Below are 96,535 nucleotides of genomic sequence, written 5' to 3' on the forward strand. Positions count from 1 at the left end.
CGCGCGCACATCGTCTGCCCGTACTCCAACGCCACCCGCGGCAACATCGACGTCACCTTGACCATCGTCTGACAGCTAGCAGCCAGCGCTCGCGGCCAAAGCCCGAGCGCGGCCCCAAGAGGAGAACCACCATGAAAACCCGCACCCTGTTCGCCACCGCCCTGACTGCTCTCGCGCTCAGCGCGTCGCTCACCACCCTCGCCCACAGTGCCGAGGCCACGCCCTACCGCTACGGCCAGAACCTGGATATCGCCAAGGTGATTTCCATCGACGTGCCCAACAGCCCGCAGTGCGAAGTGGTCACGGCGAAGATGACCTACCGCAACAGCGCGGGTGACGTGGAAGTTCTCGGCTACGAACAACTCTCCAGCGCCTGTGCCAGCCAGAGCTGATGGTCATCACGACCAACTCGCCCGGCAAGCCAAAGTGCAGCGCCTGAAAACAACAAACCCCGCCACCGGCAACGGTGGCGGGGCTTGCTCGTGACCCGTCAGCCGCGCGGATGGTGCTGCGCATGCAACTCCTGCAGGCGAGCGCGAGCGATGTGAGTGTAGATCTGCGTGGTGGACAGATCGCTGTGACCCAGCAACATCTGCACCACGCGCAGATCAGCACCGTGATTGAGCAGATGAGTCGCGAAAGCGTGGCGCAATGTGTGCGGCGACAACGCCTTGCTGATACCTGCAACCTGAGACTGATGCTTGATGCGATGCCAGAAGGTCTGCCGAGTCATCTGCTCACCACGCAGGCTGGGGAACAGCACATCGCTGGGTTTACCACCCAGCAACAACGGACGCGCCTCGCGTGTGTAACGCTCGATCCAGGCAATGGCCTCTTCGCCCAGTGGCACCAGGCGCTCCTTGCTGCCTTTACCGAACACCCGCAGCACGCCCTGGCGCAGATTGACCTGCTCCAGCGTCAGACTCACCAGCTCACTGACGCGTAAACCGCAGGCATAGAGCACCTCGAGCATGGCGCGATCACGCAGACCGATGGGGTCATCCAGATCCGGCGCCTGCAGCAGCGCTTCGACATCCGCTTCGGACAATGACTTGGGCAGTGGCCGACCGATCTGCGGCAACTCGATCTGCAGCGTCGGGTCTTCGCTGATCAGCGTTTCGCGCAGCAAAAAGCGGTAGAAGCCACGCAGACCAGAGAGAAAGCGTGCGGTGGAACGCGCCTGATAGCCTTGCTCGAGACGCCAGGCCAGGTGATCGAGAATGGCGTCACGCCCGATATGCTGCAGCGCCAGGCCGCGTCCGTCGAGCCAGGCATTGAAGTGCTCCAGATCACTGCGATAGGCGGCCTGAGTGTGGGCGGAAAGGCCCTTTTCCAACCATAGCGCTTCGAGGAAGCGCTCGATGAGGGGGTGAGTCAGCGCGGGCATCGATTGACCTTCAATTACACAGCAAGCAAGTGTTCCACAGCCTACACCCGACGCACCAGCAGGCCAGCCTGACGATCAGACAGGCACATGACTAGCCAATGAAGCCCGGCAAGACCGGCACGGGTTTCTGCTGATCATCGACGGCGACGAAGCTGAAACTTCCGCTGATCGCCCGCTCGCGCCCTTCCTGATACAGCCCCTCGACGAATACTTCGACTTCCACCTTGAGGCTGGTATTGCCCACCTTGATCACCCGCCCAACCAACTCGACGATGGAGCCGGCCGGTATCGCATGCTTGAAATCGATGCGATCACTGGACACCGTGACCAGCGGCAAACGGCAGAAACGCGTGGCAGCGATGAACGACACTTCGTCCATCCAGGCCAACGCCGTGCCACCGAATAGGGTGTTGTGATGATTGGTGGTCGGCGGAAACACCGCCTTGGTCACGCGGGTTTCCGACAGCGCGATGCGCCGCTGAATCTCTTGCTCTCTCGGGGTCATGCCATTGCCACTGATGATTACTGGAGGCCAGAAACGACAAAAGCAGCCCGTAGGCTGCTTTTGTCAGAGAAGCGTCCGAACTTAGGACAGCTTTTCCTTGATGCGCGCGGCTTTGCCGGACAGGTCGCGCAGGTAGTACAGCTTGGCTTTGCGCACGTCACCGCGACGCTTGACTGCCAGGCTGTCGACCAGCGGGCTGTAGGTCTGGAAGGTACGCTCGACACCAACACCGCTGGAGATCTTGCGCACGGTGAAGGCGCTGTTCAGGCCGCGGTTACGCTTGGCGATAACCACGCCTTCGAAAGCCTGCAGACGCTGACGGTCGCCTTCCTTCACTTTCACCTGAACCACTACGGTGTCACCCGGGGCGAAAGTCGGGATTTCTTTGTTCATCTGCTCAGCTTCGAGCATCTGGATAATCTTGTTGGTCATGCTGCGCTCCTAAGACAAGCCTCCCGGCCCGTCATCGATACGTTAACTATCGTCCCGCTGGCGGATGTATTCCTCCAGCAGCTTCTTCTCTTCTCCAGAAAGCGAGCGGCTATCCAGAAGATCAGCGCGGCGTTGCCAGGTCCGACCAAGGGACTGCTGCAAACGCCAGCGCCGGATGTGTTCGTGGTTGCCACTAAGCAACACGTCGGGAACACGTTTATCCGCATACACCTCCGGGCGGGTGTAGTGCGGGCAGTCGAGCAGGCCATCCGTAAAGGAGTCCTCCTCGGCCGAATCGGCATGACCCAATGCACCAGGCAAAAGGCGCGTCACCGCATCAATCAGCACCATGGCCGGCAGCTCACCGCCGGACAGGACGTAGTCGCCAATCGACCATTCCTCATCGACATGCGCTTCTATGAAACGCTCGTCGATGCCTTCATAACGACCAGCGATCAGGATCAATGCATCCTCCTGCGCCAGCTCGCGGACCGCTGCCTGATTAAGGCGACGCCCCTGCGGCGACAGGTAGATCACCTTCGCCGTCTCTCCCGCGGCTTGCCTGGCACTGGCCAAGGCATCCTCGAGAGGCTTGATCTTCATCACCATTCCCGGACCACCGCCGAAAGGGCGATCATCCACCGTATGGTGACGATCCGTCGTGTAGTCTCGCGGATTCCAGCAATTGAGCTTGAGCAGCTCCTGCTTGACCGCGCGACTGGTGATGCCGTACTCGCCGATGGCGGCAAACATTTCCGGAAACAGGGTGATGACTTCTACGCGCATAAGCCTTAGAAATCCGCATCCCAGTCGACCCGCATCTCGCCAGCTGCCAGGTCGATCGAAAGCACGCACTGCCCCGTGTAGGGCAACAGACGCTCGCGATCATCCAGACTGCCCGCGCAGGGCTTGACCACCATCACATCGTTGGCACCGGTTTCGAACAAGTGGTCGATCACACCGAGCAACTGCTCTGCCTGATCAATGACCTTCAAGCCCTGCAACTGGTACCAATAGAACTCGCCATCTTCCAGTTCTGGCAGCTCGCTACGCGGCACGCAAATCTCAAAACCGGCGTAGGTACGCGCGATTTCTCGATCATCCAGACCCTTCAACTTGGCTACCAGCACCTTGCCCTGAAGGCGGCCGCTGGTCAGTTCCACTTTCTTTACCTCACCGTCACGCTTGAGCGTCCAGTTGCGGTAATCGAGCACGTTATCGATGGGATCGGTAAAGGAATACACCTTCACTTCACCCTTGACGCCGTGCACCGAAACAATCTTGCCGAGAACGATCAAATCCTCGGCGACGGCCGGCGTCGTACTCATAAAGATGCTTAGGCAGCAGCCTTGGCAGCTTCCTTGAGCAGCTGAGCAACACGCTCAGACGGCTGAGCGCCCTGGCCCAGCCAGTAGGTCGCACGCTCTTGGTCGACGGAAAGACGCACTTCGCCACCAGCAGCGATCGGGTTGAAGAAACCGATACGCTCAACGAAACGACCATCGCGCGCATTGCGGCTGTTGGTCACGGTCAGGTGGTAGAAGGGGCGCTTTTTGGAGCCGCCACGAGCAAGACGGATGGTTACCATGTGAACATCGTTCCTATAGTCGGTGCTAACTTGAGGCACACATTAAAAATGGGCCTGGGCCCGAAAGGCCGCATATTTTAAGGATTATGCGGCGGTTTGCAAATCTCTTTTTCCGTACGGCCATCGGCCGGGGTGCAGACCTCAGAATTTCGGCATTCCGCCGCCACCTGGGAGCATGCCACCCATGCCGCGCATCATCTTGGCCATACCACCCTTGGCGGTGAATTTCTTCATCATCTTCTGCATCTGCTTGTGCTGCTTGATCAGGCGACCAATGTCCTGCACCTGGGTACCGGAGCCCAGAGCGATGCGGCGCTTGCGCGAGCCACTGATGATGTCAGGGTCGCGACGCTCGGCGGGCGTCATCGAGTTGATGATCGCCTCCATCTGCTTGAACTGCTTCTCGGCCGCGCCCTGAGCGCTACCCATCTGCGACAGGTTGACGCCACCGATGGACGGCAGCTTGTCCATCAGGCCGCCGAGGCCGCCCATGTTCTTCATCTGCTGCAGCTGATCACGGAAGTCTTCGAGATCGAAGCCCTTGCCCTTCTTCAGCTTCTTGGTGAGCTTCTCGGCCTTCTCGCGATCAAGAGTCTGCTCGGCCTGCTCGATCAGGCTGAGCACGTCACCCATGCCGAGGATGCGCGAAGCGATACGATCCGGATGGAAGGGCTCGAGCGCGTCGCTCTTCTCGCCCATACCAATGAACTTGATCGGCTTGCCGGTGATATGGCGTACGGACAAGGCCGCACCGCCACGGGCATCACCGTCGACCTTGGTCAGCACCACGCCTGTCAGCGGCAGCGCTTCACCAAAGGCCTTGGCGGTGTTGGCGGCATCCTGGCCGGTCATGGCGTCGACCACGAACAGCGTTTCGACCGGGTTGACTGCAGCATGCAGTGCCTGGATCTCGGCCATCATCTCGGTATCCACGGCCAGACGACCGGCGGTATCGAGGATGACCACATCGATGAATTTCAGTTTGGCTTCGCGAATCGCTGCGTTGGCGATATCCACCGGCTTCTGGCTGGCATCGGAGGGGAAGAAGGTCACCCCGAGATCGCCTGCCAGAGTTTCCAACTGCTTGATTGCAGCCGGGCGATAGACGTCGGCGGAGACCAGCAGCACCGACTTTTTCTTGCGCTCCTTGAGGAATTTGGCCAGTTTGCCGGCGGTGGTGGTTTTACCCGCCCCCTGCAGACCCGCCATCAGCACCACGGCAGGCGGCGCTGCATTGAGTGCCAGATCTTCGTTGGCCGCGCCCATCAGCTCTTCCAGCTCGGCGCGGACGATTTTCACGAACGCCTGCCCCGGGGTCAGGCTCTTGGAGACTTCGGTACCAACGGCGCGATCCTTGACCTTGCCGACGAAGTCCTTGACCACCGGCAGAGCCACGTCGGCCTCGAGCAGGGCCATGCGCACTTCGCGCAGCGTATCCTTGATGTTGTCTTCGGTCAGCTTGGCCTTGCCCGTGACGTTACGCAGCGTCTGGGACAGGCGATCGGTAAGATTTTCGAACATGCGCGTTCCTTCGATAGGGGCGACCCGGCGCGCCGGGCGTGCGACAGGCGGCGGATTATAGCGGAGTCGCCGAGCTGCCGACACCGCCGGCAGTCTTTCGTGCTGAGGTCCTTCTGTGCCACACTCAGCGCCTTTCGGGCTCGCCTTACACGGATTTATGCACCCTCTGTTGCCCAGCCTCGCCGCCGCCCTCCTCTATGCCGGCGCCGCCGCTTACCAAGGACTGCGCCTTACGCAGCGCAGCATTCCTGACAAACGTCTGCTCGCGCTGCTTGGCGTGGTCGCGCTTTGCCTTCACGGCGTCAGCCTGTTCTACCAGCTGTACGGCGCCCACGGCCTTTATCTGGACTTCTTCAATGCCGCCAGCCTGATCGCCAGCGCGGTCATTGCCCTGATTCTGCTGGCCTGCCTGCGCATACCGGTGGAGAACCTGCTGTTACTCCTGTTCCCGCTCGGCACGCTGACCGTGCTGGCAGCGGAGTTCATGCCCAGTGGCACCATCAATCCGATCAACGAGCACCCCGGCATCCTCGCCCACATTCTGTTCTCGATCCTGGCCTACGGCATGCTCACCATCGCCGTGTTCCAGTCGATCCTGTTGCTGCTGCAGGACCATCAGCTCAAACACAAGCATCCGTCCGGGCTGATCCGCAATTTCCCGCCGCTGCAAACCATGGAGACGCTGCTGTTCGGCTTTCTCTTCGCGGGCTGGCTGCTGCTGTCGCTGTCGCTGCTGTCCGGCGCGCTGTACATCGATGATCTGCTCGCCCAGCACCTGGCGCACAAGACCATTCTTTCCTGCTTCGCCTGGGTGGTATTCGCCGTGCTGCTATGGGGTCGCCACCAGCTCGGCTGGCGCGGCCACAAGGCCATTCGCTGGACCCTCGCCGGGTTCTGCCTGCTGATGCTGGCCTACTTCGGCAGCAAGCTGGTACGCGAATTCATCCTGCACATCTGAGGCAGACGTCGTGAACGACATTCATTCGAGCTACCTGCTCGGCCTGCTGATTTTCCTCATTCTCTGCTCGGCGTTCTTCTCCAGCTCCGAGACCGGCATGCTCAGCCTCAACCGCTACCGGCTCAAGCACCTGGCCAAGGAAGGACACAGCGGCGCCAAGCGCGTCACCCGCCTGCTGGATCGCCCGGACCGCCTGCTCGGCACCATCCTGGTCGGCAACAACGTGGTCAACATCCTCGCCGCCTCCATCGCCACGGTGCTGGCGGTGGACATGTGGGGGGAAGCCGGTATCGCCATCGCCACCGCCGGCCTGACCATCGTCGTGCTGATCTTCGGCGAGATCACCCCCAAGACCCTGGCCGCGCTGCGCCCAGAACTGGTGGCCTTCCCCGCCAGTCGCGTACTCAGCCTGCTGCAGCGCGTGCTCTACCCGGTGGTATGGCTGACGGGAGCGATCAGCAATGGCCTGCTGCGCCTGCTGGGCGTCGACCCGGCGCAGCGCGCCAGCGACAGCCTATCCACCGAGGAATTGCGCAGCGTGGTGCGCGAATCGGGTTCGGAGCTGCCGAAGAACCGCCAGGACATGCTGCTGGGCATCCTCGACCTTGAGCGGGTCACGGTCGACGACATCATGATTCCGCGCAACGAAGTGACCGGCATCGATCTCAACGACGACCTGGAAATCATCATCGGCCAGTTGCGCAGCACCTCGCACACGCGCCTGCCGGTGTTTCGTGGCGACATCAACCAGATCGAAGGCGTGGTACATATGCGCCAGATCGCCCGCCTGCTGAGCCATAACCAACTGACCAAAGAAACGTTGCTGGCAGCCTGCAACGAGCCTTACTTCATCCCCGAAAACACACCACTGGCGACCCAGCTGATCAACTTCCAGAAGCAGAAGCGGCGCATCGGCATCGTCGTCGACGAATATGGCGATGTGATCGGCATCGTCACCCTGGAAGACATCCTCGAAGAAATCGTCGGCGACTTCAGCAACCAGGACAGCCTGCGCAGCCCGGACATCCATCCGCAGGAAGATGGCACCCTGGTCATTGATGGCGCCGCCTACATTCGCGAAGTGAACAAGACCCTCGGCTGGCACCTGCCCAGCGACGGCCCCAAGACCCTCAATGGCCTGATCACCGAAGCGCTGGAGAGCATCCCGGACAGCGGCGTGTGCCTGAAGATCGGCCCCTACCGCCTGGAGATTCTCCAGGCGGCGGAAAACCGGGTGAAGAGCGTTCGCGTCTGGCAGGTGGAAAAGGTCAAGCCAGACGCAGCAGCGACGGAGTAAGGCGCTCAGCCAGGCCATCGGCCCACTGCCGATAGCCCAATGCCGACGGATGATAGCCATCCTCGGCCAGGTAGCGCGCCTCGAACGGCAGATCCAGCACGCAGTGCAGCGCGCCCAGACGCTGCGCCAGACGCTGCAGCTCCTGGTCCAGCAAGCTGGCTCGCCAGCCCATCAACTGCCGCAACAACCACGGCAAGGCACTGAAATGCTGCAACGGCGGCACGCCGCTGAACGCCACGCGGCAGCCCTGCCCTTCCAACGCATTAGCCATTCCGGCAAGCGCCTGCAGCCAGCGCTTGCTCGCCGTGAGGTGGGTGGTGTCATTGACACCGAACACCAGCAGCGCCAGGTCGGCCGGCTCCGCCAAACCCAGCGGTAGCAGGCGCTCATGAGCCTGAGGCGCAGTGATGCCGTTCTCGCCACAGGCGCGCCAGCGTATCGGCCGACCAAGGCGCTCGGCCAAGGCGACCGCCAGGCAACTCGCCAGGGACTGATCGAAGGTGGTGACCCCGACGCCCGCCACGGTCGACTCACCGATCAGCAGCAGGCGTAAAGGCTCACCCGGCAAATGCGCAGCGGCGATGCCACTTGACTCGCCCTGCGCAACCGGCAGACGCAATGCCGTGCGCCGGGTGTGCAAGGCCAGAGGCAGCGCCAATGGCAGCAGTGGCAGTGTCGCCAGCCACCACAGCGCATGCCGACTCACAACTGGACGCGAACCGCTTGCGCGCTGCGCAGCGCCTTGGCGCGAGCAGTTTCGATGGATTCGTCACGCGCCAGCGCCACACCCATGCGGCGCTGGCCTTTGACTTCCGGCTTGCCAAACAGGCGCAACGCAGTGTCTTCCTCACTCAGCGCGGCGCCGAGGTTGGCGAAACTGGCCTGCTGCGAATTGCCCTCGACCAGAATCACCGCCGAAGCCGACGGCCCCATCTGGCGAATAACAGGAATCGGCAGGCCGAGAATGGCGCGCGCATGCAGGGCGAACTCGGACAGCTCCTGAGAGATCAGCGTCACCAGGCCCGTGTCGTGCGGGCGCGGCGAGACTTCACTGAACCATACCTGGTCACCCTTGACGAACAGCTCGACGCCGAACAGACCGCGCCCGCCCAGCGCTTCGGTCACTGCCAGCGCCACGCGCTCGGACTCGGCCAGGGCCTTGGGGCTCATCGGCTGCGGCTGCCAGGACTCCTGATAGTCGCCGTTCTCCTGACGATGGCCAATCGGCGCACAGAAGCTGGTGCCACCGACATGGCGCACGGTGAGCAAGGTAATTTCGTAATCGAAATCGATGAAGCCCTCGACGATCACCCGCCCCTTGCCGGCGCGACCGCCTTCCTGAGCGTAGTCCCAGGCACGCTGCAGGTCGGCGTCGCTCTTCAGCACGCTCTGGCCCTTGCCGGAAGAGCTCATGATCGGCTTGACCACGCAGGGGTAGCCGACGGATTTCACCGCCGTGGCGTAATCCTCGAAGGTGTCGGAGAAATGGTACGGCGAGGTGGGCAAGCCCAGCTCCTCTGCCGCAAGACGACGAATGCCTTCGCGGTTCATGGTCAGCTGTGCGGCACGTGCGGTCGGCACCACGTTGAAACCTTCGGCCTCCAGCTCAACCAGAGTAGTGGTGGCGATGGCCTCGATCTCGGGCACGATGTAATGCGGCTGCTCCTTCTCGATAACCGCGCGCAGGGCCGCGCCGTCGAGCATGTCGATCACGTGGCTGCGGTGCGCCACCTGCATGGCAGGGGCATTGGCATAGCGATCCACACCGATGACTTCGCAGCCCAGGCGCTGCAGTTCGATCACCACTTCCTTGCCCAGCTCGCCGCAGCCACACAGCAGTACACGGGTCGCGGAAGACGACAAAGGGGTTCCAATACGGGGCATGAGGGTTCCTCGAACAGTGAATCAGGAAGGAGTCATTAAGAGACCTGAAGCACGGGCGCGCTCCAGGCAGCGTTGCAGCACCTCGCGGCGCTCGGCATTGTCCATGCGGCCCCAGCGGGTGATTTCGGCGACGGTACGCTGACAGCCGATGCAGACATCCTGCTCATCCAGCGCACAGACATGCACGCAGGGCGAGCGCACCGGTTTTTCCAAATCACTCATCGTCAGGTACCAGCTCGCGAGCGTAGCGCTGCGCATTATGAACGTAATGAGCGGCGCTGGCCTCCAGCATCTTCTTCTGCGCCTCGGTCAGCTCGCGCACCACCTTGCCAGGACTGCCCATGACCAGACTGCCATCAGGAATCACCTTGCCCTCGGGAATCAGGCTGTTGGCGCCGATGATGCAGTACTTGCCGATTTTGGCGCCGTTGAGGATCACCGCATTGATGCCGATCAGGCTGTAATCGTCCACCGTGCAGCCATGCATCATCACGTTGTGACCCACGGTGACGCCCTTGCCCAGGGTCAGCGGAAACCCCATATCGGTATGCATGACGCTGCCGTCCTGCACATTGCTGTTCTCGCCGATATGGATGAGTTCGTTATCGCCACGCAGCACCGCGCCGAACCAGACGCTGGCCCCCGCCTCCAGACGAACCTTGCCGATCAGATCGGCGCTTGGCGCGACCCAGCTGTCGGGATGGGCGTCGACACGGGAGCTTCCCAGGCGGTATTTCATGCTCGTCAGTCCTCGGCGCTATCAGCGCAGGTGTATGAAATGTTCGGGTGGCTGGTGCAGGGCAATGCCGGCGTCGTAGACGAGATTGACCAGCTCAACCACCATGATCGCGGTGAGCCCCCAGATGCGGTACTCACCATAGGTGTAAGACGGCACGTACCAGCTGCGCCCAAGGTAATCGATGCGGTGCGTCATCTCGCGCGGGTCGCTGCGGAAGAACTCCAGCGGCACCGAGAACACCGCGGCGATCTCGGCATCATTGGCCTTGTACTCCACGTAGTCCGGCACCAGGCCGACGTATGGCGTGACCTCGATGCCGTGCCGCGAGACCAGGCTGCTGAGCGGCCCAACGATCTCAACCAGCCCTGGCGGCAGACCGATTTCCTCTTCGGCCTCACGCAGCGCGGTGTCCACCAGGTCACGATCTTCCGGGTCGCGCCGCCCCCCCGGAAAGGCGACCTCGCCGCTGTGGGTCGACAAACCGCTGGCGCGCAGGGTCAGCACCAGCTCAGGTTCATCACTGCGGGTTATCGGGACCAGCACCGCCGCCTCGGGGAAGCTGCGCTCGGTCTCCAGAGGACGCGGGCTGTAGCCGCGCACACGATGGAGCAACTCGTCCAGCATGGGCATACTCGGAGTCTTGTTTTGCCAGGCATCATGGCATGAAAGCAGCCGGCCGCCCAACCCCGACGACAGGACAGGCCGGCCTGAATCGCGGGCTTGCCGGCCAAGACGCAGACCGCCAAGATAACGCCAGAAAAAGAGGACCGGGCATGAAATTCTGCAGTCAGTGCGGCAACCCCGTGACCCGTATGATCCCGGCGGGCGACAACCGTATGCGCCACGTCTGTGGTCACTGCGCCACCGTGCATTACGAGAACCCGCGCATCGTCGCCGGCTGCCTGCCCGTATGGCGTGACCAGGTGCTGCTGTGCCGGCGCGCCATCGAGCCACGCCGTGGCTACTGGACATTGCCGGCCGGCTTCATGGAAAACGGCGAAACCATCGAACAGGCCGCCGCTCGTGAAACCCTAGAAGAAGCCTGCGCCCGCGTGCGCGACCTCAGCCTCTACACCCTGTTCGACCTGCCGCACATCAGCCAGGTGTACATGATGTTTCGCGCCGAACTGGTCGATCTGGATTTCGCCATCGGCGAAGAGAGCCTGGAGGTAAGGCTGTTCGAGGAATCGCAGATCCCTTGGTCAGAGCTGGCTTTCCCGACCATAGGCCGTACCTTAGAATGCTTCTTCGCCGACCGTCGGCAGAATCTCTTTCCGGTACGCAACGAGCCACTCGAAGCGCTGCGCGCCCATTACACACCCCGTTGACCCTGCGGACGTTCCCGATGCGTTGGTTGTTGCCCCTGCTTTGCCTGACTCTCAGCCTCAACGCCCTGGCCAGCACCACACCCGCGACCAGCAGCCGCACCGTGGACAAGGTGCTGGTGCTCAAGTCCGAACGCAAACTGCATCTGCAGCAGCGCGGCGAGACCATCAAGTCCTACCGCATTTCCCTGGGCAAGCAGCCCAATGGCGCCAAGCAGCGCGAGGGCGACCTGCGCACACCGGAAGGTTTCTACTGGATCGACTGGCGCAAGCCGAGCGACAAGTACCAACTGTCGCTGCACATCTCCTACCCCAACGCGCGCGACCTGGCCAAGGCCAAGGAAGCCGGGGTGCCACCGGGCAGCATGATCATGATCCACGGCACGCCATTGGATGAGGAATACCCGGAGTGGTTCTTCCACACCCTCGACTGGACCGAAGGCTGCATCGCCATGAAGAACGACGACATGCGCGAAGTGTGGAGCCTGGTCAAGGATGGGACGCTGATCGAAATAAGGCCTTGAGCCGCTGCATCGAAAAAGGCGCCGTCGGCGCCTTTTTCATATCGATTCAAAACTGCAGATCGGACAAACGCCAGACATCGAAGGCCGGCGTTTCGTAAGGATGAGTCTTCTTCAGAGCCTTGACCGCATCGTGGATCAGCTCGTCGGCAACGACCATTTCCACTTTCCACTCGGCAACCTGCTCGATGCTACCGACCTGCCCAATGAACGGCTGGCTACCCTCCAGGGCGCGGAACTGGCCATGACCGAGCACCTGCCAGCAACAGCTGTCGTAAAGACCTACACGCCCGCCTCCCGCTGCGAACACCGCCTTTTTCACCGGTTCCAGATGAGACTCCGGCACGTAGAAACACAGTTTGTACATCAAGTTCTCCGCAAATGGGCAACCGAACAACAGACAAGCCATGACACCAATATGATGTCATTTAGCCATGGAGTTGTCTTGAGATCACCCACACAAATCCGCACGCAGCATTAAGACGATTCGCTGCTTTCGACTCAGGGGACGGGCATGGCGTTCTCAGCGAACGCGGAAAAAACGCCGCCATCTGTCGGCCAGACCAGTGGCCGGCGGGCTGTGACTGCCATCGCAGTAGGGCAGGTTTGCGGATCGGTTACAGCGGCACAACAAGAGGCGCTGCTCGCGCTCGGGGCGCAGAATCAGAGAGTGGGCGCAGTTGGATGTGCAGTTGGGCATGTCGGGGGAATGCCCGCAGCGACACAGGCGATGGGTTTCACCGGGCTTGACCAGGCGAACTTCGGGGAGGATCTGCTGGGAGTCATCGGCCATGGTGGGGCCTGTGTAGCCTGGATGAAATCCGGGTGAGAGGTGTCGCGTCGGTTTTCCCGGATTGCATACGGGCTACGCGCCCTGCCCCCCTCTCCCGCAAGCGGGAGAGGGTCAGCAGAAAGCCGCTACGCGGCCGCTATTAGTCCACCCACACTCGGGCGTTGCGGAACATGCGCATCCAGCCGCCGTCTTCCTGCCACTCGTCCGGGCACCAGGAGTTCTGCACGGCGCGGAACACGCGCTCCGGGTGCGGCATCATGATGGTCACGCGGCCGTCGCGACTGGTCAGGCCGGTGATGCCACGCGGCGAACCGTTGGGGTTGGCCGGGTAAGCTTCGGTGACCTTGCCATGATTATCGACGTAACGCAGGGCCACGGTGCCGGACAGATCGGCCTCCAGCAGCGCCTCTTCGCTTTCGAACTCGGCATGACCTTCACCGTGAGCGATGGCGATCGGCATGCGCGAACCAGCCATGCCCTGCAGGAAGATCGACGCCGACTCCTGGATCTGCACCATGGCCACGCGCGCTTCGAACTGCTCGGAGCGGTTGCGCACGAAGTGCGGCCAGAACTCGGTGCCAGGGATCAGCTCGTGCAGGTTGCTCATCATCTGGCAGCCGTTGCACACGCCGAGAGCGAAGCTGTCGCGACGCTCGAAGAAGCCCTGGAAGGCATCGCGGGCGCGGGCGTTGAACAGCACCGACTTGGCCCAACCCTCACCGGCGCCGAGCACGTCGCCGTAGGAGAAGCCGCCGCAAGCCACCAGGCCTTTGAACTCTTCCAGGCTGACGCGACCGGCGAGGATATCGCTCATGTGCACGTCGATGGCGGAGAAACCGGCGCGGTCGAACGCGGCAGCCATTTCCACCTGGCCGTTGACGCCCTGCTCACGCAGGATCGCCACCTGCGGACGCACACCCTTCTTGATGTAAGGCGCAGCGATGTCCTGGTTGACGTCGAAGCCGAGCTTGATCGACAGACCGGGGTTGTCTTCTTCCAGCAGCAGATCGAATTCCTGATCCGCGCCCTGCGCGTTGTCGCGCAGACGCTGGATGCGGTAGCTGGTCTCGGCCCACTGACGCTGCAGCAGGCGGCGCTCACCGGCGAACACCGGCTCACCGTTGAAGCTGATGCTGACCTCGCCGTTGTTCACGGCCTGGCCAATCACGGCCACGCAGTCGTCCAGACCGGCGGCGCTGAACTGCGCCAGCACTTCCGGAGTGGCGTCCTGGCGTACCTGGATCACCGCACCCAGCTCTTCGTTGAACAGCACGGCCGGCAGCTCGGAGCTGTCGTCAGCCAGGGCGTCGAGGTTCAGCGACAGACCGCAGTGACCGGCAAAGGCCATTTCCAGCACGGTGGTCAGCAGGCCACCGTCGGAACGGTCGTGGTAAGCCAGCAGGTGGCCGTCGGCATTGAGGCCCTGGATCACGGCGAAGAAGGCCTTGAGGTCTTCGGCGTCGTCGAGGTCCGGCACCTGCTGGCCAATCTGCGAATAGACCTGCGCCAGGATCGAGGCGCCCATGCGGTTCTGGCCACGGCCGAGGTCGATCAGAATCAGATCGGTCTCGCCCTTGTCCATGCGCAGTTGCGGGGTCAGGGTCTGGCGGATGTCCTGCACCGGGGCGAAACCGGTGATCACCAGCGACAACGGCGCGGTCACGCTCTTGTCGACGCCCTCGTCCTGCCAGCGGGTTTTCATGGACATGGAGTCCTTGCCCACCGGAATGGTGATGCCCAGCGCCGGGCACAGCTCCATGCCGACAGCCTTGACGGTGTCATACAGGCGGGCGTCTTCGCCGGGGTGGCCGGCAGCCGCCATCCAGTTGGCCGACAGTTTGATGTCGGACATCTTCTCGATGCGTGCAGCGGCCAGGTTGGTAACGGTCTCTCCCACCGCCATGCGGCCGGAAGCCGGCGCGTCGAGCAACGCCAGCGGCGTGCGCTCGCCCATGGCCATGGCTTCACCGGTATAGACGTCGAAGCTGGTGGCGGTAACGGCGCAGTCGGCCACCGGCACCTGCCACGGGCCGACCATCTGATCACGCGCGACCAGGCCGGTGATGGTGCGGTCGCCGATAGTGATCAAGAAGCTCTTGCTGGCCACGGCCGGGTGATGCAGCACACGGCCCAGCGCTTCTTCAATGTCGACGCTGGCGGCGCTGAAATCATCGCCCTGCTCCGCTTCGCGAGCCACGCTGCGGTGCATGCGCGGCGGCTTGCCCAGCAGCACTTCCAGCGGCATATCCACCGGGGTGTTGCTGAAGTGGCTGTCGGTCACGGTCAGGTGCGGCTCGGCAGTGGCCTCGCCGACTACGGCGAAGGGGCAGCGCTCACGCTCGCAGATGGCCTTGAAACGCTCGAAGTCGGCAGCATCCACGCTCATCACGTAGCGCTCCTGCGACTCGTTGCACCAGATTTCGTGCGGAGCCATGCCCGGCTCGTCGTTGGGCACGTTGCGCAGCTCGAAACGACCGCCACGGCCACCGTCGTTGATCAACTCCGGCAGGGCGTTGGAGATGCCGCCGGCGCCGACGTCGTGGATGAACTTGATCGGGTTGGCGTCACCCAGCTGCCAGCAGCGGTCGATGACCTCCTGACAACGGCGTTCCATTTCCGGGTTCTCGCGCTGCACCGAGGCGAAGTCCAGATCGGCCGAGCTGGCACCGGTGGCCATCGACGAAGCAGCACCGCCGCCCAGACCGATGAGCATGGCCGGGCCACCGAGCACGATCAGCTTGGCGCCGACCGAGATCTCACCCTTCTGTACGTGGTTCTCGCGAATGTTGCCGAGGCCGCCGGCGAGCATGATCGGCTTGTGGTAGCCGCGCACTTCCTCACCGCGCGGGCTGCTGACCGCCTGCTCGAAGGTACGGAAGTAGCCGTTGAGTGCCGGACGACCAAATTCGTTGTTGAATGCGGCGCCACCCAGCGGGCCTTCGATCATGATGTCCAGCGCGCTGACGATGCGCTCGGGCTTGCCGTAGGGCTTTTCCCAGGGCTGGAGGAAATCGGGGATGTTCAGGTTGGAGACCGAGAAACCGGTCAGGCCGGCCTTCGGCTTGGCGCCACGACCGGTCGCGCCTTCGTCGCGAATCTCGCCGCCGGAGCCGGTGGAGGCGCCGGGGAACGGGGCGATGGCGGTCGGGTGGTTGTGCGTTTCCACCTTCATCAGAATATGCACAGGCTCCTGCACCGCGCCGTACTGGCGGGTATCCGGATTGGGGAAGAAACGCCCAGCGGTGTGGCCGACAATGACCGAGGCGTTGTCCTTGTAGGCGGACAGCACGCCTTCGTTGTGCATCTGGTAGGTGTTCTTGATCATGCCGAACAGCGACTTGTCCTGGCTCTCGCCATCGATGTCCCAGCTGGCATTGAAGATCTTGTGGCGGCAGTGCTCGGAGTTGGCCTGGGCGAACATCATCAGTTCGATGTCGTGCGGATTGCGCCCCAGATCATTGAAGCTCTTCACCAGGTAGTCGATTTCGTCCTCGGCCAGGGCCAGGCCCAGATCCTGGTTGGCCTGCTCCAGCGCGGCGCGGCCACCGCCGAGCACGTCGACGGCGGTCAGCGGCTTGGGCTGGGCGTGGCTGAACAGCGCAGCGGCGTCCTCGAGGGCGCTCAGCACCAACTGGGTCATGCGGTCGTGCAGCAGCGCGGCGACAGCGGCACTGTCAGCCTCGCTCAGTTCGCCGCTGACGTAATAGGCGATACCGCGCTCCAGGCGCTGAACCTTGGCCAGGCCGCAATTACGGGCGATGTCGCTGGCCTTGCTAGACCAGGGCGAGATGGTGCCGAAACGCGGAATGGTCAGGAACAGCTTGCCGCTGGGTTCCTGCACCGGCACGCTCGGGCCGTACTTGAGCAGACGCGCCAGCACTTGTTCCTCATCGGCGTTGAGCACGCCGGTGACGTCGGCGAAATGCGCGAACTCGGCGTACAGCCCGGTCACGGCCGGCACCTTGCTGGTCAGTTGCTCGAGCAATTTGCCATGGCGGAAAGCGGAAAGGGCGGGAGCGCCGCGCAGAATCAACATCGTCGGAACAGCCTCTGGGAAGGGGTGTGCTGGAGGCCGGGCATTCTACCCTAAAGCGTTGGCCTGCGGCACCTGTAGCCAGGCGCTTAAAGGACGAACGCGCACTAGCAGAGAAGCGAAGCGCTGTCGAGATATGGCACCGCCTGCGCTTTGCGTATACTGCGCCGATGTTTGCACGACCTGCGATACGCATGCGTTGCGCCACAGGGCTGTTGGCGATTGGAACCCTCCTGATGCTTGCTGGCTGTGGCGAAGACCCCAAGCCCAGCGTACTCGAGCAGGCAAAGGCGGAGGGTGAGCTGCGCGTGGTCACTCGCAACAGCCCCGCCACCTACTTCCAGGACCGCAACGGCGCCACCGGTTTCGAATACGAACTGGCCAAGCGCTTCGCCACCGATCTCGGCCTCGAACTGAAGATCGAAACCGCGGACAACCTCGACAACCTGTTTTCCAGCCTCGACCTCGCCAACGGCCCGGTAATGGCCGCCGCCGGCCTGGTGGACACGCCACAGCGCCAGCGCCAGGCACGCTTCTCGATTCCCTATCTGGAAGTCACGCCACAGGTCATCTATCGCCAGGGCGAGAGCCGGCCGACCAAACCCGAAGACCTGGTCGGCAAGCGCATTCTGGTGCTGGCTGGCAGCAGCCATGCCGAACAGCTGACCGCACTCAAGCTGGAACAGCCGGAGCTGGAGTTCGAGGTATCCGACGCCGTCGAGGTGGTCGACCTGCTGCGCATGGTCGATGAAGGACAGATCGACCTGACCCTGGTCGATTCCAACGAGCTGGCGATGAACCAGGTGTACTTTCCCAACGTGCGGGTCGCGTTCGACCTGGGCGACACCAACACCATGCGCTGGGCGGTAGCCGCTGGCGAGGATGACAGCCTGCTGGTGGAGATCGACGCCTTCCTCGAACGCTCCGAGGCCAACGGCACCCTGCAGCGCCTGAAAGAACGCTACTACGGCCATGTCGACGTGCTCGGCTATGTCGGCGCTTACACCTTCGCCCAGCACCTGCAGCAGCGCCTGCCGCGCTACGAGAAAATGTTCCGCCAGGCCGGTCACGCCAATCAGGTTGACTGGCGCCTGCTCGCCGCCATGGGCTATCAGGAGTCGCTGTGGCAACCCAACGCCACGTCCAAGACCGGCGTACGCGGCCTGATGATGCTCACTCAGCGCACTGCTCAGTCGGTCGGGGTCTCCAACCGCCTCGACCCCAAACAGAGCATCGACGGCGGTGCCCGTTACTTCATCCAGGTTCACCAGCAACTGCCGGAAGGCATCGTCGAGCCGGACCGCACCTGGTTCGCCCTGGCCGCCTACAACGTCGGTGGCGGCCACCTGGAAGATGCGCGCAAGCTGACCGAAGCCGAAGGGCTGGACCCGAACAAGTGGGCCGACGTGCAGAAGATCCTGCCGCGTCTGGCGCAAAAGCAGTGGTACAGCAAGACCCGCTACGGCTATGCCCGCGGCGGCGAACCGGTGCACTTCGTGCGCAACATCCGTCGTTACTACGACATTCTTACCTGGGTCACCCAGCCACAGCTGGAAGGCACGCAAGTGGCCGAGAGCGGTATCCACCTGCCCGGCATCGACAAGCGCAAGCCGGAAGAAGAAACCCCGCCGCTCTAAGCTTTCAGAGCAAACTCTGATTCCCCACCGCACAGCGGCTGATCGCCTGCCGCGCCTGCGGCAAGCCTTTGAGGCGCGTGGCGCACTGCGCCTGACTCGGTATCCGCTCGACCTGCAGATTGGCCTGCTCGTCGATGCTGATCAGATAGGGATGGTTGTAACGCGCGCGGTCGTTCCAGCCACTGAAGCGCTGAGTGGTTAACACGCAGCGATAATCCAGATGCCCGGTAAAGCCCTGAAAGCGATCACGCATGAAGATGTGGTGATAACGCTGCCAGTCGCGATCACGCTGGCCGACACGCACGGCCTCCTGACACTCTGCAAGCGTGGTGATCTGCGGCTCGTGCAGGAAAATGCTCTGCGCCAGGTTGGAGCCGCCCAGTTGCACGCTGGCGACCAGATACACCTCCGACTGCTCAGCGAACGCAGGCGCAGCCAGGAGCGCCAGCAGACTCAACATCCGTTTGTTCATGCTCATTCCCTTTAAGAACGCTCAGCCTCGCCGAGCCTTGAAGAAATCTTTCAGCAGCGCCCCGCTCTCCTCGGCCAGCAATCCTCCCTCCACCCGCACGCGGTGGTTGAGAAAGCCCTGGTCGAAGAATTGCCCCTGACTGATCGCCACCCCCGCACGCGGCTCGCTGGCGGCGAACACCACCCGGGCGATGCGCGCATGCACGATCAGGCCGGCGCACATGCTGCAGGGCTCCAGCGTGACGTATAGGGTGCTGCCTGGCAGCCGATAGTTCTGCACACTTTGCGCCGCCGCGCGGATCGCCACCATCTCGGCGTGGGCACTGGGGTCGTGACGCAGAATCGGGCAGTTGAAGCCCTGCCCGACCACCTCGCCATCCTGCACCAGCACGGCGCCGACCGGCACCTCGCCCTGCTCCGCGCCCAGACACGCCTGCGCCAGCGCCAGGCGCATGAAATGCTCGTCACGCGAGCGATCGATGATCTGCGGTCGTTTCATTGCATCAATCCGAAGGGGGACCGCGCTGCTAGGCGGACCTGAAAACGGCGCCTACCCTACACCACTTCGATGGCTGCCATCAGCCCCGTTTCCATATGGTCGATCACGTGGCAATGGAACATCCACACGCCAGGATTATCGGCAACGAAGGCGATGCGCGCGGTCTCGTTCTTGCCCAGCAGATAGGTGTCGGTGAAATACGGAATGATCTTGCGCCGGTCCGAGCCCAGCACCTTGAAGGTCATGCCGTGCAGGTGGATCGGGTGCTGATACTGCGCCATGTTGCGCAGCACGAAGATGTAGTGACCATCCTTCTGCAGCGTCGCGATCGGGCGATCGGCACAGGTCTTGTCGTTGATGTCCCAGGCCTGACCGTTGATCTGCCAGTATTTGTAGCGACCGGCGGCCTCGTCGGACGGCGAGGCCAGCGCGGCGGCCCACTCGAAGTTGAAGCGCAACGTCTCGGCACGTGACAAGTCAGGCTCGGCGACAGGGTTGGCCGGCAGCGCCGGCGGCCAATCTCCAGCCGCCTCTGCGCTGGCGATGCCCTTCAGCGTTGCCAGGCGCAGCGGGCCATTGCGCAGGGATAGTTCCTCTCCGGCAACCGGCACCTTCAGCGCCAGGTCGATACGCATGCCTGGCCCCAGCCAGTACTCCTTGCCCAGCGGGCGCGGCTCGACCGGATTACCGTCCAGTGCATAGATGCGCGCTTCACCACCCGGCAGGTTGAGGCGATAAGTGACGGTGTTGTCGACATTGATCAGGCGCAGTCGCACGATCTGCCCTTCCGGCAGTTCGAGCGTTGGGTTCGGCTCACCATTGATGGTCGTCAACCGCCCGCGGGTCCCCTCGCGCGCAGCCTGACGCGGTACCAGAAAGTCGGTGAAGGCGCCCTGTTCATCGATATGCCAGGTCTTCAGGCTCAGCGTGCGCTCATGGCGGAAGCCCGTCGGCTCGCGTTCCTCGACGATCAGCGGCCCGACCAGGCCACGCCCCAGCTGCTCGGCGCTGGTGGTGTGCGGGTGGTACCAGAAGCTGCCAGCATCGTGGCAGATGAAGTCATAGTCGAAGTACTCGCCCGGCAGCACCGGCGCCTGAGAAACATAGGGCACACCGTCCATTTCCAACGGCAAACGAATGCCATGCCAGTGGATGGTGCTCTGCTGCTCCAGCTTGTTGATGAAGCGCACCCGCAGGCGCTCGCCCTGGCGGCAGCGCAACTCGACGCCGGGCGCCTGACCGCCATAGCCCCAGGCCGGCGTCACATGTCCCGGCACCAGCTCAAGATCCAGCGGTGCGGCGATCAGCTCGTAGTCATGGGTCGCCACATTCTCCGGGCGCCCGAGCCAGTAACGCACACCACCAGCGCCCAGGCCGGCAACACCCAGGCCAGCCAGACCGGCGAGCACCTGTCTACGGGTAAACGACATCTTCATCCTCGGCAATCTACGGGCATACTCAATTGCGGTATCTTCTCATTTTCATGAAGAAAGAGACGAGTCCGGCCGAAGGACTTATTGCCGCAGATAAACGCACAAAATGCCGCAGACGACCGCGACCATCCTGCCGACGCCCCAGTAGAATGGGCGCCCACTAAGAGGGATATCGGTACGACATGGATTGGTTCGAGTTGGCAATGGGCCTCGCAATTACACTGCTTACCCCATTGCTTCTGCTCTTCTGGGTGGTGCTGATGGCAGGCATCGGCCAATGGCTATACGAGGGCGCACGCAGCCTAGGCCGTCCTCATAGCCTGGTCGAGGCCCGGATCATCGATCAACGTCAGATCGATACACGCATTCGCGGCAACCGCATCAGCTGGATCGGCATACGAACCGTCTACAGGCTGCGCTATGAATACGCTGGCCAGACGTATGAAATCGAGTACCTGGTCCGAGACGAGCCGCAGGTCATGCTCGACAAGGATGCGGGTACCTTCAACCTTTACGTCCCCCACGACCGGCCTGCTCATGCGCAAGCGGAACACCACCCAAGCCAACTCATTTACGGGCTCATACTGGTTGGTGCGATGGCCTACGGCAGCTGGCTGACAGCGCCCTTTCTTGTGTTCTGGCAATAGTCATGGAAATCATTTTCTTCACGCTCCTGCTGGTGGTCGGAGGGCTGTTATGGCTCGGCTTGATCGCCATTGCGCTGGGAGCCTACTACCTGCTCGGGCGCCTCATACTGAAAAGCATGAGGCAGGCATTTCTCCGACCTGGCACCGCCCAGATTACCGCCTATGAAATCTGGACCCCGGACCTGAAGGAAGACGACGCGGAAGATGCCCGACCGTTGATCCGCCTGGCACTGGACTGCGAACGACACGGCCAGCATTTCAGGCTCAACCTGGGCCCGCTGACATGCCAGGAGCTTTTTGCAGCACTCGATCAACCGGTGCATCGCGCTGCCTGCTGGATGACCATCGAAGACTGGCAACAGTTGCTGCAGGGACGCTGGATTACAGTCGCCTGTGACCCCGGGCGAACCGAGGCGATCCTGACCAGCCAGGTACGTGCCAAGCGCGAGATGCTGGTTGCGGCACTGCTCGCGCTTGCCACAATCGTTCTACTGGCACTGCTGCAGACATGAAAAAACCGGCCGAAGCCGGTTTTTTCATTGAGCCCTGGAGCCAATGCCAATCAATGGAACCTGGCCCATCCAGGACACTTGGGCCGACTTACCAGCTGTAGCTCAGCTTGGCGGTAACCTCACGGCCCGGGTTGTAGTAGTCAGCAGTACCGGAGCCGACCACGTGCTGCTCATCCAGCAGATTGCTGACGTTCAGAGCCAGATCCGTACCCTTGACGATGTTGTAGGTGAAGGCAGCGTCAAACACTGTAGCGGCATCGCTTTTATCGGTATTGGCGGCGCCAAAATAGTATTCACCAATGTAACGGGCACCCAGGCCTACGCTCACCTTCGTGCCCGGCACAGCGTAGTAGCTCCAGAGTGAAGCGCTATGCCGTGGAGTGACTTCAAATTCATTGCCTTTGAGAGACGTGCCATCCCACAGCGAGCCGCGAAGCACATCTGACTTCATGTAGGAGTAACCGCCAACCAGGCTCAGGTTCTCGGTCAGCTCGGCCTTGGCCTCCAGATCCAGACCTCGCACCCTTGTCTCACCGACCGTCTGCCGCTCAATACCAACGCCAGGTACAACAACAGCAATGGCGACATTTTCCTGAGTCAAGTCATAGATGGCTGCGGAAAAGAGCGCGTTCATACCAGCAGGTGAATATTTCGCCCCCACTTCATACTGCTTGCCACGCTTCGGAGTGACGCCAATCTCGGGCGGAGACACGGATTCCACCATGCTGACATAGGTCGAAACCTCGTCAGTGACGATGAAGGTCAACGCGCCACGGTAAGACGTTTCAGAAAAACTATCCGACGTTTTGGTCGAGGTGAGCTTGTTCGTCTCCGCAAGATCCATCGAGTCATTGCGTACGCCTGCGGTGACAATAACGCGGTCATAGAACGACAGGTTCTGCTGCAGGAATACCGATTTGGTAGTGTAATCCCGCCGCTGAACAAGGTAGGGCGACAGTCCGCCTGGGGCACCACTGTAGACCGGGTTGGCAATATCGATGGGCGTCGCTCGGGTATAGATAGAGCTGGCGTCAGTTGTAGAGTCGCCGTACTCGACCCCCACCATGGTGCTGCTATCGATATCTCCGAAACGGGCATCGTACTGCAGCATCAGATTACCGTTGACCTGCTCGGCGTCAGTATCGGTACCAAAAGCATCACGGTCGCGCAGTGTTCCCGCTCCTGTCCCGCTCAGGTACAGGTAAGCAAAATCATCCGTCAGCTCGCTGTACCGCAGGTTGCTGCGCAGGATGAAACCGTTGTCGAAATCGTGAGTGAAACTACCACTGATATTGGTGCGTTCCACATCGTGGAAGTTGTAACCAGGCTCACCGAAGAATTCATCGCGGTCATATTCCCTGTCTGTCGGGTAGCCGCCACTGTTGGGGGTACTCTTGGTCTTGAGGTGATCCACGACGAGCGTTGCCGAGGTATAGGCCGTCGGCGCCCAGGTCAGGCCGCCCATGAGGAGCTGATTGTCGTCCTGAGAGTGATCGTACTCACGATCACTGTCCTGGAACTTGCCGGTGAAACGATAAGCCAAGGTCTTATCCGCATTCAGCACATCACCGACGTCGATGCCGGTTTCCCTGTGGTTGAAGGAACCGTAGGTGCCATAGATCTGACCGAACTTTTCGAAGCGCGGTTTCTTGGTCACGAAGTTCACCGAACCACCTGGGTCGGCTGCGCCAAACAACGTGGAGTTGGCGCCACGCAGAATTTCAACGCGCTCGAAGGCGAACGGGTCTTCGCGAACACCGCGCATGGAGCTCAGTGTCAAACCATCGCGGTAAGTGGTCGCCTGGAAGCCACGAATCTTGAAGTAGTCGTTGCGGTCATCGCTGCCGTAGTAGTCGGTGATGACACCTGGCGTGTATTGCAGGAGTTCTTCTGTGGTGTTGACGCTGCGCTGCTCGATTTCCTTCTGGGTCACGACGGAAACGGAAGCCGGGGTATTGAGGATGCTGGTGGCGACCTTGCCGCCGACCCAGAGCTCCTGAGCCACCACCGAGCTGGCATCATCACCTGCCGAGGCCTTGGCGTTGACGATAATCGGCGCGAGGCGGAAGGGTTCGTCCTCTTTGGCAGAGCTTGCCTCTTGCGCGTGAACGTAGAGAGGCGCAGCAACCAGCGGCGTGCAAAACAGAGCAACGCTGGTAACGCGCCGCCAGGGCGCTCGTGTATTGAGAACCCCGTTCTTACTATCGGTCATGCTCATGGTCCTTATCGGTTAAGAGGCGTGTCAGCGGCCTGCCTTGTCATCTTTCTATGGTGGCGATGCCGCCTGGTTGGCGGCGGCAAACATAGCAGAAAACACACATCAAAACGATAATGACTTACATATAGATTTAACAATCTCTCTTGATAACGAACCGGGCATGCGCTAGGCAACGATCCGCCTCAATTGCCTGACCGGAGCACAGCGTGGTCCTGCACTGCTCGCCAGATACAGCACGCACTCCAGCACAGAGCGTTCGTAAGTGCGCCTTGAACTGGATGGCGAGCGTCATGGGCGGGATAACGGATATCCATGGGAGCATCGAGGTACGAGAAACTGAGCTGTTTCCCACGCTGGATCTGCCTGCGCACCCTGTCACCTGCAGGTTGAGCGAAGACGACTGGTCCCAGTTGCTGGAAAGCCGCTGGCTGACGATCGCGCGCAACTGGCGCCAGCGCGAAGCGATGCTCGCCAGCCAGATTCGTCAGGACAGACGCATGCTGCTTCTCAGTTGCCCGAGCCCGGGCCTGCTCGTGCTTCTGGCGACTCTGTCTTTGTTTCAGGGCGGACTGGCCCTGGCAGCGTCCAGGCGTTTACGGGCGGATCACCCATCTACGCCGGAAAAATTTCCCTGTTCAGTCGCATTCAGGTACCTGAGCCATGGTCATGCCCCCACCGAAATTGGCAATGGGTCGCATGACCAGACGGCAGCCGTCCTCTACATCCTGGCCGGCCTGTGCCTCGAGCGATTCGCGTTTGACCCGGTAATCAAACGTCAGGGTGGTTCCGGCAGGCGCACCACCTTCTTCACGAGCCATCGTGACACGCACCTCCAGTCGCACCTCAGCCGGACTGAAAGTGCCCGAAAAGAGGAAGGTACGCCCGTCGCTGACACCTCCCCCGCTGACACGCCCGTCGGCTGCGATGCTCATCTGCACGTCATCCGGCTCGCTGCGCCAGCCGGCATCGTCATAAGTGCCGGGAATCGTCAGCTCGGTCTGCGTGGTGCTGTCCGGAACCTTGCCGCGTAACTGCAGGACCGCCTTGCCCGGTGCGCTGCGCTCCAGCAACACACTTCCCCTTCCGTAGTGCGTGACCGGTTTGCCGGAAGGAGGTGCCACCTTAAAGTCGACTCGACCGGTGTAAGGGCGCTCACCGAAGCGCTCGATCATGTCCTGAGCGAATCCGCAGGGCGCCAGGGGCAGCAGCAGCGCCGTCAGCAACAGGCGCGAATACAAGGCAGATAGCGAGTTACCGGGCATGGAGGCGTCCTTTTCAACGAAATGAAAGTCTAACCCTAGCCAAAGCTTTCAGCCGGCGACAGAAAACACGCCATATAACGCAAAACCCCGGCACCATGGCCGGGGTTTCGTCAGACGGGCTACGCCCGGGTGGGCATCATTCCCACTCGATGGTCGCTGGCGGCTTGCTCGACACGTCATAGGTGACGCGGGAAATGCCTTCGATTTCGTTGATGATGCGGCCGCTGACGGTCTCCAGCAGTTCGTAGGGCAGGTGTGCCCAGCGAGCGGTCATGAAGTCCACGGTTTCCACGGCGCGCAGGGCAACGACCCAGGCGTAGCGACGGCCGTCGCCGACCACGCCGACCGACTTCACCGGCTGGAACACCACGAACGCCTGGCTGGTCTTGTGGTACCAGTCGGCCTTGCGCAGTTCTTCGATGAAGATGTGGTCGGCGCGACGCAGCAGGTCGGCGTATTCCTTCTTCACTTCACCGAGGATGCGCACTCCCAGGCCCGGGCCCGGGAACGGGTGGCGGTAGACCATGTCGTAGGGCAGACCCAGTTCCAGGCCGATCTTGCGCACTTCGTCCTTGAACAGTTCACGCAGCGGTTCGACCAGCTTGAGGTTCATTTCCTCCGGCAGGCCGCCGACGTTGTGGTGGCTCTTGATCACATGGGCCTTGCCACTCTTGGCGCCAGCCGACTCGATCACGTCCGGGTAGATGGTGCCCTGGGCAAGGAACTGGATGTTGTCCAGCTTGCTGGCCTGCGCATCGAACACGTCGATGAAGGTGCGACCGATGATCTTGCGCTTCTTCTCCGGGTCGGACTCGCCGGCCAGGTTGCCGAGAAACTGCTCTTCGGCATCGGCACGGATCACCTTGACGCCCATGTTCTCGGCGAACATGGCCATTACCTGGTCACCTTCGTGCAGACGCAGCAGGCCGTTGTCGACGAATACGCAGGTCAGTTGATCGCCGATGGCCTTGTGCAGCAGCGCCGCGACCACAGAAGAGTCGACACCGCCGGACAGGCCGAGCAGCACGTTGGCATCGCCGACCTGGGCGCGCACGGCAGCGATGGCGTCTTCGACGATGTTGGCCGGGGTCCACAGGGCTTCGCAGCCGCTGATTTCCAGCACGAAGCGCGAGAGGATGCGACCGCCCTGCTTGGTGTGGGTCACTTCCGGGTGGAACTGCACGCCGTAGTAGTGGCGGGTGTCGTCGCACATGGCGGCGATCGGGCAGCTCGGGGTGCTGGCGAGAATGTGGAAGCCTTCCGGCAGGCGGGTGACCTTGTCGCCGTGGCTCATCCACACGTCGAGACCAAGCACGCCGTCGGCGTCGACATGGTCTTCGATGCCGGCCAGCAGCTGGCTCTTGCCGACCACGTCGACACGAGCGTAGCCGAACTCACGCAGGTCGGAACCTTCCACCTTGCCGCCGAGTTGTTCGGCCATGGTCTGCATGCCGTAGCAGATGCCCAGTACCGGCACATTCAGGTCGAACACGGCTTGCGGTGCGCGCGGGCTATTGGCTTCGTGCACCGACTCCGGGCCACCGGCGAGGATGATGCCGCGCGGAGCGAAGGCGCGGATATCTTCGTCGCTCATGTCCCAAGGGTGCAGTTCGCAATAGACACCGATCTCACGCACGCGGCGGGCGATCAGCTGGGTGTACTGGGAACCGAAGTCCAGAATGAGGATGCGGTGGGCGTGAATGTCGTGGGCCATGGCCGTCTCTCGTAGGTATTCACAAATGACACGGGGCTGATCGAACAGCCCCGTTATTCATACATTGCGGCGAATCAACCAACTCTATAGTTGGGAGCCTCTTTGGTGATCTGCACGTCATGCACGTGCGACTCAGCCATGCCGGCACCGGTGATGCGCACGAACTCCGGTTTGGTACGCATCTCTTCGATGGTAGCGCAGCCGGTGTAGCCCATGGAGGCACGCAGGCCGCCCATCAGCTGATGAACGATGGCACTCATGGCGCCCTTGTAAGGAACGCGACCCTCGATACCTTCCGGCACCAGCTTCTCGGCACCCGCCGAGGAGTCCTGGAAGTAACGGTCGGAAGAGCCCTGCGCTTGCGCCATGGCGCCCAGCGAGCCCATACCACGGTAGGCCTTGTAGGAGCGGCCCTGGAACAGCTCGACTTCGCCCGGGGCTTCTTCAGTACCGGCCAGCATGGAGCCAATCATCACGGCGGAGGCGCCAGCGACGATGGCCTTGGACAGGTCACCGGAGAAGCGGATGCCACCGTCAGCGATCAGCGGCACGCCGGTGCCAGCCAGGGCGGCGGCGACGTTGGCCACGGCGCTGATCTGCGGAACGCCGACACCGGCGACGATACGGGTGGTGCAGATCGAGCCTGGGCCGATGCCGACCTTGACGCCATCGGCGCCAGCTTCGACCAGCGCCTTGGCAGCCGCGCCAGTGGCGATGTTGCCACCGATCACCTGGACTTCCGGAAAGTTCTCTTTGACCCAACGCACACGGTCGATCACGCCTTTGGAGTGGCCGTGAGCGGTGTCGACGATGATCACGTCGACACCGGCATTGACCAGAGCGCCTACGCGATCACCGGTGTCGGCGCCCGTGCCGACGGCAGCGCCAACACGCAGACGACCTTGATCGTCCTTGCTCGCCAGCGGGTAGGCCTTGGCTTTCTCGATGTCCTTGACGGTCATCATGCCCTTGAGGGTGAAGGCGTCATCGACGATCAGCACCTTCTCGATGCGGTGCTTGTGCAGCAGCTCGCGTACGATTTCCTTGGCGGCGCCTTCCTTGACGGTGACCAGGCGCTCTTTCGGCGTCATCACCTCACGCACTTTCGCGTCCAGACGGTTCTCGAAACGCACGTCGCGGGAGGTGACGATGCCCACCAGATCGCCATTGGAGAGCACCGGCACACCGGAGATGTTGTGCAGGCGGGTCAGCTCGAACAGGTCACGCACGGTGGCGTCGGCTTCGATGGTGATCGGGTCCTTGACCACGCCGGCCTCGAACTTCTTGACCTTGCGCACTTCGGCAGCCTGCTGCTCGATGGTCATGTTCTTGTGGATGATGCCGATGCCACCTTCCTGGGCCATGGCAATGGCCAGGCGCGCTTCGGTGACGGTGTCCATGGCGGCGGACAGCAGCGGGATATTCAATTCGATGCCGCGGGTCAGGCGGGTCTTCAGGCTGACGTCCTTGGGCAGTACCTCGGAATAACCGGGGATGAGCAGGACGTCGTCGAAAGTGAGTGCTTCTTGGCTGATGCGCAGCATGGCGGGCTCCCGAGCGGGAAAATAAGAAGCGCGGCATTATACCCAGCGACCTCATTTCACTCAATGCAAAGTATGTCCCTAGGCAGGCATACCTTGAAAATCATAAAATAATGATTCTCAAAAACACTTGCACTTGAGTGCCAAATGAATCCAAAGCGTTCTTCCCTGAGTCGCCACTGCGCCGCTCTGCTTACCTTTTGCCTGCTTCCAGCCGGCCAACTGCTGGCCCAGGAGCTGGAGCTACCCAGTCAGGAGGTAGTCGCCAAGCCTGCCGTCGAAGAAGACGGCTACCAGGCCAAACACGCCAGCACGGCAAGCAAATCCTCGGTCGCACTCAAGGAAGAAGCCCAGTCGGTACAGGTGGTGACGCCGCAGACCATCGAGGACTTTCAGGTCAAGTCGCTGGACGATGCGATGAAGTTCGTCAGCGGCATGACCCAGAGCAATACCCTGGCCGGCACTCAGGATGGCTTCGTCAAACGCGGCTTCGGTAGCAATACCGACGGCTCGACCCTGCGCGATGGCGTGCGCAGCAACCTGTCGCGCAATTTTGACGCCACCACCGAGCGGGTGGAGGTGCTCAAGGGGCCGTCGTCACTGCTTTATGGTGCTCTGGAGCCGGGTGGACTGATCAACGTCATCAGCAAACGCCCTGAATACAGCCAACGCACCCGCCTATCGGGTGAGCATTCGAGCTTCGGCGGCGGCAATATTTCGCTCGACACGACCGGACCACTGGGAGACAGCGGCTTCGCCTACCGCCTGGTCGCCGAACGGCAGCACGAGGATTACTGGCGCAACTACGGCAGCGACGAGCGCAGCCTGATCGCGCCTTCACTGAGCTGGACCGGCGACGACCTGCGCATCGACCTGTCCTATCAGTACAAGGAATACTCCACGCCCGTGGACCGCGGCACGGTACTGGTCAACAACCGCATCGCCAATACTCGCTACAACCAGCAGTTCGGCGAGCCTTGGGCGAAGAATGAGGGTATTGGCCAGATCTTCGACGCACGCATCGAATATCAGTTGAACCCGGACTGGAAAACCCGCTTCACCTACAGCTTCAATCAGGAGAAGTACGATTTCGCCGAAGCCGTGCCGACCCTCGCTAACACAGGCAATGCCGCTATTACCCAGCGCGAAGCGCTGAACAATCTTGGCACGTTGCGCCGCCAGGCCAATGGCGGCAAATACGACAATCAGGTGCAATACGCAGCCTGGGACTGGATCGGCAGCACTCGCCTGTTCGGCCAGCGTCACGAGCTTCTGATCGGTGTCGACGACGAGCAGGTGGACAACTTCCGTGGCGACACCTACCGCGGCACCCCCAACAGCAACTTCAATATCTATCGCCCGATCTACGGCAACCTGGCCGAGTCTCGTGATATCAGCACCATACAGAGCGACCGCCGCGACGAAGTGCATTCCAACTCGATCTACGCCAAGGACAATTGGCACCTCAACGATCAATGGATACTCGTGCTGGGTGGCCGCTATCAACGCTACGACCAGTTTCTGGACCAGGGTCTGGGCGCCAATTACCGCAAGCTGATCGACGATCAGGGCCAGGCCTTCCTGCCTTTCGTCGGGGTGGTATTCGCCGCCACCGAGAGGCTCTCGCTCTACGCCAACTACAGCGAGTCGTTCAAGCCCAACCAGTCCGACACCCTCTCCGACGCCAGTGCCTACGACCCGGAAGAAGGCAAGAGCCGCGAGATCGGCGCCAAGTACGACATCACGCCCAACCTGAGTGCCAATATCGCTGTCTATGACATCGAGAAGCAGAACGTCGTGGTCAGCAACAACGGCGTCTCCGAAGCGGCCGGCAAGGTCGGTTCGCGCGGCGTCGAGGTTGACCTGACCGGGCGTATCGCCGAGCGCTGGAACCTGATCGCCACCTACGCCCATACCGACACGGAAATCCTCGACGACCCGAGCAACAAGGGCAATGCACTGGTCAATGCGGCGAAGAACATGGGCAGCCTGTACCTGAGCCACGATCTGGCGATACCGGGCGAGTTCGGCCTCTGGCGCGTCGGCGGCGGCGCGCGTTACGTCGGCAAGCGCGCGGTGGATAACGCCAACAACGCCTGGCTGGACAGCTACACCGTGGCCGATGCGTTCGTTTCCTGGGAAACCACGCGCCTGCTGGGCGACAAAACCAGGCTGCAGCTCAATGCCAACAACCTGTTCGACAAGGAATACTACCCGTCCAGCGGTGGCGACCTGCGCATCGCCGTCGGCGAGCCGCGTGAACTGCGCCTCTCTGCCAGCGTCGAGTTCTGAGCTTATCCCGATGGCAACTGCTGAGCGCCTGTGGGAGGCGCTTCAGCGGCGACTGAAGACAACATAATCGCGGCAAAAGCCCCTCCCACAAGAATGTGAGGCTGCAGGCGCCGAAGCGCCCGCTCAAGCCGGGTCGTCGACCCTTACCTGCCTCACCGCAAAGCCCAGACGCTCGCCGAACTCTTCGACGAACGCTGGGCGCAGGCCGGCTTCTGTCCAGCCGTTGAAGATGAAACCCAGGTTGGAAAAACCGCAGGGCTGCAGGAACAGGAAGCCGTTGATGTCGTCTTCATGCCCACATTCCGGACAGGTGAAGTTGTCGGTTTCCCCCGGCCACCAGAGCTCCAGGCTGTCGAACAACGGCACACCTACTTCCTTGCGGCATTCGGCGCAGCCCGCCTCTTCGAGAAATCCATGGGTTGGCATATAAATGCAGCGGTTGGTAATGATTTCCAGGCCATTGTGCGCCTGACCGTAAGGCAGCAACTCGGGACGCAGGGCGATACGCCTGGCGCCCGGCCCGATGGCATAGGCCATGCCGTTGCCGCCCTGCCCGCAGGTGGTCGGCAGAGCCTCGACGATCTCCCGCTTGACCAACCAGCGCAACATGGCCCGCGCCTTCTCTTCATGGGCCGGAAGCGTGGATATCTGTGGGACGAGGATCAGTTGTGCGGTCATGGTGCTCGAGCGGCTGGCAAAGAAAGCCGGCAGCTTAGGCGCTGCCGCCGGCAAATCAAGCCCCTCGACAAACGGTCCCGAGCGCAGCCGCCTCACGTCGAGCCAGCCAACGTGCGCGCAGCACGTCATAGATCCAGTTGAACGCCAGGGTGTAGGGCAGGAAGAACAGAATCAGGACGATATCCAGCAACAGCGCCTCGAGCAGACCAATCGACAGCCACCAGGCGGCCAGCGGCACCAGCACCACGATCAGGCCCAGCTCGAACAACAGCGCATGGCTGACCCTCGCCCACAGACCTCGCTCGAAGCCCAGGCGGCTCTGTGCACGATCGAACAGGTAGTTGAACAGCATGTTCCACAGCATCGCCACGGTGGAGAACATCAGGGTCAGGACACCCAGGTGCAGCAGTGGTTTATCCATGAACCAGGCCATGGCCGGCGCACAGATGAGCACGGCGATGGTCTCGAAGGCCAGGGCGTGACCGATGCGCTCACGCAGGGAGCGCGGCAGGGGCTGAGTCATGAAGCGAGCCTCGTGATAAGTGACGATGCCGGCTATGATCATCGGAAAATCAGCCAACCCAAAGGCAGCAGCCATCGGCTAAACCGATATGAACATTTCCCCCGAATCCCTCCAGGCCTTCGCCCAAGCCGCTAGTTGCGGCTCGCTCAGCGCTGCGGCACGGCGCCTGGGCAAGAGTCAGTCGACGATCAGCGAGGCGGTCGCCCGCCTGGAAATCGATCTGGGCGTGGCGCTGTTCGAGCGCGGCCCACGCCATCTGCAACTGACCGAAGCCGGCGCCAGCCTGCTGGCCCATGCCGAGGAAGTGCTGTGCGCCAGCGATCGCCTGGCGCGACACGCCGCAGGTTTGGCCAAGGGCCAGGAAGCGCGCCTGACCCTGGTGCTGTCCGATGCTTACCAACCGAAGCAGTTCGAAGCCCGTCTGCAGGAGCTGGATCAGCGCTTCCCCGATTTGCAGTTCGAGAGCCTGATCGGTGAACAGGCCGACGTGCTCGACCTGGTCACCCAGGGCCGCGCGCAACTCGGCCTGATCGCCGCATTGCCAGCCTACCCGCCACATATCGCCCATGCCCGCCTGGAAATGAGCAGCGAGTTTGGTCTGTTCGTCGCCAAGGATCATCCCCTGAGCAAACTGCCCCAGGTGCGCCAGGAAGACTTGTCGCACTGGCGTCTGCTACGCCTGAGCAGCATCGCTCATGATGATGCCAACACCGACGACCTGCCCGGCAGCGGCGGGCGTTGCTGGGCCGCGCCGGACTACCTGATGCTGCTGGAAATGGCGCGCCTGGGCTTCGGCTGGGCCGAGCTGCCCCGGCAATTGGTCGATGCCTACGGCTTCGATGGTCTGCATGAGCTACCCTGCAGTGGCTGGCCACGGCGGGTGACGGTGGACGCCATCTGGTCGCGCCAGCGCGAACTCGGCCCGGTGGCGGCCTGGCTGCTCAAGCGTCTGCTCGAAGACAGTTGAGCAGGGTCGCGCCTGCGGGCCTCTGGGCTTATCATGCCGGCCCATGATCAATGATCCCTTTGCCCGCCTGAACCTCGACCGCGAGGTGCTCAGCGTCAGCCAGCTCAACAACCGCGCCCGCCTGCTGCTGGAGGACGTGTTCGCCGGCATCTGGGTCGAGGGGGAAATCTCCAACCTCGCCCGTCCGGCGTCCGGGCATATCTACTTCACCCTGAAAGACAGTCAGGCCCAGGTGCGTTGCGCGCTGTTCCGGCAGAACGCCGCACGTGTGCGCCAGGCGCTGCGCGATGGCCTGGCGGTGAAGGTGCGCGGCAAGGTCTCACTGTTCGAGGGGCGCGGCGACTATCAGCTGATTCTCGACGCAGTTGAGCCTGCCGGTGACGGCGCCCTGCGCCTGGCATTCGAGGCACTGAAGGAGAAACTCGGCGCCGAGGGATTGTTTGCCACCGAACGCAAGATCGCCCTGCCCGCCCATCCCAAGCGCATCGGTATCGTCACCTCGCCTACAGGCGCGGTGATCCGCGACATCATCAGCGTATTCCGCCGCCGCGCGCCGCAGGTCGAACTGAACCTGATCCCCACCGCCGTGCAAGGTCGCGATGCCACCGCGCAGATCGTCCGGGCCCTGCAACGCGCCGACGCGCAGGGGTTCGACGCGCTTATCCTGGCCCGTGGCGGCGGCTCGCTGGAAGACCTCTGGTGCTTCAACGAGGAAGCCGTGGCGCGCGCCGTGGCTGCCTGCGTCACGCCCATCGTCAGTGCCGTGGGCCACGAGACCGATGTGTCCATCGCCGACTTCGTCGCCGACGTGCGCGCGCCGACGCCCTCGGCCGCCGCCGAACTGCTGGCCCCGGACAGCAGCGAATTGGTGCAACGCCTGCATAACCTGCAGCGCCGCCTGGTCCTGCACATGCAGGGCCGCCTGGCCCGCGAACGCCTGCGCCTGGAAGGAACGAGCCGACGCCTGCGCCACCCCGGCGAACGCCTGCGCCAGCAGGCCCAGCGCCTGGACGATCTGGACATGCGCCTGCGCCGCGCCTTCAACCAGCAACTCGCTAACCAGCGCGAACGCCTGGCCCGTCTCGACGCACGCCTGGCCGCGCAGCATCCGGGGCGTAACCTGGCCCTGCTGCGCCAGCGTCTGGATGGCCTGGCCACACGCCTGCCGCGTGCCATGCACGGGCAACTACGCAGCCAGCGTCAGCAACTGAGCGCGCTGGCCGCGCAACTGCAGATCGTCAGTCCCTTGGCCACTTTGGGCCGCGGCTACAGCATCCTCCTCGACGAACGCGGCCAGGCGGTGCGCAGCGCCGCCCAGACCCAGCCAGGCCAACGCCTCAAGGCGCGCCTGAGCGAAGGCGAACTGGACGTGCGCGTTGAAGACAACCACATACAACCGGCGACGCTGTCGCTACTGGATTGAGCCAATGTCAGCATCCCTGCGTAGGAGCGAGCTCTGCTCGCGAACATTTATGACCTGGAAGCTTCGCGGGCAGAGCCCGCTCCTACAAAAGCTGTGCCTGTCCATCCTGGCTCTGTGTCTGGCCCTGCCCGCCCATGCCGAAGGCTTCATCACCCGTCTACTGAACAAGCCAGTGCCCGGCGGCGTGGCGGTGATCGATCTGGGCAACCCTACGCAGGCGCCCAAGGTGCGCTACCAGGGCAAGCCGGTGCTGACCGTGCACGAAGATGGCCAGCGCTGGATCGCCATCGTCGGTATTCCGCTCAGCGTCAAGCCAGGCACTCAGCAGGTGGAGGTCGAGGGCGGTCAGAAGCTGAGTTTTCAGGTCGGCGCCAAGCATTACACCGAGCAGCGCATCACCATCAAGAACCAGCAGCAGGTCACACCCAACGCTGCCAACCTCAAGCGCATCGAGCGCGAGCTGGCCGAGCAAACCCGCGCCTACCAGCAGTTCAGCGCGCGCCAGCCAAGCAATCTGATGTTCGACAGACCGGTCAACGGTCCACTATCCAGCCCCTTTGGTCTGCGCCGTTTCTTCAATGGCGAAGAGCGCAACCCGCATTCGGGCCTGGATTTCGCTGCCAATCGCGGCACGCCGATCAAGGCGCCAGCGGCCGGCAAGGTGATTCTGATCGGTGACTACTTCTTCAACGGCAAGACGGTATTCCTCGACCACGGCCAGGGGTTGATCAGCATGTTCTGCCACCTTTCGGAGATTGACGTGAAGCTTGGTGACGAAATCGTCCGCGGAGGCCATGTCGGCAAGGTCGGCGCCACCGGCCGCGCCACCGGTCCGCACCTGCACTGGAACGTCAGCCTCAACGACGCCCGCGTCGATCCGGCCATTTTCATCGGCGCGTTCAAGCCCTGAAAATACGCAGTCGGCAACAGCTGCCGTTTGGGTTAACCGAGTATATTTGCTAGGGTACTGCGGCTCAGATGGCCGGCCCTGTAGCGCCGGCCCTCCCTCCTGCCTGCTTCGGAGCCGGAAATGCCGAATGAGCTCAACACCTGGATGGACTGGCTGAACACGCAGCCAGAACTGCTCACTCTCAGCGCCACCCTCGCCCTGATCCTCGCCGCCTGGCTATCGAACTGGATCGTCAAACGCATTCTGGTACGCGCCATCTATCGTGTGGTGGGCGCCACCGCCGTTGGCCGCCACGGCCAGATCAAGGAAAGCGGCATCATCAAGCGCCTGTCCAACATCGTGCCGGCACTGGTGCTGTCCAGCGGCGTGGTCTTGGTGCCAGGTATGCCCGCTGCCGTGGTGGAGGTGACGCGCAACGTCTGCGGCGCCTTCGTGGTGCTGACCATCGCCATGGCCATTGGCGCGCTGCTGGATATCCTCAACACCCTCTACCAGCGTCGTCCCAACGCACACCTGAAGCCGATCAAGGGCTACTTGCAGGTGATCAAGATCGCCATCTTCGCCATCGCCGCGATCCTCATGGTGGCGGCGCTGATCGACCGCTCTCCGCTGATCCTGCTGTCCGGCCTGGGCGCCATGGCCGCCGTGCTGATGCTGATCTTCCAGGACACCCTGCTGTCGCTGGTGGCCAGCGTGCAGATATCCTCCAGCGACATCATCCGCGTCGGTGACTGGGTGGAAATGCCCCAGCTCAACGCCGATGGCGACGTGATCGACATCGCCCTGCATACGGTCAAGGTGCAGAACTGGGACAAGACCATCACCACCATCCCGACCAAGCGCTTCATCACCGACCCGTTCAAGAACTGGCGCGGCATGCAGGAATCCGGTGGCCGGCGGATCAAGCGCGCACTGTTTCTGGATCAGACCAGCGTGCATTTCCTCAGCGACGAAGACATCGCCCGCCTACGCCGCTTCATGCTCCTCGACGAGTACCTCGACCGCAAGGATCAGGAACTGCTCGACTGGAACACCAAACTGGCCGAACACGGCAAGGAAGCGGTCAATACCCGCCGCATCACCAACATCGGCAGCTTCCGCGCCTATGTCGAGCACTACCTGCGGCACAACCCGAACATCCACCAGAACATGACCCTGCTGGTGCGTCAGCTCAGCCCGACTGCCGATGGCCTGCCGCTGGAGATCTACTGCTTCACCAACACCATCGCCTGGAATGCCTATGAGGGCATTCAGTCGGACATCTTCGACCACCTGCTGGCCATCCTTCCCGAGTTCGGCCTGCGCGTGTTCCAGCATCCGAGCGGTGCGGACATGCGCGAACTGCGCCCGAACCTGATGGCTCACCAGGCAAACTGAAGCATGACAAGAAGGCCGGGCATGCCCGGCCTTCGACCCGCTACAAGCGCCCCGCAATGTTCCTTCAAACAACCGGCTCATCGCGCCATAAAACGTCGCGATAGAACAGCAGAAGATCGTTTCTACCAATTTTCACGCAATGCTTGCCAGCCTTCATCAAGATCACTAGGGTTGGCTTCATGAACACTGCACATACCCTCATTCTGCTACGGCAACATCGCTGCCTACGCCTGGTCAGCCCGCGACTGCGGGGCTGAATCCCTGCGGCCATCCGGCCACCGTCGACCGCCCTATTCGTTTTCCCAGACAAGGCGTCTGGACCCAAGGATTTTCACCATGACCATGCTCAAAGACCCGTCGAAGAAGTACCGCCCCTTCACCCAGATCCAGATTCCGGATCGCACCTGGCCGGACAAGATCATCGATCAGGCACCGATCTGGCTGTCCACCGACCTGCGCGACGGCAACCAGTCGCTGATCGAGCCGATGGACGCCGAGAAGAAGATGCGCTTCTTCAAGTGCCTGGTGGCCGTGGGTCTGAAAGAGATCGAAGTGGGTTTCCCGTCCGCCTCGCAGACCGACTTCGACTTCGTCCGTGAGCTGATCGAGGGTGGCCACATCCCGGACGACGTCACCATCCAGGTGCTGACCCAGGCGCGTGACGACCTCATCGAGCGTACCTTCGAGTCGCTCAAGGGCGCCAAGAAGGCCATCGTCCACTACTACAATGCGTGCGCGCCAAGCTTCCGCAAGATCGTCTTCAACCAGGACAAGGCCGGCGTCAAAGCCATCGCCGTGGCCGCCGGCAGCACCATCAAGCGCCTGGCCGATGCCGCGCCGGAAACCCAGTGGGGCTTCGAGTACTCGCCGGAAGTGTTCAGCAGCACCGAGATCGACTTCGCCGTCGAGGTGTGCAACGCGGTGATCGGCGTGTTCCAGCCGACCCCGGCGAACAAGCTGATCCTCAACCTGCCGGCCACCATCGAGTGCGCCACGCCGAACAACTACGCCGACCAGATCGAGTGGTTCGGCCGCCACGTCGACCGCCGCGACAGCGTGCTGATCAGCGTGCACACCCACAATGACCGTGGCACTGGCGTAGCGGCTTCCGAGTTGGCAGTGATGGCCGGCGCGGATCGTGTCGAAGGCTGCCTGTTCGGCAACGGCGAGCGCACCGGCAACGTCTGCCTGGTGACCCTGGCGCTGAACCTCTACACCCAGGGCGTCGACCCACAACTGGACTTCTCCGACATCGACGCCGTGCGCAAGGTGGTCGAAGACTGCAACCAGATCCCGGTGCACCCGCGCCACCCGTATGTCGGCGACCTGGTCCACACCGCCTTCTCCGGCTCGCACCAGGACGCCATCCGCAAGGGCTTCGCCCAGCAGAAGCAAGATGCCCTCTGGGAAGTGCCGTATCTGCCGATCGACCCGGCCGATATCGGTCGCGACTACGAGGCGGTGATTCGTGTGAATAGCCAGTCCGGCAAGGGCGGCATCGCCTTCCTGCTCGAGCAGGAGTACGGCATCAGCCTGCCGCGCCGTATGCAGATCGAGTTCAGCCAGGTGGTGCAGCGTGAAACCGACCGCCTCGGCCTGGAAATGACTGCTGCGCAGATTCATCAGTTGCTCGAAACCGAGTACCTGCAAGCGCGCAGCCCCTACACCCTGAAAGGCCATCGCCTGCAGGAAGAGAATGGCGACAGCAGCGTCGAGCTGAAGGTCCAGGTAGACGGCCAGGAGCAACACTGGAACGGCTCAGGCAAGGGTCCGCTGGAGGCGCTCGTGTCGAGCTTGCCAGTGTCCGTGGAAATCATGGATTACCACGAGCACGCCATCGGTGCGGGGGCCAGCGCCAAAGCAGCCTCTTACATCGAGATCCGTCTGAACGGCCAGCGTCCGCTGCACGGCATCGGTATCGACGAGAACATCACCACCGCCAGCTTCCGCGCTCTGTTCAGTGCGCTCAACCGCGCCGTCAAGCAGGCGGAACTGAAGACCGAAGCAGCCTGAACGCGACCACGCTGAAAAGAGAACCCCGCCAATCGGCGGGGTTCTTCATTTCAGGAAAGGCTCGGATCAGTAGCTGACCACCGGCGAAACCCGTTGGTAGCGACCGTCAATATAGGCCTTCAGCCAGGAGCGGTAGCGCGTGTTCGCGCTGTACGCATAGTAGCGGTAGCTCAGCTCGTTCTCCGCCAAGCGCTCCAGCACGATGCTGCCATTCTGTTCGATCACCCAGGTCAGCATGGTGTGCGTCCCCCCAGTGCGCGTCAGGATTTGGTTGGCATCCACCGTCAGTTGGTAAAGCGGCAGGTAGGCCTCGGCGGCCCGACCATAGCGCACCACGTTGGAGACACGCTGGTAGTAGCCATTCTCGAAGCGAGTCAGCCATACGCGGTAGCCTTTGGCGGGGTCGAATCGATAGTGGGTATAGGCCAGCTCGTTCGCGGCATTACGCTCCAGAACGACGTCGCCCTCCTCCTCGATCACCCAGGTCAGGGCGTCACCGAGGTTGCCGCTACGAGTGATCTGGCGATTGTCACCGATGGTCAGCTGATAGAGGTCCGTGAACCCCGGCGAAAAGTACTCGGCATCTGATACCTGCACCAACTCGCCACCAACGGCCTGCTCTATCCAGACCTTGTACGTGCGGCCTTGCTGAAACGGATAGCGCAGTTGCGCAGCACCAGCGGTGGGCTGGCGCAGCACCTCCACACCATCTTCACGGATCACCCAGTTCAAAGGGACGCCGACAGGGCCATCGTGGCGCAACAGAAAGTCCGCCTCGACCTCCAGGTCGATATAACGAGAAGGAAAGCCTTCGCGAAAACTGAGCGGAACCGAGATCGCCTCGTCCTTGCCGTTCACACTGGCCTCAGCCCAGACCTGATAGCGCTCGCCATAGGTGAAGGCGAACTGCAGCGGCACGCCAGCCTGAGCGGGCTGGCGCACGGTCTCTCCGCCCTGGCGAGCAATCACCCAGCTCCCCTGGAAAGCGGCCGATGGACTGACGCTGCCCTGATTGGCATCGCGGCTCAGCAGAACACGATCGGTCACGCCGGGCTGATAGGCCACGATATTCGAAGCGACCTTGTAGCCACCGTCGACGTAGCTTTCCAGCCAGACCCGGTAGCGACTGCCTGAAGCGTTGTTCCAGTATCTGTCACGTAGGTGGCCAGCAGCGTTTCGACCGAGGACACGCTTTCCGTCCTGCTCGACCACCAAGGTCAGCTTGTCCCCCAGGTCGCCGCTACGGGACACCCAGAAACCGGGCTCCAGAGCAAGGCTGTAGGGAAACGCCGATTGCGCAGAACCGTCCGGCAGCTTGACCAGGTAGTCCTCGGTCTCACCGTATCCGAAGCTCCCGCAGGGCTGCGCTGCGGCGCCCCAGCGCATCTGCACCCGCATACGGGTTGTGCCGGCGACTCCGGAGGGGACCGTGATGGGAGCGGAGACGGCAGTACTTCCCTGGCCGACCAATACCTTCTCGCTCGCCTCGAAACTGCCGTTCTGGTTGAAGTCGATCCAGGCACCCCAGTTCTCAACGTACTGGGCGTTACGGAAGCCTGGACGAAGTTCGAGACGGTCACCTTGGCCCGTCAGCTGGAAGGGCGTTTTGCCGGTGGCATTCAGGTAGCCTCCATCGCTACCGGTGCTCTGGGTCGCGCCATTGACGCTGACTCCGGCGATCCATTCACTGCCACTATTACCCCGACTGTCGCAGTACGTGGCGGCCATCACCGGGCTCATCGCCAGGCAGGTGCCCAGCGCCATGAGTGTCTTGTGCATTGCTTTCGCTCCTTGCGTTCATGTTGGGCAGGGAGCGACAACAACCACCAGGACCAAGCCTGTGCCCACTTCTATCGACGCATCCCTGCGTCGCTAATGCTAGAAGCAAAGCAAGCGGCCGTCCGTAATTTATTAACGAATTACCTTCACCCGGTATCTAACCCGCTGCCATTGGCCTTGGGGGCACTCGAGATACTGCGACTTGAACCTATTAGAACCGGATAACCCAAAGAACGCGCAGGGTACCGATTGCTCAGAAATCAAGAATCATCAGCACCGCAAACATCAGCGCGGCCAGGCCGATGGTGAACATCAGACCGATACCCGCCGCCCGCCAGTTGGAGAGGTAGGCGCCACCGGCCTCGGCATGCTGCTTGAGATCGGTCTCCATCAGGTTCTTGGCCAGCATGATCATCGCCATCAACTGCGCGATGGCGAAAGGCAAAGCGGGCACCTCCTCCGGCAACACGAAAGCCAGGACCAAGGTGACGATCAGAAGCACGACGGAAATGCCCCAGACCATCGCCACTCGATCTGCCCTGCCGAGCAATTGCAGGTTATGCGCCAGCAGCCAGGCGCCAGCCAGCGGCGTGCCGATGAAGGTCGCCAGGCCAACGCCCGCAACGCTGTAGAGCGGCGACTGATTGGTGGTGGCCTGTTGCAGGTCGGCCTGCGGAGGCTGGAAGGGATTGCTCTGCTGTACGTCCATGTTCATGTAGTTCCTGATCAGTTCAAGGTGAAGGCATCGGCGTCCAGGTGTGCGGGGAAACGCTCGCGGTAGGCAGCCAGTGCCTCGCTCGACAACCGGGCGCGGAACACGCCATCTTTGCCGTCTGCAGCCAGCAGCGCATCGCCCTGAAAATCCAGCACCTGGGAGTCGCCAGTATACCCATGGCCCTTGCCGTCCTCGCCGACGCGGTTCACAGCCGCGACATAGCACAGGTTCTCGATCGCTCGCGCCGGCAGCAGGCGGTTCCAGTGCTGGCGACGCGCGCCCGGCCAATTGGCGGTATACAGCAAAAGATCGGTGCCACCCGCGTCACGGCTCCATACCGGGAAGCGCAGGTCGTAGCAGATCAGCGGGCGCACGCGCCAGCCCTTGAGCTCCAGCACCACCTGCTGATCGCCAGCGCTGTAATGCTTGTGCTCGCCGGCCATGCGGAACAGATGGCGTTTGTCGTAATACGCCAAAGAGCCATCCGGGCGCGCCCAGAGCAGGCGATTGCGGTAGCTGCCGTCAGCGACCTGAATGATCAGGCTGCCGCAGATCACCGCATCGATACGCTGTGCCTGCTCGCGCAGCCAGACGCTGCTGGGACCATCCTCGGGCTCGGCCAGCTCGGCCGACTCCATGGAAAACCCGGTGGTGAACATCTCCGGCAGGATCACCAGATCGGCGCCACGGGCCTGCTCCAGCAGTGCCTGAAAGTGTTCACGGTTGGCCGCCGGATCATGCCAGGCCAGGGTGGTCTGGATCAGCGCCAGTTCAAGATCGGGTTTGTTGCTCATCGGGGCACCTCGTTCGCCGTAGGGCGGGTGAAACCCGCCAACTCCTTACAGGCGGGTTACACCCGCCCTACCCTCACACCGCGCATAGTTTCTCGGCAGCCTGGCGCAGGGTTTCCTCACGTTTGGCGAAGCAGAAGCGCACCAGGCGCATGTCCTTGGGCGCCGACTGATAGAACACCGACACCGGAATCGCCGCCACGCCGTGCTCACGGGTCAGCCATTCGGCCATGGCCACGTCGTCCAGATCCGGGCGAATGGCCGAGTAATCGGCCAGCTGGAAGTAAGTGCCAGGCGCGCGGGTGAGGGTGAAACGCGACCCCGTCAGCAGATCGCAGAACAGGTCACGCTTGGCCTGGTAAAAAGCTGGCAGCTCTTCGACATGCTCGGGGTGCGCGGCCATGAAATCGGCCAGACCGAACTGCAGGGGCGTCACGCCGCAGAAATTGACGTACTGGTGAATCTTGCGCAGTTCGGCGGAAAGTAGAGGCGGCGCCACCACGTAGCCAGTCTTCCAGCCGGTGACGTGGTAGGTCTTGCCGAAGGAGCTGACCACGAACGCCCGCTGATACAGCTCCTCGTGCGCCAGCACGCTGGCATGGCGTTGGCCGTCGAAGATCAGGTGCTCGTAGACCTCGTCGCTGATCACGTGGATATCACGGCCACGAATCAGCTCGGCCAGCTTGTCCAGGTCTGCACGAGTCAGCAGCGCACCGCTGGGGTTGTGCGGCGAATTGAGGAAGATCAGTCGGGTACGCGGCGTGATCGCATCGGCAAGACGCTGCCAGTCCACAGTGAAATCCGGCAATGCCAACGGCACATGCACGCAACGGCCGCCGGCCAGTTCCACCGAGGGCTCGTAACTGTCATAGCAGGGGTCGAGCACGATGGCTTCGTCGCCGGCATGGATCAATGCCTGCACCGCGCAGAAGATCGCTTCGGTGGCACCGGGGGTGATGGTGATCTCGCTGTCGGCATCGCGCTGCGCGCCGTAGCTGCGGGCTATCTTGGCCGCAACCTGCTGGCGCAGGCTCGGCAGTCCGGTCATCGGCGAATACTGGTTGCGCCCTTCCATGAGGTGGCGCGCCACTGCTTCGCGCAGTGCCTGCGGCCCGTCGAAATCGGGGAAGCCCTGGGACAGATTGATCGCGCCAGTCTCCAGCGCGAGCTGGGACATCCGCGTGAAGATGGTGGTGCCGACGTTGGGCAGTTTGCTGACGAGCATCGCGACTTCCTACGAAGAACTAGGCAAGCCGCGAGGATAGCCGAAGGGCGCCATAGGCGGCACCCGCAATGCTTATGAAAAAGAGCTGGAAGCTTATGCCGTGCACGCCGAGCGATCCCCGGCGTGCACGCTTCTGCGGAGCTTACTTGCGCTTGTCCTTGCGCTTCTTCTCGGCCTTCTTGTGGTGGCTCATCAGACGGCGCTTCTTGTTCACCTGGCGATCGGTAAGCTTGTTCTTGTTGCCCTCGTAGGGGTTCTCGCCGCCCTTGTACTCGATGCGAATCGGCGTACCGACCAGTTTGAGCACACGGCGGAAGGTGTTTTCCAGGTAGCGGGAGTAGGCACGTGGTACGGCATCGACCTGGTTACCGTGGATCACGATCAGCGGCGGGTTGGCGCCCCCCAGGTGGGCATAGCGCAGCTTGATGCGGCGACCATTGACCAGAGGCGGCGCATGGTCGCTGACGGCATCTTCGAGAATCTGCGTCAGGCGGCTGGTCGGCCAACGGGTGATGGCCGACTTGAACGAGGCCTGCACCGACTTGTACAGATGACCGACGCCAGTGCCGTGCAAGGCGGAGATGAAGTGGATATCGGCGAAGTCGACGAAGAACAGCCGGCGCTCCAGCTCAGTCTTTACGTAATCCTTCTGGCCCTGATCCATGCCGTCCCACTTGTTCAGGGCGATGACCAGGGCGCGGCCGCTTTCCAACACGAAGCCAAGCAGGTTGAGGTCGTGGTCGACCACGCCTTCGCGGGCGTCCATGACGAACACCACGACGTTGGAGTCCTGAATGGCCTGCAGCGTCTTGACCACCGAGAACTTTTCCACCGCCTCGAAGATCTTGCCGCGGCGGCGCACACCAGCGGTGTCGATCAGGGTGTACTTCTCGTCGTCCCGCTCGAACGGGATGTAGATGCTGTCGCGGGTGGTACCGGCCTGGTCATAGACGATCACCCGCTCTTCACCGAGCATGCGGTTGACCAGGGTCGACTTGCCAACGTTGGGGCGACCGATGATGGCGAGCTTGATGCCATCCTTCTCACTCGGGCCGGGAATGCGCTTGGCTTCCTGGCCTTCCAGCACCTCTTCCTCTTCGGCGCCCTCCTCCGGCTCGCCGGCGTCCTTGGGGAAAGCACCGAGCACCACTTCGAGCATCTGGGTGATGCCACGGCCATGGGCACCGGCAATCGCCAGCGGCTCGCCCAGGCCCATGGGGCTGAACTCGGCGCGGGCCAGGTCGACGTCGAGGTTGTCGACCTTGTTCACCACCAGGAAGCTCTGCTTGTTACGACGGCGCAGGTGCTCGCCGATCATCTGGTCGGAAGCGGTCATGCCGGCGCGGGCGTCCACCAGGAACAGCACGGCATCGGCTTCTTCAATGGCCTGCAGCGACTGCTCAGCCATCTTGGCGTCGATACCCTCTTCGTCACCGGAGATACCACCGGTGTCGATCACGATATAGGTGCGCCCCTGCCACTTCGCCTCGCCATACTGGCGGTCGCGGGTAAGACCGGACAGGTCGCCGACGATGGCGTCGCGGCTGCGGGTCAGGCGGTTGAAGAGTGTGGACTTGCCGACGTTCGGCCGGCCCACCAGGGCAATTACGGGAACCATCAGGCTCTCCACTTGAGTTAATTCAGAAAATGCAAAGGCCGCTGCAGGGGCAGCGGCCGGAATCTGTTGCGCTGCGGCATCCAAGACTCAGGTCTGGATGCAGCATAGTCGGTTCATTTGATGGTCAATGCCACCAACTTGCCGCTGTTACCGTAGACGTACAGCCAATCCCCGATCACCAACGGCTGGGCACGCAGGCCATCGCTGTCGATACGGGTACGACCGACGAAACGACCATCGACTTGACTCAACAGATGCAGATAGCCTTCCACATCGCCAACGGCCACGTAGCTGGAGAACACCTGCGGTGCCGACAGCTGACGACGCGCCAGGGAGTCGTTGCTCCACAGCGCCGAAGCGCTGCGCTCGTCGATACCTTCGACGGTGCCGCTGGCATGGCTGACGTATACGTTACCGAAGCCCTGAGCGACGCCTACCGAACTCGAGGCCTCGCGTTGCCACAGCACGCGACCGGACTCCAGATCCATGGCAGCGACACGGCCCTGATAGCTCACCGCGTAGACGGTGCCGCCGGACAACAGCAGGCCGCCATCAATATCCACTACACGCTCCAGTTCGGAACGCCCCTGCGGTACGGCAACGCGCTGTTCCCAGACCGGCAGGCCGCGCTGGGCGTCGACCGCGACCACCTTGCCGCTGGACAGGCCAGCGACCACCAGACGGTTGGTCACCAGCGGAGCGCCAGTGCCGCGCAGGGTCAGTACGGCCGGGGTGTTCTCGACGATCCAGCGCTGGCTACCGGTGCTGGCTTCGAAGGCGATCAAGCGATCGTCCTGGGTCTGCACCACGACGATATCGCCGTTGGTCGCTGGCGCAGCCAGCACTTCGCTGGTCACGCGCGAACGCCACTGTTCTTCGCCGTCGCTGGAGTCGAGTGCGATCACTTCGCCCTTGAGCGTACCCAGCAGCACCTGGCCGTAGCCGACGCCAATGGCGCCGGAAACCGGAATATCGAGTTTCTTGCGCCAGATGACCTTGCCGCTGGTGCGGTCCATGGCCATGACCAGACCTTCAACGTCGGCGGCGTAGATCACCTCGCCATCGATGGCCGGCACCAGCATGTTGAAGGTATCGCCCTGGCCATCACCAACGGAGCGGCTCCACTCGGTACGCAGCTCGACTTCGACGTCGAACTTGGTCAGTTCAGCGGGCGGCAGTTCCTTCTTGCTATTGCTGCTGCAACCCACGGCCAGAACGGCCAGAGCCAGCAGTGCGGCATTCTTCCAACGCATCACGTCACGCATCCCCTTTTGCCAGGTCGTCCAGCTTCATCTGCAGACCGCCGACAGCGGCGTCTTCGGCCAGCGCATCCTTGGCCTTCTGATAGGCGGCGTGCGCGTCATCGCTGCGACCCAGTTGTACCAGCAGGTCGCCCTTGAGTTCCTCACGGCTGGCGAGGAAGGCATCCTCGACCTTGGCATCGAGCAGCTTCAGCGCATCATCGGTCTTGTCCTGCGCGGCCAGCACACGCGCCAGACGCTGACGTGCCAGCTCACTGAGCGTGGCGTCGGCAGGCTTGTCGAGTACGCGCTGCAGCGCCGCAGCGGCATCGTCGAGGCGGTCCGCTTCGACGGCGACCTTGGCGACGAACAGGTTGCCGTACTGGGCGTAATGGCTACCGCCAAACTCACTGTCGAGCTTGCCGGCCAGTTCGGCAACTTTCGCGGCGTCGGGCTTGCCAGCCGGGTCCAGTGCGGTTTCCAGCAGTTGCTGGTAGAGCACCGAGGCGCCTTGCGCCTGATTGACCTGGTATTTCTGCCAGCCCTGCCAGCCGAATACAGCTACCAGCGCCAGTACGCCACCGGCCAGCAAAGGCTTGCCGTTGCGATCCCACCAGTCCTTCAGTTGCGCGATCTGTTCGTCTTCGGTCTGCATGTCTAACCCCGTACTCCTAATCGAGAGCCTGCTCAGGCCTGCTGGCAGGCAGCCAGATGCTCAGCCAGAGCATCCCAGGCAACACTTTGTTGTTCACTGTCGTCGCGCAGCGGTTTGCAACCTACCACGCGCCCTGCCAATTCGTCGTCCCCCAGAATCAGCGCATAGCGTGCGCCGCTCTTGTCGGCCTTCTTGAACTGGCTCTTGAAACTGCCGCCACCGGAGTTGAGCAACAGGCGCAGCCCCGGCAATTCGTCACGCAGACGCTCGACCAGAGTCAGCGCAGCCAGCTCCGCCGCCTCGCCAAAGGCGCAGACGTAGACATCGGCGGCGCGATTGAGCTCGGCCGGCAGCAGCTCCAGGGTTTCCAGCAGCAGCACCAGACGCTCGACGCCCATGGCGAAGCCGACACCTGGCGTGGCCTTGCCACCCAGCTGCGCCACCAGGCCATCGTAACGGCCACCGGCACATACCGTGCCCTGGGCGCCGAGCTTGTCGGTGACCCACTCGAACACGGTGCGGTTGTAGTAATCCAGACCACGCACCAGCTTGTGGTTGATCTGATAGCGAATGCCGGCCGCATCCAGACGCGACTTGACGCCCTCGAAGTGCAGGCGCGACTCCTCGTCGAGGTAATCGCCCAGCGTCGGTGCGCCAACCAGCACGGCCTGAGTCGCCTCGTTCTTGCTGTCGAGGATGCGCAGCGGGTTGGTGGTCAAACGACGCTGACTGTCTTCGTCGAGCTGGTCGAAGCGCTCCTGCAGGTAGGCCACCAGGGCATCGCGATAGGCGGCGCGCGCCTCACTGGAACCCAGGCTGTTGAGCTGCAGGGTCACCGCGTCGGCCAGGCCGAGTTTTTTCCACAGGCGCCAGGTGAGCACGATCAGTTCGGCATCGACGTCCGGCCCCGGCAGGTTGAAGGCTTCCACCCCCACCTGATGGAACTGGCGGTAGCGGCCCTTCTGCGGCTTCTCGTAACGGAACATGGGGCCGGCGTACCAGAGTTTCTGCACCTGGCCACCACCGGACAGACCATGCTCGAGCACCGCGCGCACGCAACCGGCGGTACCTTCGGGGCGCAGGGTCAGGGACTCTTCGTTGCGGTCGAGGAAGGTGTACATCTCCTTGTCGACCACGTCGGTGCCCTCGCCGATGCCGCGAGCGAACAGCTCGGTGTACTCGACGATGGGCAGGCGGATTTCCTTGTAGCCATAGCCATCGAGCAGGCTGACCAAGGTGCCTTCCAGGTAGCGCCAGGCAGGCGTCTGCTCCGGCAGGATGTCGTTCATGCCACGAATGGCTTGCAGGGACTTGCTCAAGTGTATTCCTTACGCACAGATCAGCCGCGCACGATCACGGCAGCATCGGCGGCAGCCTTCTCGGCTGCCTTGTCGCGGATGAGCTTCTCCAGCTCGTCCACCAGATTTTCATTGGTCAACTTCGAGGCGGGCTTGCCGTCGATATAGACCAGATTGTTCGGGCTACCGCCAGTGAGGCCGATATGCGCCTCCTTGGCTTCGCCAGGACCATTGACCACGCAGCCGATCACGGCCACATCCAACGGCACCAGCAGATCCTCGACGCGGGCCTCCAGCTCATTCATCGTCTTGACCACATCGAAGTTCTGCCGCGAGCAACTCGGGCAAGCGATGAAGTTGATGCCACGCGAACGCAGACGCAAAGACTTGAGAATGTCGAAGCCGACCTTGATCTCTTCCACCGGGTCGGCGGCCAGCGAGATGCGGATGGTATCGCCAATCCCTTCTGCCAGCAGCATGCCCAGGCCCACGGCGGACTTCACAGTGCCGGAGCGCAGGCCGCCGGCTTCGGTGATGCCCAGGTGCAACGGCTGCTCGATCTGCTTGGCCAGCAGGCGATAGGCTTCGACGGCCATGAACACATCGGAAGCCTTCACACTGACTTTGAAGTCCGGGAAGTTCAGACGGTCGAGATGCTCGACATGGCGCAGCGCGGATTCCACCAGCGCAGCAGGCGTCGGCTCACCGTATTTCTTCTGCAGATCCTTTTCCAGGGAACCGGCGTTGACGCCGATACGGATCGGGATGCCCTTGTCACGAGCCGCCTCGACCACCGCCCTGACGCGGTCTTCACGGCCAATGTTGCCGGGGTTGATGCGCAAACAGTCGACACCCAGCTCAGCCACACGCAGGGCGATCAGGTAGTCGAAATGGATGTCAGCCACCAGCGGTACGCGCACCTGCTGCTTGATACGGCCAAAGGCTTCAGCTGCATCCATGTCCGGCACCGAAACGCGCACGATATCGGCGCCGGCATCTTCCAGGCGCTGGATCTGCGCCACGGTAGCGGCCACATCGTTGGTGTCAGTGTTGGTCATGCTCTGTACCGCGATCGGCGCATCGCCGCCCACCGGTACCGAGCCAACCCAGATCTTGCGCGACTGTCGGCGCTTGATCGGCGATTCGCAATGCATGCTTTACAACCCCAATTTCAGGCGCGCGGTCTCGCCAGTCATGTGCGGCGCAACGTCCACGCTTTCGCCGTTGTAGGCCACCTGGGCACCACGGGCAAAACCCAGACGCAGTTCCAGCGGTGCCTTGCCGGCGAGTTCGAGACGTTCACCGCTGCGTTTGAGTGCGCTGAGCAGGACCTTGCCATCGGCATCGGTAACCTGAGTCCAGCAATCGGCGGTGAACTGCACACTGAGCACGCCCTGCCCGGCAGAGACGGCTACAGGCGTTGCAGGTTCGGCAGCAGGTGCAGCCGGAGCGGCGGCTGACGCATTCGATGCAGGCGCAGCCGGAGTCTCTGGCGCGCTTTCAGCGCTGCCGGTTTCGGCTGCAGGCTGCTCTGCGGAGCTGGCCTCTTCGGGCGCTTCCCCGGGCTCCACCGGCAGCAGCAGCGGGCTGCTCTGCTCCTGAGCGGCGATCACCGCCTGGTCTTCAGGCTCGGCGAGCGAGTGCACCTGAGTCGTACCGTCGGCGCCCTCCACCTCCACATGTTCGAGCCCCAGGTCAGCCAGGCTGGCCACCGGACGCCCCTGATCCTGCCACCAGAGAAAACCTGCACCGATCAACGCCAGCAACAACAGGAAGCTGACCAGGCGCAGGATGCTCTGCGAATAACGTACGGGCTCTTCGATACGCCCGAGTGCATGCACGCTACTGCCGCTGGCATCGGTGCCCGTGAACTGATCGAACTCCATCACCAGCCGGTTCTGGTCCATTTCGAGCAGCTTGGCATAGGCCCGAATGTAACCACGGGCGAAGGTGGTGCCCGGCAGTTTGTCGAAAGCACCGGCTTCGATCTGGGCAAGGCGCTGCGGCGTCAGGTTGAGCTGAGTCGCCACCTCGGCGACGCTCCAGCCCTTGATCTCCCGGGCCTGACGCAGACTTTCACCTGGATTGGTCGACATCGTCTGAGTCACTTCGCTATGTGCCGCGTTCATTGCTGCCCCGAAACAAATTGCTGATATTCCTGAGAGGCCGGATACAGGCGACGCAACTGCAGGCCCAAGCTGGCGGCCTTGTCACGATCCTCGAATATTTCGGCCAAGCGTGCGCCGAGCAGCAGGCTGCGCGCATTCTGTGGCGCCATTTCGCTGTAGCTGTCGTAGTAACCACGAGCCGGTACGTATTCTTTGTCCTCGTAGGACATCACTGCCATTTCCAACAAAGCGCGCGGCTGTCTGCTGCTGAGTCGCAGAGTACGCTGAAAATATTCCTTGGCTTGTTCACGCTGGTTCAGTTGCAACGCTGTCAGGCCCAAGTTTTCGAACACCCGAGAACGCTCTGAATAGAGATTGTCTTCAGCCGCCTTGAGGTAGGTGTTCATGGCCTCCTGATAACGCTTCTGCTCGAACAGGAAACCACCGTAGTTATTCAGCAGACGGGCATCATTCGGCCGCTGCGACAGCGCCTTGCGGAAATGCTCATCGGCCAGCTTAGGTTCCATCTCTATCTGGAAGGCCATGGCCAGCGCGGCATGCGCATCGGCATTGGATGAGTCCAGATCCAGCGCATTCTTCAATGGCACTTTGGCGAGCTGGGTATCGCCCTGCTGAATATAGGCAATACCCAACTGGACATAGGCATCACGCGCCTGATCACGCCCTTTCGCCGTACGCATGGGGTCGACGTCACCGGTGGTCACACAACCGGCAAGCAGACTGACAACTAGCAACAACAGCGCAGGGCGCGAACTCATAGACATCCTCTCTTCAATTTCGATTGGCAGCAGCATGAGGCTCTTGCGCCTCGCTGCCCAGTTGACGCACGGCGATGTAACGCTCGCTGCGCCGAGTACGGTCCATGACCTGGCCAACCAGCTGGCCGCAGGCGGCATCGATATCGTCACCACGGGTAGTACGTACCGTGACGTTATGCCCAGCCTTATGCAACAGGTCCTGGAAGCGGCGAATGGCGTTATTGCTCGGCCGCTCGTACCCCGAGAAGGGGAAGGGATTAAACGGAATCAGGTTGATCTTGCAAGGCACGTCAGCCAGAAGTGCGACCATCTGCTCAGCGTGCTCGGGCTGATCGTTGACGCCCTTGAGCAGGGTGTACTCGATGGTCAGCACGCGCTTCTCGCCAAGTTTGGAGATATAGCGTTTGCAGGCGGCCAAAAGCATCTCCAGCGGATACTTCTTGTTGATCGGCACCAGCTGGTTGCGCAGCTCATCATTGGGCGCATGCAGCGACAACGCCAGGGACACGTCGATCACCTCGGCCAGCTTGTCGATCATCGGCACCACGCCGGAGGTGGACAGGGTCACCTTGCGCTTGGAGATGCCATAGCCAAGGTCGTCCATCATGATCTGCATGGCGGAGACGACGTTGTCGAAGTTCAGCAGCGGCTCGCCCATACCCATCATCACCACATTGGTGATGGCGCGATCGACCTTCGCCGGCACCGTGCCGAAGGATTTGTTGGCGATCCACACCTGGCCGATGATCTCGGCACTGGTGAGGTCGCTGTTGAAGCCTTGCTTGCCGGTGGAGCAGAAACTGCAGTCCAGCGCACAACCGGCCTGCGACGACACACACAGGGTGCCGCGACCGTTCTGCGGGATATACACGGTTTCCACGCAGCTACCCGACGCCACCCGCACCACCCACTTGCGCGTGCCATCGGCGGAAATATTTTCGCTGACCACTTCCGGGCCGCGAATCTCGGCAGAGGCCTCGAGCTTCTCGCGCAAGGCCTTGCCGACATTGGTCATGGCGGCGAAATCATCGACGCCAAAGTGATGAATCCACTTCATTACCTGGCCGGCACGGAAGCGCTTCTCGCCGATGGACTCGAAGAACTGTTCCATTTCCGGCTGGGTCAGGCCCAGCAGGTTGATCTTGCCGGTGGTATTGGTCATGGCTTCACCCTCGCATCATTCGCCGTATCAGCGAATGCGCGCGCACTGCTCGGTAGCGGAGAAGAAGTAAGCGATCTCGCGAGCAGCGGAGGCTTCGGAATCCGAACCGTGAACAGCGTTTTCGTCGATGGAAACCGCGAAGTCAGCGCGGATGGTGCCGGCAGCCGCTTCTTTCGGGTTGGTGGCGCCCATCAGCTCACGGTTCTTGGCAACGGCGTTTTCGCCTTCCAGAACCTGAACGATGACCGGACCGGAGGTCATGAAGGCAACCAGATCCTTGAAGAAACCGCGCTCGCTGTGCTCAGCGTAGAAACCGGCGGCTTCACGCTCGGACAGTTGCACCATCTTCGAAGCGACGACGCGCAGGCCGGCTTTTTCGAAACGGGTGGTGATCTCACCGATGACGTTCTTGGCAACGGCGTCAGGCTTGATGATGGAGAAAGTACGTTGAACAGCCATGTGAAGCTCCAGAAACTTTAGGGTTAAAGCGAAAAATTAAACCCGCGAATTATACGCGGGTTCCGGTTAAAAGCGTAGGGCGAGCGCCGTAAGCGCCTGTTTCAGTCGAGCTCTTCGATCCAGGCGGCCTGTATCGCCTCCAGAACTTTCTCGCCCCCGCGCTGCGGGTCATCGGAGAACTCTGGCAACTCCACGACCCAGCGGTGAAGATCGACGAAATTAACGTAGCGCGGATCGACATCCGGCTTCTGCTCGCTTAACTCGATGGCGATGTCCAGTACATCGACCCACTTCAGACTCATGATGATGCTTCCTGGAATTAGTGCGGCGCTTCGGCCGCGTGATTCAGCGAATACTTGGGAATCTCGACGGTGATATCTTCCTCACCAACGATAGCCTGACAGGCCAGGCGCGACTGAGCCTCGAGCCCCCAGGCCTTGTCCAGATAGTCCTCTTCCAGCTCGTCAGCCTCGTTCAGCGAATCGAAGCCTTCGCGCACGATGCAGTGACAGGTGGTACAGGCACACACGCCACCGCAGGCGCTTTCCATCTCGATATGGTGCTCATGGGCCAGCTCGAGAATGGAAATACCGGGCTCAGCCTCGACCACCAGGCCATCCGGGCAGAATCGCTCGTGAGGCAGAAAAATTACCTGCGGCATCAATTATTCCTCGATCTCATTCAGATTGCGCCCTGCTAGTGCGGCTTTTACCGTCGAATCCAGGCGGCGGGCGGCGAAAGCATCAGTGACCTGCGACAGGCGCTTGGTCTGCCGCTCGATCGCCAGACCATCATTACCCGCAAGCAGATCGCGTAATTCCTGCACCTGCAGCTCGATGACCTCGCGCTCCTCGGCATCCAGCAAACGCTCGCCATCAGCCTGCAGCGCCGCCTCGACCGCCTCGATCAGGCGCTGACCATCGACTTGTTGCTCGCGTAGCGCGCGGGCAGCCTTGTCGTCGCCGGCGTTCTGGAAGGAGTCCTGCAGCATGCGTGCAATTTCGCCATCGGTCAGGCCGTAAGACGGCTTGACCTGAATGCTCGACTCGACGCCGGAGCCCAGCTCACGAGCCGCGACACTGAGCAGGCCGTCGGCATCGACCTGGAAGGTCACACGAATCTTCGCTGCCCCCGCCACCATCGGCGGGATGCCGCGCAATTCGAAACGCGCCAGGGAGCGGCAATCGGCGATCAGCTCACGCTCGCCCTGCAGCACGTGAATCATCATGGCCGTCTGGCCATCCTTGTAGGTCGTGAACTCCTGCGCCCGCGCCACCGGAATGGTGGTGTTGCGCGGAATCACCTTCTCCATCAGCCCGCCCATGGTTTCAAGGCCAAGCGACAGGGGGATGACGTCCAGCAGGAGCAATTCCTCACCATCGTCACGCTGATTGCCGGCCAGGGCATCGGCCTGGATCGCGGCACCAATGGCCACCACCTGATCTGGATCGATATTGGTCAGCGGCGCACGACCGAACAGCTCGCCGACCGCCTCACGCACACGCGGCACGCGGGTGGAGCCACCAACCATGACCACCGCCCCGACCTCTTCCAGCTCGACGCCCGAATCACGCACGGCGCGGCGACAAGCCTTGAGACTGCGCGCCACCATCGGCTCGATCAGCACCTCGAACTGCTCGCGGGTCAACACACCGCGCCAGTCGCCATGGCTCAGCTCGACAGTATCGGCAGCCGTCAGCCCTTCTTTCGCCGCACAGGCGGCCTGCAGCAGACGGCGCTGAGTGGCAGGGTCAAGATCATTGGAAATACCGGCCTGCTGGATGATCCAGTCAGCCACGGCATGATCGAAGTCGTCCCCCCCCAGCGCGCTGTCACCACCAGTAGCCAGCACCTCGAACACACCGCCGGTCAGGCGCAGAATGGAAATATCGAAAGTACCGCCACCCAGGTCATAGATGGCGACAACGCCCTCGGCTTTCTGATCCAGCCCGTAGGCGACTGCAGCCGCAGTAGGCTCGTTGAGCAGACGCAGTACGGTAAGACCTGACAGGCGCGCAGCGTCCTTGGTGGCCTGACGCTGAGCATCGTCGAAGTAGGCCGGGACGGTAATCACCGCCCCTACCAACTCACCACCCAAGGTCTGCTCGGCGCGTAAACGCAAGGTTTTGAGAATTTCCGCCGACACTTCGACAGGGCTCTTCACCCCCTGCACCGTCTCGATGAAGGGCATGTGCGACTCGCCAACCGCAAAGCGATAAGGCATCTGCTCACCAAGCTGATGCACGTCGGCGATGCCACGCCCCATCAGACGCTTTACCGACAGAACGGTGTTGAGAGGGTCGCTGGCGGCTGCCAGCTTGGCCGACTCACCGACCTCGATGCTTCCTGCGTGGTAGCGCACGGCAGAAGGCAGGATGACCTTGCCATCATCGTCAGCCAGGGGCTCGGCCAGGCCGCTGCGCACAGCGGCAACCAGCGAGTTGGTGGTACCCAGGTCAATACCCACCGCCAGACGACGCTGGTGCGGTTGCGGGCTCTGCCCGGGCTCGGCGATCTGCAATAAGGCCATGGTCTTCTTGAAGTCATCAGGCAGGCTGCCGCGGCAACCTACAGGTTAATCGTCGAGGCGCTCTTCTAACTGGCGCACTTCATGGGAGAGCTTGTCGAGGAACTGCATACGGCGCATCAGGCGCTCGGCCTCTTCACGGCGAACCTCGTCGTCCCAGCATGCAGCGAAGCGCTCGTTGAGCTGCTCCTGCGCTGTTTTCAGACGACGCTTGAAGGCTGCGACACCGGCAATATCGGCGTCATCCTGCAGCTCTTCCAACTCTTCGCGCAGCTGCATTTGCTGCAGAAGGAAATCCGGATCCTGCACCGTCACTTCCAGCGGCAGCTCGGGGCCGCGCATGGCAAGCAGGTAGCGCGCACGCTGCGACGGCGTTTTCAGAACCTGATAAGCCTCGTTGAGGCAGGCCGAGCGCTCGAGCGCCAGGCGCTGCTCACGCTCACCGGCATCGGCGAAACGGTCCGGGTGAACCTGACGGGCCAGCTCACGATAGCGAACAGCCAGTTGCTCCAGATCGAGGCGAAAACTCGGCTGCAGGTCGAACAGGGCGAAATGACAAGGATTACCCACGCGAGCGCCTCAAACGTTGAAGCTTTCGCCGCAACCGCATTCGCCGCGCACGTTGGGGTTAATGAACTTGAAGCCCTCGTTGAGGCCTTCCTTGACGAAGTCCAGTTCGGTGCCATCGAGATAGACCAGGCTCTTGGGATCGATGATCACCTTGACGCCATGACTCTCGAATACCTGATCCTCTGCCGCCAGTTCATCGACGAACTCGAGCACGTAGGCCAGGCCGGAACAGCCGGTAGTGCGCACACCGAGACGAATGCCCTCGCCCTTGCCGCGCCCTTCGAGAGAGCGTTGCACGTGGCGGGCAGCTGCTTCAGACATGGTGATGGCCATTACAAACCTCGTATCAGAGCAAGCCTTTCTTCTGCTTGTAGTCGCGCACAGCAGCCTTGATGGCATCTTCGGCGAGCACGGAGCAGTGAATTTTCACTGGCGGCAGCGCCAGTTCTTCGGCGAGCTGGGTGTTCTTGATGCTCTCGGCCTCGTCGAGGGTCTTGCCCTTCATCCACTCGGTAGCGAGGGAGCTGGAGGCGATAGCCGAACCGCAACCGTAAGTCTTGAACTTAGCATCCTCAATCACGCCGCTTTCGCTGACCTTGATCTGCAGGCGCATTACGTCGCCACAGGCCGGCGCGCCGACCATGCCAGTACCAACGTCCGGGTCTTCGGCGTTCAGCTTGCCGACGTTACGCGGGTTTTCGTAGTGGTCGATGACCTTGTCACTGTAAGCCATGGTGCTATTCCTCTCTCATCAGGTGCCGCTCTTCAGGCGGAGCGCCCATCGAGCGATCCGCCTGGGCAGCTATCAGTGTGCTGCCCATTCCACGGAGGAAATGTCGACACCTTCTTTGAACATATCCCACAGGGGCGACAGTTCGCGCAGCTTGTCCACGGCCTCACGGACCTTGGCAGCGGCGTAGTCGACCTCTTCTTCGGTGGTGAAACGACCGAAGGTGAAGCGAATCGAGCTATGCGCCAGTTCATCATTGCGGCCCAGTGCGCGCAGCACGTAGGACGGCTCCAGGGAAGCCGAGGTGCATGCCGAACCGGACGATACGGCGAGATCCTTGAGCGCCATGATCAGCGACTCACCCTCGACGTAGTTGAAACTCAGATTGAGGTTGTGCGGCACGCGAGCAGTCAAGCTGCCATTCACGTACAGCTCTTCCATGTCTTCCAACTGGCGGTAGAAACGATCACGCAGAGCCGCGATACGCTGATTCTCTGCAGCCATTTCTTCCTTGGCGATACGGAACGCTTCGCCCATGCCGACGCACTGGTGAGTGGCCAGGGTACCCGAGCGCATACCACGCTCGTGACCGCCACCGTGGGTCTGCGCTTCCAGACGCACGCGCGGCTTGCGGCGTACATAAAGAGCACCGACGCCCTTGGGGCCATAGGTCTTGTGCGCAGAGAAGGACATCAGATCGACCTTCATCTTTTCCAGATCGATCTCGACCTTGCCGGTGGACTGCGCGGCATCGACGTGCAGCAGCACGCCACGGGAGCGCGTCAGCTCGCCGATGGCGGCGATATCGTTGATGGTGCCGATTTCGTTGTTGACGTGCATCAGCGACACCAGCACGGTGTCCTCACGCAGCACCGCTTCGACCATGGCCGGCGTGATCAGACCGTCTTCGCCCGGCTCCAGATAGGTCACTTCGAAACCTTCACGCTCGAGCTGACGAGTGGTGTCCAGCACCGCCTTGTGCTCGATCTTCGAGGTGATGATGTGCTTGCCCTTGCTGGCATAGAAGTGCGCCACGCCCTTGATCGCCAGGTTGTCGGACTCGGTAGCACCGCTGGTCCAGACGATCTCGCGTGGGTCGGCATTCACCAGCTCGGCGACCTGGCGACGGGAATTTTCCACAGCTTCTTCGGCCTTCCAGCCAAACACGTGGGAGCGCGAAGCCGGGTTGCCAAAGTTACCGTCGACCAGCAGGCATTCACTCATCTTCTGCGCAACACGCGGGTCTACCGGCGTGGTGGCGGAATAATCGAGGTAAATGGGCAATTTCATTAGGTTTCTCCTATCAGGCAAACGCCCTGCTCACTCGATGGCAGACGCTTCAATCTTATCCAGGCGCGGCGTCCTGCCATTGCAGCGACGCTGATCCTGGCGCAACGCGACCTCTTGAACCTCGCGGCGCGCGACCAGATCGGCCAGGCTGATGCCACTGAGGAATTCATGAATCTGCTGACTGAGATCGCACCACAGGTGATGGGTCAGACAGGTGTCGCCAGAGTGGCAATCGCCCTGCCCCTGGCAACGCGTGGCATCGACCGACTCGTTGACCGCATCGATCACCTGAGCCACCTGAATGCCGCGCATGTCACGCGACAGCTGATAGCCGCCACCCGGCCCGCGAACACTGGAAACCAGACTGCCACGGCGCAGCTTGGCGAACAGTTGCTCGAGATAGGACAGGGAGATGCCCTGCCGCTCGGATATATCGGCCAGGGAAACGGGACCGTGCTGTGCGTGCAGCGCCAGATCTAGCATGGCGGTAACGGCGTAACGGCCTTTGGTGGTCAGTCGCATGGCTCTACCACGAATCACTGAATTGCCGCGAAGTATGCGATTCCCGAGTATTTAAGTCAACTATAAGACCGATTGATTTACTCAGGATTGACCGCAAAAAGAGGCGGCATGATAGCAAATGCCACCCCTTCGCGCATCAGGCAGCGGGCTTGTCGCCCTGCCCCTTGCATACCTCGGCGAAGTCCTCGTCGCGCAACGCAGGCAGAGCCTTGGCGCGGTAGTCGCAATCCATCGAGGCCAGCGCCTTGCTGACGTCCTCGAGCCGCCCGTCCACAGCCTGCAGATGATCGAGCAACTGGCCGATGGCGCGCGCCACCGGGTCGGGCATGTCCTGACCGACGCCGTAGGCATCGAAACCGATCTTCTCGGCCATGGCCTGGCGCTTGGCCTCCTGCTCGTCATCGGACTTGACGATGATCTTGCCGGGAATGCCGACTGCGGTCGCTCCCGCCGGCACAGCCTTGGTCACCACCGCATTGGAGCCGATCTTGGCCCCCGCACCGACCGTGAACGGCCCCAGCACCTTGGCCCCAGCACCGACCACAACACCATCTTCCAGAGTGGGATGGCGCTTGCCCTTGTTCCAGCTGGTACCACCCAGTGTCACTCCCTGATAAAGCGTGACGTCATTACCGATCTCGGCGGTCTCGCCAATCACGATACCCATGCCGTGATCGATGAAGAAGCGCCGCCCGATCTTCGCCCCCGGATGGATCTCGATACCGGTCATCCAGCGCCCGAAGTTGGACACCACGCGCGCCAGCCACTTCCAACCCGAACGCCACAGCGCATGCGCCACACGATGCAGCCACACGGCATGCAGGCCCGGATAGCAGGTCACCACCTCGAAGGCATTGCGCGCTGCCGGATCACGGTGAAAAACGCCCTGGATATCTTCTCGAATGCGCTCAAACATCAGACTTCCCCTGCTTGTGAGGCTCTCCACGCACGGCCTTCTCTGTCTCGGTAAGGATGCCGCGCAGGATATTCATCTCCAACTTGCTCACCGCACTGCGCCCATAAAGCCGACGCAGGCGAGTCATCAGGTGCCGCGGCTTCTGCGGATCGAGAAAACCGATCATCACCAGCACACGACGCAGATGACCATAGAACGACTCCAGTTCATCCGCCGTCGCTGCCTGGGAGTTGAGCATCGCCGTCGCTTCCAGCTTCTCTACCTTGGTCGGCAGACTCGAAGCGGCCAGCCAGGCCATGCGCACTTCATAGGCCAGCACCTGCACCGCCGCCGCCAGATTCAGCGAACTGAACTCGGGGTTGGACGGGATATGCACGTGGTATTGACATCGCTGCAGCTCCTCGTTGGTCAGGCCGGCGTATTCACGACCAAATACCAAAGCCACTTCGCCGCCAGCAGCAGCCTGCTCGCAACTGGTCACGCCGCACTCGCGCGGATCGAGCAACGGCCAGGGAATGCGCCGATCGCGAGCACTGGTGCCAATCACCAGACTGCAACCAACCAGCGCCTCTTCAAGACTGCCGACGACCTGCGCCGCATCCAGCACATCGGTCGCGCCGGACGCGCGCGCCACGGCATCGCCACTGGGGAAATCCTCCGGCTCGACCAGCACCAGGCGCGACAGACCCATGTTTTTCATCGCCCGCGCCGCGCCGCCGATGTTGCCCGGATGACTGGTGCCCACCAAAACCACGCGAATATTGTCCAGCAACGCAGACACTCTCAGAAATCACTAGGGGGCAACGATCTTACCCAAGCCCTTGCGTGATTGCCATGCGGGGTACAGACGGCGCTTCATCAATAACGGTTTTCTGCTAACATGGCCGGCTTTCTTTAACGCCCCAGGTGAACCTCCCATGCAGCCCATGCTGAATATCGCCCTGCGCGCCGCTCGCAGCGCCGGTGAAATGATCTTTCGCTCCATCGAGCGCCTGGATGTCATCTCGGTAGACGAGAAGGATGCCAACGATTACGTCACCGAGGTCGACAAGGCCGCCGAGCTGATGATCGTCCAGGCCATTCGCAAGGCCTACCCGACCCACAGCTTCCTTGGGGAAGAAGGTGGCGTCCTGGAAGGCAGTGGCGACGGCGCCGATTACCAGTGGATCATCGACCCGCTGGACGGCACCACGAACTTCATCCGCGGCGTTCCGCACTTCGCCATCAGCATCGCCTGCAAATACCGCGGCCGCCTTGAGCACGCCATCGTCCTCGACCCGGTTCGCCAGGAAGAATTCACTGCCAGCCGCGGCCGCGGCGCTGCACTCAACGGCCGCCGCCTGCGCGTAAGCAACCGCAAGAGCCTGGACGGCGCGCTGCTGGGCACTGGCTTCCCGTTCCGCAACGAGCAACTGGACAACCTCGAGAACTACCTGGGCATGTTCCGCAGCCTGGTTGGCCAGACCGCCGGCGTACGCCGCGCCGGTGCCGCCAGCCTGGATCTGGCTTATGTCGCAGCCGGCCGCTACGACGCCTTCTGGGAATTCGGCCTGTCCGAGTGGGACATGGCAGCCGGCGCCCTGCTGATTCAGGAAGCAGGCGGCCTGGTCAGCGACTTCACCGGCGGCCACGAATTCCTCGAGAAAGGTCAGATCGTTGCCGGCAACACCAAATGCTTCAAGGCCGTATTGACCGCAATCCAGCCACACCTGGCGCCCTCCATGAAGCGCTAAGCCTTCATCGAGAATAAAAAAACGCCCCGAGGGGCGTTTTTTTATTGCTCAGCGTGCTTACTGGGTCTGCTGCACCAGCACCAGCTCGCCCTGCTTGTTGACCGGAATACGGCTGCCCGGATCACGATCCATGCGCACGTTGCCAACCTTCTCGCCCAGCTGGTACTTCACGTCGTAACCCACCAGTTTCTGGCTGGTATCGGTCACGGTGTTGCAGCGGGTTTCGGTGGTGGTGTAGGTGTCACGCTGTTGCATGCCCTCCTGAATCTTGTTACCCGCGTAGCCACCGCCGACCGCACCGGCTACGGTCGCGATCTTCTTGCCGCTGCCACCACCGACCTGGTTACCCAACAGACCACCGGCAATAGCGCCGATAGCGGTCCCAGCGATCTGGTGCTGATCCTGCACTGGACGCTGACGAGTGACAGCCACGTCCTTGCACACTTCGCGCGGGGTTTTCACGGTTTCATTGATCGGGGTTACGGCCAGCACCTCGGCATAGTCCGGGCCACGATCAACCAGACTGTAGGTGGCGACAGCACCACCCGCGGTCACACCCACAGCACCCAGCACGGCACCTACCAACAGTGATTTATTCATTTTTTGTGTCTCCTAGGCTCGGCGACTCGCGCCCTTCTCCCTGCCTAGGACAGCAAAAAGCCGCGACAAGTTCGACTTGCCGCGGCTTTCGCTGACTTTCATGAAGCTCATCACACCATCAGGGGCGACCGTCGTCCGCCTCGGCTTCAGCCACCGGAGGAATCAGATCTTCCACGCTGAGCTTCAGCCATACCAGTACCGTGGCACCGATATAGACCGACGAGTAGGTCCCCACCACCACCCCTACCAGCAGGGTCAGAGCGAAGGCACCCAGCACTTCACCACCGAAGAACAACAGCGCCAGCAGCGCCAGCGCGGTGGACAACGATGTGGCGATGGTACGCAGCAAGGTCTGGGTAATCGAAACGTCGATATTCTCGATCAGCGAGGTCTTGCGCAGTACACGGAAGTTCTCGCGGATACGGTCGTAGATGATGATGGTGTCGTTCAGCGAGTAACCGATCATCGCCAGAATCGCTGCCAGCACGGTCAGGTCGAACGGAATCTGGAAAAACGCCAGTACGCCGAGGGTGATGATCACGTCATGCACCAGGGATGCGATGGCGCCGACACCGAACTTCCACTGAAAGCGGAACGCCAGATACAGCATGATGCCGCCCAGTGCCAGGAGCATGGCGATACCGCCCTGATCACGCAGCTCCTCACCCACCTGCGGGCCGACGAACTCGACGCGCTTGACCTCGAAGCGCGTCGCATCGTCGACCTTGCGCAGCGCGGCCGCGACCTCATTGCCCAGGTCGGGAGAATCGCCCGCCAGACGCACCAGCACATCCGTGCTGGCGCCAAAGCTCTGCACCACCGCATCGGTATAACCCGCCTGACCCAATTCCCTCTTGATCAGATCCAGGTTGGCCGGCTGCTCATACTGCAGTTCGATCAGAGTGCCGCCAGTGAAATCCAGGCCGAAGTTCAGCCCCTTGGCGAACAACGCCCCCAGGCCGATCACCGTCAGCACCAGGGTCATGGCAAAGGCGATATTGCGTACCGCCATGAAACGAATGGTTGATTTGATCATGGCTGCACCTCAGATCCACAGCTTCTTGAAGTTACGGCCACCGAAGATCAGGTTGACCAGACCACGGGTGAACATGATGGCGGTGAACATCGACGTGATGATGCCCAGCGACAGCGTCACCGCGAAGCCTTTCACCGGACCGGTTCCCATGGCGAACAGGATGCCGCCCACCAACAAGGTGGTCAGGTTACTGTCGAGAATCGCCGAGTAGGCACGATCGAAGCCCTCGTGCAGGGCACGCTGCACCGGCAGCCCATTGCCCAGCTCCTCGCGTATCCGCGAGAAGATCAGCACGTTGGCGTCTACCGCCATACCCAAGGTCAGCACGATACCGGCGATGCCGGGCAGCGTCAGCGTCGCGCCAATGGCCGACATCAGCCCGACCAGCAGCACCAGGTTGAATGCCAGGGCAACGGTCGCCAGCACACCGAAGAAGCGATAGATGGCAATGATGAACAGGGCCACGAAGATCATCGCCCACTCGGTGGAGTCGATGCCCTTGGCGATGTTCTCGGCACCCAGGCTCGGGCCGATGGTGCGCTCCTCGGCGAAGTACATCGGCGCAGCCAGACCACCGGCGCGCAACAGCAGCGCCAGTTCGGAGGACTCGCCCTGGCCGTTCAGGCCAGTGATGCGGAACTGACTGCCCAGCGCCGACTGGATAGTCGCCAGGCTGATGATCTTCTTCTCTTCGACGAACGAGGAGATGGCCACCTCCTGCTCGACGCCATCGACGCTCTGGCGCACGTAACGGGTGACCGGCTTCTGCTCGATGAAGATCACCGCCATGCTGCGGCCAACGCTGTTACGCGTGGCGCGGTTCATCAGATCGCCACCGTGGCCGTCGAGGCGGATATTCACCTGCGGACGACCGTTCTCGTCGAAGCTGGCCTGGGCATCGGTAACCTGGTCACCGGTGATGATCAGCTCACGCTCGAGCTGCACCGGCGGACGACCTTCCTCACGGAAGCCGAAGGACTCGGTGGCACCACGCGGCGCATCCAGATCAGCCTGCAGACGGAACTCCAGGTTGGCGGTCTTGCCGAGAATACGCTTGGCCTCGGCAGTGTCCTGCACGCCCGGCAGCTCGACCACGATGCGGTTGGCGCCCTGGCGCTGTACCAGTGGCTCAGCTACGCCCAGCTCATTGACGCGGTTACGCACGGTGGTGAGGTTCTGGCGAATGGAGTATTCGCGAATCTCGGCGATCTTAGCCTGGGTCAAACCCAACTGCAGGATCTGCTGGCCGCCGCGCTCGACGGTGGTCAGCTCGAAATCGCTGTAATCCTTGCGGATCAGGCGCTGCGCCTTGTCCAGCGTATCGCTGTCGGCAAAGCCAAGCTGAATCCGGCTATTGCTTTCCGGCATGCTGCGGTAGCGAATACGCTCCTTGCGCAGCAGGCTCTTGATTTCACCTTCATAGACCTTGCGGCGCACATCCAGCGCCTTGTCCATGTCGACTTCCAGCAGGAAGTGCACACCGCCGGACAGGTCCAGACCGAGCTTCATCGGGCTCGCACCCAGGCTACGCAGCCAGTCAGGGGTGGTTTGCGCCAGGTTCAGCGCCACGACGTAATCATCGCCCAGCGCGCGACGGACAATGTCCTTGGCCGGCAACTGGTCATCCTGCTTGGTCAGACGAATCAGACCGCCACGGCCACGCTCGTCGATGCTGGCAGCCTTGACGGCAATACCGGCATCGGTCAGCGCTTTGCTGGCACGGTCGACATCCGTCTGCTCGATACTCAGCGCCGAACTGGCGCCGCTGATCTGCACGGCAGGATCATCTGGATAGAGGTTGGGAATGGAGTACACCAGGCCGATTGCCAGAACGGACAAAATCAGCAGGTACTTCCACAGAGGGTATTTATTGAGCATGAACGAGCCGCCCGCTTATGACGCGGGGCGCTAAAAGCGCCCCGTCGAATGGAAACTAAGAACCGAATCAGATGGCTTTCAGCGTGCCCTTGGGCAGGGTGGCAGCGATGGCCTGCTTCTGGAATTTCAGCTCGACGGTGTCAGACACCTCGATCACCACGAAATCGTCGGCAACCTTGGACACCTTGCCAGCGATACCGCCGCTGGTGACCACTTCGTCGCCCTTCTGCAGGCTGCCGAGCAGGTTCTTGTGTTCCTTGGCACGCTTGGCCTGCGGACGCCAGATCATCAGATAGAAGATGACCAGAAAGCCGATCAGGAAAACCCACTCGAAACCGCTACCGGCAGGACCAGCAGCCGCGGTGTCAGCGTAAGCGGCGGGGATGAAAAAGCTCATGTAACACTCCTAATGGAAAGGATCTTGAATCGTTCGGGAATCAGTCAAGCGGCGGCACAGGCAGGCCGCGCTTGGCATAGAAGGTTTCGACGAAGGCGGCCAATGTACCCTGTCCGATAGCCTCGCGCAAACCAGCCATAACCCGCTGATAATGCCGCAAGTTATGGATGGTATTGAGCATGCTACCGAGCATTTCGCCGCACTTGTCCAGATGGTGCAGATACGCGCGCGAGAAATGTTTGCAGGTGTAACAGTCGCAGGTCGGGTCCAGCGGCGAATCATCGTGTTTGTGCACGGCGTTGCGAATCTTCACCACGCCGGTATCGACGAACAGGTGACCATTGCGCGCGTTGCGGGTGGGCATCACGCAGTCGAACATGTCCACGCCGCGGCGCACGCCCTCGACCAGATCTTCCGGCTTGCCCACGCCCATCAGGTAACGCGGTTTGTCGGCCGGCATATGCGGCGGCAGGAAGTCCAGTACGCGGATCATCTCCTCCTTCGGCTCACCCACCGACAGACCACCGATGGCCAGACCGTCGAAACCGATCTCACAGAGCCCCTCGAGCGAACGCATGCGCAACTCTTCATGCATGCCGCCCTGGACGATACCGAACAGCGCCGCAGTGCTTTCGCCATGAGCGGTCTTGGAGCGCTTGGCCCAACGCAGCGACAGCTCCATGGAGCGCTTGGCCACGTCGAACTCGGCCGGGTATGGCGTGCACTCGTCGAAGATCATCACGATGTCCGAGCCCAGATCACGCTGCACCTGCATCGATTCTTCCGGCCCCATGAAGACCTTGGCGCCGTCGACCGGCGAGGCGAAGTACACGCCCTCTTCCTTGATCTTGCGCATCGCACCCAGGCTGAACACCTGAAAGCCGCCGGAATCGGTGAGGATCGGCCCCTGCCACTGCATGAAATCGTGCAGGTCGCCATGTTTCTTGATCACTTCCATACCCGGGCGCAGCCACAGGTGGAAGGTATTGCCGAGGATGATCTGCGCGCCGATAGCCTCGACGTCGCGCGGCAGCATGCCCTTGACCGTGCCATAGGTGCCCACCGGCATGAACGCCGGGGTCTCCACCACGCCACGCGGAAAAGTCAGACGACCCCGACGGGCCTTGCCGTCAGTAGCCAGCAACTCGAAGGACATGCGACAGGTGCGCGACATACTCAAACCTCGGGCCCGCGCGCGGCGGGATTGCGGGTGATGAACATGGCATCACCGTAACTGAAGAAGCGATAGCCCTGCGCCACGGCTTCGCGGTAGGCGGCCATGGTCTCGGGATAACCGGCGAAAGCCGACACCAGCATCAACAGGGTCGACTCGGGCAGGTGGAAATTGGTCACCAGGGCATCGACCACATGAAACGGGCGGCCCGGATAGATAAAGATGTCGGTATCGCCACTGAAGGGCTTCAACTCACCGTCGCGCGCTGCGGTTTCCAGCGAGCGCACGCTGGTGGTGCCAACGGCGACCACTCGCCCACCCCGCGCGCGACAGGCCACTACGGCATCGACCACATCCTGACCGACCTCCAGCCACTCGCTGTGCATATGGTGATCTTCGATGCGTTCGACCCGCACCGGCTGGAAGGTGCCGGCGCCGACGTGCAAGGTCACGAACGCGGTCTCCACAGCCTTGGCACGGATCGCCGCCAACAGCTCGTCATCGAAGTGCAGACCGGCAGTCGGAGCCGCTACGGCACCAGCCTTCTGCGCATAGACGGTCTGATAGCGCTCACGATCAGCCTCGTCATCCGGCCTGTCTATATAAGGAGGCAGCGGCATGTGCCCGACACGCTCCAGCAATGGCAGCACCGGCTCGGCAAACCGCAGCTCGAACAGTGCATCGTGGCGCGCGACCATCTCGGCCTCGCCGCCACCGTCGATGAGAACCTGCGAACCAGGCTTGGGCGACTTGCTCGAGCGCACATGGGCTAGCACGCGATACTGATCGAGCACACGCTCCACCAGCACCTCCAGCTTGCCGCCAGAGGCTTTCTGGCCGAACAGACGCGCCGGAATCACTCGGGTGTTGTTGAACACCATGAGATCGCCAGGGCGAAGCTGCTCCAACACATCGGTGAACTGGCCATGGCGCAGCGCCCCGCTTGGCCCGTCGAGCTGCAACAGGCGACTGGCGCGACGCTCGGGCAGAGGGTGACGGGCGATCAGCGACTCGGGAAGGTCGAAGTGGAAATCGGCAACACGCATGATTCGGAGGGGGTATTTTTGCAGGGTGGCAGAGCTTACCGGATTTCCACTTGCCCGGCCACGTGAGCCTGCGGCGCATACCTGGCGACGATACGCGCCAGCGTGCCATCGGCCTGCAAGGAACGGATGGCAGCATTGAATGCGTCGAGCCGCCCTGCCAAGTCTCGATGCAGGCGCAAGCGCAACTGAGAGCGATTGATTGTCGGCCCCTCTTCTACCTGCCAACGAGGCGCCTGCTGTTGCGCGTCTTCATGCCGTAGAAAGCGCCACTCCAGGCGATCCAGAATACCGGCCTCGCTACGCCCCTGCGCGACCAGATAGATCAGTGCCCGAGCATCAGCGCCATCGTTGCGCTGGAAATACTCGCTGCCGGCATAGCCGTAACCGCGCACAGTGGCGATCGAGCGACCGCGCAGATCCTCCAGACGCTGATAGGGGAAGCCCCTACCCGGTGCGAAGATCAGCATCTCCTCGGTCTCCAGCACCGGCACAGTCCAAAGTGACACGTCCACCTGTTCGCCATGGCTACGCCAGCTTTTGCTTACGCAACATTCGATCTGCAGCTGGCCCTCACGAAAAAGCTTCTGCGTGCGCAGTGGCGGCAGCGGATGACTGGCTTGCAATTGCTCTGGCAAGCGCTCATCCAGCGCGAGCATGAACTCATGGAAGATACCGCTGACACGCTGATCCTCGACTATCCAGTAAGGCGCCCAGCTCTCGTTGGTCACGGCATAGGTCAGGGTCTTGGCCTGAACAGCAGGCGCAAGTAGCAGACTGGCAACAAGCCCTCTGCACAATACGTTGATCACACCCCCTCCCGGCATTGCACTGCCCCCAACACTTTATATACGCCACACCCAGCGCTCTTGATGACAGCTGACGATTCTAGCTGCAACGACGCAATCAAAGCCGGATGCCACTAGCGCCGCCATTGGCCGTAAGTAGATGGACGCAGCAACAGCCAATCACAACACTAACGTCGATTGACCGGCGCAATGCGCATCCCTATACTGCGCCGCCATCGTGCCCCGGTGGCGGAATCGGTAGACGCGGCGGATTCAAAATCCGTTTTCGAAAGGAGTGGGAGTTCGAGTCTCCCCCGGGGCACCACGATTCGAAGCCCGCAAGACATTGGTCTTGCGGGCTTTTTCGTATCCGCTCGAACAACCCAGGCAATTGTTGCAAGCATGTTGCCGACGAACTTTTCCGGCACCTCGGCAAGCCCCGCAAAACCTGGCCGGCGACCTTGCTGGCGGGGGTTGGCAATTGCGCAAAAGTTAGCGTAGAGTGATCGAACTGTTTGCATGGGTCGCAGTGAATCGTGACTCTGGTGCAGCAGATCATCTAGATCCGCTACATCCCGCTCGACTTCTATTACTCCTTGCAACCAGTCTCAGCCCTCTATACTTGGAGGCTGTCATCAACTCTAGTTTCAAGGAAAAAGACATGTCGAATCGTCAGAACGGTACCGTCAAGTGGTTTAACGACGAGAAAGGTTTTGGTTTTATCACTCCAGAAAGCGGTCCGGATCTGTTCGTGCACTTCCGCGCGATCGAAGGTAACGGCTTCAAGAGCCTGAAAGAAGGCCAGAAAGTCAGCTTCGTAGCTGTGCAAGGTCAAAAAGGCATGCAGGCTGACCAGGTTCAAGTCCTGGGCTGATAGCCGCTGCTTTGAAGAACCCCTGATATCTATCAGGGGTTTTTTTTGCCTGGCATTCCTGCAACCCGCCCTTCGCACAGCCAGGTTACAGATCGCCCACGCGCATTCTTATACCCACGGCAAAGTCGCGGTTAGAATGGCGCGCACTTTAGTCTCAGCGAGCCCATCATGCCGAAACACCAGTTACGCCCGCAGGGAGACTTCCCCACTGCCGGGCTGATTCGTCGCCTGGCGGCCCTCTTCTACGATTTCCTGCTCTGCGTGGCACTGATCATGGTGGTCACCCTGATCTATCAGCAGGGCATTCTGCGCCTGATTCACGGCGGCGATGCACTGATGGCCATGTCCGAGGCCGGCGCCCTGGATCATGACCCGATTCTTGCCAGCCTGGTGCTGCTGTCGCTGTTCGCCTTCTTCGCCAAGTTCTGGACTCATAACGGCCAGACGCTGGGCATGCAGGCCTGGGGGCTGCGCATCCAGAACGCCGACGGCAGCGCCATCGACCTGTGGCAGGCATTGCTGCGTTTCGTGGTCGCCATCGGCTCCTGGCTGTTCGCTGGACTGGGTTTTCTCTGGCTACTGTGGGACAAGCAGAGCCGCACCTGGCACGACATCTACTCCGACAGTCGTGTGGTGCAACTGCCGAAGAACATTCACAAGAAGTAGCCCAGCGCAGATACAAAAAAGCCGGTTCATGGAACCGGCTTTTTCATGCCCCTGATCGACTCAGCCAGCCCGACGTAGCAGCCACACACCGGCCAGCGCACAGATACCAGCCGGCACCAGCACCGCCAGCAGCGGCGAGAAACCGAACACCAGACTCGATGGCCCCAGCAGGTCCTGGGCGATACGGAAGATGAAGCCCACCAGCACGCCAGTGAATACGCGCTGGCCCAGAGTCACCGAGCGCAACGGGCCGAAGATGAAGGAAATCGCCATCAATACCAGGGCACCGGTCACCAGGGGTTGCAACACCTTGGTCCAGAACGCCAACCAGTACCGGGCATTGTTCAGGCCCTGCTCACTCAGGTAGTGAATGTACTGCCACAACCCAGTGACCGACAGCGCCTCTGGCTCCATCACCACGGTGCCGAGCAGCTCCGGATTGAGTTCGATCTCCCAGCGCTCTTCACGCTGGTTGACCACTTCGGAGTGATCTTCATGCAGCAGCGTGGTCTGTACGTTGCGCAGCATCCAGTGGTTATCACGATATTCGGCGCGACGGGCAAAACTGGACGACAGCAGACGGCGCTCGCCATCGAAGCGATAACGCGTTACCCCAAGCAGAACGCCATTGGGCTGCACCGCGTTGATGTGCACATACTCCTGACCCTGACGGTGCCACATGCCACGCTTGGAACTCTGCGCCGCACCGCCACCCTGAGCCAGAGCACGATCCGCCTGCGCCTGGTTTTCGGTCAGCGGAGCAACGTATTCACCGATCAGAATGCCGGCCAGCATCAGCACCAGCATAGGCTTCATCACCGCCCAGACGATCCGCCCGATGGACACCCCAGCAGCGCGCATGATGGTCAGTTCGCTGTTGCTGGCCAGCGTGCCGAGGCCGATCAGGCAGCCGATCAGCGCCGCCATCGGCAGCATCTCGTAGGCACGCCGCGGCGCGGTCAGCAATACGTACCACAGCGCCTGACCAAGACCGTAATCGCCCTTGTTCAGATCGCCCAGTTCGTCAATGAAAGCGAACAGCATCGCCAGGCCGAGAATGATGCCCAGCACCGCCAGAATGGCGAAGAACACCTGGGTACCGATGTAGCGATCCAACTTAGCCATGAGCCACCTCCGACACCGGCGCACGACGACTGGCCCACCACAGACTCAGACGCTCCCAATACAGCAACAACATGCCGATGGCGAAGAAGATGCCATGCACCCACCACAACCCCAGCGCCGCCGGCAGACGCCCCTTGTCCAGCGCGCCACGAGCGGCGATCAACAGGCCCAGGTAGGCCATATAGAGGAAGATCGCTGGCAACAGCTTGAGGAAGCGGCCCTGACGCGGATTGACCTTCGACAGCGGCACCGCCAGCAGGGTGACGATGAACACCAGCAATGGCAGTGACAAGCGCCATTGCAACTCGGCCTGCATGCGCGGATCACTGCTACCGAACAGCTCACGCGTCGGCGTCGCTTCGCGCTCACTGGCTTCGATCGCGACTTCAGGCTTGGGCAGCAGCACGCCGTAGGTGTCGTACTGGATGGCACGATAATCGGCCTCCCCCGGTTCGCCGTCATAGCGATAGCCGTTTTCCAGAATCAGATAGCGACTGCCATCTTCCTGAATTTCCTGACGACCACTCTCGGCTACCAGCACGGTAATGCCACGCTCCGAGGTGCCATCAGTGGAGAAGCGTTTTTCCGACATGAACACGCCGCGCAGCTCGCTGCGATCAGGCGACAGCTCCTGCGAATAGGTCACCCGCGAGCCATCGCGTAGCGACTGGAAACGCCCCGGCACCAGGGTATCGAGTTCGGTCAGGGCATCCTGCTCGTTGAGGATGCGCGCCACGCTGGCCACGCCCTGCGGTGCCAGGCCAAGGCTCAGCCAGCCGACCAGTAGTGCAACGATCAGCGCCGGCGCCATGCTGTAGACGGTGAGGCGCTGCGGACTGACGCCAGTGGCCGACAGCACGGTCATCTCACTGTCCAGGTACAGGCGCCCATAGGCCAGCAGGAAACCGAGGAACAGGCCCAGCGGCAGGATCAGTTGCAGGAAACCGGGAATCCGGTAACCCATGATCAGAAACAGCACGCCAGGATCGAGCACACCCTGCGCGGCCTGAGCCAGGTATTTGATGAAACGACCGCTCATGATGATCACCAGCAGCACGGCACTCACCGCACTGAGGGTCACCAGCACTTCGCGGGACAGATAACGGAAGACGATCAAACCGGACGCTCCAGGGTTGTCAGGCTCAGGCGCGAGCGCTCACACTAGCCGCACCTACTTGCCGGCCCACCTCAGGGTGGACCCTCGAAAAATGGCGGCCATTATCCGTCAAACCCGACTCTTTGTCTTGGGGACAGCTCACTATGGAATTCCTCGTCAAAAGCACACGCCCGGAAACCCTGAAAACCGCCACCCTGGTCGTCGCCATCGGCGAAGGCCGCAAACTGGGTGACGCCGCCAAGGCCGTCGACCAGGCCAGCAACGGCGCGCTGACTGCCGTGCTCAAGCGTGGCGACATCGCTGGCAAGCCGGGCCAGACCCTGCTGCTGCACAGCCTGCCGGGGCTCAAGGCCGAGCGCGTCCTGCTGGTGGGCTGCGGCAAGGGCGACCTATCCGACCGTCAACTGCGCAAGTTGGTTGCAAGCGTGCATGGCGTGCTCAAAGGCCTGGGCGGCAGCGATGCCCTGCTCGCGCTGGGTGAACTCAAGGTCAAGGGTCGCGACACCTACAGCAAGACCCGCCTGATCGTGGAAACCCTGGCCGACGGCAGCTACCTGTTCGAGCAGTTCAAGAGCCAGAAGGCCGACCCACGCGCCTTGAAGAAAATCACCCTGGTCGTCGACAAAGCCGAGCTGGCCGCTGCCGAACGCGGCGTGCAGCACGGCCGCGCCATCGCCAGCGGCGTCGCCTTCACCAAGGACCTGGGCAACCTGCCACCGAACCTCTGCCACCCCAGCTACCTGGCCGAAGAGGCCAAAACCCTGGGCAAGGCGTACAAGAACCTCAAGGTCGAGATCCTCGACGAGAAGAAGCTCAAGGAGCTCGGCGCCGGCGCCTTCCTCGCCGTGGCTCAGGGTAGCGAGCAGCCGCCACGGATGATCGTCATGCACTATCAGGGCGGCAAGAAGGATGAAAAACCCTTCGCTCTGGTCGGCAAGGGCATCACCTTCGACACCGGCGGCATCAGCATCAAGCCTGCCGCCGGCATGGACGAGATGAAATACGACATGTGCGGCGCCGCCAGCGTATTCGGGACCCTCAAGGCCGTACTGGAACTGCAACTGCCGATCAACCTGGTATGCCTGCTGGCCTGCGCTGAGAACATGCCCAGCGGTCGCGCCACCCGCCCCGGTGACATCGTCACCACCATGAGCGGGCAGACCGTGGAGATTCTCAACACCGACGCCGAAGGCCGCCTGGTGCTGTGCGACACCCTGACCTACGCCGAGCGCTTCAAGCCGCAGGCAGTGATCGACATCGCCACCCTCACCGGCGCCTGCATCGTCGCCCTGGGCAGCAATGTCTCCGGTCTGATGGGCAACAACGACACGCTGATCAAGCAGATCCTCAAGGCCGGTGAAAGCGCCGACGACCGCGCCTGGCAACTGCCGCTGTACGACGAGTACCAGGAGCAGCTGGACAGCCCCTTCGCCGACATCGCCAATATCGGCGGGCCGAAGGCCGGTACCATCACCGCCGGCTGCTTCCTGTCGCGTTTTGCCAAGAACTTCCACTGGGCGCACCTGGATATCGCCGGCACCGCCTGGATCAGCGGTGGCAAGGACAAAGGCGGCACCGGCCGCCCGGTACCGATGCTGACCCAGTACCTGCTGGATCGCGCCAAGGTCTGATCCAGCATCCGGGCCATGCCCTTGTAGGAGCGGCTTCAGCCGCAATAATTCGCGATGAAATCGCGGATGAATCCGCTCCTACAACATCCAGCCCATTACCCTCCAACCGTTGAAAACCAGATGCCCAGAATCGAGTTCTACGTCCTCTCCTCCACTGACGCCGAAGGTCGCCTGCGCGCCGCCTGCCAACTGGCGCTCAAGGCCTGGAGCGCCGGCCTGCCGGTGTTCGTTCGCGGCAGTGACGAGGTGCAGTGTGGCAAGCTCGACGAACTGCTATGGACGTTCAAGGCCGAACGCTTCGTGCCCCATGACCTGCACCATGAGGCGCCACTGTCACCCGTGGTGCTGGGCATCGACGAAGTACCCAGTGCCGAGCAGGGCGTACTGATCAACCTCGGCAGCAGCCTGTCACCGCATGTCGAGCGCTTTTCCCGCATCATCGAGATCGTCAATCAGCAGCCCGAATTACTGGACGCCTGTCGCGAGAATTTCCGCACCTATCGCCAGCGCGGGTATGATCCGCAACGCGTCGAACTTTAGTGTCCGTGCACGCTCACAACACAAGTCACTCCAGCCCTTTTTCTCGCTGCACCGATAATCATGGACACTCCAAAGCCGCCACAGAAACCTGCTCAGTTGCTGCATGACCTGGAGTCGATACGCGAACTGCTGGGTGATGACAGCCTTGAGCCGCCGCTGCTGATCGACTCGCTAGACCCGGACAGCATTCCCGTGCTTTCCGATATCGTCAGCGCGCCGCCTGGTCCGCCGCCGCCCTTCCACACCACGGCGCCAGCCAAACCGCCTGCTGCTCCGCAGCCTATGGCAGCGCCAGTGCCGAGCCCGCTGCGCGAGCGCATCGAGCCGCGCCTGCACGACAGCGCACGCGATCTGCAGCACCTGAATGGCGAGCTGCGTGCCGCTGCGCAACTGATCCTGCAGGACGTGATCGACGACTTCGTGCCGCAGATCGAGGCCGAGCTCAAGCGCCGCCTCGAAGCCCGCCTGCCGCGCCTGCTGCCGCCGCGCAAGTAGACCAAGCCACCACCTGAGCCGTGGGAGCACCGCCCCGGGGCGAATGCCTGACACCAAAGATCAAACGCTTCGCCCGAGGCGGGGCGCCTGCAAAACTGATCGCTGGTCTGCCAGCTTGCAGCTCGAGGCTTATGGCTTGGCGCTCAGAAGCGGTATACTTGCCGGCTTTTCCGATCAGCCGTCAAAGGGTCCCGCCGCGCATGGACAAGACCTACCAGCCGCACGCCATTGAAACCGCCCTGTACCAGAACTGGGAAGCCAAGGGCTACTTTGCCCCCCAGGGCTCGGGCGAGCCCTACACCATCATGATCCCGCCGCCGAACGTCACTGGCAGCCTGCACATGGGCCACGGCTTCAACAACTCGATCATGGATGCGCTGATCCGCTTCCGCCGCATGCAGGGCCGCAACACCCTGTGGCAGCCGGGCACCGACCACGCGGGCATCGCCACGCAGATGGTGGTCGAACGTCAGCTGGCCGCCGACGGCATTGGCCGCCACGACCTGGGCCGCGAGAAATTCCTGGAAAAGGTCTGGGAATGGAAGGAACAGTCCGGCGGCACCATCACCCGTCAGATTCGCCGCCTGGGCAGCTCGGTGGACTGGTCGCGCGAGCGCTTCACCATGGACGACGGCCTGTCCGAAGCCGTTAAAGAAGCCTTCGTGCGCCTGCACGAAGACGGTCTGATCTATCGCGGCAAGCGCCTGGTCAACTGGGACACCAAGTTCCACACCGCCATCTCCGACCTGGAAGTGGAGAACCACGACGAGAAAGGCTCGCTGTGGAACCTGCGCTACCCGCTGGCCGACGGCAAGAAAACCGCTGAAGGCAATGATTACCTGATCGTCGCCACCACCCGCCCGGAAACCATGCTCGGCGACAGCGCCGTGGCCGTGCACCCGGAAGACGAGCGCTACAAGGCACTGATCGGCAGCTTCGTCGAACTGCCGCTGCTGGGCCGCCGTATCCCGATCATCGCCGACGACTACTGCGACCCCGAGTTCGGCACCGGCTGCGTGAAGATCACCCCGGCGCATGACTTCAACGACTACGAAGTCGGCAAGCGCCACAACCTGCCGCTGATCAACATCTTCGACAAGAACGCCGCCGTGCTGGCTCAGGCCCAGGTGTTCAATATCGACGGTAGCGTCAACGAGCAGGTCAAGGCCAGTATCCCTGCGCAGTTCGCCGGCCTGGATCGTTTCGAGGCGCGCAAGCAGATCGTCGCCGCCTTCGACGCTGCCGGCCTGCTGGAAAAAATCGAAGACCACGCCCTGAAGGTGCCGAAAGGCGACCGCTCCGGCACCGTCATCGAGCCCTGGCTGACCGATCAGTGGTACGTCTCCACCAAACCGCTGGCCGAGAAAGCCATCGCCGTGGTCGAGAGCGGTGAAATCCAGTTCGTGCCCAAGCAGTACGAGAACATGTACTTCAGCTGGATGCGCGACATCCAGGACTGGTGCATCAGCCGTCAGCTCTGGTGGGGCCACCGCATTCCGGCCTGGTACGACGATGCCGGCAACGTCTACGTCGGCCGCGACGAAGCGGAAGTACGCGCCAAGCACAACCTCGGCGATGCCAACCTGCGCCAGGACGAAGACGTGCTGGACACCTGGTTCAGCTCCGGCCTGTGGACCTTCTCCACCCTCGGCTGGCCGCAGCAGACCGATTTCCTCAAGACCTTCCACCCCACCGACGTGCTGGTCACCGGCTTCGACATCATCTTCTTCTGGGTCGCCCGGATGATCATGCTGTCGACCCACCTGACCGGGCAGATTCCGTTCAAGACCGTATACGTGCACGGCCTGGTGCGCGACGGCCAGGGGCAGAAGATGTCCAAGTCCAAGGGCAACGTGCTCGACCCGCTGGACATCGTCGACGGCATCGACCTCGAATCCCTGGTGGCCAAGCGCACCAGCGGCATGATGCAGCCCAAGCTGGCCGAGAAGATCGCCAAGCAGACCCGTGCCGAGTTCCCGGAAGGCATCGCCGCCTACGGCACCGACGCCCTGCGCTTCACCAACCTGGCGCTGGCCTCCACCGGTCGCGATATCAAGTTCGACATGGGCCGCGTCGAGGGCTACCGCAACTTCTGCAACAAGCTGTGGAACGCCGCCAACTTCGTCATCGAGAACACCGATGACAAGGACACCGGTATCAATGGCGAGGCGGTCGAGCTGTCACCGGTGGATCGCTGGATCATCTCCGCCCTGCAGCGCTGCGAACAGGACGTGACCCGCCACCTCGACGCCTTCCGCTTCGACCTGGCGGCTCAGACCCTGTACGAGTTCATCTGGGACGAGTACTGCGCCTGGTACCTGGAGCTGGTCAAGCCGGTGCTGTGGGACGAGAACGCCCCGCTCGAGCGCCAGCGTGGTACCCGCCGCACCTTGGTGCGCGTGCTGGAAGTGATCCTGCGCCTGGCCCACCCGTTCATGCCCTTCATCACCGAAGAAATCTGGCAGCGCATCAAGGCCCAGGCCGGCGTGCAGGGCGAAACCCTGATGCTGCAACCCTGGCCGGTGGCCAATGAGAGCCGCATCGACGCCGCCGCCGAAGGTGACATCGAGTGGGTCAAGCAACTGATGCTCGGCGTACGCCAGATCCGTGGCGAGATGAAGATCTCCATGGCCAAGCGCATCGACATCATCGTCGCCAACGCAGGTGCCGAAGACCTGCGCCGCCTGGCCGACTTCGAGCCGCTGCTGAGCAAGCTGGCCAAGCTGGAATCGGTGCGCGTACTGGCTGCCGGTGAAGAAGCACCGATGTCCGCCACCACCCTGGTCGGCGAGATGGAAGTGCTGGTGCCGATGGCCGGGCTGATCGACAAGGACGCCGAACTGGCGCGCCTGGACAAGGAAGTCGCCCGCCTCGAAGGTGAGGTCAAGCGCGTTGGCGGCAAGCTGGCCAACGAAGGCTTCGTCGCCAAGGCCCCGGCCGAAGTGCTGGAGAAAGAACGCGCCAAACTGGCCGAGGCTGAACAGGCCCTGGCCAAGATGGTCGAACAGCGCGGCAAGATCGCCGCACTCTGATCGCCCAGCAAGACCGACAGGCCCGCGCCCTAACCGGCGCGGGCTTCTTTTTTGTAGGAGGGGCTTTAGCCGCGAGTTCTAACGGAAAAGTCGCGGCTGAAGCCCCTCCCACGATTCATTTGATTTCCCGGTACACCCATGACTGCCCGTTCCCCTTCCCTGCTCGACGCGCTGCTGCCGATTGGCGTGCTCGTCGTGCTGCTCAGCCTCTCCGTTTACCTCTTCGGCGACAGCTCCTCCAGCGGCCCGAACCAGATCGCCCTGATGAGCGCCGCCTTCGTCGCCGGCCTGGTCGGCCTGAAGAACGGCCTGCGCTGGGCCGAGATCGAGGAAGGCATACTCGCCGGCATTCACATGGCGATGAAGGCCAACCTGATCCTGCTGGCGGTTGGCGCGCTGATCGGCACCTGGATTCTCGCCGGCACGGTGCCGACCATGATCTGGCTCGGCCTGAAGCTGATCAGTGCCGAGTACTTCTACGTCACCAGTTGCCTGATCTGCGCGCTCACGGCGTTGTCCATCGGCAGCTCCTGGACGGTGGCCGGCACCCTGGGCATCGGCCTGATGGGCGTGGCGGCAGGCCTGGGGCTGGACCCGGCGATCACCGCCGGAGCGATCATTTCCGGCGCCTACTTCGGCGACAAGCTGTCGCCGCTGTCGGACACCACCAATCTGGCCCCGGCCGCCGCCGGCGCCGATCTGTTCGCGCACATCCGCAACATGCTGCGTACCACCACGCCGGCGCTGCTGATCGCCCTGGCGATCTTCTTCGTGCTCGGCCAGCAGGCCGGCGCCAGCCACGACACCGGACGCATCGCCGAAGTGCTGGCGGCGCTCGAAACGCAGTTCCGCCTGGGCTGGCACCTGCTGTTGCCGGTGGCCTTCCTGCTGTTTCTCGCCATGCGCCAGTGGGCAGCCTTCCCCGCGGTGTTTCTCGCTGCGCTGCTCGGCGCCGTGTTCGCCGTGGTGTTCCAGCCGGAGGTGATGAGCCGCCTGGCCGATCCGGCGGCCGGTGTCCTGGCACCGCTGAAAACGGTATGGAGCGCGCTGTTCGCCGGCTACGAGTCGGCCAGCGGCAACGCCGAGCTGGACGGCCTGCTGTCCAAGGGCGGCATGGGCAGCATGCTCACCACCGTGTGGCTGATCATCTGCGCCATGTGCTTCGGCGGCGTGCTGGAACGCCTCGGCCTGCTGCAACGCCTGCTGCAGAGCGCGTTGCGCCTGGTGCGCAGCGACAGCGGCCTGGTCGCCAGCACCATCACCACCAGCATCGGCACCAACGTCATCACCGCCGATCAGTACATCGCCTTGGTACTGCCGGGGCGCATGTACCGCGCCGAATACGAGAAACGCGGCCTGGCGCCAACCAGCCTGTCGCGCGCCCTGGAGGACGGCGGCACGCTGACCTCGGTGCTGGTGCCCTGGAACACCTGCGGCGCCTACATGGCCGCCACCCTCGGTGTCGCCACCCTGAGCTACCTGCCGTACTGCTTCTTCAACCTGATCATGCCGGTGCTGGCCATCGTCCTGGCCTACGTGCTGCCACCCAAGCGGCAACTGCACCAGGGCTGAGCGAGCCGTCACGAAGGGGTTAGCGGCGCCCTGGCCGGGGCGCCGCCAGCCACGCGGCAGACACTGCCGCGCGACAGTCCTCCACGAGGGCATGGGCATGAACTCTTATAAAATCTCGCCATAAAGTATCGTTTGACTTCTCTAAAGCAGCGTTTTAAGCGCTGCCCACTCCCAATTGCCGAACTTTTCAGGCATCTTCTGCGGCCTCCCCCGGAGGCCTCATGCCGGGGGCTTCCACTCTTATAAAAAATCGGAACCCTGATCATGTATGCGTTGATGGCACTCGTCTTTGTCCTCGGCTACCTGTGCATTGCACTGGAGCACCCGTTGAAGATCGACAAGGCGGCCTCAGCGCTGCTCACCGCCGTGGTGGCCTGGACTCTTCTGGTCCTCGGCGCCGACAGCATCCTGCCAATGCTCGGCAGCGGCACGGCTGGCGCCAGCACCAACCCCCATCATGTCGTCGAGGAACTGCGCCATCACCTGGGTGAGATCTCCGAGATCCTGTTCTTCCTCATGGGCGCGATGACCATCGTCGAGCTGATCGATGCCCACGAAGGCTTCAAGGTAATCACCGACCGCATCCGCACCACCAAGCGCGTGCACCTGCTGTGGCTGGTAGGGCTGATCACCTTCTTCCTCTCCGCCGCGCTGGACAACCTGGCCACCACCATCGTGATGATCTCGCTGCTGCGCAAACTGATTGCCGACAAGCATGAGCGCTGGTTCTACGCCGGCATCGTGGTGATCGCCGCCAACGCCGGCGGCGCCTGGTCGCCCATCGGTGACGTGACCACCACCATGCTGTGGATCGGCAACCAGATCACCGCCACCGGTATCGTGGTCAAGCTGATCGTGCCCAGCCTGATCTGCCTGCTGGTGCCGCTGATCATCATGAGTTTCCGCCTCAAGGGTGAAGTCACCCCGCCGCGCCTGAAGGAGAGCGCCGAAAGCCGTCGCGACCCGACCACCCCCTTCGAACGCAACCTGGTGTTCTGCCTGGGTCTCGGCGCGCTGATCTTCGTGCCGATCTTCAAGACCATCACCCACCTGCCGCCGTACATGGGCATCCTCTTCGGCCTGAGCGTGCTGTGGGTAACCACCGAGATCATTCACCGCAGCAAGAACAGCGAAGACAAGGACCCGCTGTCGGTGGTCGGCGTACTGCGCCGCATCGACATCACCAGCGTGCTGTTCTTCCTCGGCATCCTGCTGGCAGTGTCGGCCCTGTCCAGCGCCGGCCACCTGATCCAGGTCGCCACCTACCTCAAGGACGGCCTCGGCAACGTCTACAGCATCGCCATTTCCATCGGCCTGCTGTCGGCCGTGGTGGACAACGTGCCGATGGTCGCCGGTGCCATGAAGATGTATCCGCTGGTCAGCCCCGAGGCCCTGGCCAGCGCCGCCGCCAGCGAACTGCCGTGGCTGAGCAACTTCGTGGTCAATGGCAACTTCTGGGAAATGCTCGCCTACTGCGCTGGCACCGGCGGTAGCTGCCTGATCATCGGCTCGGCGGCCGGCGTGGCGGCCATGGGCATGGAGAAGATCAACTTCATCTGGTACGTGAAGAAGATCACCGGCCTGGCCTTCATCGGTTACCTGGCCGGCGCCGTCACCTATATGCTGATGTTCGCCGCCTGATCCCGGTGCGGCGCTCGGCCCCGTACAGGAAGTCGCCATGCAGACGAGCAAGACCCGCACCAGCTTCTACCGCCGCCTCTACGTGGCCTGGCTGATCGACAGCGGCCAGGCCACTAGCGTCCCGGCGCTGATGGCCGCCACCGGCATGCCACGGCGTACCGCCCAGGACACCCTCGCCGCCCTGGAAGAACTGGATATCGACTGCCGGTTCGAGCAGGACGAGGGCGAGCGCAACAACGCTGGTCACTACCAGATCCATGCCTGGGGACCGATCGACAAGCGCTGGATCGCCGCCAACCTGCAGCAGATCAAGACCACGCTCGGTTATCCCTGAGATAATTCTTCCCATACCTCCTGGGAATCGCGATGAATCCGGATCTGCTCTGGGTGCTCGGCCTGCTGGCCGGCGCCGTCACCCTTTTCGTCATCGGCAAACCACGCATGGACGTGGTCGCTCTGCTGGTGCTGGTCGCCCTGCCGCTGACCGGCGTGCTCGACCTCCAGCAGACCCTGGCAGGTTTCAGTGACGCCAACGTCATTCTCATTGCCGCGCTGTTCGTCATCGGCGACGGCCTGGTGCGCACCGGCATCGCCTACCGTATGGGCGACTGGCTGGTGGCCAAGGCCGGCAGCAGCGAGACGCGCCTGTTGATTCTGCTGATGCTGGCGGTGGCCGGCCTGGGCTCGGTGATGAGTTCCACTGGCGTGGTGGCGATTTTCATCCCGGTGGTGCTCGGCGTCGCTGCGCGCCTACGCATCGCTCCGGCGCGGCTGATGATGCCCCTGGCTTTCGCCGGGCTGATCAGCGGCATGCTCACTCTGGTGGCCACGCCGCCGAACCTGGTGGTGCATGCCGAACTGCGCCGCGCCGGATTGGAGGGCTTCGACTTCTTCGCCTTTACCCCCATCGGCCTGGCCGTGCTGGTGCTCGGTGTCGGCTACATGCTGGTCGCTCGGCGCTGGCTGGTGCGCAGCGACGCCGATGGCAATGCCGAGCCGCCACGCATGACCCTGGCCGACCTGGCCGAACGCTATCGCCTGAGCGAGCGCGAACGACGCCTGCAGGTACGCGCCGACTCGCCCCTGGCCAATCAGGTGCTCAACGAGCTGCAGCTGCGTCGTGATCACGGCATCAACGTCATCGCCATCGAGCGTCGCCAGCGCCTGCGCACCCTGTTGCTGATGGCCAGCGGCAACACCCTGCTGGAACCGGGCGACGTGCTGCTGGTGGACATCGCCAGCCCCACCATCGGCCTGCTCGGCAGCTACCAGGCACTGGGCCTGGAACCGATGCCGTTGCCGCATTCCTATTTCAGCCTGCACGCGCATGAACTGGGCCTGGCCGAGGTGGCGCTGCCGCCGGAGTCGCAGTTGCCGGGCAAGACCATCCAGGAACTGGGCTTTCGCTCGCGGCACAAGCTCAACGTGGTCGGTCTGCGCCGCCAGGGCCAGGCGCTGGAAGGCCTGCTGGTGGACGAGAAGCTCAAGGCCTCCGATACCCTGCTGGTGGCGGGCGCCTGGCGCGACATCCACCGCCTGCAGGGCCTGAACCGCGATTTTCTGGTGCTCAGCCTGCCGGCGGAAGTGGCCGAGGTGGCGCCCGCCGCGCGCAAGGCGCCCTACGCCCTGCTCAGCCTGGCGGTGATGGTGCTGCTGATGGTCAGCGGCCTGGTGCCCAATGTGCAGGCCGCACTGATCGCCTGCCTGCTGATGGGGGCGTTTCGCTGCATCGACCTGGACAGCGCCTACCGCGCCATTCACTGGCCGACACTGATCCTCATCGTCGGCATGCTGCCTTTCGCCCAGGCACTGCAGCAGACCGGCGGCGTCGAACTCGCCGTGCAGGGTTTGGTGGGCGGCCTGGGCGATGCCGGGCCGCGGCTGATCCTCGCCAGCCTGTTCGTCCTGACCGCCGTGATCGGCCTGTTCATCTCCAACACCGCCACTGCCGTGCTGATGGCGCCGGTGGCCATTGCCACGGCGCAGGCGCTGGGGGTGTCTCCCCTGCCCTTCGCCATGACCGTTGCCCTGGCTGCCTCGGCCGCGTTCATGACGCCGATTTCCTCGCCAGTGAATACCCTGGTGCTTGGCCCCGGGCAGTACCGCTTCGGCGACTTCGTGCGTATCGGCGTGCCCTTCACCCTGCTGGTGATGATCGTCAGCGTGCTGCTGGTGCCGATAATTTTCCCGCTCTGAGCAGACTCAAGCTGCGCCACGAAAGAAGCGTCGCCCGGCACGCCGCAGCCAACCACCTTCGGAGGCATCAGCACTCAGTCGGCGCAGGTTCTCATTGACGGCCTCGACGTAATTGCTGTCGTCACTGCGGATATGGCTGAACAACCAACGCCCCAGCATCCCCTTCAGCTCGTCGGCGATATCCTCGCCACGGTTGAAACGCTCGCGGTAATCCTCCACGCGTTTGATGAACAGCGCGTGTACACGCTTGTGCGCCTTGGTGAAGATGTAACCGGCCTCTTCGATCATCGCCTCCTCGAAGGCGAAATGCGAAACGGTATAGTCGATCAGCTCGTCGATCACCGCTCCTGCCTGCACTTTACTGGCGCAGCGCTGCGCAGCATCCAACTGATTGATCATCGCGACGATACGTTTGTGCTGGTCATCGATGACCGTGATGCCGGTATCGAGGTCGTCGCTCCAGTCCAGATATGCCATGGTGCCTCCTTGCTGCTGATCAATGGGGCGCGCAGTCTAAGGGCTTAGGCGAGCAGCCCCCATTGACCTGAATCAACACAAAGCCTGCTGTTTTATGTCCATTTGCCAGCATGAGTTAACCGCCGCACAGGTCGTTCGCGCGCGGCCATGGGCTACGATCGGCAAGCAAAGCATGAGAAAATCCGCGCCCGAATCGCCAGATGCTCGTTCATGCCTCAGCCGCCGAAACGCCCGCGCAAGCCCACTCCCGCCGCCGTGAAAACCGCGCCGAGCAAGGGTGAACTGCACCCGCGCAATCGCCATCAGGGCCGTTATGACTTTCCTGCGCTGATAGAAGCCAGCCCCGAACTGGGCCGCTTCGTCATCACCAACCCCTATGGCAAGCCAAGCATCGACTTCGCCGATCCGGCGGCAGTCAAGGTGTTCAATCGCGCGCTGCTGGCGCAGTACTACGGTATCAAGCACTGGGATATTCCCGACGGCTACCTGTGCCCACCTATCCCTGGCCGCGCCGATTACCTGCATAACCTCGCCGACCTGCTGGCGACTGACAACGACGGGCAGATTCCCCGCGGCGCAAAGGTGCGCGCCCTGGATATCGGCGTCGGCGCCAACTGCATCTATCCCCTGATTGGCCGCTGCGAATATGGCTGGCAGTTCCTCGGTACCGACATTGCCAGCGAAGCACTGGCATCGGCACGCGCCATCGTCGCCGCCAACCCGCAACTGGCCGGCGGCGTCGAGCTGCGCCAACAGGCCAATGCCGAGCACATCTTCCTCGGCCTGCTGCAGGCGCAGGAATACGTCGATCTGAGCCTGTGCAATCCCCCCTTCCACTCCAGCGCCGCCGAAGCCACCAGCGGCAGCACGCGCAAGTGGCGCAACCTTGGCAAGCTCGACCCCAAGCGCAAGTTGCCGGTGCTCAACTTCGGCGGCCAGGCTGCCGAACTCTGGTGCCCGGGTGGCGAGGCCGCCTTTCTCAAGCGCATGGCCAGCGAAAGCGCGCAGGTGGCCGAGCAGGTACTGTGGTTCAGCAGCCTGGTATCCAAGGGCAGCAATGTGGAATTGCTGCAAGGCTGGCTGGCCAGGGCCGGTGCCGCCGAGGTGCGTATTCTCGGCATGTCCCAGGGGCAGAAGCAGAGCCGCCTGGTGGCCTGGACCTTCAAGAATGGCGAAGAGCGCAGCGCCTGGCGGCAAATCCATTGGCGTTGAGACCTGCGCGCTATCCGTAGGGTGCGCCGTGCGCACCGACCAACCTACCAGGGCAACCAGCCGCCCAACGCCAGCCAAAGCCCGGCCACGGTCATGCTCAGCAGCGTCACCGGCACACCGCTGCGCGCATAATCGACGAAGCCAAGCCTGACGCCCTGACGCTTCGCCCCTTCGGCAACGATCAGGTTGACCACGCTGCCGATCAGCAGCAGGTTGCCGGCCAGGGTCGACATCACCGCCAGGCCAATCAGCACCGAATGCGACAGCTCCGGCATCAGCCCCAGCAGCAACACCACGAACGGCACGTTACCGATCAGATTGCCCGCCACCAAGGATGAGGTCGCCAGCGACAGCACCCCCTGCGGCAACAAGCCATGCTCGGCCAACCAGGCGGCACCTCGCGCCAACTGCGGCAGCTCCAGCGCTGCGCCACTGACCAGAAACAAGCCAACAAACAGCAGCAACAGATTCCAGTCCACCTTGTTCACGTAGTCGCGGCTGTCCACACGCCGCGACACCATCACCAGCACCGCCACCAGCAGGGCCGACAGCTCGCGCGGCAGCGCCGTGGCGAACAGCGCCAGCAGTGCCAGGCTGGCCAGCAGCGGTTTGCAATAGCTGCGTGCGCCATAGATATGCTCGACCGGCGTATCGACTGCGGCCAGAGGCCTGGCTTCACCCCAACGATGACGCCACTGCAGCCAGATCACCGCGTACACGATGGCCATCGCGGCCACAGCGGGCGGCCCGGCCACGGCCACATAACCCCAGAAATCCAGACCTCCGGCCTGACCGATGAGGATGTTCTGCGGATTGCCGATCAGGCTCGCCGCCGACCCCGCGTTGCACGACAACGCCAGCGCCAGGAGAAACGGCCGGGGCTCCAGCCCACGCCAGTGCAGGCTGCGACACAGCAGCGGGGTCAGGGCGAAGGCGACGATGTCGTTGACCAGCACGGCCGAAAGCAAGCCGCCCAGCAGCACCACGCCCACCAGCAGAACAGCCGGGCGCTCGGCATGCTCGGTCAGGTAGCGGTTGAGCCAGGCATACACCCCGGAAAAATCGAACTGCGCGGAAATCAGCATCAGCGCCAGCAGCAGCAACAACGCGCCAGGGTCGAGATGATGAGCCGCGTCCTCCATGCTCAAGGCACCGCTGACCAGCAGCAAAACCGCGGCGCAACAGGCGATCCAGCTGCGGTCGATGCGCAGGCCGCGGATGCCGCCGGCAGCCATGCCCAGATAAGTGAGGACGAACAGGCCGATGGTCAGCCAGGCAGCGAAGGTCATGCGCTATCCACCCGAACGGATGCATGGGAGAAGCCGCGCAATCTAGCGAGGCCACAGCGACACGGGAATAGTGCGCCGCACTTTTTTACCGCCATCAGGGCCGCGCCAGGTAAGCCGTCACGCGTGCCTGATAGACCGGCGATTGCCGCTGACGCTGCACCTCGTCCCAGATCCGCTCCGCCAGGCCTGGATCACGCGCCAGCAGCGCGTTGGACAGCATCAGGTAGTAGGGCTTTTCTTCGAGCAACTGCGGCAGCTTCTCCACCCGCTGAGCCAACTGCGGGCTGGCCTGCAACACGAAATCACCACGCATGGTCTGCAAGGCCACTGCCTCGACTCGGCCATGAACAAGCATCTGCAGCAATGCCTGAGGGTCGCGGCTTGATTCGTCCACCTCCAGCCCATGAGCCAGCAACAGATCGCGAATGGAGAAACCACTGAGCGAACCGACACGGCCATTCACCTGACTGAAATGCTGACCATCCCAGGACACCGCGCTGCCAACGCGGCGGTACAGGGCATAGCGCGAGGTGTGCAAACGCCTGCGGGCATCCGGACGGCCAGCGGCATCGGTAGGGTAATGGCCCATCTGCAGGCGCTCGGTCTTGAAGCTGGCGGCGAAGGCACCGTCGTAGAGTCCCTGCTGCATCCCGGAAAGACAGCGTTTCCAGGGCACGGACACGTAGACCACCTGCAGCTGCAACCTCTGCTGTACCAGGTTGAGCAGCTCCAGATTCAGGCCTGTGCCGTCGGTCATCACCCAGGGGTAAGCGTTCTGATCTTCATGACAGAACGTCAAGGCCGGCTGGGTGCCGTAACAGGTGCCAGCCAACAGCCAGAGCAGGCAGTAATGCAGCGCTTTGTGCAAAACCAGACTCCATCACCGGAATGCGTGACGACGGGCATTCGATCCGCGGTTTGTCACCGACTTCTTGTTCTGTTCCAAGCATAGGCATATACGCCCAACGCCGTCTGCAGCACTTGGCTGTGCCACGGCACAGACAGAACGAAGCCAGGCGCTGGACTTCAATCATTCCACTGCCTCGTACACGGCAGCATGACGGGGATCAACAGTGCAAAAATATTAGAGTGCCATCATTCTGTTACCCGAGCTGTCGAGGACTACAGATGCGTCACGGCCTGCTGATTGTGCTGCTTAGCCTGCTCTGCTCCGGCCCTGTCGGGGCCGTCGAGGCGCCTTTGCTACGTATCAGCGCCGGGGAATGGCCGCCTTATCTGTCAGCCAGGCTCGAACACCAGGGGCCGGTGGCTCATCTGATCCGCGACCTGCTGGCCGAGGAAGGCTACCGCGTCGAATTCACCTTCCTGCCCTGGCCCCGCGCCTACGCAGAAGCCGCCGCCGGACGCTATGACGCCACGGCGGTATGGATGCACAAGGCAGAGCGTGAGGCGGACTTTCTCTTCAGCGCACCGCTGCTCAACGAGCAGTTCGTGTTCTTCCACCTGAAAACACAGCCCTTCGACTGGCGGCACTTCGATGACCTCAGCGGCATGACCCTCGGCGGCGGTCTGGAATACAGCTACGGGCCGGCGTTCGATGCCTTTCTCGCCAAGGAAAAAGTACGCATCGAGCGCGTCTCCAGTGACCGGCAGAACTTCGAGAAACTGCTCAAGGAGCGTGTGGTGCTCTACCCGCAGGAGCTCAACGTCGGCTACGCCGCGCTGCGTAACCAGTTCTCCCGCGAGGATGCCGAGCGCATCACCCATCACCCCAAGCCGCTGCTGATCAACCTCAGCTATCTGATGCTGCCCAGGCGCCTGGCGCAGAGCGAAACGCTACGCGAGCGCTTCGACGCACGCCTGCAGCAGTTTCGCCAGGATGGTCGCTACCAGCAGTACTTCGACGCCCTGCAGGCCGGCCACTACCAAGCCGTGCCCGAAGATGCCGCGCCATCGCCTGAAAATATCTTGGTTCCTGGATTCCCGCCTGCGCGGGAATGACGAGAATTGCAGACAGTCGTCATCCCCGCGAAGGCGGGGACCCCAAAATGAGCCGCTACGAATCAGCGAATAAAACCGCGGCTGATCTCGCGAAAAAGCTCGGTACCGGCCCGCTCCAGCCACTCGAAGGCGACCATCTCACGCGAGACGATCACCGCCCCTGCGCCTTCCATGCGCGCCAGGCCCAGCGCCTTGTCGCGCGGCCGACGCGAACCAACCGCCTCGTCCACCACGAACACCTCACGCCCGGCAGTCAGCAGGCCGAGTACCGTCTGCAGCACGCAGACATGGGTTTCCGTGCCACAGACGATGAACTGCTGGCGCTCACCACCCGGCAAGTCGAACAGCCCAGCCCCCGCAGTCGCCGAGAAATGAATCTTCTCCCGCAGCCCCTCGCCCGGCAGCAACTCATGCAGGCTCGCCTCGGTATAACCCAACCCCTTGGGATACTGCTCGGTAGCGATCACCGGCACCTGCAGGCGCTGCGCCACACGCACCAGCCACGAGGCTTGCTCGATCACCGCTGCACCACCGTCGATGGCCGGCAACAAGCGCTCCTGCAGATCGATCACCAGCAGGGTGGAATCCTTCGCTCGCATCAACATCACTACGCTCCTTCCTTCACCGCAAAACGCGCATCGAGCCGGCTGTAGCCCAGGCCAACGCCCTTGTGCACCCGCAGCTGCACGGGAATACGTTCCTTCATCGCCTCGACATGGCTGATCACACCGATGGTCTTGCCGCTGGCATTGAGGTTGTCCAGCGCATCCAGCGCCACCTCCAGCGTCTCGCCATCGAGGGTGCCGAAGCCTTCATCGAGAAACAGCGAGTCGATGCTGGTCTTGTGGCTGACCAGATCGGACAGCGCCAACGCCAGCGCCAGGCTGACCAGGAAACTCTCGCCACCGGACAGGGTTCGGCAGTCGCGCGCCACGTCGGCCTGCCAGGTGTCGCACACTTCCAGTTCCAACTCGCCACTGCCCTTGCGCGCCAGTTGGTAGCGGCCGTGCAGGCGCGTCAGTTGGCGGTTGGCCAGGTGGATCAGATGATCAAGGGTCAGACCCTGGGCGAACTTGCGGAACTTGGCGCCGTCCGCCGAGCCGATCAGACCGTTGAGCTGTTGCCACAGGGCATGCTCACCCTCCTGCGCTTCGATTTCGGCGAACAGCGCCTGCTGGCTGCTGCGCCGCGCATCGTCAGCCTGCAACTGCGCGCGCAGCTCGCCCTGGCGCTGGCTCAGCTCGCGCACTTCTCTGTGCAGCACTTGCAACTGCTCATCCAGTTCGCCCAGCGACAGCTCTGTCTGCGGCGTGGCGCTCAGCTGCTGCAGCTGCGCCTCGGCGGCAGCCAACAGCGTCGATGCCTCGGTCAGGGCCCGCTCCAGACGTGCCTGCAACGCCAGCAGCCGCTCTTGCTCATCGTCCTCCAGCAGCGCGGCGAGAAATGCTGCAAGGTCGCTGAAGGGGCTCGCCGCCAGTGCTTGCAGCCAGCGCTGCTCGGTCTCGTCCGAGCGCTGCTGCAGTTGCTGCAACAAGGTCTGCTGACTCTGCTCGCGGCCGCGCAGGGCATCACTTTCGCGCTGGGCACTGACCAGGCTGCCCGCTGCATTGTGCAACGCCAGCTCCGGCTGTACCGACGGCTCGGGCTCGGCCAGCGTCAGCGCACCTTCGCTCTGCCAGCGCTGTTGCCAGTGCTCGGTCTGTGCCTCTGCTTCAGCGAGCAGACGCTGCGCCTCACGCTGCTGCTCCAGCAGTTGTTGGTCCTGCGCCTGGGCCTGCTGCCAGTCGCGCCAGGCATGTTCCTGTTCGGCCAACCAGGCGCTAGCGTCCGCCGGCAACTCGCTGGCAAAGCCTGCAAGGCTGCTCAGCAGCGTCCGCTGGTGCTGCTGCAGCTCCTGCTCCAGGTGCCGCTGGCGCTCGCCCTGTTCGGCTTGTCGCGCCTGCAGATTGTCCTCATCGCGCGCCAGTAGCGCCTGGCGCTGCTGGGTATCGGCCAACGCACGCTCGGCCACCTCACGGTCACTGCGCGCCTGCGCCAGTTGCGCCTGCCCGGCCTCGACCGAGGCGAGGCGCTCCTGCAGGTGAGTCAGGCTCTGCTCATGCTGGCGCTGCAGCTCGCGCAAAGCGGCACCGTCAGAGATCTGCAAGGCCTGCTCGGTCAGTTGCTGTTGCCACTGCGCATTCTGCTGGGCGGCCTGCTGGCTCGCCTGCTCCAGCTGCTGCTGAACCTGAGCGATCTGCGTGACCAGGCGAGTCAGCTCGTCACGCAGGGTGCCGCCCTGGCTTTCCAGCTGCGCCAGTTCGTTGCGGCACTGCTCCAGCGCCTGGCGCGTGGCGGAGACGTTGAGCGCCTGGTACTGACTGACCGCCGGATGCGCGCGCGAACCGCACAGCGGGCAGGCTTCGCCCGGCTGCAGCTGGGCACGGTAGGCTTCCAGATCCTGAATGCGCTGCTCCTGCTCCAGCAGCTTCTCCTTATCGGCCAGTTGTTGCTTGAGCGCCTTGTAGCGCTCGCGCAGGCCGCCGATTTCATCGTTCTTGCCGGCGTGCTGTGTTTGCAGTTGCGCCAGGCGCGGGGTCAGCTCGGCAATCTGATTGGCCGTTTGTTCACGGCTCTGCGCCAACTGCTCCAGACGGTCCAGCGCGCGCCCCAGCACTTGCGATTGCTGCCAGCGCTGGCGCAGCCCTGCCTCATCGCCCTCGCCGAGCAACGCCTGCAGATCGCTTTGCTGCCTGGCTTCGCTGGCGCGGGCATCCTCCAGCCGCTTCACCGCATCGGCCTGCTGCGTCGTGAGCTGATCACGCTGGCGCTGCAAGACGGCGAGCTGTTCACTCTCCTGCGCCATACGCGCCTGCAGCGCCTGTTGCTCCTTGAGCAGTTGTCCGCGCTGATCGAACTGCGCGCGCCAGCCACCAAGCAGCTCGCCCAACCGCTCCCGTTGCGGCGTACCGCTGATGCGTGCGTGCAGCGTTTCACGCTGCCCGGCCAGATGCTGCAGCTGCGCGTGACGCAGGCTCAGGCATTGCTGGGCATAGCGGCTGGCCAGCCAGAGCTGCTGGCGCTCGCGCTCGCTGCTGTGGCGTTGTTGCTGGTGCAGGTCATCCAGCGCCTGCAGTGCCTGCTGTCTGTCCTGCTGCGCCTGCTGCCAGGCCAGGTACAGCGGCTGCAATCGAGCTGCCGGCTCACTGTCTGCCAGCCGTTGCAGCTCGCCGGCCGCATCGAGGCGAGCCTGCTGAGCCTGTTCCAGCCCCAGCCGTGCCTGCTGGCGTTGCTGCTCCGCCTGCTGCAGCGCCTCGCGCCAACGGCGCTGGCTTTGCAGAGCCTGCTGTCGAGCCATTAGCGGCGCCTCTTCCTGGCTCAGGCGCTGATGCTCGGCCTGCAGCTCGGTGCGCTGCGCCTCGTCGAGCAACTCCATACCCTGGGCGCGGCTTTTCAGCAGATTGAGCGATTGTTCGGCGGCCTTGGTGCGCTCGTAGACCTGCTGCGAAATCTGCCCGTACACCTCGGTGCCGGTCAGTTCCTCCAGCAGCTCGGCACGCTGGTTGGCATTGGCTTCGAGAAACGCAGCGAAGCCGCCCTGGGCCAGCAGCATGGACTTGGTGAAACGCTCGAAATCCAGGCCGGTCAGCTCGGCGGTCAGACTTTCCTTCTCGCGAATCTTGTCGGTCAGGATTTCGCCACCGTCGATGCGCGCCAGCTCGACCTTGGGCGCCTGCAGCGCACCCTCGACCTTGTCGCGCGCGCGGCGCTGGCTCCAGAAGGCGCGATAGCCCTGCCCCTTGACCTCGAACTCGACCTCGGCCAGGCAGTCGGCGGTATGTCGGGTCATCAGCTCGTTGCCACTGGCCGACAACGTGCTCATGCGCGGTGTGCGGTGATACAGGGCCAGGCAGATGGCGTCGAGCAAAGTGGTCTTGCCCGCGCCGGTCGGCCCGGTAATGGCGAACAGGCCGCTACCGGCGAAAGGCTCGGCGGCGAAGTCGATCTTCCACTCGCCCTTGAGGGAGTTGAGGTTCTTGAGGCGCAGGCTGAGGATTTTCATGCACAGGTCGTAAGCCGTTGGAGGCGGTCATTCTGGCATTGTCATCGGCGGCGTGCTGGCTCAATCGCGGCAATAGCCCTCGCCGCTGCGCACGGTCAGGCAATTCTGTTTATCCAGCAGCCATTTCATACCGGTGGCTTCGCCGTCGGTGGTACTGATGCTCTCCACCACGCCGTCGCGCACGAAGACGATCTTCGCCCCCTGCGCGCGGCCGACGAAACGCCGCGGGCCGTCGAGGTTGGCGATGGTCAGGCGGTAGTCGGCCGGCGTGCCACTGATATCCAGATAGGTACCCTCTGGCCCGTTCCAGCGCCCCAGCCATTGCTCGGTCACCCTGGCATCCTGCTCGCCGGACGACTTGGCGCAACCAGCAAGCAGCAGGGGAACGGCCACCGCCGCGAGAAGAAAGTGCAAGGTTCTATACATGAGGGTCTCCACGAGAAGAGTTGCAGCGGTTTCGACCAGAGCCGTTCACGACCGGTTCAGGCCCGAGTTCTAAAGTATCTCGATGCGGTCGCGGCCATTGGCCTTGGCGCGGTACATCGCCTGGTCCGCACGCTCCATCAGGCAGTCCAGGCTCTCGCCAGGACGATATTCGGCAATGCCGAAACTGGCGCTCTTGCGTTGCACGCGGTCGAACGAAAATCCGTTGATACGTTTCTGCAAGGCCTGCACAGCCTGCTCTGCGTGGGCGGCATCGATCTCCGGCAGGATGATGAGAAACTCCTCGCCGCCAAGCCGCCCGACCTTGTCCATCACTCGCACACCGTCGCGCAGCAGCCCCGCGAACTGGCGCAGCACGCTGTCCCCCACCGCGTGGCCGTGAGTATCGTTGACGCTCTTGAAGTGGTCGATATCGATCAGCACCACCGAGAACGGCGTACCGTAACGATTGGCCCGCGCCACCTCCTCGAGCAGAAAATGCAAGGTGCGCGAGCGATTCCACAGACCGGTCAGGCTGTCGACGCTGGCGCTCAGAGCCAGGCTGTCCTGATGCAGGAACATGTGTTTATGCGCCTTTTCCAGAAGGAAGGCGCTGAGCAGGCCGAAGGAGAACGAAGCAAGAATCCAGATCAGGTGCAGACGCTGCATCCCCGGCGTCAGCGAGTGCTCGAGAGTGACCAGCAAAATTGCGGCAAGTGAGAACAACGCGGTAGCCATGGCACGCTTGAGCGCCAGCCCGGAGATGGCGAAAGTCCACATCAGGTTGAGATAGATTTCCGGCGCGTAAAAGGCAAAACGCGGTGAGCCGAAATTGAAGTAGAGATTGGACAACACCGAGATGATGGGCGCGAGTGACAGCAACCCAAGCATCAAGGACTGCCGCCTTGGTTGGAAACTCAGCAGCCCGATGGCCAGCAACGCTGTCGGTACCAGCAACGCATGGACGATGAGGCGCGCGAAAGGCTGATCGGTCTCGACGTTCTGCTCGATGGCGGCATAAATCAGATACAGCGCCGTGGTGAGAAAAGCGACATAGCGAATCTGCGGAATCTTTGCCTGCAGATACCAGCATGCAAATGCCTGCCGAGTCGCTTCAGGCACTCCATGCAAAGGGTCAAGCGCACGAATCAAACTGTTGAACAACGGCACTCTCGCTCCACTGCCGAATGGCCACTATTCACAGCATAGAACGCTTGTCGCGGCGAATGCGATGCAGACTTCGCTCAAGCTCCTGTCAAATCACGCCAGCTAGATTGATCCGAGCCTGTGCCTCGTAGCGCGCCCTGAAATGATCAGTGCTGTAGATCATCGAGCGTGCCAGAAATGACTGGAGAACGCTGCGCCGCTTCATTCGGTAGACAAAGCCCGGCACCCAGGCGTACTCGGCGCGCACCTGAGCGTCGTACTCGGCGAAACGCTCCGGCGTGGCGCCGAGAATGGCCAAGTCGATATCCACCAGCAACTGCTCATCCGGCTCGCAGGGTGTCGCATCATGCCGGGTGACCATGATCAGTTGCTCGACCCGCGCCAACGTCGCCTGGCTGGCGTGACAGCTCGCCAGCACCCGGATGGCCCAGTCCGCACTCTGCCGCTCGTTGCTCTTGCCGCGCACGTCATAGATGGCGTCATGGAACCAGAGCGCAATGGCTACCTCTCCCGGCTGCTGCGCCAGGTGCCGCGCCTGCTCGAAATGCATCAGGCATTCGTGCAGGTGTTGCAGCGAGTGATAGTGCCGCTGCGGTTCCTCGTAGGCACGAACGAGCTGCTCGAATAGACCTGGCGGAGGCTGTAGGCCAAGGTCTGACCAGACGCGAGCCCAGGATGATGGGAGAAGAGTCATTCAGAGGCCCGATAGCGTTTGGTTAAGGGACGGGCTTTAGCCGGTGCCAGTGAGCGAAGCGAGGGGTTTGAACTAGTTGCTCTCCATTTCTAACTGAACAAGCTAGCGATTGCACTTGCTATACCTTCGATAATTGCTAGAACTCCGTCGATCATAGCCTCAACGGTGCCGGTTATCACCTCCAGAAGTCCCTCACCGCTCTGAACAGGAAGTACAGCTGCTCCAGCAACGGAAATAGCCATGGCTGCCATAGCAACGGAGCTGATGCCCATAACCATGAGGTAAATTGCAGAGCTCATAAGCAAGGCCGCGCAAAGTGAATTAAACACCCTCTGTAACCTTGATCGTTTTACTTTACTTTTCATTTCCAGCCCCACCTGTAGCTGAGTAAAAATACTAAATATGTATAGTACTTGGTTAAGGGATGGGCTTTAGCCCGTCCCGGTAAGCGAAGCGAGCGATGTGAACCATTTGTTAGTTATGGACACTGCGGCGCTACCTGCCCGCTACCACCTACAACTTCGTCATTGACAGAAAAAACATCTATAAATAAGTAATCTACGCAAAGGAGTCCGTTTTTAGATTTTGAACATGTGTACTTCTGCGCTTCCAGATTTTTTTCGGAAAAGTATTGTGCCTCATTTTCTTTCATGCCTGACTTCGCGCAGGAGTAGCCACCAGCCTCCAGTTTAGAAAGGAGCATCTTTGTATTGGTTGATTTTTGTTTTGCGTTATTGAAATCACTAGCAGGCTGGTTGGTGCTACATCCTGCCAGGGTTGCTAGCAAAACGATAACAGCGGACTTTTTTATTAGTTTGGTCATAGGATAAAAACCTAACGAAGCTGTAGAAAAACAAATGGCAAATTTTACGACTGCAGCTCTGGCTATTTTAGCCAAAACTCGGCATTTATTTTTAATTTTAGCGCGTTCATCTGGCTCAACTCCTCCAAGTTTTTCGCACAACAATGCTCTTGAATAAGTTTTGAGGTTTTCTACAGCCTCAACGTTTGGTTAAGGGGCGGGCTTTAGCCCGTCCCAGAGAGCGAAGCGAACGATTTGAACCGGCTGTTAGATTCGGTGCCGGAGATCTTTTCTCAATGTTTCGTACAAGTCGGCCCAAGCTTCAACGGGAGCTGTGGAATTCGATGCCAAATCTTTATCCTTCGCGAGACAAGTTGCGCGTACGAAGGCATTGAACTCTGCCGCGCTTGTACCCCTCAAGCTAATGAAAGTCATGCCTTCTTCGTCATATGGGTAAAACACCGGGAGTAGTTGCACTGCCTCCGAATCGAAAAACTCATCACGAATTTTTTCAACGATGTGATCAAGGATCACGTTGCTCATTGAGACGACATTCTCTTCTGAAATTATTACTGCACCGGCCATGACTTGCACCTAACGATTAAGCTAAGGGGCAGGCTTTAGCCTGTCCCAGTGAGCGAAGCGAACGATTTGAGCGCCTTGTTAGACATGATAACTCAATACTGTAAAAGTTCTTCATTAACACAGTCGTTCAAAACGCCTGAAATTTCCTTGCCGATAATTGCTAATACATTTGATATGTCACTGTTTTTTGGGTCAACGACGCCACCAAAAGCAAATGCGATAATTTCTTTGCCTGTGAGTGCTATTTGATCTGGGGCTGTGGATTGAATAGCAAGCCTTGCATCACAACGCGACAGCTTAAGAAATAGTTCGTTTTCTTCGCTCAAGCCTGCCCATTCTGCGAACTCTTTGTTTTCTTCTGGAACCCATTCTGGATCGTTTTCGATTTGAATTATAAACGGTGTTGGAGTTAAAACTATTAGCTGAGGTATGGCTATGTCGCAGTCGCTCCACTCGGTAGACATAGTTTTCCAGCTTGTATTTTGCTCAATGAGTGTGCCAAGCAATTGAAGCTCTAAATTGGTATTGCTTGATTCATAGCAGATGTGGGCTGAAGTAATCATTCGAAGAATGCCTAACGTTTGGTTAAGGGGCGGGCTTTAGCCCGTCCCAGTGAGCGAAGCGAACGATTTGAATGCTGTAATGGACTCTCCCCGCGCCACAGTTCTATACCGAGAACGGTGGTGACTGAAATTGGGAGTGTCGTGATGAAGCGAATCGCAGTTGATCTGGCCAAGTCCGTTTACCAAGTTGCCGAGAGTGTCCGTTCCGGCCAGGTGGTGCAGCGCAAGCGGCTGAACCGAGAGGCATTCCGGCGATATATACAGGAGCAGACCGAGTCGGTCGAGTGGGTGATGGA

General features: G+C 62.0%; 95 protein-coding genes, 1 tRNA gene and 2 pseudogenes. 30 read left to right on the forward strand and 68 right to left on the reverse strand.

The features are described from left to right. Together BLR77_RS25340 and BLR77_RS23145 are read left to right on the forward strand one after the other, a co-directional pair. Positions 1-72: pseudogene (locus BLR77_RS25340) on the forward strand (organic hydroperoxide resistance protein); the annotation flags it as partial. A 59-nt stretch (positions 73-131) separates the two neighbouring features. Next, positions 132-392, forward strand: coding sequence for a DUF2790 domain-containing protein (locus BLR77_RS23145; protein ID WP_074682298.1), 261 nt, complete (start codon positions 132-134; stop codon positions 390-392). Positions 393-490: 98 nt separating this feature from the next. On the opposite strand, the gene xerD is transcribed toward BLR77_RS23145, so the two are convergent. The 7 genes from xerD to ffh form a co-directional block, all read right to left on the reverse strand. Continuing rightward, on the reverse strand, positions 491-1,387 hold the full coding sequence (xerD, locus tag BLR77_RS23150; RefSeq protein ID WP_074682300.1) for a site-specific tyrosine recombinase XerD: 897 nt from the start codon (positions 1,385-1,387) through the stop codon (positions 491-493). 91 nt (positions 1,388-1,478) lie between these two features. Beyond that, the gene (locus BLR77_RS23155; RefSeq protein WP_074682302.1) at positions 1,479-1,892 is read right to left on the reverse strand and encodes an acyl-CoA thioesterase; all 414 of its coding nucleotides are present in this window, start codon (positions 1,890-1,892) and stop codon (positions 1,479-1,481) included. Between the two features lie 81 nt (positions 1,893-1,973). Then, a complete protein-coding gene (gene rplS / locus BLR77_RS23160; RefSeq protein ID WP_045734872.1) occupies positions 1,974-2,324 on the reverse strand; it encodes a 50S ribosomal protein L19 in 351 nt (116 codons plus the stop codon). A 42-nt stretch (positions 2,325-2,366) separates the two neighbouring features. Further along, the gene (gene trmD, locus BLR77_RS23165; RefSeq protein WP_074682304.1) at positions 2,367-3,110 is read right to left on the reverse strand and encodes a tRNA (guanosine(37)-N1)-methyltransferase TrmD; all 744 of its coding nucleotides are present in this window, start codon (positions 3,108-3,110) and stop codon (positions 2,367-2,369) included. Between the two features lie 5 nt (positions 3,111-3,115). Next, entirely contained in the window at positions 3,116-3,652 is a 537-nt protein-coding gene (gene rimM / locus BLR77_RS23170) for a ribosome maturation factor RimM (RefSeq protein ID WP_074682306.1), read from the reverse strand. A gap of 8 nt (positions 3,653-3,660) precedes the next feature. Continuing rightward, positions 3,661-3,912, reverse strand: coding sequence for a 30S ribosomal protein S16 (rpsP, locus tag BLR77_RS23175; protein ID WP_003246162.1), 252 nt, complete (start codon positions 3,910-3,912; stop codon positions 3,661-3,663). A 141-nt stretch (positions 3,913-4,053) separates the two neighbouring features. Next, the gene (ffh, locus tag BLR77_RS23180; protein ID WP_074682308.1) at positions 4,054-5,433 is read right to left on the reverse strand and encodes a signal recognition particle protein; all 1,380 of its coding nucleotides are present in this window, start codon (positions 5,431-5,433) and stop codon (positions 4,054-4,056) included. A gap of 157 nt (positions 5,434-5,590) precedes the next feature. Here ffh and BLR77_RS23185 point away from each other — a divergent pair, with 157 nt between their 5' ends. Further along, positions 5,591-6,391, forward strand: a complete 801-nt coding sequence (locus BLR77_RS23185; protein ID WP_074682310.1) for a cytochrome C assembly family protein — start codon at positions 5,591-5,593, stop codon at positions 6,389-6,391. A 10-nt stretch (positions 6,392-6,401) separates the two neighbouring features. Beyond that, complete coding sequence (locus BLR77_RS23190; RefSeq protein ID WP_074682312.1) at positions 6,402-7,688, forward strand: HlyC/CorC family transporter; 1,287 nt, start codon at positions 6,402-6,404, stop codon at positions 7,686-7,688. On the opposite strand, the gene BLR77_RS23195 is transcribed toward BLR77_RS23190, so the two are convergent. The 5 genes from BLR77_RS23195 to BLR77_RS23215 are packed head-to-tail and all read right to left on the reverse strand — an operon-like array spanning position 7,660 to position 10,935. Further along, positions 7,660-8,394: an SGNH/GDSL hydrolase family protein gene (locus tag BLR77_RS23195; protein WP_074682314.1), complete on the reverse strand. Its 735-nt coding sequence runs from the start codon at positions 8,392-8,394 to the stop codon at positions 7,660-7,662. The genes BLR77_RS23190 and BLR77_RS23195 overlap by 29 nt on opposite strands. Next, on the reverse strand, positions 8,391-9,572 hold the full coding sequence (gene purT, locus BLR77_RS23200; protein WP_074682316.1) for a formate-dependent phosphoribosylglycinamide formyltransferase: 1,182 nt from the start codon (positions 9,570-9,572) through the stop codon (positions 8,391-8,393). The genes BLR77_RS23195 and purT overlap by 4 nt, the downstream gene beginning before the upstream one ends. Positions 9,573-9,593: 21 nt before the next feature. Beyond that, on the reverse strand, positions 9,594-9,794 hold the full coding sequence (locus BLR77_RS23205; RefSeq protein ID WP_074682318.1) for a DUF1289 domain-containing protein: 201 nt from the start codon (positions 9,792-9,794) through the stop codon (positions 9,594-9,596). Further along, positions 9,787-10,311: a gamma carbonic anhydrase family protein gene (locus tag BLR77_RS23210; protein WP_074682320.1), complete on the reverse strand. Its 525-nt coding sequence runs from the start codon at positions 10,309-10,311 to the stop codon at positions 9,787-9,789. The genes BLR77_RS23205 and BLR77_RS23210 overlap by 8 nt, the downstream gene beginning before the upstream one ends. 21 nt (positions 10,312-10,332) lie before the next feature. Then, positions 10,333-10,935, reverse strand: a complete 603-nt coding sequence (locus BLR77_RS23215; protein WP_074682420.1) for a CoA pyrophosphatase — start codon at positions 10,933-10,935, stop codon at positions 10,333-10,335. A gap of 149 nt (positions 10,936-11,084) precedes the next feature. On the opposite strand from BLR77_RS23215, the gene BLR77_RS23220 reads away from it, so the two are divergent. Continuing rightward, positions 11,085-11,639, forward strand: a complete 555-nt coding sequence (locus tag BLR77_RS23220) for an NUDIX hydrolase (RefSeq protein WP_074682322.1) — start codon at positions 11,085-11,087, stop codon at positions 11,637-11,639. 17 nt (positions 11,640-11,656) lie between these two features. After that, positions 11,657-12,160, forward strand: coding sequence for a L,D-transpeptidase family protein (locus BLR77_RS23225; protein WP_074682324.1), 504 nt, complete (start codon positions 11,657-11,659; stop codon positions 12,158-12,160). 46 nt (positions 12,161-12,206) lie between these two features. Here the strand turns inward: BLR77_RS23225 and BLR77_RS23230 are convergent, their stop codons facing one another. From BLR77_RS23230 to purL, 3 genes are all read right to left on the reverse strand, one after another. Further along, a complete protein-coding gene (locus BLR77_RS23230) occupies positions 12,207-12,524 on the reverse strand; it encodes a YqfO family protein (RefSeq protein WP_074682326.1) in 318 nt (105 codons plus the stop codon). Positions 12,525-12,680: 156 nt separating this feature from the next. Continuing rightward, on the reverse strand, positions 12,681-12,950 hold the full coding sequence (locus tag BLR77_RS25945) for a CDGSH iron-sulfur domain-containing protein (RefSeq protein WP_074682328.1): 270 nt from the start codon (positions 12,948-12,950) through the stop codon (positions 12,681-12,683). Positions 12,951-13,089: 139 nt separating this feature from the next. Next, positions 13,090-16,986: a phosphoribosylformylglycinamidine synthase gene (gene purL, locus BLR77_RS23240; RefSeq protein WP_074682330.1), complete on the reverse strand. Its 3,897-nt coding sequence runs from the start codon at positions 16,984-16,986 to the stop codon at positions 13,090-13,092. A 167-nt stretch (positions 16,987-17,153) separates the two neighbouring features. On the opposite strand from purL, the gene mltF reads away from it, so the two are divergent. After that, the gene (gene mltF, locus BLR77_RS23245; protein ID WP_074682332.1) at positions 17,154-18,620 is read left to right on the forward strand and encodes a membrane-bound lytic murein transglycosylase MltF; all 1,467 of its coding nucleotides are present in this window, start codon (positions 17,154-17,156) and stop codon (positions 18,618-18,620) included. 4 nt (positions 18,621-18,624) lie between these two features. On the opposite strand, the gene BLR77_RS23250 is transcribed toward mltF, so the two are convergent. From BLR77_RS23250 to BLR77_RS23260, 3 genes are read right to left on the reverse strand one after another with little or no spacing between them, the layout of a single operon-like run. Beyond that, positions 18,625-19,080 (reverse strand): hypothetical protein, encoded by a 456-nt coding sequence (locus BLR77_RS23250; RefSeq protein ID WP_074682333.1) that lies wholly within the window; start codon positions 19,078-19,080, stop codon positions 18,625-18,627. 33 nt (positions 19,081-19,113) lie between these two features. Further along, positions 19,114-19,590, reverse strand: coding sequence for a tRNA adenosine(34) deaminase TadA (gene tadA, locus BLR77_RS23255; RefSeq protein ID WP_074682334.1), 477 nt, complete (start codon positions 19,588-19,590; stop codon positions 19,114-19,116). Positions 19,591-19,646: 56 nt separating this feature from the next. Beyond that, positions 19,647-21,020: a multicopper oxidase family protein gene (locus BLR77_RS23260; protein ID WP_074682422.1), complete on the reverse strand. Its 1,374-nt coding sequence runs from the start codon at positions 21,018-21,020 to the stop codon at positions 19,647-19,649. Between the two features lie 185 nt (positions 21,021-21,205). On the opposite strand from BLR77_RS23260, the gene BLR77_RS23265 reads away from it, so the two are divergent. Together BLR77_RS23265 and BLR77_RS23270 are read left to right on the forward strand one after the other, a co-directional pair. Then, on the forward strand, positions 21,206-21,670 hold the full coding sequence (locus tag BLR77_RS23265) for a hypothetical protein (RefSeq protein ID WP_083366119.1): 465 nt from the start codon (positions 21,206-21,208) through the stop codon (positions 21,668-21,670). A 2-nt stretch (positions 21,671-21,672) separates the two neighbouring features. Then, the gene (locus BLR77_RS23270) at positions 21,673-22,182 is read left to right on the forward strand and encodes a hypothetical protein (protein WP_074682335.1); all 510 of its coding nucleotides are present in this window, start codon (positions 21,673-21,675) and stop codon (positions 22,180-22,182) included. An 88-nt stretch (positions 22,183-22,270) separates the two neighbouring features. Here BLR77_RS23270 and BLR77_RS23275 read toward each other — a convergent pair whose 3' ends face one another. The 4 genes from BLR77_RS23275 to guaB form a co-directional block, all read right to left on the reverse strand. Then, positions 22,271-24,394 carry a TonB-dependent siderophore receptor gene (locus BLR77_RS23275; RefSeq protein ID WP_074682336.1) on the reverse strand — a complete coding sequence of 708 codons (2,124 nt, stop codon included), beginning with the start codon at positions 24,392-24,394 and terminating at the stop codon, positions 22,271-22,273. A gap of 641 nt (positions 24,395-25,035) precedes the next feature. After that, a complete protein-coding gene (locus BLR77_RS23280) occupies positions 25,036-25,662 on the reverse strand; it encodes a hypothetical protein (protein WP_074682337.1) in 627 nt (208 codons plus the stop codon). A gap of 136 nt (positions 25,663-25,798) precedes the next feature. Further along, positions 25,799-27,376, reverse strand: coding sequence for a glutamine-hydrolyzing GMP synthase (guaA, locus tag BLR77_RS23285; RefSeq protein ID WP_074682339.1), 1,578 nt, complete (start codon positions 27,374-27,376; stop codon positions 25,799-25,801). 74 nt (positions 27,377-27,450) lie between these two features. After that, the gene (gene guaB / locus BLR77_RS23290) at positions 27,451-28,920 is read right to left on the reverse strand and encodes an IMP dehydrogenase (protein ID WP_074682341.1); all 1,470 of its coding nucleotides are present in this window, start codon (positions 28,918-28,920) and stop codon (positions 27,451-27,453) included. 144 nt (positions 28,921-29,064) lie between these two features. On the opposite strand from guaB, the gene BLR77_RS23295 reads away from it, so the two are divergent. Beyond that, complete coding sequence (locus BLR77_RS23295) at positions 29,065-31,209, forward strand: TonB-dependent siderophore receptor (RefSeq protein WP_074682343.1); 2,145 nt, start codon at positions 29,065-29,067, stop codon at positions 31,207-31,209. 123 nt (positions 31,210-31,332) lie between these two features. Here the strand turns inward: BLR77_RS23295 and BLR77_RS23300 are convergent, their stop codons facing one another. Then, positions 31,333-31,887, reverse strand: coding sequence for a sugar ABC transporter ATPase (locus BLR77_RS23300; protein ID WP_074682426.1), 555 nt, complete (start codon positions 31,885-31,887; stop codon positions 31,333-31,335). A 55-nt stretch (positions 31,888-31,942) separates the two neighbouring features. Further along, positions 31,943-32,410, reverse strand: coding sequence for a multidrug/biocide efflux PACE transporter (locus BLR77_RS23305; RefSeq protein ID WP_074682428.1), 468 nt, complete (start codon positions 32,408-32,410; stop codon positions 31,943-31,945). 88 nt (positions 32,411-32,498) lie between these two features. On the opposite strand from BLR77_RS23305, the gene BLR77_RS23310 reads away from it, so the two are divergent. The 5 genes from BLR77_RS23310 to leuA all read left to right on the forward strand — a co-directional run bounded on the left by BLR77_RS23310 (position 32,499) and on the right by leuA (position 39,100). Beyond that, complete coding sequence (locus BLR77_RS23310) at positions 32,499-33,377, forward strand: LysR family transcriptional regulator (protein WP_074682344.1); 879 nt, start codon at positions 32,499-32,501, stop codon at positions 33,375-33,377. A 43-nt stretch (positions 33,378-33,420) separates the two neighbouring features. After that, on the forward strand, positions 33,421-34,800 hold the full coding sequence (xseA, locus tag BLR77_RS23315) for an exodeoxyribonuclease VII large subunit (protein ID WP_074682346.1): 1,380 nt from the start codon (positions 33,421-33,423) through the stop codon (positions 34,798-34,800). Positions 34,801-34,849: 49 nt separating this feature from the next. After that, the gene (locus BLR77_RS23320; protein WP_074682347.1) at positions 34,850-35,710 is read left to right on the forward strand and encodes a peptidoglycan DD-metalloendopeptidase family protein; all 861 of its coding nucleotides are present in this window, start codon (positions 34,850-34,852) and stop codon (positions 35,708-35,710) included. A gap of 120 nt (positions 35,711-35,830) precedes the next feature. Further along, a complete protein-coding gene (locus BLR77_RS23325; protein WP_074682348.1) occupies positions 35,831-37,087 on the forward strand; it encodes a mechanosensitive ion channel family protein in 1,257 nt (418 codons plus the stop codon). Positions 37,088-37,423: 336 nt separating this feature from the next. Beyond that, complete coding sequence (leuA, locus tag BLR77_RS23330; RefSeq protein ID WP_074682349.1) at positions 37,424-39,100, forward strand: 2-isopropylmalate synthase; 1,677 nt, start codon at positions 37,424-37,426, stop codon at positions 39,098-39,100. A gap of 66 nt (positions 39,101-39,166) precedes the next feature. Here the strand turns inward: leuA and BLR77_RS23335 are convergent, their stop codons facing one another. From BLR77_RS23335 to trmJ, 23 genes are all read right to left on the reverse strand, one after another. Further along, a complete protein-coding gene (locus BLR77_RS23335) occupies positions 39,167-40,879 on the reverse strand; it encodes a GEVED domain-containing protein (protein WP_074682350.1) in 1,713 nt (570 codons plus the stop codon). Positions 40,880-41,132: 253 nt separating this feature from the next. Next, positions 41,133-41,594, reverse strand: coding sequence for a hypothetical protein (locus BLR77_RS23340; protein WP_238380615.1), 462 nt, complete (start codon positions 41,592-41,594; stop codon positions 41,133-41,135). Between the two features lie 11 nt (positions 41,595-41,605). Next, the gene (locus BLR77_RS23345) at positions 41,606-42,388 is read right to left on the reverse strand and encodes an amidohydrolase (RefSeq protein WP_074682351.1); all 783 of its coding nucleotides are present in this window, start codon (positions 42,386-42,388) and stop codon (positions 41,606-41,608) included. 73 nt (positions 42,389-42,461) lie between these two features. Continuing rightward, positions 42,462-43,610, reverse strand: a complete 1,149-nt coding sequence (locus BLR77_RS23350) for a pyridoxal phosphate-dependent aminotransferase (RefSeq protein WP_074682352.1) — start codon at positions 43,608-43,610, stop codon at positions 42,462-42,464. A gap of 142 nt (positions 43,611-43,752) precedes the next feature. Then, complete coding sequence (gene der / locus BLR77_RS23355; RefSeq protein WP_074682353.1) at positions 43,753-45,228, reverse strand: ribosome biogenesis GTPase Der; 1,476 nt, start codon at positions 45,226-45,228, stop codon at positions 43,753-43,755. Between the two features lie 113 nt (positions 45,229-45,341). Beyond that, complete coding sequence (gene bamB, locus BLR77_RS23360; RefSeq protein WP_074682354.1) at positions 45,342-46,493, reverse strand: outer membrane protein assembly factor BamB; 1,152 nt, start codon at positions 46,491-46,493, stop codon at positions 45,342-45,344. Then, on the reverse strand, positions 46,486-47,124 hold the full coding sequence (locus tag BLR77_RS23365) for a tetratricopeptide repeat protein (RefSeq protein ID WP_074682355.1): 639 nt from the start codon (positions 47,122-47,124) through the stop codon (positions 46,486-46,488). Before BLR77_RS23365 ends, bamB begins: the two co-directional genes overlap by 8 nt. Before the next feature lie 32 nt (positions 47,125-47,156). Then, positions 47,157-48,443 (reverse strand): histidine--tRNA ligase, encoded by a 1,287-nt coding sequence (hisS, locus tag BLR77_RS23370; RefSeq protein ID WP_074682356.1) that lies wholly within the window; start codon positions 48,441-48,443, stop codon positions 47,157-47,159. Between the two features lie 20 nt (positions 48,444-48,463). Continuing rightward, positions 48,464-49,576: a flavodoxin-dependent (E)-4-hydroxy-3-methylbut-2-enyl-diphosphate synthase gene (gene ispG / locus BLR77_RS23375; protein WP_074682357.1), complete on the reverse strand. Its 1,113-nt coding sequence runs from the start codon at positions 49,574-49,576 to the stop codon at positions 48,464-48,466. A gap of 3 nt (positions 49,577-49,579) precedes the next feature. Then, the gene (locus BLR77_RS23380) at positions 49,580-50,551 is read right to left on the reverse strand and encodes a RodZ domain-containing protein (protein ID WP_074682358.1); all 972 of its coding nucleotides are present in this window, start codon (positions 50,549-50,551) and stop codon (positions 49,580-49,582) included. After that, positions 50,548-51,309: a type IV pilus biogenesis/stability protein PilW gene (gene pilW / locus BLR77_RS23385; RefSeq protein WP_074682359.1), complete on the reverse strand. Its 762-nt coding sequence runs from the start codon at positions 51,307-51,309 to the stop codon at positions 50,548-50,550. The genes BLR77_RS23380 and pilW overlap by 4 nt, the downstream gene beginning before the upstream one ends. A 13-nt stretch (positions 51,310-51,322) precedes the next feature. Then, positions 51,323-52,471, reverse strand: a complete 1,149-nt coding sequence (gene rlmN, locus BLR77_RS23390; protein ID WP_074682360.1) for a dual-specificity RNA methyltransferase RlmN — start codon at positions 52,469-52,471, stop codon at positions 51,323-51,325. A gap of 27 nt (positions 52,472-52,498) precedes the next feature. Continuing rightward, positions 52,499-52,930 (reverse strand): nucleoside-diphosphate kinase, encoded by a 432-nt coding sequence (gene ndk, locus BLR77_RS23395; RefSeq protein ID WP_003459696.1) that lies wholly within the window; start codon positions 52,928-52,930, stop codon positions 52,499-52,501. A gap of 101 nt (positions 52,931-53,031) precedes the next feature. Beyond that, complete coding sequence (gene iscX, locus BLR77_RS23400; protein WP_017675178.1) at positions 53,032-53,232, reverse strand: Fe-S cluster assembly protein IscX; 201 nt, start codon at positions 53,230-53,232, stop codon at positions 53,032-53,034. Between the two features lie 17 nt (positions 53,233-53,249). Continuing rightward, positions 53,250-53,591, reverse strand: coding sequence for an ISC system 2Fe-2S type ferredoxin (gene fdx / locus BLR77_RS23405; RefSeq protein WP_074682361.1), 342 nt, complete (start codon positions 53,589-53,591; stop codon positions 53,250-53,252). 3 nt (positions 53,592-53,594) lie between these two features. After that, positions 53,595-55,460 carry a Fe-S protein assembly chaperone HscA gene (hscA, locus tag BLR77_RS23410; RefSeq protein WP_074682362.1) on the reverse strand — a complete coding sequence of 622 codons (1,866 nt, stop codon included), beginning with the start codon at positions 55,458-55,460 and terminating at the stop codon, positions 53,595-53,597. Between the two features lie 45 nt (positions 55,461-55,505). After that, the gene (gene hscB / locus BLR77_RS23415; protein ID WP_074682363.1) at positions 55,506-56,027 is read right to left on the reverse strand and encodes a co-chaperone HscB; all 522 of its coding nucleotides are present in this window, start codon (positions 56,025-56,027) and stop codon (positions 55,506-55,508) included. 9 nt (positions 56,028-56,036) lie between these two features. Beyond that, positions 56,037-56,360, reverse strand: coding sequence for an iron-sulfur cluster assembly protein IscA (iscA, locus tag BLR77_RS23420; RefSeq protein ID WP_017675181.1), 324 nt, complete (start codon positions 56,358-56,360; stop codon positions 56,037-56,039). A 13-nt stretch (positions 56,361-56,373) separates the two neighbouring features. Continuing rightward, entirely contained in the window at positions 56,374-56,760 is a 387-nt protein-coding gene (gene iscU / locus BLR77_RS23425) for a Fe-S cluster assembly scaffold IscU (RefSeq protein WP_017362576.1), read from the reverse strand. Between the two features lie 72 nt (positions 56,761-56,832). Then, positions 56,833-58,047, reverse strand: a complete 1,215-nt coding sequence (locus BLR77_RS23430; RefSeq protein WP_074682364.1) for an IscS subfamily cysteine desulfurase — start codon at positions 58,045-58,047, stop codon at positions 56,833-56,835. Between the two features lie 30 nt (positions 58,048-58,077). Beyond that, complete coding sequence (iscR, locus tag BLR77_RS23435) at positions 58,078-58,569, reverse strand: Fe-S cluster assembly transcriptional regulator IscR (RefSeq protein WP_037001944.1); 492 nt, start codon at positions 58,567-58,569, stop codon at positions 58,078-58,080. A 136-nt stretch (positions 58,570-58,705) separates the two neighbouring features. Further along, positions 58,706-59,485: a serine O-acetyltransferase gene (gene cysE / locus BLR77_RS23440; RefSeq protein ID WP_074682365.1), complete on the reverse strand. Its 780-nt coding sequence runs from the start codon at positions 59,483-59,485 to the stop codon at positions 58,706-58,708. After that, the gene (gene trmJ, locus BLR77_RS23445) at positions 59,478-60,266 is read right to left on the reverse strand and encodes a tRNA (cytosine(32)/uridine(32)-2'-O)-methyltransferase TrmJ (protein WP_074682366.1); all 789 of its coding nucleotides are present in this window, start codon (positions 60,264-60,266) and stop codon (positions 59,478-59,480) included. The genes cysE and trmJ overlap by 8 nt, the downstream gene beginning before the upstream one ends. Positions 60,267-60,402: 136 nt before the next feature. On the opposite strand from trmJ, the gene suhB reads away from it, so the two are divergent. Then, entirely contained in the window at positions 60,403-61,218 is an 816-nt protein-coding gene (gene suhB / locus BLR77_RS23450) for a type III secretion system regulator SuhB (RefSeq protein WP_072426070.1), read from the forward strand. A gap of 57 nt (positions 61,219-61,275) precedes the next feature. Here suhB and BLR77_RS23455 read toward each other — a convergent pair whose 3' ends face one another. The 7 genes from BLR77_RS23455 to BLR77_RS23485 all read right to left on the reverse strand — a co-directional run bounded on the left by BLR77_RS23455 (position 61,276) and on the right by BLR77_RS23485 (position 68,158). Continuing rightward, positions 61,276-61,818, reverse strand: coding sequence for a glycine zipper 2TM domain-containing protein (locus BLR77_RS23455; protein WP_074682367.1), 543 nt, complete (start codon positions 61,816-61,818; stop codon positions 61,276-61,278). Between the two features lie 118 nt (positions 61,819-61,936). Then, positions 61,937-62,851 (reverse strand): protein translocase subunit SecF, encoded by a 915-nt coding sequence (gene secF, locus BLR77_RS23460; protein WP_174578082.1) that lies wholly within the window; start codon positions 62,849-62,851, stop codon positions 61,937-61,939. Positions 62,852-62,863: 12 nt separating this feature from the next. Then, complete coding sequence (gene secD, locus BLR77_RS23465; protein ID WP_074682370.1) at positions 62,864-64,732, reverse strand: protein translocase subunit SecD; 1,869 nt, start codon at positions 64,730-64,732, stop codon at positions 62,864-62,866. Between the two features lie 67 nt (positions 64,733-64,799). Continuing rightward, positions 64,800-65,129, reverse strand: a complete 330-nt coding sequence (gene yajC, locus BLR77_RS23470) for a preprotein translocase subunit YajC (RefSeq protein ID WP_017675190.1) — start codon at positions 65,127-65,129, stop codon at positions 64,800-64,802. A 40-nt stretch (positions 65,130-65,169) separates the two neighbouring features. Then, positions 65,170-66,285 carry a tRNA guanosine(34) transglycosylase Tgt gene (gene tgt / locus BLR77_RS23475; protein ID WP_139203083.1) on the reverse strand — a complete coding sequence of 372 codons (1,116 nt, stop codon included), beginning with the start codon at positions 66,283-66,285 and terminating at the stop codon, positions 65,170-65,172. Between the two features lie 20 nt (positions 66,286-66,305). Continuing rightward, the gene (gene queA, locus BLR77_RS23480) at positions 66,306-67,349 is read right to left on the reverse strand and encodes a tRNA preQ1(34) S-adenosylmethionine ribosyltransferase-isomerase QueA (protein ID WP_074682374.1); all 1,044 of its coding nucleotides are present in this window, start codon (positions 67,347-67,349) and stop codon (positions 66,306-66,308) included. A 35-nt stretch (positions 67,350-67,384) separates the two neighbouring features. Then, entirely contained in the window at positions 67,385-68,158 is a 774-nt protein-coding gene (locus tag BLR77_RS23485; RefSeq protein WP_074682376.1) for a substrate-binding periplasmic protein, read from the reverse strand. Positions 68,159-68,374: 216 nt separating this feature from the next. Between BLR77_RS23485 and BLR77_RS23490 the strand changes: the two genes are divergently transcribed. From BLR77_RS23490 to BLR77_RS23500, 3 genes are all read left to right on the forward strand, one after another. Next, positions 68,375-68,459: transfer RNA gene (locus BLR77_RS23490), tRNA-Leu, on the forward strand. A 336-nt stretch (positions 68,460-68,795) separates the two neighbouring features. Beyond that, complete coding sequence (locus BLR77_RS23495; RefSeq protein WP_003459665.1) at positions 68,796-69,008, forward strand: cold-shock protein; 213 nt, start codon at positions 68,796-68,798, stop codon at positions 69,006-69,008. Positions 69,009-69,176: 168 nt separating this feature from the next. Further along, positions 69,177-69,674, forward strand: a complete 498-nt coding sequence (locus BLR77_RS23500) for an RDD family protein (protein ID WP_074682378.1) — start codon at positions 69,177-69,179, stop codon at positions 69,672-69,674. Between the two features lie 60 nt (positions 69,675-69,734). Here the strand turns inward: BLR77_RS23500 and lptG are convergent, their stop codons facing one another. After that, positions 69,735-70,799, reverse strand: a complete 1,065-nt coding sequence (lptG, locus tag BLR77_RS23505; protein ID WP_074682380.1) for an LPS export ABC transporter permease LptG — start codon at positions 70,797-70,799, stop codon at positions 69,735-69,737. Then, positions 70,792-71,916: an LPS export ABC transporter permease LptF gene (gene lptF, locus BLR77_RS23510; protein ID WP_074682382.1), complete on the reverse strand. Its 1,125-nt coding sequence runs from the start codon at positions 71,914-71,916 to the stop codon at positions 70,792-70,794. Before lptF ends, lptG begins: the two co-directional genes overlap by 8 nt. A 143-nt stretch (positions 71,917-72,059) precedes the next feature. Between lptF and BLR77_RS23515 the strand changes: the two genes are divergently transcribed. The 8 genes from BLR77_RS23515 to BLR77_RS23550 all read left to right on the forward strand — a co-directional run bounded on the left by BLR77_RS23515 (position 72,060) and on the right by BLR77_RS23550 (position 83,023). Next, on the forward strand, positions 72,060-73,547 hold the full coding sequence (locus BLR77_RS23515) for a leucyl aminopeptidase (protein WP_074682384.1): 1,488 nt from the start codon (positions 72,060-72,062) through the stop codon (positions 73,545-73,547). 120 nt (positions 73,548-73,667) lie between these two features. Further along, on the forward strand, positions 73,668-74,087 hold the full coding sequence (locus BLR77_RS23520) for a DNA polymerase III subunit chi (RefSeq protein WP_074682386.1): 420 nt from the start codon (positions 73,668-73,670) through the stop codon (positions 74,085-74,087). A gap of 60 nt (positions 74,088-74,147) precedes the next feature. Next, positions 74,148-74,582, forward strand: a complete 435-nt coding sequence (locus tag BLR77_RS23525; protein WP_074682388.1) for a DNA polymerase III subunit chi — start codon at positions 74,148-74,150, stop codon at positions 74,580-74,582. Between the two features lie 200 nt (positions 74,583-74,782). Further along, positions 74,783-77,614 (forward strand): valine--tRNA ligase, encoded by a 2,832-nt coding sequence (locus BLR77_RS23530; RefSeq protein WP_074682432.1) that lies wholly within the window; start codon positions 74,783-74,785, stop codon positions 77,612-77,614. 138 nt (positions 77,615-77,752) lie between these two features. Further along, positions 77,753-79,186, forward strand: coding sequence for a Na+/H+ antiporter NhaC (gene nhaC / locus BLR77_RS23535; protein WP_074682390.1), 1,434 nt, complete (start codon positions 77,753-77,755; stop codon positions 79,184-79,186). Between the two features lie 264 nt (positions 79,187-79,450). After that, a complete protein-coding gene (nhaD, locus tag BLR77_RS23540) occupies positions 79,451-80,827 on the forward strand; it encodes a sodium:proton antiporter NhaD (RefSeq protein WP_074682392.1) in 1,377 nt (458 codons plus the stop codon). 37 nt (positions 80,828-80,864) lie between these two features. Further along, positions 80,865-81,161 carry a winged helix-turn-helix domain-containing protein gene (locus BLR77_RS23545; RefSeq protein ID WP_074682394.1) on the forward strand — a complete coding sequence of 99 codons (297 nt, stop codon included), beginning with the start codon at positions 80,865-80,867 and terminating at the stop codon, positions 81,159-81,161. A gap of 32 nt (positions 81,162-81,193) precedes the next feature. Next, positions 81,194-83,023 carry an SLC13 family permease gene (locus BLR77_RS23550; protein ID WP_074682396.1) on the forward strand — a complete coding sequence of 610 codons (1,830 nt, stop codon included), beginning with the start codon at positions 81,194-81,196 and terminating at the stop codon, positions 83,021-83,023. 6 nt (positions 83,024-83,029) lie between these two features. On the opposite strand, the gene BLR77_RS23555 is transcribed toward BLR77_RS23550, so the two are convergent. After that, positions 83,030-83,500 (reverse strand): bacteriohemerythrin, encoded by a 471-nt coding sequence (locus tag BLR77_RS23555; protein WP_074682398.1) that lies wholly within the window; start codon positions 83,498-83,500, stop codon positions 83,030-83,032. Positions 83,501-83,710: 210 nt separating this feature from the next. Here BLR77_RS23555 and rlmF point away from each other — a divergent pair, with 210 nt between their 5' ends. After that, a complete protein-coding gene (gene rlmF, locus BLR77_RS23560; protein WP_074682400.1) occupies positions 83,711-84,712 on the forward strand; it encodes a 23S rRNA (adenine(1618)-N(6))-methyltransferase RlmF in 1,002 nt (333 codons plus the stop codon). A 44-nt stretch (positions 84,713-84,756) separates the two neighbouring features. Here rlmF and BLR77_RS23565 read toward each other — a convergent pair whose 3' ends face one another. Both BLR77_RS23565 and BLR77_RS23570 read right to left on the reverse strand, forming a co-directional pair. Then, a complete protein-coding gene (locus BLR77_RS23565) occupies positions 84,757-86,001 on the reverse strand; it encodes an SLC13 family permease (protein ID WP_074682402.1) in 1,245 nt (414 codons plus the stop codon). Between the two features lie 94 nt (positions 86,002-86,095). Next, a complete protein-coding gene (locus BLR77_RS23570; protein WP_074682404.1) occupies positions 86,096-86,869 on the reverse strand; it encodes a substrate-binding periplasmic protein in 774 nt (257 codons plus the stop codon). A 260-nt stretch (positions 86,870-87,129) separates the two neighbouring features. On the opposite strand from BLR77_RS23570, the gene BLR77_RS23575 reads away from it, so the two are divergent. Beyond that, complete coding sequence (locus BLR77_RS23575; RefSeq protein ID WP_074682406.1) at positions 87,130-87,963, forward strand: substrate-binding periplasmic protein; 834 nt, start codon at positions 87,130-87,132, stop codon at positions 87,961-87,963. Positions 87,964-88,025: 62 nt separating this feature from the next. On the opposite strand, the gene BLR77_RS23580 is transcribed toward BLR77_RS23575, so the two are convergent. The 9 genes from BLR77_RS23580 to BLR77_RS25350 form a co-directional block, all read right to left on the reverse strand. After that, entirely contained in the window at positions 88,026-88,568 is a 543-nt protein-coding gene (locus BLR77_RS23580; protein ID WP_074682408.1) for a hydrolase, read from the reverse strand. Positions 88,569-88,570: 2 nt separating this feature from the next. Then, the gene (locus BLR77_RS23585; RefSeq protein ID WP_074682410.1) at positions 88,571-92,005 is read right to left on the reverse strand and encodes an SbcC/MukB-like Walker B domain-containing protein; all 3,435 of its coding nucleotides are present in this window, start codon (positions 92,003-92,005) and stop codon (positions 88,571-88,573) included. Between the two features lie 60 nt (positions 92,006-92,065). After that, positions 92,066-92,431, reverse strand: a complete 366-nt coding sequence (locus BLR77_RS23590) for a hypothetical protein (RefSeq protein WP_074682412.1) — start codon at positions 92,429-92,431, stop codon at positions 92,066-92,068. A 69-nt stretch (positions 92,432-92,500) separates the two neighbouring features. After that, positions 92,501-93,550, reverse strand: coding sequence for a GGDEF domain-containing protein (locus BLR77_RS23595; protein WP_238380616.1), 1,050 nt, complete (start codon positions 93,548-93,550; stop codon positions 92,501-92,503). A 133-nt stretch (positions 93,551-93,683) separates the two neighbouring features. Next, positions 93,684-94,145 carry an HD domain-containing protein gene (locus BLR77_RS23600; protein WP_238380617.1) on the reverse strand — a complete coding sequence of 154 codons (462 nt, stop codon included), beginning with the start codon at positions 94,143-94,145 and terminating at the stop codon, positions 93,684-93,686. A gap of 233 nt (positions 94,146-94,378) precedes the next feature. Beyond that, positions 94,379-94,654 carry a hypothetical protein gene (locus BLR77_RS23605; RefSeq protein ID WP_074682416.1) on the reverse strand — a complete coding sequence of 92 codons (276 nt, stop codon included), beginning with the start codon at positions 94,652-94,654 and terminating at the stop codon, positions 94,379-94,381. Between the two features lie 113 nt (positions 94,655-94,767). Then, positions 94,768-95,253 carry a hypothetical protein gene (locus tag BLR77_RS25345; RefSeq protein WP_139203081.1) on the reverse strand — a complete coding sequence of 162 codons (486 nt, stop codon included), beginning with the start codon at positions 95,251-95,253 and terminating at the stop codon, positions 94,768-94,770. A 105-nt stretch (positions 95,254-95,358) separates the two neighbouring features. Further along, on the reverse strand, positions 95,359-95,676 hold the full coding sequence (locus BLR77_RS23610; RefSeq protein ID WP_084331683.1) for a hypothetical protein: 318 nt from the start codon (positions 95,674-95,676) through the stop codon (positions 95,359-95,361). 92 nt (positions 95,677-95,768) lie between these two features. Continuing rightward, positions 95,769-96,239: a hypothetical protein gene (locus BLR77_RS25350; protein WP_139203082.1), complete on the reverse strand. Its 471-nt coding sequence runs from the start codon at positions 96,237-96,239 to the stop codon at positions 95,769-95,771. 144 nt (positions 96,240-96,383) lie between these two features. Here BLR77_RS25350 and BLR77_RS25355 point away from each other — a divergent pair. Beyond that, positions 96,384-96,535 (forward strand): annotated as a pseudogene (locus tag BLR77_RS25355) (IS110 family transposase); the annotation flags it as partial.

It is taken from the genome of Ectopseudomonas alcaliphila (genome assembly GCF_900101755.1).
Classification (GTDB): Bacteria; Pseudomonadota; Gammaproteobacteria; order Pseudomonadales; family Pseudomonadaceae; genus Aquipseudomonas; species Aquipseudomonas alcaliphila.

Bases quoted from the DNA above. Each gene is read 5' to 3' on its own strand.
- BLR77_RS23145 (WP_074682298.1), top strand. From the start codon at position 132: ATGAAAACCCGCACCCTGTTCGCCACCGCCCTGACTGCTCTCGCGCTC.
- xerD (WP_074682300.1), bottom strand. From the start codon at position 1,387: ATGCCCGCGCTGACTCACCCCCTCATCGAGCGCTTCCTCGAAGCGCTA.
- BLR77_RS23155 (WP_074682302.1), bottom strand. From the start codon at position 1,892: ATGACCCCGAGAGAGCAAGAGATTCAGCGGCGCATCGCGCTGTCGGAA.
- rplS (WP_045734872.1), bottom strand. From the start codon at position 2,324: ATGACCAACAAGATTATCCAGATGCTCGAAGCTGAGCAGATGAACAAA.
- trmD (WP_074682304.1), bottom strand. From the start codon at position 3,110: ATGCGCGTAGAAGTCATCACCCTGTTTCCGGAAATGTTTGCCGCCATC.
- rimM (WP_074682306.1), bottom strand. From the start codon at position 3,652: ATGAGTACGACGCCGGCCGTCGCCGAGGATTTGATCGTTCTCGGCAAG.
- rpsP (WP_003246162.1), bottom strand. From the start codon at position 3,912: ATGGTAACCATCCGTCTTGCTCGTGGCGGCTCCAAAAAGCGCCCCTTC.
- ffh (WP_074682308.1), bottom strand. From the start codon at position 5,433: ATGTTCGAAAATCTTACCGATCGCCTGTCCCAGACGCTGCGTAACGTC.
- BLR77_RS23185 (WP_074682310.1), top strand. From the start codon at position 5,591: ATGCACCCTCTGTTGCCCAGCCTCGCCGCCGCCCTCCTCTATGCCGGC.
- purT (WP_074682316.1), bottom strand. From the start codon at position 9,572: ATGCCCCGTATTGGAACCCCTTTGTCGTCTTCCGCGACCCGTGTACTG.
- BLR77_RS23205 (WP_074682318.1), bottom strand. From the start codon at position 9,794: ATGAGTGATTTGGAAAAACCGGTGCGCTCGCCCTGCGTGCATGTCTGT.
- BLR77_RS23210 (WP_074682320.1), bottom strand. From the start codon at position 10,311: ATGAAATACCGCCTGGGAAGCTCCCGTGTCGACGCCCATCCCGACAGC.
- BLR77_RS23215 (WP_074682420.1), bottom strand. From the start codon at position 10,935: ATGCTGGACGAGTTGCTCCATCGTGTGCGCGGCTACAGCCCGCGTCCT.
- BLR77_RS23220 (WP_074682322.1), top strand. From the start codon at position 11,085: ATGAAATTCTGCAGTCAGTGCGGCAACCCCGTGACCCGTATGATCCCG.
- BLR77_RS23225 (WP_074682324.1), top strand. From the start codon at position 11,657: ATGCGTTGGTTGTTGCCCCTGCTTTGCCTGACTCTCAGCCTCAACGCC.
- BLR77_RS23230 (WP_074682326.1), bottom strand. From the start codon at position 12,524: ATGTACAAACTGTGTTTCTACGTGCCGGAGTCTCATCTGGAACCGGTG.
- BLR77_RS25945 (WP_074682328.1), bottom strand. From the start codon at position 12,950: ATGGCCGATGACTCCCAGCAGATCCTCCCCGAAGTTCGCCTGGTCAAG.
- purL (WP_074682330.1), bottom strand. From the start codon at position 16,986: ATGTTGATTCTGCGCGGCGCTCCCGCCCTTTCCGCTTTCCGCCATGGC.
- mltF (WP_074682332.1), top strand. From the start codon at position 17,154: ATGTTTGCACGACCTGCGATACGCATGCGTTGCGCCACAGGGCTGTTG.
- BLR77_RS23250 (WP_074682333.1), bottom strand. From the start codon at position 19,080: ATGTTGAGTCTGCTGGCGCTCCTGGCTGCGCCTGCGTTCGCTGAGCAG.
- tadA (WP_074682334.1), bottom strand. From the start codon at position 19,590: ATGAAACGACCGCAGATCATCGATCGCTCGCGTGACGAGCATTTCATG.
- BLR77_RS23260 (WP_074682422.1), bottom strand. From the start codon at position 21,020: ATGTCGTTTACCCGTAGACAGGTGCTCGCCGGTCTGGCTGGCCTGGGT.
- BLR77_RS23265 (WP_083366119.1), top strand. From the start codon at position 21,206: ATGGATTGGTTCGAGTTGGCAATGGGCCTCGCAATTACACTGCTTACC.
- BLR77_RS23270 (WP_074682335.1), top strand. From the start codon at position 21,673: ATGGAAATCATTTTCTTCACGCTCCTGCTGGTGGTCGGAGGGCTGTTA.
- BLR77_RS23275 (WP_074682336.1), bottom strand. From the start codon at position 24,394: ATGACCGATAGTAAGAACGGGGTTCTCAATACACGAGCGCCCTGGCGG.
- BLR77_RS23280 (WP_074682337.1), bottom strand. From the start codon at position 25,662: ATGCCCGGTAACTCGCTATCTGCCTTGTATTCGCGCCTGTTGCTGACG.
- guaA (WP_074682339.1), bottom strand. From the start codon at position 27,376: ATGGCCCACGACATTCACGCCCACCGCATCCTCATTCTGGACTTCGGT.
- guaB (WP_074682341.1), bottom strand. From the start codon at position 28,920: ATGCTGCGCATCAGCCAAGAAGCACTCACTTTCGACGACGTCCTGCTC.
- BLR77_RS23295 (WP_074682343.1), top strand. From the start codon at position 29,065: ATGAATCCAAAGCGTTCTTCCCTGAGTCGCCACTGCGCCGCTCTGCTT.
- BLR77_RS23300 (WP_074682426.1), bottom strand. From the start codon at position 31,887: ATGACCGCACAACTGATCCTCGTCCCACAGATATCCACGCTTCCGGCC.
- BLR77_RS23305 (WP_074682428.1), bottom strand. From the start codon at position 32,410: ATGACTCAGCCCCTGCCGCGCTCCCTGCGTGAGCGCATCGGTCACGCC.
- BLR77_RS23310 (WP_074682344.1), top strand. From the start codon at position 32,499: ATGAACATTTCCCCCGAATCCCTCCAGGCCTTCGCCCAAGCCGCTAGT.
- xseA (WP_074682346.1), top strand. From the start codon at position 33,421: ATGATCAATGATCCCTTTGCCCGCCTGAACCTCGACCGCGAGGTGCTC.
- BLR77_RS23320 (WP_074682347.1), top strand. From the start codon at position 34,850: ATGACCTGGAAGCTTCGCGGGCAGAGCCCGCTCCTACAAAAGCTGTGC.
- BLR77_RS23325 (WP_074682348.1), top strand. From the start codon at position 35,831: ATGCCGAATGAGCTCAACACCTGGATGGACTGGCTGAACACGCAGCCA.
- leuA (WP_074682349.1), top strand. From the start codon at position 37,424: ATGACCATGCTCAAAGACCCGTCGAAGAAGTACCGCCCCTTCACCCAG.
- BLR77_RS23335 (WP_074682350.1), bottom strand. From the start codon at position 40,879: ATGCACAAGACACTCATGGCGCTGGGCACCTGCCTGGCGATGAGCCCG.
- BLR77_RS23340 (WP_238380615.1), bottom strand. From the start codon at position 41,594: ATGAACATGGACGTACAGCAGAGCAATCCCTTCCAGCCTCCGCAGGCC.
- BLR77_RS23345 (WP_074682351.1), bottom strand. From the start codon at position 42,388: ATGAGCAACAAACCCGATCTTGAACTGGCGCTGATCCAGACCACCCTG.
- BLR77_RS23350 (WP_074682352.1), bottom strand. From the start codon at position 43,610: ATGCTCGTCAGCAAACTGCCCAACGTCGGCACCACCATCTTCACGCGG.
- der (WP_074682353.1), bottom strand. From the start codon at position 45,228: ATGGTTCCCGTAATTGCCCTGGTGGGCCGGCCGAACGTCGGCAAGTCC.
- bamB (WP_074682354.1), bottom strand. From the start codon at position 46,493: ATGCGTGACGTGATGCGTTGGAAGAATGCCGCACTGCTGGCTCTGGCC.
- BLR77_RS23365 (WP_074682355.1), bottom strand. From the start codon at position 47,124: ATGCAGACCGAAGACGAACAGATCGCGCAACTGAAGGACTGGTGGGAT.
- ispG (WP_074682357.1), bottom strand. From the start codon at position 49,576: ATGCATTGCGAATCGCCGATCAAGCGCCGACAGTCGCGCAAGATCTGG.
- BLR77_RS23380 (WP_074682358.1), bottom strand. From the start codon at position 50,551: ATGAACGCGGCACATAGCGAAGTGACTCAGACGATGTCGACCAATCCA.
- pilW (WP_074682359.1), bottom strand. From the start codon at position 51,309: ATGAGTTCGCGCCCTGCGCTGTTGTTGCTAGTTGTCAGTCTGCTTGCC.
- rlmN (WP_074682360.1), bottom strand. From the start codon at position 52,471: ATGACCAATACCACCGGCAAGATCAACCTGCTGGGCCTGACCCAGCCG.
- ndk (WP_003459696.1), bottom strand. From the start codon at position 52,930: ATGGCTGTTCAACGTACTTTCTCCATCATCAAGCCTGACGCCGTTGCC.
- iscX (WP_017675178.1), bottom strand. From the start codon at position 53,232: ATGAGTCTGAAGTGGGTCGATGTACTGGACATCGCCATCGAGTTAAGC.
- fdx (WP_074682361.1), bottom strand. From the start codon at position 53,591: ATGCCGCAGGTAATTTTTCTGCCTCACGAGCGATTCTGCCCGGATGGC.
- hscA (WP_074682362.1), bottom strand. From the start codon at position 55,460: ATGGCCTTATTGCAGATCGCCGAGCCCGGGCAGAGCCCGCAACCGCAC.
- iscA (WP_017675181.1), bottom strand. From the start codon at position 56,360: ATGGCCATCACCATGTCTGAAGCAGCTGCCCGCCACGTGCAACGCTCT.
- iscU (WP_017362576.1), bottom strand. From the start codon at position 56,760: ATGGCTTACAGTGACAAGGTCATCGACCACTACGAAAACCCGCGTAAC.
- BLR77_RS23430 (WP_074682364.1), bottom strand. From the start codon at position 58,047: ATGAAATTGCCCATTTACCTCGATTATTCCGCCACCACGCCGGTAGAC.
- iscR (WP_037001944.1), bottom strand. From the start codon at position 58,569: ATGCGACTGACCACCAAAGGCCGTTACGCCGTTACCGCCATGCTAGAT.
- cysE (WP_074682365.1), bottom strand. From the start codon at position 59,485: ATGTTTGAGCGCATTCGAGAAGATATCCAGGGCGTTTTTCACCGTGAT.
- suhB (WP_072426070.1), top strand. From the start codon at position 60,403: ATGCAGCCCATGCTGAATATCGCCCTGCGCGCCGCTCGCAGCGCCGGT.
- BLR77_RS23455 (WP_074682367.1), bottom strand. From the start codon at position 61,818: ATGAATAAATCACTGTTGGTAGGTGCCGTGCTGGGTGCTGTGGGTGTG.
- secD (WP_074682370.1), bottom strand. From the start codon at position 64,732: ATGCTCAATAAATACCCTCTGTGGAAGTACCTGCTGATTTTGTCCGTT.
- yajC (WP_017675190.1), bottom strand. From the start codon at position 65,129: ATGAGCTTTTTCATCCCCGCCGCTTACGCTGACACCGCGGCTGCTGGT.
- tgt (WP_139203083.1), bottom strand. From the start codon at position 66,285: ATGTCCTTCGAGTTGCTGGCTACTGACGGCAAGGCCCGTCGGGGTCGT.
- queA (WP_074682374.1), bottom strand. From the start codon at position 67,349: ATGCGTGTTGCCGATTTCCACTTCGACCTTCCCGAGTCGCTGATCGCC.
- BLR77_RS23495 (WP_003459665.1), top strand. From the start codon at position 68,796: ATGTCGAATCGTCAGAACGGTACCGTCAAGTGGTTTAACGACGAGAAA.
- BLR77_RS23500 (WP_074682378.1), top strand. From the start codon at position 69,177: ATGCCGAAACACCAGTTACGCCCGCAGGGAGACTTCCCCACTGCCGGG.
- lptG (WP_074682380.1), bottom strand. From the start codon at position 70,799: ATGGCTAAGTTGGATCGCTACATCGGTACCCAGGTGTTCTTCGCCATT.
- BLR77_RS23515 (WP_074682384.1), top strand. From the start codon at position 72,060: ATGGAATTCCTCGTCAAAAGCACACGCCCGGAAACCCTGAAAACCGCC.
- BLR77_RS23520 (WP_074682386.1), top strand. From the start codon at position 73,668: ATGCCCAGAATCGAGTTCTACGTCCTCTCCTCCACTGACGCCGAAGGT.
- BLR77_RS23525 (WP_074682388.1), top strand. From the start codon at position 74,148: ATGGACACTCCAAAGCCGCCACAGAAACCTGCTCAGTTGCTGCATGAC.
- BLR77_RS23530 (WP_074682432.1), top strand. From the start codon at position 74,783: ATGGACAAGACCTACCAGCCGCACGCCATTGAAACCGCCCTGTACCAG.
- nhaC (WP_074682390.1), top strand. From the start codon at position 77,753: ATGACTGCCCGTTCCCCTTCCCTGCTCGACGCGCTGCTGCCGATTGGC.
- nhaD (WP_074682392.1), top strand. From the start codon at position 79,451: ATGTATGCGTTGATGGCACTCGTCTTTGTCCTCGGCTACCTGTGCATT.
- BLR77_RS23545 (WP_074682394.1), top strand. From the start codon at position 80,865: ATGCAGACGAGCAAGACCCGCACCAGCTTCTACCGCCGCCTCTACGTG.
- BLR77_RS23550 (WP_074682396.1), top strand. From the start codon at position 81,194: ATGAATCCGGATCTGCTCTGGGTGCTCGGCCTGCTGGCCGGCGCCGTC.
- BLR77_RS23555 (WP_074682398.1), bottom strand. From the start codon at position 83,500: ATGGCATATCTGGACTGGAGCGACGACCTCGATACCGGCATCACGGTC.
- rlmF (WP_074682400.1), top strand. From the start codon at position 83,711: ATGCCTCAGCCGCCGAAACGCCCGCGCAAGCCCACTCCCGCCGCCGTG.
- BLR77_RS23565 (WP_074682402.1), bottom strand. From the start codon at position 86,001: ATGACCTTCGCTGCCTGGCTGACCATCGGCCTGTTCGTCCTCACTTAT.
- BLR77_RS23575 (WP_074682406.1), top strand. From the start codon at position 87,130: ATGCGTCACGGCCTGCTGATTGTGCTGCTTAGCCTGCTCTGCTCCGGC.
- BLR77_RS23580 (WP_074682408.1), bottom strand. From the start codon at position 88,568: ATGTTGATGCGAGCGAAGGATTCCACCCTGCTGGTGATCGATCTGCAG.
- BLR77_RS23585 (WP_074682410.1), bottom strand. From the start codon at position 92,005: ATGAAAATCCTCAGCCTGCGCCTCAAGAACCTCAACTCCCTCAAGGGC.
- BLR77_RS23590 (WP_074682412.1), bottom strand. From the start codon at position 92,431: ATGTATAGAACCTTGCACTTTCTTCTCGCGGCGGTGGCCGTTCCCCTG.
- BLR77_RS23600 (WP_238380617.1), bottom strand. From the start codon at position 94,145: ATGCATTTCGAGCAGGCGCGGCACCTGGCGCAGCAGCCGGGAGAGGTA.
- BLR77_RS23605 (WP_074682416.1), bottom strand. From the start codon at position 94,654: ATGAAAAGTAAAGTAAAACGATCAAGGTTACAGAGGGTGTTTAATTCA.
- BLR77_RS23610 (WP_084331683.1), bottom strand. From the start codon at position 95,676: ATGGCCGGTGCAGTAATAATTTCAGAAGAGAATGTCGTCTCAATGAGC.
- BLR77_RS25350 (WP_139203082.1), bottom strand. From the start codon at position 96,239: ATGATTACTTCAGCCCACATCTGCTATGAATCAAGCAATACCAATTTA.